Below are 109,470 nucleotides of genomic sequence, written 5' to 3' on the forward strand. Positions count from 1 at the left end.
GACCTGGCCCATCACCTGTGGTTGGGTGCGGAGCTGATCGAGGTCGGCCAGGCAGTCCCCGCCCGCCGCGATCGACACCGCCAGATCAAGCACCGTCTTCCCCGGATCGTGGATCGCGTTCGGCTTGCGCCACGGCATCAACGCACTGGTCAGAGCCGCGGTCAGACCGACCGTCTCGGCGGTACGAAGCAACAGCACTGTCCCGGCATGCGAGACGAGGTTCGTTCCGGCCGCGTCGACCGACACCTTCGGGTAGCAGGACGTAGACTGACTCACCAGAAAGGTGCTCCTTCGAGACTGGAAATAGGTTGGTGTGGTAACCCCTATTCTTCCAGCTCAGAGCACCTTTCTTCATGTCCGACACGACCTCACCCGCGAAAGGCCGAGGCTAGACGTCTCCTTGGCCGTCGGTCGTGTGGCGAGATGATGCGTCCGGCGCATCACCTCGCTATGAAGACCCTCCTCACCTGCGAAAATGTATCGATGCGTCATGTGCATCGCCTCGCGGAACCTCTCCCACCTGGACGCTTGACGGCGCTCCGATCGCGGATCTACGCTGAGACTCGTATCGAACAGAAGTTCTAGTCACACCTTCCCTGTGACTCTGCTTCCGAACGTGGATCAGAACGTAGGGGAGGGGTGTGACAGGTGTCCGCACGTGTTCAAGCGATGGGCGGCAACCGCGAGGAGAAGCTCGCGGAGCTGCGCAAAAGGCTCGCGGCGCTGCCGGAGAAGCATCGTCCGGGGAAGGCTCAGGCGCCGCAGGGGCCGCCGCTGCAGGAGGAATCCGCGCAGCTCGGTGCCGTTCCCGCCGCAGGTGTGCTCCCGGTGCACGAGGAACTCGCCGCGCTGCTCCCGGGCGGCGGCCTGCCCCGCGGGAGCATCGCCACACTCGAGGGTGCGGGCTCGCTCGCGGTCTCGCTGGTGGCCACGGTCTCGCGGGCCGGCGCCCGCGTCGCGCTGTGCGGGGCGCAGGGCTTCGGCATGGCCGCGGCACTCGAACAGGGGGCCGATCCGGAGCGGATCGCGCTCATCGAGGGGCCACTGGGGGATCCGGTGGCCGTCGCGTCGATCCTGCTCGACGGTGCCGATGTGGTGCTGTGCGAGCTCGGTGGCATCGCGGTGCCGCCCAGCCGTGGCCGGGCGATCGCCGCCCGCGCCCGTTCTCGGGGCTCGGTGCTGCTGGTCACCGGTGGCACGTGGGAGGGCGCCTCGCTGCACCTCGGCGCACGCGTCCAGGGCTACACCGGCCTCGGCGCCCGCCCCGGTCGCGGGCGGATCCGCGGGATCGACCTGGTCTTCTCCGCGCGCGGCCGCGGCTGCCGCAACCCCTACCGGGGCGCGGCGGGCACGGCACCGTCGGACACCGGGCTGGCGGTGGCCCGATGACCGCCCCGCAGCAGGCGCTGCAGACCCTGCCGCAGCCGAGGGCTCAGCGCATCCTCGCCCTGTGGTGCCCCGACTGGCCGGCGGCCGCGGCGGCGGCCGATGCCGATCTCGCGCCCGATCGCCCCGTGGCGGTGCTACACGGGAACCGGGTGGTGGCGTGCAACGCCGCGGCCCGTGCGGACGGGGTGCGGCGCGGCATGAAGCGCCGCGAATCGCAGGCCCGCTGCCCGGACCTGCACGTCGCGCAGGCCGATGAGGGCCGGGACGCGCGGATCTTCGAGCCCGTCGCGGGTGCCGTGGCCGCGCTGATCCCGCTCATCGAGGTCCTGCGCCCGGGGCTCGTGGTGATCCCCGCGCGCGGCGCAGCCCGGTTCTTCGGCGGCGAGGAACAGGCGGCGGAACGCCTCGTGGACGCCGCCTCGTCCGTGGGCGCGGAGTCGCTCGCCGGCATCGCCGACGAGGTGTTCACCGCGGCCCTGGCCGCCCGCCGCGGCGTCGTTGTGCCGCCGGGGGAATCGGCGGCCTTCCTGGCCCCGCTGGCCATCGCCGAACTGGGGGCCGAGCCGGCGCTCGCCACGGAGGACCGCGCCGACCTCATCGACCTGCTGCGCAGGCTGGGGCTGCGCACCCTCGGCGTCTTCGCGGCGCTCTCCGCGACTGACGTGGCCACCCGCTTCGGAGTCGACGCGATCGCCGCGCACCGTCAGGCCCGGGCGGTGGCGGACAGGCCCCCGTCCACCGCGGTGCTGCCGCCCGGGCTGGAGGCGGAACTGCGGCCGGACCCGCCGATCGGCCGCGTCGACGCCGCTGCCTTCGCCGGCCGCGCCCTGGCCTCGGAGCTGCACGAGAAGTTGTCCGCGGCGGGGATGGCGTGCCTGCGGTTGGAGGTGTCCGCGATCGCGGAGAACGGCGAGCGGCACACCCGCATCTGGCGCTGCGCCGAGCCGCTCACCCCCGACGGCACCGCGGACCGGGTGCGCTGGCAGATCGACGGCTGGCTCACCGGAGGCCGAGGTAGGCAGGGCGGCCCGGGCGCCCCGATCGTCCTGCTGCGGCTCGAACCCGTCGAGGTGGTGGACGCCGGGGCGCTGCAGGCCGGCATGTGGGGCGACGAGGGCGACGGTGCCGCCCGCTTCCGTCGCGCCCTGGTCCGGGTACAGGGCCTCCTCGGCGGCGAATCGGTACGGATGGGGGTGCGCAGCGGCGGCCGCGGCCCCGCTGAGCGGGTCACCTGGGTGCCGCTGGGCGACGAGACGGTCCCGGCTCGCGACCCGGACGCGCCGTGGCCGGGCCGGATGCCGGAACCTGCGCCGGCGGTGCTGATCACGGGCGCGGCGGTCACCATGACCGACGCCGCGGGCGACGCCGTCCGGGTCACCGAACGCGGCGGCTTCACCGGCGAACCCACGCATCTCACCTGGGGATCGCGGGATTGGGTGCTCAGCTGGTGGGCGGGACCGTGGCTGGTCGACGAACGCTGGTGGGCACCCGACGCCGCCGCCGAACCCCGCGCCCGTGCGCAGGTGCTGCTCGAGCCCGCACCCGGCCGCGACGACGGCCGGGCCCTGCTGCTGCAGTACGCCGGCGGATGGGAGGTGGAGGGCGTGTACGAGTAGCGCGCCTAGCCCGCGCTGCCCGAGAAGGCCACCGAGAGATACGGATTGGTGTCGTCGGAGGGCGCGGGCCGGAAGCGGTTCCGACGGTGCTTGGCCGGCTTCCCCGGCAACGCTGCGGTGTCCTCGGCCGACGGTGCCGTGCCCGACGGTGCCGCGGCCGCGTCGTCGTCCGTGGCGGCGGTTGCAGCAACGTCGTCGGTCTCGGCGAGGTCCTCGGCCGGAGGCAGGACGCGGTGGTGCCCGGTGGCGGGGACTTCGATGACGTCCGCCGCAGGCTCGACCGATGTCTCTGCTGCAGCCGCAGCCGGGGCCTGCGCCGCGGCCGCCTCCCGGCGGCGCAGCCGGTGCGCGACGCTGAGCGCGACGAGATAGGTGACGGTGCCTGCCGCACCGCCCGCGACGAGCGCCCAGGCTAGGGGACGGGCGATGCCGGGGTCGGGCGCCGGTGCGGGTGCGCTGGTCACCGAGCGCAGGCGGGTCTGGGTGAGGGCGAGCTGGCCGTCGATGGCGCCCAGCGCCGTCTTCAGTTGTCCTACACCGGTGGTCAGGTTGGTGATGGAGGTGTTCACGTCCTTGCGGGCGGAGGCCAGCTTGGTCAGGCCGTCCCGCAGCTGCCGGGCCGCGCTGCGTGCGGAGGTCAGCGAGGCATCGGCGTTGGCGGAGGCGCTGCTCAGGCTGCTCGTCATGCCTGCGAGCGTGCTGCGCAGTCCGGCGACGTCATCGAGGGCGCCCACGCCCTTCGAGCCCGACAGCGCGCGGTCGAGCTGCGCGACCGCCTCGGCGGAACCGGGAGACGGGTGCTCCACGAGCCGTCCGCGCAGCGCGACGAGCGCCGCACGGGTGCCCGCCGCCACCTGCTGCAGGCCCTGCGTCCGCTCGAGCGCGCCGCCGAGGGTGGCGGTGGCGCGGTTCACCTGCGCCAGTGCGGCGGACAGTGACGACGCCTCGTCCAGTCCCGAGACCAATTGCTGGGAACCGGTTTTCGCAGTGTCGATGCTGTCGAAGATCTGCGGTACCGAGCCCGCCGAGGTGTTCAGGCCGTTGCCGGCGGAGACCACGGCGCTCGACAGCAGGCCGAACAGGGTGCGCGATTCGTCGGCGGCCTTGAGGGCGACGCGCGTGTTCTCGGCGTTCTCCCGTTCCTGCGCCGGAGCCGGCGGAGTGGTCCCGGCGGCCACGAGGAAGACGGCGCCGCCCGCGACGAGCGCGACCATGACGGCGAGCAGCGCGGTGCCCGTGAGGGCCCATGCCGAACGGGCCGCCGCGCGGAGCGGGCGGGGGAGCTTCGAGGTCATGCCTCAACCTTAACGTGAAGTCGAGACTTTGGTTGAAACCGCAACCGGCATCACGGTTTTGACATCGCAAGTCGTACGCGTACGGTGGGCGTCGACCAGGAAGCGGGAGTCAGGAGCCCGGTCGGTCGACGGTGCCCATGATCAACGGGAGTCCGGTCGCGGTGTCCACCACCGCGTACGCGAAGGCGCGGTCCACCGCGAACGGGGCGGGCCCGGGGCCGGTTTCCGGTGCGGTCGCGGTCGCGGTGTCCGACGCGGTGCCCTTCTCGCCCACGGTGAACACGGCGGCGGCACGAGCGTCGGCCACCGTCGGTGATCCGGGCGCGATGCCGTCGAGGCCGGGCCCGGCGAACAGCCCCGTCAGGCCCGCGTCGCGGAGCGGGTCGACGAGCGGGGTCCAGGACGTCGAACGCCACTTCGGAAGGCTCACCTCGTGCGGGACCGACGGTGCCGCCGCGAGCGCGATCCGAGCGGCCGTGAACCGGCCCTCGCTCGCGGCATCGGCGACCGGCGTGCCGGGCGCGGGTAGCACGATCTGCAGCGCCAGCGTGGTGCCGTAGTCGAGCTGCAGCGCGGAGAAGCCCTCGCCGGCGGCCACCCGCGCGGGCACCGTGCCGCGCAGGGTCGGCGGATCGACCACGGCACCGTCGGCGGCTGTGAACGGCGACGGTCGCGTCCGGGCGGCATCGAACGGGAAGCGCCACGCCGCAGCGAGATACGCGGTGGACGCAGCGGCCAGCCGGGTGTCGGTGCCGGTCTTCAGCGGCGCTGAAGTGAGCGTGCTGCCGGTGTTCACCGCGACCCATTCCCCGAGCGGCTCGCCCACGTCCTGGCGGAAGTCCACGGGGTAGACGCCGGTGCCGTAGGAGGCGGACAGCGCGTCCAGGTACGCCGGCCGCACCCGGCGGTCCTCGGGCTCCTTCGCCGTCAGCAGCGCCACCTGCGACTGGAACAGCGGCGACGCCGGCGGCGAGGTGGCGGGCACCGTGCCGGGATCGCCCGCCCACTGCGCGGTCTGGCCCGTCAGGGCCGCCATCGCCCGCGGGAGGTCCTTCGCGGCACCGAGCCCGGCACCGTCGAGCTGCGCGGCGGTCTCGCCCTCCGCGCCGGCCCGCAGCATGCCCAGGAGGCTCAGCACGGACCACGGGGAGACGGCGGTGCTCGCGGCGCGGGTGTCGCGGGCCGCCAGCTGCGCGCCGAGGCGGGTCGCGGTCGCGACGAGCGCCGTCACGTCATCGCGGGTCTCGTCGATCCCGACCTGCTCGAACTCCGTCTTCGAGCGGTCGAGCGACAGCGCCTTCGGCGACGACGGAGCGCCGCCGCACGCCGCGAGGGTCCCCGCGACGATCAGCGCCAGCGCGGCCCGTCGGATCTGCATGAGGGCCATCGTAACGACCGCTGCATCGACAGCCGTTCAGTCGCCCGCGCGCTCCAGCAGGGCGCGGCCGTTGTGCCACAGCACCTTGCGCATCCAGTCGTCGCCGAGGCCCAGGCGTGCCAGCCCGAAGAGCTGGTGCGCGTAGGGGTACGGGATGTTCGGGAAGTCGCTGCCGAGCACCACCTTGTCGGCGAGGGCTCCGAGTCGCTCGACGTAGCCCGGAGGCATGGGGGCGGTTCGCAGGGTGAAATCGGTGGCGGCCATGGTGGTGTCGAGGTACACGTGGGGGAACTGCTCGGCGAGATCGGCGAACCGCTCGTACTCGGGCATGCCGAGGTGGGCGATCACCAGCGTGAGGTCGGGGTGGCGCCGCAGCACCTCCGCGACCCGGTCGGGCCCGGTGTAGGGGCCCTCCACCGGACCGGACCCGGCGTGGATGACGACGGGGATCCGCGCGGCGGACAGGACCTGCCACGCGGGATCGAGCAGCGGATCGTCCGGCGCGAAGACGCCCACCTGGACGTGCATCTTGAACAACCGCGCACCGTCGGCGATCGCGGCCGCGACGTACTCCCCGACCCCGGGCTCGGGGTAGAGGGTGGCGCAGGGGATCGCGTCGGGCACGCGCCGTGCGAACTCGGCGCACCAGTCGTTGAGCCAGACCGCCATGCCCGGCTTGTGCGGGTACGTGAGCGCGGGGATCGCGCGGACGCCCATGCCGCGGATGAGCTCCAGGCGGGTGGCCTCGTCGAAGCGGTAGGCGATGGGCCACTCGCGCCCGTACTCGGCGCTCGCGCGGTCGAAGAAGTCCCACACCTTGACCAGCATGGGCTCGGGCAGGAAGTGCACGTGGATGTCCGAGAGGCCGGGGAGGCCGAGCGCCTCGAGATAGGCGGGGATGTCCGCGTCCGAGGAGGGGCCCGGCGTCGTGCTCGGTCGGCTCATGCGAACCGACTCTACCGACTCGGTGATGGACCGTTCACTGGAATCGGCAGCCGCTAAACTGCAGCGACGATGTGATGTTTCGGGGGTGCGACATGAAGGCGGACGCGGGGAGTACCCGGTGGTTGTCCGATGAGGAGATGAGGGCGTGGCTGCCGCTCATCAACGTCGCCATGCGGCTGCCCGCGAAGCTGGACACACAGCTCCGCGTCGACGCGGGCATCACCCACTACGAGTTCATGGTGCTGGCCCAGCTGTCGCAGGCGCCGGACCGCACACTGGGGCTCTCTGCGCTCGCGGAGGCCGCCAACTCGTCGCCCTCGCGCCTGTCGCACGTACTGCGCAAGCTGGGCGAGCGCGGCTGGCTGGTGCGGCGCGCCGAGGGGCGTTCAGCGTACGCCGAGCTCACCGACGCGGGCTTCGCCGCGCTCGACGGTGTCGCCCGCGGCCACGTCGAGGAGGTGCGCCGGCTGGTCTTCGACCACCTGACGGACCGGGACGTCGCCGCGGTGCGGGTCGCCCTCGCCAAGCTCACCCCCGGCCTCGCCGACGGGGCCTGAACGCGTTCTACTTCGAACGTAGTATCGGGTACAGTTCTCGCCCATGGGCAGGCGCGACGAGGTGTTGAACGGGGCGATCGAGGTGCTCGGCACGCTCGGTCTCCGGGGACTGACGCACCGCGCGGTCGACAGCGCCGCGGGCGTGCCCGCCGGGACGGCGTCCAACTACTTCCGCTCGCGCGCCGCGCTGGTGCGCGGGATCGTCGATCACATGGTCGAGGAGGATCTCACCTTCTGGGCGGCCTTCGAGGGCGTCGAGAAGTCCACGCTCGAGGAGGTCGCCGAACGGCTGGCGGAGTTCGTCCGCTGGTCGATCGACGGAGGCCGGACGCGGGGTGTCGCCCGGCTCAACCTGTTCGCCGCCGCGTCGGTCGAGCCGGACCTGCGGGAACCGCTACGGCGCGGGCGTCGCGCGGTGGAGGAGGTCGGCGAGAAGATCGGCGCCTCCATCGGCCTCGGCATCACCGAATCCGCGCTGGTGATGGATGCCACCGACGCCCTGGTCACCCGGCAGCTCGCCATGCCGATCGAGGGTTATGACCCACTTCCGGCGCTGAAGGTGCTCCTCACGCGTCTGCGGTGACTCCTTCGTGTTCGAGCATATTGAACACATCGAACACGTGAGCGTATTGTTGAGGTGTGGGTTGGGGTAGCGGGCCGCGGAGCTGGTCGGAGATGGAGCGGGTGCTCTCCGGTCGGGCTCCGGTGCGTCGCGCGGAGGAACCCCCGGGCGACGGTGGCGATGCGCCGGCGTGGTCCCGTAAGCGCGAGGCCTACGTCCCGGCCGGCGGTGCCCCAGGGTTCTCCCGCGTGCCGTACGCCGAGCTGCACGCGCATACCGCGTTCAGCTTCCTCGACGGGGCGGCGCAGCCCGAGGAGATGGTGGAGCAGGCCCACGCGCTGGGCCTGAAGGCGCTCGCCGTCACCGATCACAACGGCTTCTACGGCGTGATCCGGTTCGCCGAGGCGGCACGAGAACTCGGCGTTCCCACGGTGTTCGGAGCCGAGCTGTCGCTGGAGCACGATGCCGAGCGCACCGGTTCCGAGGATCCGTCGGGCGAGCATCTGCTCGTGCTGGCCCGCGGGCAGGAGGGCTACCGCCGGCTGTCGCGGGCGATGGCCGAGGCGCACATGGAGGCGGGGGAGAAGGGGCTCCTGCGCTTCCATCCGGATCGGCTCGCCGAATGGTCGGGCGGCCACTGGCACATCCTCACGGGATGCCGCAAGGGTGCTGTTCGCAGGGGGCTGCAGGTCTCCGGGCCCGACGGTGCCGCCGCCGCCCTCGCGCGGCTCGTCGACCGGTTCGGCCAGGACCGGGTGAGCATGGAGCTCACCGTGCACGGCGTCCCCGAGGACGACGAGCGCAACCACCTCCTGGCCGGGGTCGCCGCCCGGATGGGGGTGGGCACCGTCGCCACCACGGGGGCGCACTTCGCGAGACCGGACCAGCGCCGCCTCGCGTCCGCGCTCGCGGCCATCCGGGCCCGCCGCAGCCTCGACGAACTGGACGGATGGCTGCCGGCCACGGGCGGCGCGCACCTGCGCTCGGGCGATGAGATGGCGCTGTTGCTGCCGGAGCACCCCGGTGCGATCGCCGGTGCTGCGGAGTTGGGGGCGGAATGCGCGTTCGAGATCGCGTTGATCGCGCCGAACCTCCCGCCCTTCGACGTTCCATCCGGACACACCGAGGCCACCTGGCTGCGCGAGCTGACCCGGCGCGGCGCACTGGAGCGCTACGGTCCGCCGGAGCGGAACCCGAAGGCCTACCGGCAGATCGAGCACGAACTGAACGTGATCGAGACGCTCACCTTCCCGGGGTACTTCCTCATCGTGCACAGCATCGTGCGCTTCTGCCGCGAGAAGGACATCCTGTGCCAGGGGCGGGGGAGCGCTGCCAACTCGGCGGTGTGCTTCGCGCTCGGCATCACCGCGGTCGACCCGATCGCGAACGAGCTGCTGTTCGAGAGGTTCCTGGCGCCGGAACGCGACGGTCCGCCCGACATCGACGTCGACATCGAGTCCGATCGCCGTGAGGAGGCGATCCAGTTCGTCTACACGAAGTACGGCCGCGAGTACGCCGCGCAGGTGGCCAACGTCATCACCTACCGCGGTCGGTCCGCGGTGCGCGATACCGCACGAGCGCTGGGCTATTCGCAGGGGCAGCAGGACGCGTGGAGCAAACAGATCTCCAGTTGGGGCTGGCGGAAGGATCCGGTGCCCGAGGGCATCCCGGACCGCGTGGTCGAGTTGGCGGCGCAGATCGCCGATCTGCCGCGACACCTGGGCATCCACTCCGGTGGGATGGTGATCTGCGACCGTCCCATCGCCGATGTGTGCCCCACCGAGTGGGCCCGCATGGAGGACCGCAGCGTGCTCCAGTGGGACAAGGAGGACTGCGCCAACATCAAGCTGGTGAAGTTCGATCTGCTGGGGCTCGGCATGCTCAGCGCGTTGCACTACATGCAGGGCCTCCTCGAGGAGCACAAGGGTATCGAGGTCGATTTCGCGAAGCTGGACCTGAAGGATCCGAACGTGTACGAGATGCTCTGCCGCGCGGACTCGGTCGGTGTCTTCCAGGTGGAGTCGCGGGCGCAGATGGCGACCCTGCCCCGGTTGAAGCCGCGGAACTTCTACGACCTGGTGGTCGAGGTCGCGCTGATCCGGCCCGGCCCCATCCAGGGCGGCTCGGTGCATCCGTACATCCGCCGCCGCAACGAGCAGGAGGAACCCACGGTCGAGCACCCGTCGATGTGGAAGGCGCTGAAACGCACCCTGGGGGTGCCGCTCTTCCAGGAGCAGCTCATGCAGCTCGCCGTCGACGTGGCCGGGTTCAGTCCCGCGGAGGCGGATCAGTTGCGCCGAGCGATGGGCTCCAAACGCTCCGTCGACCGGATGGAGCGATTGCGCGATCTGTTCCGCGCGGGCGCGAAGGAGCGGCACGGCATCGAGGAGGATGTGGCAGACCGGATCTTCGAGAAACTGGTGGCGTTCGCCAATTTCGGTTTCCCCGAGAGTCATTCGCAGTCATTTGCGTCACTGGTCTTCTACTCGTCGTGGTTCAAGTGCTATCACCCCGCGGCCTTCTGCGCGGCGCTGCTGCGCGCGCAGCCGATGGGCTTCTACTCGCCGCAGTCCCTCGTCGCCGATGCGCGCCGGCACGGTGTCGTGGTGCACGGGCCGGACGTGAACGCCAGCCTGGTGTGGGCGAACCTGGAGAATGCGGGGCTCGAGGTGCGGCTCGGCCTCGGTGCGATCCGCACCATCGGTGACGAGCTCGCCGAGCGCATCGTCGCCGAGCGGGACGCGTGCGGTCCGTATGCGAACCTGGTGGATCTCACATCGCGAGTGGAGCTCACTGTGGCGCAGGCCGAGGCGCTGGCCACGGCGGGGGCGCTGGACTGCTTCGGTCGCGGCCGGCGGCGAGAGCTCTGGGAGGCAGGGGCAGCGGCGAGGGAACGCCCGGATCGGCTGCCCGGCACTGCGACTGCAGGGGCTCCGCCGACGCTACCCGGCATGAGCGAGTCAGCGCTCGCCGCTGCGGACGTGTGGGCGATGTCCGTCACTCCGGGGAAGTACCCGACGGAGTTCCTCCGTCCCACGCTCGATGCGCTCGGGGTCGTCGTCGCCGACAGACTCCTGTCGCTGCCCGACGGTGACCGCGTCCTGGTGGGCGGGGCCGTCACGCACCGGCAGCGGCCGGCCACCGCGGGCGGCGTCACCTTCCTCAACCTCGAGGACGAGACGGGCATGGTCAACGTGGTGTGCAGCCCCGGGCTGTGGGCGCGGTACCGGCGCCTCGCGCAGTCGGCGCCCGCGCTGCTGGTGCGGGGGAAGCTGCAGAACGCGGAGGGGGCGGTCACCGTCGTCGCCGACAGGCTGCAGCGCATGGACCTGTCCGTGCCCTCTCGCTCCCGCGATTGGCAGTGAGGCTAGCCTCAGAGGAGTGATGGAGGAGGCGTACGAACCCGACCGCGGCACCGCCCCGCGCCTGCGGGGAGTTCTCGAGGAACTGCGCCGCCGTGAGCCCCTCTTCCACGGCCCGGCGTGGAGCACCCTCGCGGACTTCGATGATGCCGTCGCACCGGACTTCTGGGAGGTCGGCGCGTCGGGACGGCGGTACAGCCGCGAGTACGTCCGGGAGGTGATCGAGCAGCGGTTGATCTCGCCGCCGGACGAATCCGACTGGGAGACCAGCGAGTTCCAGGTCCGCGCTCTGGGCGCTTCCGTCTACCTGCTCACGTACACGCTGGCGCAGGGCGACCGGGTCACCCGCAGGCTCACCGTGTGGCGGCGCCGGGAGAACCGCTGGTCCGTCATGTTCCACCAGGGCACGCCGGTCGCCTGCGGAGATGAGTCACCGACTCGTCATGGTGCCCAGGCGGATCGGGCGCACGGATGAGACGGCCAGGTCACGCACGCGGGTGAGATCCGACCACATGGTCCGACCGCCGCGGAGCCGTGCGAGCGGCCCGACGATCGCCCGGAACCGCTCCGCCTCGTCCGGGGCGGCGCGCCGGCTGGGACCGACGGTGCTCGTCAATTGCACCCCCGGCGTGCGGTCGAAGTGCCCGCGCACCAGGGCACGACCCCATCTGATCGGTCCGGAATCGACGGCCAGAATCGTGATGCGGGGATCGGCGGTCACATTGCGGGCGAGGTGGACGTTGAAGACGTCGATGTAGAGACCGGTGTGACTGCGCGTGTCCAGCAGAACCGATCCGATCGGCGTCACGTGCGGCGAACCGTCGGGGTTGAGAGACGCGACGGCGCAGTGGAAGGACGAGAGCCGCGCGCGACGCACCGTGTCGAGCGCGAGCGCCCAGTCCGCATCGGTGATCTGCGCGTTCACGCGGCGGCGCCCCGGGGTGAGGTGGCGAAGACCGTGCCCCGCGCGATCGCGCAGAGGGCGGCCGCGCCGGACCCGCCGTTCTCGTTCCGGATCTCGACTGTGACCACGGCGTGCGACCGGGCGCGGTGCACGACGGACGCCCGCGCCCGCAGTCGTCCCGATCTCGCCGCTCGCAGGTAGCTCACGTCCATGCCGCCGGTGAGTACGTCGGCGCCCAGGACCGACCCGGCGGCGAACGTGAGGACGTTGTCGGCGAGATACGCCAGTACGCCGCCGTGTGCGACTCCGAACTGCTGGCGGTGCCGGTCCTCGATGTCGAGGACGAGTTCCGCCTCGCCCTCGCCGAATCGGGTGATGCGAGCGCCCACCAGATCGTTGAAGGGCTGGGCCGCCAGGATCGCGGCTGCCGTATCGAGGGTGATCCGAGCGGTGCCCGTCATCGGTCCTCCTGTTTTAGTGATTACTCTCTAAAACAGGTCTAGCATAGGATCTACGGCCATGGGAAGGCCGAGGATGCACGACCCGGACGAGCTGCTCGACGCCGCCGTACGGCTGTTCGCGCGGGACGGAACGCGGGGCCTGACGGTGGCCGCGGTCGCTCGGGAGGCCAAGTCCCCCAGTGGATCCGTGTACCACCTCTACCCCGGGCGCCCCGCGCTGCTCGCCGCCGTCTGGCTCCGCGCGGTCCGCCGGTTCCAGGACGCGTACACCGCAGCCTGGGGCGACATCGGGACCGCCGCGGAGGCGGCCGCGAGCGTGCACTGGGTCGTCGACCGGTGCCGCGCGGATCTCGGAGAGGCCCTCGTGCTGCAGGCGGGGCCGCAGGCCTTCGCGGTCGACGACTGGCCTCCCGCGACGGCGGAGGAGTGGGCGAGACTCAGCACCGAGCGGGCGGTCGCGACCGGCGCCATCGTGCGTCGCGTCTCCCGTGACTGCGGGTTGCCGCGCGCCGACGTGTTCTTCGCGATGTACGACGTGCCTCTCGCGGTGCTCCGCCGATACCTCCTGGCCGGCGAGCCGCCCCCCGCGAGCGCCGCCGACGTGGCGGAACGGCTCGCCGGCAGGCTGCTCGCCGGGTGACAGGCTCAGACGAGGGCTCGCAGGCCGTCGACCAGCGGTGTGGTGGGCCGGCCGATGAGCCGGGAGAGGCTGCCGTCGGTGCCGGCCAGCGCGCCGTTGCGGATGCCCGTGTCGATCGCGGCGACGAATCCCGCGGTCCCCGGGTCCAGTCCCGCGGCTTTCAGGCCCGTGACCCTGTCGTCGAGCGAGACGTCGCGGAACTCGACGGTGCGCCGCGTCACCTCGGTCATCGCAGCAGCGAGTTCGGTGTAGTCCCAGGCGGTGTCGCCGCCGAGCTCGTACACCGAGCCGAGGTGACCGTCATCGAGAAGGACCACCGCCGCCGCGTCCGCGAAATCGCGCCTGCTCGCCGAAGCCACTCGTCCGGCCCCCGTGCTCGCGGCGAGGACGCCGGTAGCGCGCGCCGCCTCCAGGTCGCTCGCGTAGTTCTCGGTGTACCAGTTGTTGCGCAGGATGACGGACGGCAGCCCCGAGGCGACTATGGCCTCCTCTGTCGCCTTGTGCTCGGGGGCGAGCACGAGGTCCGTCGTGGTGGCTCGGGGTGCGCTCGTGTAGACGAACTTCGAGACACCGGCGTTCCTCGCCGCATCGATGACACTCCGATGCTGCGCGATCCGGTGCCCCACTTCGGAGCTGGAGATCAGTAGCAGGGCGTCGACGCCCTCGACGGCCGCACGCACGGTGGCCGGGTCGTCGTAGTCGAGTCGGACGACGCGGACCCCGCGATCAGTGAGATCCGCGGCCTTCGCGGTATCGCGGGCTCCGGCGATGATGTCCGTCGGCGCCGCGCCGCGGTCGAGGAGGCCGTCGACGACGAGGCGTCCGAGCGCTCCAGTGGCTCCGGTCACGAGGATGGTCATGGTGTTCCTTCCGTAGGTGGTCGTCGACTACAACCGGACCTCGCATCCCTAACATTCCACATCATGGGTACCCACTTTCATGTAAGGTACGTACCTAATGGAAAGTTATGTCGATGACCTCGCCAAAGGCTCCCGGCTCTTCGACCAGGGGTGCAGCTCTCGGGTCGTTCTGGACCATGTGATGAGCAAGTGGGGCGTGCTCGTGCTGGCGAGTCTGACGGCGGGGACACTCCGCTGGGGCGAGTTGCGCCGAGCCGTCGACGGGATCAGCGAGAAGATGCTCGCTTCCACGCTGCGGACCTTCGTGGTGGACGGCCTGGTCCACCGCGAGTCGTTCCCGACGGTGCCGCCGCACGTCGAGTACAGCCTCACGCCGCTCGGCGTGGAGTTGATGGACCGCATGCTGCCCCTGCTCGCGTGGGTCGAGGGCCACGCCGACGCGATGATCGGAAGCTCGTCGCCCGAGCGGACTACGCGCGCAGGGCGGTGAGCGCGGCGTCGCGACCGAGCTCGACGGCGCGGGAGATCAGTGGACCGTCGTTCGAGAGGCGGCCGACGGCCGGGCTGCCCTCCGGAACCCAGATCTGCAGCACCTCGGCGGTGCCCGGCACGACGGGGCCGGGCGGAGGCGCGGCGCGCCGCGCGGTGAAATAGGCGTCCAGGATCCACTTCTCGGCCCGCGAGCCGCGGCGCGCGGCCTCGGCCGCCTCCTCGACGGTGCGCAGTACCACCAGGTGCGTGGCGCCCTGCTCGATCGGTGTGGCCAGGGGGACCTTCTCCGCGAGCCCGCCGTCGAGGAACTCCCGCCCGGCCAGGCGCACCGGGGGACCGGCGAGCAGCGGCAGCGCCGTCGTCGCGCGCAGCGCGGTCCGCACGGACGCCGCGTCGACGAGGTACGGGGACAGGTCGGCGACGCGTCGCGTGTGCGCGTCGACGGCCAAGGGGTGCAGGCTGATCGGGTTGTCGAGGATCGCCGCGAAATCCATGGGCGTCACGTCGGAGTACACCCGGTCCACCAGATGGCGGGTGTCCACGACGACGCCGCCGCGCAGGGCGCGCCGCGGGTGCACCACCCGCTCCGCGAGAACCGCGTCCCAGCCCCACGAGGGCAGCCACCGCAGGCCCTCCCCGGACAGGAGCCATGCCGCGTTGAGCCCGCCGCCGGAAGTGCCGTAGACCGCGTCGAAGGCGGGGAGCAGCCCCGACTCCTCAACGGCCATCGCCATTCCCGCCGAGTACGCCGATCGCGAGCCCCCGCCCTCGATGGACAGCGCGATCCGCAGCCCGTCCGAGCGTGCTCCCGGCGTGCTCCCGGCGGCGATCCGCGCCCGCAGCGCGTCGAGCACCGTCATCGGACGGGCACCCCGTACCCGACGATGCCGAACGTGTCCGCCACTCGGTAGGTCAGTGCGCTGATCCCGCCCGCCTGGTTGCCGCCCACCGTGGTGACCGTGTCACCGTCGACGGACACGACGATGTTCGTGTGCTGCCGCAGTTGCGGGTGTTCCGGTGCGTACAGCACCACGTCGCCGGGCTGCGGGCGGTACGGCGTCGCGGGCTCCAGCTTCCCTGCCTTCTGGAAGTACTCGGTGAGCGTGTACACGCCCGGAATCCGCCAGGTGCCGGAGTTCGGGTTGCGCAGGGGCAGGCCGGAATCGCGGAGCACCGTCGAGACGAAGTCGGCGCACCACGGCTCCTCGACGCCCTCCGAGTAGTACGTGCCGGGCCGGTTCGCGTCGAACTCCCGCCGCAGATTCTCGATGATGCGAATCCTTGACGGGTCGAGCCCCGCCGTGCTGACAGTGGGGAAGGTCCGCGGCTTCAGCTCGGCGGGGAGATGCCGCGAGAGCGGTGTCTCATGGGCCGTGGACCACCACACGACACCGCCCGCCAGCACCACCAGTACGGCGAGCGCCGCCGCGACGCTCAGCCCGATCCTCCGCATCCCCATGAATCCACTGTACTCAGTGGCGAACCTGACATCATGGACCGATGAGCCCGCACACTGTGACCTGCACGATCAAGCCGGGCAGCCGCAAGGGGCCCGTCGTCGAGGTCGGTGATGACGGCACGCTCACCCTGTTCGTTCGCGAACCCGCGACCGAGGGGAGGGCGAACACGGCGGCCGTCGCTCTGCTCGCCGCCCATCTCGGGTTGCCGAAGTCCCGGGTTCGCCTGATCGCCGGGCGGACGAGCCGGCTCAAGCGGTTCACCGTCGACGACTGATCCGGACGGGAGACGGCCGAGCCCGCTCCGGGCGTGCCGACGCACGGCAAGGATGCACGAAGTGGCATGCTGGAGACGCAGCTGGTCTGCCGCCCGAGGCCTCGGACGCGGCATCGAAGCGCGCGGTGCGCCGCGACGTGAAGAGGGAACCCGGTGGGAATCCGGGACTGTCCCGCAGCGGTGAGCAGGAACGAAAGTCGCGACGACGCACTGGGCCCCGGTCTGGGAAGCAGCGACCGGTAGGAACGAGTACGAGGCCTGCGAGTCCGAATACCTGCCCGCTGTACCGGACGCGCCGCGTCCGGTGGTGTGCCGCCTCGTGGAATGGGCGTGCGACCGCAGGAGGACGGGACGTCGACAGGCGGGCTCGTCGTCGTGCGTACGTGCGCCCGGACAGGCGGTCGCCGCCCGCTACGCACGAAAGGAACGGTCCACCTGTGACCGCACCGAACTTCACCCGCACCGTTCTCGGTGTTCCCCGCATCGGCCCCCGCCGCGAGCTCAAGCGCGCCATCGAGGGCTACTGGAAGGGCTCCGTGAGCCGCGCCGATCTCGAAACCACCGCCGCGGGCCTGCGGCGCGACGAGTGGGCCCGTCTGGCCGCCGCCGGACTGGATTCCGTGCCCACCAACACCTTCAGCTACTACGACCAGATCCTCGACACCGCCGAGCTGCTCGGCGCCTTGCCGCCCCGCGTTGCGGGCATCGAGGACCGGCTCGACCGCTGTTTCGCCGCCGCGCGCGGCACCGCGGAGGTCACCCCGCTCGAGATGACGAAGTGGTTCGACACGAACTACCACTACCTCGTGCCCGAGATCGGTCCGGACACCGTCTTCTCGCTGCATTCGGAGAAGGTCCTCGACGACCTCGATGAGGCCCTCGCGCAGGGCGTTCCGGCGCGCCCTGTCGTGGTCGGCCCCATCACCTTCCTCGCGCTGTCCAAGGCCGTCGACGGTGCCGGCGACCCGCTGGCCCGCATCGACGAGTTGCTGCCGCTCTACCGCGACCTGTTCGCGCGGCTCGCCACCGCGGGCGCGCAGTGGGTCCAGCTCGATGAGCCCGTGCTGGTCAGCGAGGCGGGCCTGGCCCTCGCCGACACCGCCGCGAAGGTCTACGGCGAGCTGGCGTCCGCCGTCGAGCGGCCGTCGATCGCGGTCGCCACCTACTTCGGCTCGCCGGGGCCCTCGCTCGCCGCGCTGGCAGGTACCGGAGTCGAGGCGATCGCCGTCGACCTGGTGACCGATCCCGCCGTCGTCGAACTCGTCGCGGGGACGCCGGCACTGGCGGGCAAGCTGCTGCTCGCGGGCGTCGTCGACGGACGTAATGTCTGGCGCACGGACCTGGAGGCGGCGCTCGCCACCCTGGGAACGCTGTCCGGGTCCGCCGCGGCGTTGGCCGTGAGCACGTCGTGCTCCCTGCTCCACGTCCCCTACACCGTCGCCGCCGAGACGGCACCCGAGCCCGCGGGCGCCGAGGGGGTGCGCGCCTGGCTGTCCTTCGCCGAGGAGAAGATCGGCGAGGTCGTCGTCCTGTCCCGTGCGCTCACCGAGGGCCGTCCCGTGGTGGCTGCCGAGTTCGCGGAGAGCGCCGCCGTGCGCGCCGCACGCGAGGCCGACGCCCGCCTGAACGACGGTGCCGTCCGCGACCGGCTCGCCGCACTGCGCGCCGCGGGCACCGGCCGGGCCGCCGCCGCGGAACGCGCGGTCGCACAGCGGGACCGACTGGGTCTCCCGCTCCTGCCGACGACCACCATCGGCTCCTACCCACAGACCGGTGCGATCCGTGTCGCGCGCGCGGATCTGCGCGCCGGGCGCATCGACGAGGCGGAGTACGTGCGCCGCATGCAGGCGGAGATCGCCGACGTGGTGAAGCTGCAGGAGGATCTCGGCATCGACGTCCTCGTGCACGGCGAGCCCGAGCGCAACGACATGGTGCAGTACTTCGCCGAGCGGCTCGAGGGCTTCCTCGCCACCGACAACGGCTGGGTGCAGTCCTACGGCACCCGCTGCGTGCGGCCTCCGATCCTGTACGGTGACGTGCGCCGCGCCGAGCCGATGACGGTCTCCTGGATCGCCTACGCGCAGACGCTGACCGAGCGGCCCGTCAAGGGCATGCTCACCGGCCCGGTCACGATCCTCGCGTGGTCCTTCGTGCGCGACGACCAGCCGCTCGCCGACTCCGCCGATCAGGTGGCGTTGGCCATCCGGGACGAGACGGTCGACCTCGAGCGGGCCGGCGTGAAGATCATCCAGGTGGACGAGCCCGCGTTGCGCGAGCTGCTGCCGCTGCGCGCCGCGGACCGTCCGGCCTACCTGGACTGGGCCACGGGCTCGTTCCGGCTGTCGACCTCGGGCGTCGTGGACGACACCCAGATCCACACGCACCTGTGCTATTCGGAGTTCGGCGACGTGATCGGCGCCATCGCCGATCTCGACGCGGACGTCACCTCGATCGAGGCGGCCCGCTCGCGCATGGAGATCCTGGACGACCTCAACGAGGCGGGCTTCGCCAACCAGGTGGGCCCCGGCGTCTACGACATCCACTCGCCCCGCGTGCCCGCGCAGGACGAGGTCGAGGCCTCGCTGCGCGCGGCGCTGGAAGCCGTTCCCGCGGAGCGCCTCTGGGTGAATCCGGACTGCGGCCTCAAGACCCGCGGCACGGAGGAGACCGTGGCCTCGCTGCGGAACCTGGTCGCCGCGGCGAAGGCCGTCCGCGCGACGCTGTAGTCCGGCGCTCGACGACGAGGGCCCGGCCGCGCGAACGCGGCCGGGCCCCTTGGTCTCTCCGGTGGCTCCTAGGCGTCGATGACGGCGACGAGATCGCCACCGTCGACCTGGGTGGGCCCGGCGAGGGCGACGCGGCTGACGGTGCCCGCGACGGGGGCCGTGATCGCGGCCTCCATCTTCATCGCCTCGATCGTGGCGATCTGATCGCCCACCTCCACCGTGGAGCCCGCGTGCACCGTCGGGGTGACGACGCCCGCGAAGGGCGCGGGGATGTGCCCGGGGTTGCTCTTGTCGGCGCGCTCCGCGGCGGGTACGTCCGCCTGAACGGCTCGGTCCCGCACGGAGACGGTGCGCAGCTGCCCGTTGAGGGTGCAGACCAGCGTGCGGTTGCCGTGCTCGTCCGGTTCACCGACGCCTTCGAGCTTGATGAGCAGTTCGACGCCGGTGGCGAGCTGGACGCGGTGCTCCTCGCCCTGCCGTAGCCCGTAGAGGAACTGGTTGGTCGAGAGCTTGGAGACATCGCCGAATTCGGCGAGGTGCTCGGTGAACTCGCGCATCGGCCCGGGGAACAGGAGCCGGCTCAGGGACGCCCGGCGCTGTTCCGAGGTGCCCTCGAGTTCGGTGGCCTCGTCGGCGGGGACGTCGCTGACCGGTGCGGCTTCGGCGCGGCCCTCGAGGGCGCGGGTGCGCAGCGGTTCGGGCCAGCCTCCGGGCGGGGTGCCGAGCTCGCCGCGGAGGAAGCCGATCACCGAGTCGGGGATGTCGTACTTGCCGGGGTCGGCGGCGAACTCGTCGGCGGAGACGCCGGTACCGACGAGGGCGAGGGCGAGATCGCCCACGACCTTCGACGACGGAGTGACCTTGACCAGCCGGCCGAGCATGCGGTCGGCCGAGGCGTAGGCGTTCTCGATGTCCTCGAATCGCTCGGCCAGGCCCAGCGCTCCGGCCTGCTGCCGCAGGTTCGACAGCTGCCCGCCGGGGATCTCGTGGTGGTAGACCCGCCCGGTGGGGGCCTTGAGTCCGGACTCGAACGGCGCGTACGCGCCCCGCACCGCCTCCCAGTAGGGCTCGAGCGCGCAGACCGCGTCGAGATCGATCCCCGTGTCCCGGTCGGTGTGTGCGGTGGCGGCGACGATAGAGGACAGCGAGGGCTGGCTCGTCGTCCCCGACAGCGGGGCGGCGGCACCGTCGACGGCGTCCGCGCCGGCCTGCCAGGCGGCGAGGTAGGTGGCCAGCTGCCCGCCGGGGGTGTCGTGGGTGTGCACGTGCACGGGGAGGTCGAACTCCTTGCGCAGCGCCGTGACCAGCTTCGTGGCGGCCGCGGGCCGCAGCAGGCCGGCCATGTCCTTGATGGCCAGGACGTGCGCGCCCGCCTTGACGATCTTCTCCGCGACACCCAGGTAGTAGTCGAGGGTGTAGAGGCTCTCGCCCGGGTTCGCGAGGTCGCCGGTGTAGGAGAGGGCGCCCTCCGCGATGGCCCTGTCCGTGGCGAGCACGGCCTCGATCGCGGGTCGCATCTGCTCGACGTCGTTGAGCGCGTCGAAGATCCGGAAGATGTCCACACCCGTGGCGGCGGCCTCGGCGACGAACGAGTCCGTCACCTGTTGCGGGTACGGGGTGTAGCCCACGGTGTTACGGCCGCGCAGCAGCATCTGCAGGCAGATGTTGGGCATGGCCTCCCGCAGCGTGGCCAGCCGCTCCCACGGGTCCTCGTGCAGGAACCGCAGCGCCACATCGTAGGTGGCGCCGCCCCATGCCTCGACGGAGAGCAGCTGCGGCATCATCCGTGACTCGTACGGGGCGATCGTCGCCAGCGCCGAGGTCCGCACACGTGTCGCCAGCAGTGACTGGTGCGCATCGCGGAAGGTCGTGTCGGTGACCGCGAGCGCGGTCTGCGCGCGCAGGTCCGCGGCGAACCCGGCGGGGCCGAGCTTCGTCAGGCGCTGCTTCGAGCCGTCCGGTGCCGGGGCGGTCAGGTCGATCGCGGGGACCTTGTCGGAGGCGTACACCTTGGTCGGGCGGGTGCCGTGCGGCTTGTTGACGGTGACGTCCGCCAGGTAGCGCAGGATCTTGCTCGCCGTGTCCGAGGAGCCCCGCGCGGTGAGGAGCTCCGGGCGCTGCTCGATGAAGGAGGTGGTGACCTCGCCCGCCACGAACGCGGGATCGGCCAGGACCGCCTGCAGGTACGGGATGTTCGTCGCCACGCCCCGAATGCGGAACTCCGCCAACGCCCGCCGGGCGCGGACGATGGCCGTGGCCCGGTCCCTGCCGCGAGTGGTCAGCTTGACCAGCATCGAATCGAAGTGCGGGCTGATCTCCGCGCCGACGGAGGTGCCACCGTCGAGGCGGATGCCCGCGCCGCCCGGCGTCCGGTACGCCGACACCCGGCCGGTGTCCGGGCGGAAGCCGTCCGTCGGGTCCTCCGTCGTGATGCGGCACTGCAGCGCGGCCCCGTTGAGGCGGATCGCATCCTGCGTCAGCCCCAGCTCGGGCAACGTGGAACCCGAGGCGACCTTGAGCTGTGCGGCCACCAGGTCGACGTCGGTGACCTCCTCGGTCACGGTGTGCTCCACCTGGATCCGCGGGTTCATCTCGATGAACACGTGCCGGCCCTGCGGGTCGACGAGGAACTCGACGGTGCCCGCGCACGAGTAGCCGATCTGCGTGGCGAAGTTCACGGCGTCCGTGCACAGGCGTGTGCGCAGCTCCTCCGAGATGTTCGGCGCCGGCGCCATCTCGATGACCTTCTGGTGCCGGCGCTGCAGCGAGCAGTCCCGCTCGAACAGATGGATCACGTTGCCCGCGGTGTCGGCCAGGATCTGGACCTCGATGTGCCGCGGGTCGATCACCGCCTCCTCGAGGAACACCGTCGGATCGCCGAACGCCGATTCCGCTTCCCGCGAGGCGATCTCGATCGCGTCGCGCAGGTCCTCGATCACGGCGACGCGGCGCATGCCGCGCCCGCCGCCACCCGCGACCGCCTTGACGAAGACGGGGAAGTGCATGTCCTGCGCGGCGCGGAGCAGCTCGTCGACGTCCGAGGACGGCGCCGTCGAGGTCAGGACCGGCAGGCCCGCCTCGCGGGCCGCGGCGATCGCCCGGGCCTTGTTGCCGGTCAGTTCCAGCACCTCGGTCGGCGGACCCACGAACGTGATGCCGTTCTCCGCGCAGGCCGAGGCCAGGTCCGGGTTCTCCGACAGGAATCCGTATCCCGGGTAGACCGCGTCGGCACCGGCCTGCTTCGCGATCCGGATGATCTCGTCGACACTGAGGTACGCCCGGACGGGATGCCCCTCCGAACCGATCTGATACGCCTCGTCGGCCTTCTGCCGGTGCGGGGAGTTGCGGTCCTCGTACGGGTACACGGCGACGGTTCGCGCGCCGCTCTCCACCGCTGCGCGGAATCCGCGGATCGCGATCTCGCCTCGGTTGGCTACCAGGACTTTCTTGAACATGTTCACGCTCCACCGGTCTTCGTGGGACTTCGACGTCTTACCTCAACGCCCGGGGCGATGGCCCCGGGCGCTGTCGTACTCGATGATATGGGGCCTACGCCACCACCGGGCGCTGTTCCACCCCCACGTACTCGCTGAGCGGCCGGATGAGTGCGTTGGCCTCGGTCTGCTCGATGATGTGGGCCGTCCAGCCGGTGATCCGTGCCATCACGAAGATCGGTGTGAAGACCTCCGTGTCGAATCCCAGCAGGTGATACGCGGGCCCCGTCGGGAAGTCGAGGTTGGGCTTGATGCCCGTCGCATCGACCATCGTCTTCTCGAGGATGTCGTACATCTCGACGAAGCGAGCGCCGTCGGTCCGGTTCGCGATCTCGAGGAACGACTGCTTCATCGTGGGGACGCGCGAGTCGCCGTTCTTGTACACGCGATGCCCGAAGCCCATCACCTTCTCCTTGCGCTCGAGCTTGCCGCGCATCCAGGATTCGGCGGCGCAGGGATCGCCGATCTCCTCCATGTCGTGCATGACGGCCTCGTTCGCGCCGCCGTGCAGCGGACCCTTCAGCGCGCCGATGGCGGCGGTGACGGCGCTGTAGATGTCCGACATGGTGGACGTGACAACCCGGGCAGCGAAGGTCGAGGCGTTGAAGCTGTGCTCCGCATAGAGGATCAGCGAGACCTCGAAGGCCTTCACCAGCGCCGGCTCGGGGACCTCGCCGAAGCACATGTTCAGGAAGTTCGCCGCGAAGCCGAGCGTGTGGTCCGGCGCGATCGGCTCCAGGCCGCGTCGGCGCCGCTGATCCGCCGCGACGACCGTCGGGAGGACTGCGAGCAGGCGCAGCCCCTTGGCCTGGAGCGCGACGGGATCGCGGTTCCACTCGTCGGTGTCCTCTGCGCCGAGGTAGCTCACCGCAGTGCGGACGACGTCCATCGGATGGCAGGTCTCGGGGATCCGCGCCACCAGGCTCAGCAGCGACCGGTCGGCGCGGCGCGCCGCACGCTCCCGCTGCGTGAAGAGCGAGAGCTGCGCGTCGGTCGGGAGCTCGCCGTTCCACAGCAGGTAGGCCACCTGCTCGAAACCGCAGTGCTCGGCGAGGTCCTGCACCGCGTAGCCGCGATAGGTCAGGGAGTTGGTCTCCGGCACGACCTTCGAGACCGCCGTCGTATCGACGACGACGCCGGCGAGGCCCTTGCGGATGTCCGGCGGGCTGGAGGCCGAAGGCCGACCGGGGGAGGTTGCAGGTGTCATCACTGGTTTCCCTTCAGCTGGAAGTCGAAGATGCCGGAATCGAAGTCGTTGTAGCGCTCGTACTGCAGGAGCTCGTACAGGCGGCTGCGGTGCTGCATCCGGTAGAGGAGTTCCTTCTGGGTGCCCTGGGCTGCGATCTCGCGCAGGCCATCTTCAGCGGCGAACATCGCCAGGCGCAATGTGGTGACCGGGTAGATCACCGCGTTGTAGCCGATGGACTCGAGGGTGCCGGCGTCGATGAGGTCGGACTTGCCGAACTCGGTCATGTTGGCCAGCAACGGGATGTCGACGGCCGCACGGAAGCGCTCGAAATCGGCTGTGGTGTAGAGGGCCTCGGTGAAGATCAGGTCCGCGCCCGCGCCCGCGTAGGCCTTCGCCCGCTCGACGGCCGCGTCGATGCCCTCGATGCCCGCGGCATCGGTGCGTGCGCAGATCACGAAGTCCTGGTCCCGGCGGGCCGCGACCGCCGCACGGATGCGGCGGACGGCCTCGTCCGTCGGAACCACGGCCTTGCCGTCGAGGTGGCCGCACCGCTTCGGATTCACCTGGTCCTCCAGGTGCAGGCCGGCGAGGCCCGCGTCCTCGAGAACGGTGACGGTGCGGGCCGCGCTCATCGGCTCGCCGAAGCCGGTGTCGGCGTCGACGAGGGTGGGCAGCTCGGTGACGCGGGCGATCTGCTGGGCCCGCATCGCGACCTCGGTGAGCGTGGTGAGGCCGATGTCGGGCAGGGCGAGGTCGGCGGCGACCACGGCGCCGGAGACGTACACGCCCTCGAATCCGATCTCCTGGATCAGCCTGGCGGTCAGCGGATTGAAGGCGCCGGGCAGCCGCGCGATGCGGTCCGACGCCAGTGCGGCGCGGAAGGCCCTGCGCTTGTCGCTCGCCGAGGCTCGGGCGGTGAGCAGGCCACCGACGCCGGTGTCGCCGCCGCTCATCAGAAGAGCCCCGGGTTCAGCTTCGGGGTGCGGGCGAGCACCTCGTCGGAGACGGTGAACGTCAGCTGGTCGAGCTCGCCGGCCCCGAGGGACGGGGTGCGCTGCGCGGAGTCGAGGAAGCGGTCCTGCTCGGCCTTCTCGATGACGCCGTCGGCGAGGATGCGGAACTTCTCGATGTACTGTTCGCGAGCGAAGGGCCGCGCGCCCAGCGGGTGCGCATCGGCCACGGCCAGCTCGTCGACGATGATCGCGCCGTTCTTCAAGGTGATCTCGGCGCGGGCGCCGAAGGCCTTCTCGTCGGGGTCGGTCGAGTGGTACCGGCGGGTCCACTCGGGATCCTCGGCGGTGGAGATCTTGTTCCACAGCTCGACGGTGTCGGGCCGCTGCGCGCGCTCGGGGGCGTAGGACCGCTCGTGGTGCCAGCCGCCGTCCTGCAGAGCGACGGCGAAGATGTACATCACCGAGTGGTCGAGCGTCTCGCGCGACGCGTGCGGGTCGAACTTCTGCGGGTCGTTCGAGCCGGTGCCGATCACGTAGTGGGTGTGATGGCTGGTGTGCAGCACGATCTTCTCGATCTGCTCGAGATCGCCCACGCGCTCACGCATCCGGCGCGCGAGGTCGATCGGCGCCTGGCTCTGGTACTCCGCGGAGTGCTCCTTGGTGTACGAGTCCAGGATGGCGCGCTTGGCCTCGCCGGCGCCGGGCAGCGGCACCTCGTAGACGGCCTCGGGGCCGCCGAGCAGCCACGCGATCACGCCGTCCTCGCCCTCCCAGATCGGCGACGGTGCGCCCTCACCGCGCATCGCACGGTCGACGGACTCGACCGCCATCTTGCCCGCGAACGACGGGGCGTAGGCCTTCCAGCTGGAGATCTCGCCCTTGCGCGACTGCCGAGTGGCGGTGGTGGTGTGCAGCGCCTGTCCGACGGCCTGGTAGACCGTGTCGGTCGGCAGTCCGAGCAGGGTGCCGATGCCGGCGGCGGCCGAGGGACCGAGGTGTGCGACGTGGTCGATCTTGTGCTCGTGCAGGCAGATCGCGCGCACCAGGTCGATCTGGATCTCGTAGCCGGTGGCCAGGCCGCGGATCAGGTCGGCGCCGGTCGAGCCCCTGTGCTGGGCGGCGGCGAGGATCGGCGGGATGTTGTCGCCGGGATGGCTGTACTCGGCCGCGAGGAAGGTGTCGTGGAAGTCGAGCTCGCGGACGGCGGTGCCGTTGGCCCACGCCGCCCACTCGGGGGAGAACCGGCCGGGGACGCCGAAGACGGTGGCACCGGGCCCGTAGGGGTGGGCGAGCGCCTGCGCCCGAGCATTGGCGACGGGGCGGCGCGTGACGGACGCGGCGGCGACCGAGGCGTTGTCGATGATCCGGTTGATCACCATCTCGGCGGTGTCGTCCGGCACGGCGACGGGGTCGGCGGCGACCTCCGCGATCTTCCAGGCGAGGTGCTCCTCGCGGGGGAAGGACTCGGCTGAGCGGCGGGTGCGCACGGTGTGCGTCTGCACGATGGGCTCCTCTGGGAAGGGAACGGGGGATCGATTCACACGCTATGCATCGACATGGCGACGCGAAACCGCTTGCAGATGTGGATCTCTGCGAAGCCGGATCCGAGACTTTGCGAAGATTGTGGAAATCGTCGGTGCTAGATTTCCTCCATGCAGAGGCTGTACGCGGGCGGGCGCATCAAGCGGCTCCGGGAGGAGCGCGGCCTCACCCAGACGGCGCTCGCCAAGACCCTGGACCTGTCGGTCAGCTACGTCAACCAGTTGGAGAACGACCAGCGGCCGCTGTCCGTGCCCGTGCTCATGCGGCTGAACACCACCTTCGATCTCGACATGTCCTTCTTCGCGCCGGAGTCCGACGCCCGGCTCGTCGCCGACCTGCAGGACGCTCTCGTCGAGAGCGGCGAGGCGGGGGAGGTGAGCGCCGCCGAACTCGACGACATCGTGGCCCGCTCGCCCTCGGTCGCGCGAGCCGTGGTGGCGATGCACCGTCAGTTGCAGGGCGCTACCGAGCAGGTCGACCGGCTCTCCAGCGGCATCGCCGGCGGTGCCGGCGGGGCGGTCTCCACACCGTACGAGGACGTCCGCGACTTCTTCTACGACCGCCGCAATCACGTGGACTCGCTCGACCGCGCGGCCGAGGAGCTGTTCGACGGTGCGGGGCTCACCATCGGCGGGCTGGATCTGCAGCTGGCCCGGCTCCTGCGTGACGAGCACGGCGTCACCGTGCGGATCTCCGGCGGCGAACCGGATCGGCCCGGTCCCCGTCGGTCCTACGATCCGGACGCGCGTGTGCTCACGCTGGCGCGGCGCCTCGACCACGGCCAACGGGCGTTCCAGATCGCCACGCAGCTCGGCTTCCTCACGCAGGCGGCGGAGATCGACCGGATCGTCGCGGGGGAGACCTCGCTGCCCACGGGGTCGCGGGATCTCGCGCGTGTGGGGCTGGCGAACTACTTCGCGGGGGCGCTCGTGCTGCCCTACGAGCGGTTCCTGCGCGCCGCGGAGGAGCTCCGGTACGACATCGACCTGCTGTGTGCGCGGTTCGAGGTCGGTTTCGAGACGGTGTGCCACCGATTGTCGACGCTGCAACGGGCGGGGCGCCGCGGCGTGCCCTTCTTCTTCGTGCGCACGGATCGTGCCGGAAACATCTCGAAGCGCCAGTCCGCCACGGCCTTCCACTTCTCCCGGGCGGGCGGCGGCTGCCCGCTGTGGGTGGTGCACGACGCCTTCGCCACGCCGGGGCGGATCCGGACACAGGTGGCGCAGATGCCCGACGGTCGCAGCTACCTGTGGATCGCCCGGACGACGTCCGAGCGCACCGCGGGCGGATACCTGGGGCAGGGCCGGGACTTCGCGATCGGACTCGGATGCGACCTCGCCCACGCGCACCGCCTGGTCTACTCGCGGGGCCTGGCACTCGACGAGCCCGATTCCTTCGTGCCGATCGGCGCCGGGTGCAAGGTGTGCGACCGGCCGCGCTGCGCGCAGCGCGCCTTCCCGCAGATGGGCCGGCCGATCGCCGTCGATACGAACCGGGCCGAGCTCATCCCGTACACGTTCGCGGGCGCCGCCGATCCCGACGGGGCATGATCAGAGGTCGCAGCGCAATCGTGAAGGGGGAGGTCCGGGTGAGCGAGTCGGTCGAAGACGTGGCGGAGGAAGCCGCCGAGCAGTCGGTGCGGGTGCTGGACCGGTTACGGGACTGGTGGTCGCACCGCTACACCTTCACCGGGACCGCGGTGGGCCTGGTGTTCCTCTGGCTCTCACTGACCCCGTCGCTCCTGCCCCGCGGTCCGCTGTTCCAGAGCCTGGTGAGCGGTGGATCGGGTGCGATCGGCTACCTCATCGGTGTCGTCGCCGTGTGGCTGGTGCGCTTCATGCGCTCGAAGGAGAGCAGCCCGCCGGTGCCGAAGCAGGGCTGGTGGGTGCTCCTGGCGATCGGTGTCATCGGCACCGTCGGGATGGTCGTGTTCTTCGACACCTGGCAGACCGACCTGCGCGACCTCATGGGTGTGGCCTACCTGACCTTCGTCGACTACCTGCAGATCGGCGTGCTGTCGGTCGTCTTCCTCTACGCCTTCGTCGAGCTCGGCAAGGGTGTGCGATGGATCGTGCGGTGGCTCATCGCCCGTCTCAACCGGGTGTGCCCGCCGCGCGTCTCCGCGGTGATCGCCGTCGCGCTGGTGGTCTTCCTGAGTATCGAGATCGTCAACGGCGTCGTGGTGCGCGGCGCGATGGACGCGATGAACACGGCGTTCTCGAAGGCCAGCCGTGAGGGCGCTGCCGATCGCCCCGTACCCACGAGCGCCTTCCGCTCGGGCGGGCCCGGATCTCTGGTCGACTGGTCCTCGCTCGGTAAGCAGGGGCGGGTGTTCGTGTCGAACGCGCAGACCGTCGCGCATCTGACTGCGTTCAACGGCGCCCCGGCGGTGGAGCCGATCCGTGCCTACGCCGGCCTGGAGTCCTCCGACTCGGGGAACCCGAACCGGTACAAGGACATCGCGGAGAAAGCGGCGGCGGAACTCGAACGCACCGGCGGCCTGCACCGCAAGGTGGTCGCGGTCGCGGCGACCACCGGCACGGGGTGGATCAACGAGGCGGAAGCCGGTGCGCTCGAGTACATGTACAACGGCGATACGGCCATCGTCAGCATGCAGTACTCGTTCCTGCCGAGCTGGCTGTCCTTCCTCGTCGACAAGCAGAACGCCCTCGACGCCGGCCAGGCCCTGTTCGAGGCGGTCGACAAGCGCGTCAAGGCGCTGCCGGACGGGCAGCGGCCCAAGCTCGTCGTGTTCGGCGAGAGCCTCGGCTCGTTCGGGGGTGAGGCGCCCTTCCTGTCCCTCAACAACCTCGTCGCCAGGACCGACGGTGCGCTGTTCTCCGGCCCGACTTTCAACAACGAGATGTGGGTGCGATTGACGCAGCAGCGCGACGCGGGCTCGCCCGAGTGGCTGCCGGTGTACCAGCAGGGCGCCAACGTGCGGTTCGCCGCGCGTGCGGAGGATCTCGCGAACCCGGCGCAGCCGTGGTCCCATCCGCGCGCGGTGTACCTGCAGCACGCCTCCGACCCCATCGGCCGGTGGAGCCCGGATCTGCTGTTCAGTCAGCCGGACTGGCTCAAGGAGAAGCGCGGCCCCGACGTCCTGTCCTCGGTGTCGTGGATCCCGATCGTGACCTTCCTGCAGGTCTCCGCCGACCTGGCGGTCGCGGGGAGCGTGCCCGACGGGCACGGACACACGTACGTCAAGGCCGTCGTCGACGCGTGGGCGGCGATCCTGGAGCCCCCGGGCTGGACCGCCGAGAAGACCGCGCGCCTGCGTCCGATGCTCAACAGCCAGACGGGGTTCAACGAACCCGACGCGCGGCCGGCGGGTTAGCGCCGGGCGTCAGAGCGCACCGTCGAACCCGTTCTGCCGCCACGCCTCGTACGCGACGATGGCGGCGGAGTTGGCGAGGTTGAGGGAGCGTCGGCCGGCGAGCATGGGGATGCGCAGGGCCTCGGTGACATGCGGGTCGGCGAGCACCTCGGGAGGGAGCCCGGTGGGTTCGGGGCCGAAGAGCAGGACATCGCCGGGGTGGTAGCCCACCTCGTGGTGGTGGCGCGTCGCGTGCGCCGTGTAGGCGTACACCCGCTCGGGGGCGAGCGCCGCCCAAGCGGCCTCGAGGTCGGCGTGCACGCTCACGTGCGCGAGGTCGTGGTAGTCCAGACCGGCCCGACGGAGCTTGGGCTCGGAGAGGTCGAAGCCCAGCGGCTCGACCAGGTGCAGCTCGCACCCGGTGACGGCGGCGATGCGGATCGCGTTGCCCGTGTTGGGGGCGATCCGGGGTTCGAAGAAGAGAATGCGGAGCACGGGTGACGATCCTGTCACCCGTGCTCCGCATGTGCGAGAGGAGGTCCGATCAGCCGGCGTACTGCGAGGGCTGCTGGGCGCCGAACCGCTTCGCGGCGCTGCGCAGCTGCAGGGCGGTGATGATCTGGGTGATGCCGATGGCGACGGCCCAGATGCCGCCGACCCACACCAGAACGCCCACCGAGAACGGGCTGGAGACGAGCACCACGCCGCCGATCAGGGTGATGACGCCGAGGATCACGACCCAGACGCGGCCGGGCAGCAGCCGGTCACTCGCGGCCGTGACGATCTGGGTGATGCCGGCGAAGATCCACGCGACGCCGATCCAGATGCCGAGGATCGCGATCGAGGTGATGAAGTCGTCGCGGAAGCAGGCCACGCCGATCACGATCGACAGCGCGCCGCTGATCACCGAGAGCACGCGGTGCTGCGCCTCACCGATCAGCCCGGCGATCACCTGGAAGGCGCCGCTGATGAGCAGGTAGATGCCGAACAGGATCGCGATGGCGAGGGTCGTCGGACCCGGCCACACCGCGATGACGATGCCCATCAGGACGGAGAGGACGCCGAGGGCGAGGACGGCCTGCCAGGTGGCCTTGATGCCCTGCTGGATCCCTTGCTGGAATCCCTGCTGGAGGGGGTTCTGATCAGTCATGGGTTCAGTATCGGATGTAACTCGAACAACCGCGACTCGAACCGGGATAAATCGGCACGCTGAATCAGGGGGATAGGATATCGGCTGTGACGGCTGAGGTGTTGGACGGCAAGGCGACCCGCGACGAGCTCTTCGAGGTGTTCCGGGAGCGGGTGAGCGCGCTGCGCGCGCGGGGCGTGGCCCCGGGGCTCGGTACGGTCCTCGTCGGCGACGACCCGGGCTCGCGGTCCTACGTCAAGGGCAAGCACGCCGACTGCGCCAAGGTCGGCATCGAGTCGATCCGCCGCGATCTGCCCGCCGACATCTCGCAGGCCGCGCTCGAGGCCGTCATCGACGAGCTCAACGCCGATCCCGCGTGCACCGGATACATCGTGCAACTACCGCTGCCGAAACACCTGGACGAGAACGCGATCCTGGAGCGGATCGACCCCGCCAAGGATGCGGACGGCCTGCACCCGACCAACCTGGGCCGACTCGTGCTGGGCGCTCCCGGCCCGCTGCCGTGCACCCCGCACGGCATCCTGCATCTGTTGCGCCGCTACGACGTTCCGATCGCCGGGGCGCACGTCGTGGTCGTCGGTCGAGGGGTCACCGTCGGCCGGCCGATCGGCCTGCTGCTGACCAGGCGGTCCGAGAACGCCACGGTCACGCTGTGCCACACCGGAACCCGTGATCTCGCGGCCGAGGTCCGCCGCGCCGACATCGTGATCGCCGCCGCCGGCGTCCCCGGCCTGATCACCGCGGACATGGTCAAGCCCGGCGCCGCCGTGCTCGACGTGGGCGTCAGCCGGACCGACGAGGGCCTGCGCGGCGATGTCGCCGCGGGAGTCGCCGAGGTCGCCGGTCATCTCTCGCCCAACCCCGGCGGTGTCGGCCCGCTGACGCGAGCCTTCCTGCTGGGCAATGTGATCGAGGCCGCCGAGCGCGACCTCGCCCGCGCGGACGGAGCGTAGTGCCCGAGCCCGCGGTCGAGCAGTTCCGCCGTGCCCGGACGGTGCGCACGGTGATCGCGAACGCGGGGTACGTCGTGGTGGTGGCGATCCTCGCGGCGGGAATGGTGCTCGTCGGGCTCGAGTACTGGCGCCGCGGCCTCGTCGTGTTCGGGGCCGGGACGGGCTTCGCCGCCGTCCTGCGCGCCACCCTCCCCGAGCGGCGTCAGGGTCTGCTCCGCGTCCGCGGCCGGTGGTTCGACGTGTCGGTGCTGGCCGTGGCGGCGGTGGCGATCCTCGTCGTGTCGTGGGGGATCAGCCCGTTGGGCACCAAGTAACCCCAGTGATACAAACTTCAAATGTAGATTCCTGTATGTAACGTTTTGGCATCGGGTACGATGTGCTGAGGTAACGACTCGGTCAGCGGCTCGAACGGAGGTGCCATGGGGATCTCGTCCTTCGGCGCGTCCGTGGGTCCCGGACCCGTGCACTGCGTCCTCCTCGATCTCGAGGACGGGCGGATCGTCGGTCGGCAGGCCCGCACGATCGATCCCGGGCCGTACCGCCTCGGGCGGCGGGGCAACCTCCTCTCCTCGGGCTTCGACCTGCTGGCAAGCCATTCCGAGCGCACCGTCGACGCGTCGGCCGTGACCGTCGAGTCGCGCCGGGACCTGATGTCCGTGCGCTGCGGCGCGCGTGGCGGCGTCCGGTCCGCGGGAATCGTTCGTGAATCCGACGCGGTCCTCCGAGCGCTCGACGAGCGCGGTCTGATCGCGCGGTATCCGAGCGTGATGATCGCGAACCTGGGAGCGGGCGGCCTGCGGATCTACACCGTGAGCGACGGAGCCGTCACCGCCGAGCGCCGAGCGCGCGGCGTCGTCGTCGACGGCCCGGACGCGGGAGTCGGCGCAGCGCACGGGGTGGCGGAGTTCCTGCACGCCACGATCGGTCGCGCCGCGACGGCCCCGGAAGCAGTGGTTCTGGTGGGCAGCGGCGCGCAGAACGCCGGCGTCCGCGAGGCCGTCGCCGACATCGCCCGGGCCGCGGGCGCGGAGCCCCTGTCCGTCGAAGAGCCCGAGGCGATCGCCGCCACCGGCGCGGCGCTGCTCGCGGCGGACCGCCGGGCCGCGGGAACGGCACCGTCATCACTGGTGAGCAGTGGCCTCGGGGGCCTCGGCGGGCACAGCGTCCGCTTGACCGCCGCCGTGCTGCCGCTGCTGGTGCTCGCCGCACTGACCGGCGCGGTCCTCGCCACCGGCTACGCGACCGGCATCATCGGGCCGGCCGGCCAGACCACCGACCAGGTCGTTCCGACTTCGACGGAGGTGCGCTCGTCCGCCGAGACGGCGCCCAGCTCGGAGGTGGGGCCGCTGCCCACCTCCAGCGCCGCCTCGACCCTGCCGCCCGTGGACACTCTCGTGCCCACGTCGGTCCCACGGGACACCGGCCGGAACGAAGTGACGCCCACGATGACCACGTTCGCGCCGCCGCCCGTCCACCCGACCACGACACGGGCCCCCTGGCCGACTCCGACGCCGACCGTGCCCAGCACGCCGACCCGGACGCTTCCGACGACGATCCTGCCGTCCATCCCGACGGGCACGCCGTCCGGAACGCCGGTGCCGACGGAGCCGAGTGTCACGCCGCCCGCCGAGGGCTCCGGCCAGAATCCGCCGCCCGGGTCGGCAGTGCCCCCGTCCCGCGAGATCCTCCCGGGTAACGGGCTGGTCGGTCCTGGTGCGGGCGCCGGGGGAGGCGCCGCCCATCCCGACGGTGCCGCGTCCTCGGACGCATCACCCGATGCTGCCCGGCGCGTACCCGGGGCGACCGCATCCCAGACGGCGCCGGCGGCATCGTCGTCCTCCTCGGAGGCGCCGACGGTGACCACCCCGGCCCCGTAGATACCCCCTGTGACGCCCCGTCAGCGGCGCGCGATGTCCAGGGTGCGCGACAGTAGTTCCGAGACGGCGTCCATCTCGGTGAGGAAGCCGTCGTGGCCGTCGCGCGAGTGCACCACGACCAGTCCCTCGCAGCCCGGCAGCAGCTCGGCGATCTCCTCCTGCAGGCGCAGCGGGTACAGGCGATCGGAATCGATCCCGCCGACGACCACGGGGACCGGGCAACTGCGCAGCGCCGTCTCGACGCCGCCGCGGCCGCGGCCCACGTCGTGGTGGTTGAGCACCTCGGTGAGTACCACGTAGCTGCCGGCGTCGAACCGGTTGACCAGCTTCTCGGCCTGGTGGTCGAGATAGGAGGTGACGGCGTAGCGGCCGCCCGCGCGCGGCTCCTCGTCGCCCTGCGCATCGTTGCGGAACCGGCTGTCCAGCTCGATCTCGGTGCGGTAGGTCAGGTGCGCGATCCGGCGGGCGACGCCCAGGCCGGCGGTCGGCGCACCGTCGGTGTCGTGGTAGTCGCCGCCGTGCCAGTGCGGATCCGCCGTGATCGCCGCGATCTGCGTGGTCTGGGTGCCGATCTGATCGGCCGTCGCGCGGGCGCCCACGGCGAGGATCAGTGCCGAGCGCAGGAAGTCGCCGTACATGAGGGCCCATTCGAGGGCCCGCGCGCCGCCCATGGAGCCGCCGACGACCGACGCGATGTCGTGCACGTCGAGCGCGCGCAGCAGCGCCGCCTCGGCCTCCACCTGGTCGCGCACCGTGATGACGGGGAAGCGGGAGCCGTAGGGCCGCCCGTCGGGAGCGAGCGACGCCGGCCCCGTCGAACCTGAGCACCCGCCCAGGACGTTCGCGGAGACGACGCACCACTCGTCCGTGTCCACCGCCGCTCCGGGGCCGATCAGGCCGTCCCACCAGCCCGCTGAGCGGTGATCGGCGTCGGGCGGGCCGGTGACGTGCGAATCGCCCGTCAGGGCGTGCAGGGCCAGCAGGACGTTGCTGCAGTCGGCGTTCGGTCGGCCCCAGCGCTGGAAGGCCATCGTGACGTCCTCGAGGACGACACCGGATTCGAGCACCAGGGGGCCGAGTGACAGGGACTGCATCGCACCGTCCGGCACCCGGGCCCAGTCGCCCGGGGACCTGTCGATGGATCGACCTGTGCGGATGGTGATGGTCACCGAACCTCTCCTCGCGCTTGCCGCCCGACAGGGTTCGCCGGGAAACCAGGTCATCACCCGGGGCACCCCACCGCGGCGGAGGGTTGCCGGTCAGCAAGCCGGGGCTGCGCGCTGACACTCATGACCTCGTCTGCATCATAACGGACCGAATTCCCGTGAACGAGGTCACAGGACGAGGTGGGAAGGAGGGAACAGACCGGGGCGTTACATGGTCACGTGGATTCTTCTACCCGGACCAGGCTCGCGGTCGGCGCCATGGCGCTCGGCGGTTTCGGCATCGGCACCACCGAGTTCGCGGCCATGGGACTACTGCCCGGCATCGCGCAGGACCTCGAGGTCAGTGAGCCCGTCGCCGGGCACGTGATCTCCGCCTACGCGCTGGGCGTCGTCGTCGGCGCGCCGCTCATCGCGGCCGCGTTCGCCCGCGTGCCGCGCCGGCTGCTACTGATCGGGTTGATGGTCGCGTTCACCGCGGGCAACGCCCTGTCGGTGTTCGCTCCCAGTTACGGCACGCTCATGGCGGCCCGGTTCGTCGCCGGCCTGCCGCACGGCGCGTTCTTCGGCGTGGCGGCGCTCGTCGCGGCGCACCTGGCCGGACCGGCGGGGCGGGGCCGTGCGGTCGGACAGGTGCTCATGGGCCTGTCGGTGGCCAATGTGATCGGAGTGCCGCTGGTGACGTGGCTCGGCAATGCGTTCACCTGGCGGTACGCGATGGGCGTCGTCGTGGTGATCGGCGCCGTCACGGTCGCCGCGCTGCTGGCGTTCCTGCCGTCGGTGAGCATCCCGGTGACCAACCCGCTCACCGAGCTCGGTGCGCTCGCCCGGCCGCAGGTCTGGTTCGCGCTGCTCACGGGCATCGTCGGGTTCGGCGGGATGTTCGCCGTCTACACCTACATCGCCACCACGCTCACCTCGGTGTCCGGGCTGAGCGCGACCTCGGTGCCCATCGTGCTGGCCGTCTACGGCGTGGGCATGGTGATCGGCAACGCCGTGGGCGGTCGCGCCGCGGACCGCTCGGTGATCGGGTCGATCGCCGTCGCGCTCGCCGCTCTGGTGGTGCTGCAGGCACTGTTCTCCCTGTTCGCGCCGCAGCCCTTCGCGGCCGTGGCACTGTTCTTCCTCATCGGCCTCACCGCGTCGGCGCTGGTGCCCGCCCTGCAGACCCGGCTGATGGACGTCGCAGGTGAGGCGCAGACCCTCGCCGCCACGCTCAACCACTCCGCGCTGAACATCGCGAACGCACTGGGTGCACTGCTCGGCGGCGCGGTCATCGCCGCCGGTGGCGCGTACACCGCGCCGGCACTGGTCGGCAGCGGCCTCGCGGTCGCGGGCCTGCTCGTGTTCGTGGTCTGCGTGCTGGTCGCGCGACGGGGCGCTGAACCTGTCGGTGCCCGTCGGTAGGGTCTTGGGGCATGCGAAGGATTCTCGCTCTCTGCGCGATAGCCGTACTCGCCGTTTTCGGTCTCGTCGCCTGCGGCAAGTCGTCGGCACAGCCCGGTGCCACCGCGGCACCGGTCGCGTCGTCGTCCACGGTGAAGGGGTCGACGGTGACGGCCAAGCCCGGCCCGGCGCGCTCGTCGGCCGGGGCACCGTCGAACTCCGCGGTCCCGCAGCGAGTGCTCGCGACGCTCGCGCGGATCGACGCTGGCACCTGGCCCCCGAAGGACGGTTCGGGTACGCAGGGCGGCCGTAACTTCGGCAACTTCGAGAACCGGCTGCCGAAGACCGATTCGAAGGGCAAGGCCGCCAAGTACACCGAATGGGACGTCAACATCAAGAAGTCCGGCCGCGGGCGCGATGCGGAGCGGATCATCACGGGTGCCGACGGCGGCGCCTGGTACACCCTCGACCACTACGAGACCTTCACGAGGATCCGATGAGCACCCTTCCGCAGTTCCTCCAGTCCGGCTCCGGCGCAGCCCTGACCAGTGCCGATCTGGACTCCCTCAAGCGTCGTGATCGGCCCCGCGTGCTCGTGGCCCGCGGCAGCCGGATGCGCACCAAGGCGGCGCTGCTCAACGAGGTCTCGGCCGTCCTGCAGTTCCCGCTCGACTTCGGTGGCAACTGGGACGCGCTGGCCGACAGCCTCGGTGACCTCGATTGGCTCGGCGGGCAGGCGCTCGTGGTGCTCGGCGTGGCGGAGGCCGAGCAGGTCCTCGCCGATGACGACGGCGCCTTCGGCACCTTCGTCGCAGTCCTCGCGGACCGGGGCGTGCAGGTGCTGCTCGGGGTGTCCGACGATGCCGACGGCCCCGTCGTGCGGTCCGCGTGGGCCGCGGCCGGTCTCACCGTGGAGGCGCTCGCGTGATCATCACCTCGATCAATGTCAACGGCGTTCGTGCCGCGGTGAAGCAGCGGTCCGAGGAGAACCTCGGCATGCTGCCCTGGCTGCGCGAGACGAAGGCCGATGTGGTGCTGCTGCAGGAGGTACGCGCCACCCACAAGCAGACGCTCACCGCGCTCGCGCCCGCGTTGGAGGAGGGCTGGCATCTGGCGGCTGCGGAGTCCTCGACGGCGGGCCGCAACGGTGTGGCGGTGCTGTCCCGGAGCGAGCCCGACGCCGTGCGGATCGGTTTCGGCAGCGAGGAGTTCGACCACGCGGGCCGCTACATCGAGGCGGACTTCGAGGATCTCACGGTCGCTTCGCTCTACCTCCCGTCCGGTGACGTCGGTACCGAACGACAGGACGAGAAGGATCGCTTCCGTGCGGAGTTCGGCGCGTACCTGGCGAAGCTCGGCCGTCGGCGGCGCGAGGTCGTCGTGTGCGGCGACTGGAACATCGGCCACACCGAGCTGGACATCAAGAACTGGAAGGGCAACGTCAAGAACTCGGGGTTCCTCCCCGAGGAGCGGGCCTGGATGAGCGAGTACATCGGTGAAGGGCGCGCGTTCAAGGACGTCGTGCGCGACCTGCACCCCGGCGTGCCCGGTCCGTACGCCTGGTGGTCGTGGCGCGGCAAGGCCTTCGACAACGACTCCGGCTGGCGCATCGACCTGCAGATCGCCAACAACGCGTTGGCGAAGCGGGCGTCGTCGGCCGTGGTCGAGCGCGCGGATGCCTACAACCTGCGCTGGTCCGACCACGCGCCGGTCACCGTCGAATACGCCTGAGCGCTCGCCGCGCCTCGTCGTCGGCGGGCCGCTGTGAAACCCTGGCCGTCACGGTCATGAGGGTGGTCGACAGGTCGGCGACGATCGCCCCGACGAGCCCCCGCCCGACCGTGGCGGCCACGATGACAAGGGCGCCGGACCGGGGTGGGCACCGTCGGGCCCGATACTGGGGCGACGGGCCGGAGCGTGGCCGATAGACTCGTTCCCCGTGACGGAAACCGCCCCCACCCCCGCGAAGCGGCAGCGCGCGCTGTCGGGTATCCAGCCGACCTCGGACTCGTTCCATCTCGGCAACTACCTGGGTGCGGTGCGGCAGTGGGTGCAGCTGCAGGACGAGTTCGACACCTTCTACTTCATCCCGAACATGCACGGCATCACCACGCCGCACGATCCGAAGGCCCTGCGCGAGCGCACCGCCTTCGCGGCCGCGCAGCTGCTGGCGCTCGGCGTGGACCCCGAGCGGTCGACGATGTTCGTGCAGTCGCAGATCCACGAGCACGCCGAGCTGACCTGGGTCCTGTCCTGCATCACGGGTTTCGGCGAGGCCAGCCGGATGACGCAGTTCAAGGACAAGTCGGCGAAGAACGGCACGGACAGCTCGTCCGTGGGCCTGTTCACCTACCCGATCCTCATGGCCGCCGACATCCTGCTCTACCGACCGCAGCTGGTACCCGTCGGCGAGGACCAGCGGCAGCATCTCGAGCTCACTCGGAACCTGGCGCAGCGCTTCAACACCCGGTTCAAGAAGACCTTCGTGGTCCCTGAGGCGCACATCGTCTCCGACACCGCCAAGATCTACGACCTGCAGAACCCGACCGCCAAGATGAGCAAGTCGGCGGAGTCCGACGCCGGCCTGATCAGCATCCTCGACGACCCGAAGATCATCGCCAAGCGCGTGAAGTCGGCGGTCACCGACACGGAGCGGGAGATCCGCTTCGATCGGGAGCACAAGCCGGGCGTGTCGAACCTGCTGACCATCGAGTCGGCCTTCACCGGCACCCCGATCCCCGAGCTCGAGCGGGCGTACGAGGGTAAGGGCTACGGCGATCTGAAGACGCAGGTCGCGGACGTCCTCGTCGACTTCGCCGCGCCGCTGCGCGACCGCGTCAAGGGGTACCTCGACGATCGCGCGGAACTGGACAAGGTGCTGGCATCGGGACGGGAGCGCGCGCAGGAGATCGCGGCGCGCACCCTCGCGGACGTCTACGACAGGGTAGGGTTCCTGGCGCCCTAGCCGATGTGACGTAGCGAACACCCGCAGGAGGATTCCCGAATGCTCCAGAAGTACCGTGACAAATGGCCGTGGTTCGACCACGTGATGGCCGCCGCCATGCGGTACCAGGACAACAAGGGCGACTACTACGGCGCCGGGATCACCTACTTCAGCGTGTTCGCGCTGTTCCCGCTCGCGATGGTCGTGTTCTCGATCGGCGGCTACGTGCTGGTCAACGACGCCGAGCTGTTGGCGGAGATCAAGCAACGGATCAGCGACCTGATGTCGAACCAGGAGATGGCGACCACGGTCAACCAGCTCCTGGACCGAGCGATCTCCTCGCGCGGCACCGTCGGACTGATCGGCCTGCTCGGTGGCCTGTGGGCCGGCCTCGGCTGGGTGGGCAACGTGCGTGCCGCGCTCACCGAGATGTGGGACAGCGAGGAGCCCGAGCAGAACTTCGTCAGCAAGAAGCTGGGCGATCTGGCGGCACTCATCGGCCTCTTCGCCGCGATCGTGGTGTGCTCGGCGCTCATCGCCGTGGGCAGCAGCCCACTGACGAAGACCTTACTCACCGCCATCGGCTTGGATCACGTTCCCGGCCTGGCGATCCTGATCGCGTGCGTGACGCTGCTGGTCACGGTGTTCGCGACCTGGGTCCTGTGGACCTTCGTCATCGCGCGGATGCCGCGCGTCAGCTTCCCGTGGCGCAACGCCCTGCACGCCGGACTGCTGATGGCCGTCGTGTTCACCGTGTTCACGCAGTTCGCGACGCTGATCATCGGTGCCACACTGCGTAGTCCCGCCGGCGCGACCTTCGGCCCGATCCTCGGCATCATGCTGTTCATCTACTTCACCGCGCGGATGCTGTTGTTCGCCACCGCCTGGGCGGCCACCGATCCGCGCAATCAGCGCTACGTGATCCCGTCGGCACCCGATCCCGTGGTGATCGCGCCGGTCATCCGCCAGGAGTCCGATCCGGGTCGCGCTGCGATCGCCGGCGCCGCGGGTCTCGTCGCGGGCCTCGGCCTCGGCTCCCTGCTGCGCCGCAAGCGCTGACTCAGGCGTCCTCGGGCGCGCTGGCGCGCGGGAGCGTCCGGCCGCGGAAGAACGCGGGCCGCGTCACGGCGCACGCGATCATGAGCGGTACGCCGAGCACCAGCATCCCGATACCGATGACGAACACACCGCCGACCCCACCGATCACCGTCTGCCCGTAGTCGGGGGCGATCATGTCGGCGGCGCTCTGCACGAACGCCCAGATCATCGCCGCCCCGCCGAGCACGGGGCAGATCAGCCGCAGTACCAGGTTCCGCAGCGACCGCCGGACGGTCCGCCGGAAGTACCACGCGCAGGCGAACGCGGTGATCGCGTAGTAGAACGCGACCGCCAGTCCGAGCGAGCTGATCGAGTCCTCGAGGGTGTTGCGGCTCAGCAGCGCCAGCGTGAGATAGAAGGCGAGCGCGGAGGCGCCCATCACGACGGTGCCGAAGGACGGCGTCAGATACCTCGGGTGCACGCGGGCGAAGCGCTCGGGCACAGCCCGGTAGATCGCCATCGCGAGCGTCCCGCGGGCGGTGGGCAGCACCGTAGACTGCGTGGAGGCGAGCGCCGACAGCGCCACCGTGAGTACGAGCAGGCCCGCCAGTACTGCGCCGCCGACGGGACGGCCGAGCACCGTCAGGACGTCGTCGTGGTTGTCCGTGTTACCGAGCCCCAGGCCCGTCTGCCCGAAACCCGAATAGGCCTGGACCGCAACGGCCACCAGCACGTAGGTGCCCATCAGCACCACGGTCGCGAGCACCGCGGCACGGCCCGGGGTCGAGGAGGAGTCCCTGGTCTCCTCGCCGACGGCGAGGCACGCGTCCCAGCCCCAGTACAGGAAGATGCACAGGATCACGGCGGCCGCGATCTGCGAGGCGCTCAGGCCCGTCGGGTCCAGCCAGTCCCAGGTCGGTCGCACCGCCTGCGCTCCGGCCCGCCCGCTGTACACGGCCCACAGGGCGGCACCGGCCGCGACGGCGAGGACGGCGAACTGGATCGCCATCAGCACGTTCTGCATCCGCTCGGACACGACGATCCCGCGGTACGACACCCACGTCATCGCCACGATCAGCACGCAGCCGAAACCGACCACCGCGAGCCGGTCGTCGGCGAGGTCGCTCAGCCCGACGAAGCGCAGGAGATAGGTCGCAGAGATCTCCGCGACGTTCGCCAGGCAGATGATCGCCGACACCGCGAGGCCCCAGCCGCCCATCCAGCCGATCCACGGCCCGAACGCCCTACTGCCCCAGGTGAAGGTGGTCCCCGCGTCGGGGGTGTCGGCGGCGAGCTCCTTGTAGGCGAGGGCCACCAGCAGCATCGGCACGAAGGCCACCACGAACATCGCCGGCGCCTTGCCGTGCACGTGCGCGACGACGCCGCCGAGCGTCGCCGCGAGACTGTACGCGGGCGCCGTCGACGACAGCCCGATCGCCATGTTGCTGAGCAGCCCCAGGGAGTTCGGGCGAAGTCCCTTGTCGGGCACCGTCGCCGCCCCGACCGGCGCGGCGACCACGTCAGCGGCCCCGGTTCGTACGCATGGCCGCGCCGACGAGCGCCGCGATGACCGCGAGGCCGCCCAGACCGATCAGCAGCTTGGTCCCGTTCCCCATGCCCGACGGTCCGCTCTCGACCACCGCGTCGTGTCCCTCGTCGGGGCGGTGCTCCGGCGCACCGGATCCCGAGGCCGCGACGAGCGTGCCGACCGACTTGCCGCGCAGCGCGACGCCGTAGTCGAGCAGGCGGCGGTACTGGTCCCAGTAGGTGTTGCCCGTGTGGGTGAGGCCGAACATCTGGACGATCACGTAGCGATGACCGTCGCGGTCGACGGCGCCGGCGAAGGTCTTCTTCGCGTCGTCGGTGTAACCGTTCTTGCCCGCGACCGCGCCGGGGAAGTCGGTGAGCAACCGGTTCTCGTTGAGGATCGGGTACGGCGCAACGGATGTCGGCGCGGGCGGCGCGCTCGACCCCGGAGGCACGGGTGTGGGCGGTCCGGTCATCGGCACCGGCGGGTGGCCGGGGAAGGTGATCCGCGGGGTCGCGGCGATCTCCACGAACCGCTTGTCCTGCAGGGCCGCCCGCAGGATGAGGGCGAGGTCGTACGGGCTGGTGCTCATGCCGGGGCCGTCCAGGCCCGACGGGGTCGCGGCCCGCGTGTCGTGCGCCCCGAGTGAGGACGCCAGCTCGTTCATCTTCGCGACCGCGGCGTCCACGCCGCCTAGCTGCCGCGCGAGGGCGTGCGCGGCGTCGTTGCCCGAGATCAGCAGCAGGCCCTCGAGCAGGTCCTTGACGGTGTACCGGCCGCCGGGGGAGACGCCGGCGGCGTCTCCCTCCTGCGCGGCGTCCTCCGCGGTCCCCTCGACGACGGTGTCGAGCTTCAGGTCGCGGAGCGCGACCTGTGCCAGCAGCAGCTTGATCGTGCTCGCCGGGCGGTACCGGCCGTGCGGATCCTTCGCGGCGATCACCGTCCCGTCGGTGGCGTCGGCGACGAGCCAACCCGCGGAGTCGATACCGGGCGGGGCGGGCGGCGCACCGTCGGGCACGACGAGGCCGCACCCGCCCAGTTTCGCGCCACCCACGGGCGGGTCCGGAACGGCGAGCGGCGCGGGAGCGGGCGTGCCCGGCTTGGGCACCTCGGAGGCGTCGACGGCGGGCGGCGGGACGTGCTTGTGCGGGCAGGCGTCGGTCACCAGCGTGGCCACGGCCGGCCCGGGAGTGGGCGACGGTGCGGGAGCGGGCGTCGCGCCGGCCGGGGCGACGGCGAGCGTGCCGAGAAGGCCGACGACGGTTGCGGTTCTCAGGGCGCGCGCGATCATCGCGGCTCATGGTAGTCCGCTACGGTGGCGGTATGACGGAGCGTTGTTCGAGTTTCACGGACGAGCCGCTCCCCGGCACCGCGACGACGGAGACGGGCTGGCTCTGCATCGAGAACGAATCCGGCTGGGGCCGCGATCCGTTCTCCGGCGGAACCTTCGCTCCGGAGGTGGGGGCGGCCATCGAACGGTTCGCCGACCAGCGCGCCCTGCGGGTGCTGCTGATCCACCGGCCCGGGCGCGCGGGCGGGACCGGGCCGATGCGCGTGTTCGTCGCGGACTCGGTGCCCGGCCGGAGTTCGCTGCGGATGTTCACCGTCACCGACTACGCCGAGATCCCGCGCCTGCCCGTCGACGACCCGGCGGCCGGCGACCCCGCCGACCCGATCGCGCTCGTGTGCACCAACGGCAAGCGCGACGTGTGCTGCGCCGTTCTCGGCCGGCCGATCGCCGCGGAACTCGCCGCCCGCTACCCCGAGCCGGTGGTGTGGGAGTGCTCGCACACCGGCGGCCACCGGTTCGCCCCCGTGGTGATCGTCCTGCCCACCGGCTACACGTACGGCCGCATGTCGAGCGCGGAGGCCGGCGAGGCCCTCGACGCCGCGCGCGCAGGGGTGGTCTCCACGTCCGGGCTGCGCGGACGTTCGTCGATCCCGCCCGCCGAGCAGGCGGCGGAGGTCGCCGTCCGCGAGTTGCTCGGTCCCGTCGGGCCCGACGTCCTGCGCACCGCGTCCGACGGTGCGCCGCCCGCCGCGTTCCACGATGTCACCGTCGAGCACGAGGACGGGCGCGCGTGGGCGGTGACCGTGACCGCGGAGGACCTGCCGCCGCGGATGATGTCGTGCGGGAAGAAGCCGTCGGCGGCCCGGGCCTGGCGAATCTCCTCCGTCCATGCGGACGGAAACTGACACCAATACCCGCGACAGTGATGGGTATGACTGAGCAGACACCGGTACCGGGCTCCTACGACGACCCCGAGATGCCCTGGAACACGCTGACCGAGGAGGCCATCGGCGACTGGAACCGGAACGTGATCGCCGAGTTCCGGGCCAACGAGGGGGTGGTCGGCGGCGCGTACGCGGGCGGCTCCCTGCTCCTGCTGACCACGACGGGTGCACGGTCCGGGCGCCCGCACACCGTGCCCCTCGGGCCGCTGTTCCGGGGCGAGCAGCTGTACCTCAGCTCGTTCATCGAGAAGACCTACCCGGCGTGGTGGCACAACGCGCGGCGGCACCCGGCGGTCACCGTCGAGATCGGGGAGCGAACCGTCGCCGCCACGGCTCGGGTGCTCGTGGGCGATGAGTACGCCGAGTTCGCGGCGTGGGCGCTCGCGGACAACCCCGATCTCGCGGCCTTCCAAGCGACGATCGACCGGCCGATCCCGCTGGTCACGCTGACCTTCGCGTGATGTGAGCGGTGTCACGGAGCGGTTCCGCCCGGTTTGGGCGATCACCCCGCACTGCAATATTCCATCTGGAGTAATCGGGGCGTAGTGTTGCCGCCGGGCGCACGGATCGGAGGTGGGGGATGGCGCGGGAACGGGCACTGACCCCGCTGGCGATCGCCGCACTGGCGCTGCTCGTCGAGCGGGACATGCATCCCTACGAGATGTTCACCACGATGGTCGACCGGCGCGAGGACCTCGTGGTCAAGCTCCGGGCGGGTTCGCTCTACCACGCGGTGAACCGGCTGGCCGAGGACGGAATGGTCGGAGCCGTCGGTACGGAGCGCGACGGCAACCGACCCGAGCGCACCACGTACGCGATCACCGCCGCGGGCCGGGAACGGTTGCACGCGACGCTCGCCGACATGCTGGCCAGGCCGGCCGAGGAGTACCCCGCCTTCCCGCTGGCGGTGGCCGAGGCGCACAACCTGGACCGGGACACCGTCGTCGACCTGCTCCGCACCCGGCTCGACCGGGTGGACAACGACGTACGGGCCATGCGGGACGGGCTGGCCCGCGCGCTGCAACGGACCGTCGAGGTCCATCTGCTCGACATCGACTACCTCATCGCGATGCGCGCCGCAGAAGCGGACTGGCTGCGGCGCACCGTCGAACGACTCGACGACGACACCCTCGAATGGAAGGCCCCCTGTCATGGCGAATGACGCCACCACGGCACCGCAGTACGACCCGGGCGCGCTGCCCGGGCTCCCCTCGGGGTACCGCCCCTGGCCCGCCCTCTGGGCGCTGGTCGTGGGCTTCTTCATGATCCTCGTCGACTCCACGATCGTCTCGGTCGCGACCGATTCCATCTGGATCGACCTCACCCAGGGCAAGGACCTCAACGGTGTCATCTGGGTGACCAGCGGTTACCTGCTGGCGTACGTGGTGCCGTTGCTGCTGGCGGGGCGCCTGGGCGACATGTTCGGCCCGAAGCGGCTCTACCTCGTGGGCCTGACGATCTTCACGCTCTCGTCGGCGTGGTGCGGCCTGTCCGGGACGATCGGCATGCTCATCGCGGCCCGCGTCGTGCAGGGCATCGGCGCCGCGCTGATGACGCCGCAGACGATGGCCGTGATCACCCGTACGTTCCCGGCTGCCAAGCGCGGTACCGCGATGGCGCTGTGGGGTTCCGTCGCCGGTGTCGCGATCCTCGTCGGGCCGCTGGCCGGCGGCGTGCTCGTCGACCGGCTCGGCTGGGAGTGGGTGTTCTTCGTCAACGTGCCCGTGGGTATCGCAGCCTTCATCGCCGCGGTGATCCTGGTGCCGAACCTGCCCACGCACAAGCACAGGCTCGACATCCCGGGCATCCTGCTCAGTGCGGCCGGCCTGTTCCTGGTGACCTTCGGTCTGCAGGAGGGACAGAAGGAGGACTGGTCCGCAGAGATCTGGGCGATGATCGTCGCGGGCGTGGTGCTGCTGGTGGTCTTCGTGTGGTGGCAGTCCAAGGCCGCCGAGCCGCTGATGTCGCTGTCGCTGTTCAAGGATCGCAACTTCTCGCTGTCCAACGCGGCCATCGCGTGCATGGGCTTCTCGGTGACGGGCATGTCGATCCCGCTGATGCTGTTCGCGCAGAAGTCGATGGGCCTCACGCCCACCCGCTCGGCGCTGCTGCTCATCCCGCTCGCCGTGATCTCGGGCGCCCTGGCGGCGCCGTCGGGCAAGCTGGCCGACAAGGTGCACCCGCGCTACCTCACCGGATTCGGCTTCGCGGCCAACGCGATCGCGCTGTTCTGGCTGGCCTTCGTCGCACAGGACACCACGCCCGTGGTCGGCATCCTGCTGCCGATCGGGCTGATGGGCGTCGGTAACGCGTTCATCTGGGGACCGCTCGCGGCCACCGCGAACCGGAACCTGCCGCTGCAGCTCGCGGGCGCCGGCTCCGGCGTCTACAACATGACGCGCCAGGTGGGCGCCGTGCTCGGCAGCGCATCGGTCGGCGTGCTCATGCAGCACCAGATCGAGGAGAAGTTCGCCGCCGCCACGGGGCACGCCGCCGCAGGCGGGGGAGGCGGGGCGATGGCCACCGGCGCCCTGCCGGAGTTCCTCCGCGGCCCGTTCGCCGACGCGATGGGATCGACGATCATCCTGCCCGCGGCGGCGCTCGTGATCGCCTTCGTGGTGGTGCAGTTCTTCGCGACGCCCACGCACCAGAAGGACTGAGCGTCGGGTCGGCTCAGCGGACCCGGCGGCGATAGGCGAGCAGCGCGGCGCCGTAGGCGACGATCAGGATGCCCGCGCTCCAACCGACCGCGGAGGCGAGGTCGGCACCGTCGACGGGGCGCTGGGCGAGCAGGGCGGAGATCGTGTTGACGATCGAGGTGACGGGCTGGTGCTCGGCGAAGGCGCGCACCGGCCCGGGCATCGTGGCGGTCGGCACGAACGCCGAGCTGATGAAGGGCAGGAAGATGAGCGGGTACGAGAACCCGGTCGCGCCGTCCACCGACTTCGCGGTCAGACCGACCGCCACCGCGATCCAGGTGAGCGCCAGCGTGAACAGCGCCAGCATCCCGGCGACGCCGAGCCAGGCGAGCGGGCCGGCAGAGGAGCGGAAGCCCATGAGCAGCCCGACTCCGAGGATGATCACGACGGTGATCGCGTTCGCGACCATCGATGTGAGCACGTGTGCCCACAGCACCGACGAGCGCGCGATCGGCATCGACTGGAAGCGCTCGAAGATCCCACCCTGCATGTCGTTGAACAACCGCAGCGCCGTGTACGCGATGCCGGATGCGATGGCCATCAACAGGATTCCGGGCAGCAGGTAGTTCACATAGTTCGTGCCGCCGGTGCTGCCCTTGATCGCCCCGCCGAAGACATAGGCGAACAGCAGCATCATCGCGATCGGCGTGATCGCGGTGGTGATGATCGTGTCGGTGCTGCGGGTGATGTGTTTGAGTGATCGGCCCAGCAGCGCACCGGTGTCCGAGACTGCGTAGGTGGTCATGATCGGTCCTCCGTGGTGGGTTCGGTGCGAGATCCGGTGAGCGCGAGGAAGACCTCTTCGAGCGACGGCTGCTTCTCGACGTACTCGACCTTGGCCGCCGGCAGCAGTCGCTTGAGCTCGGCCAGGGTGCCGTTCGCGACGATCCGGCCGTCGCGCAGGATCGCGATGCGGTCGGCCAGTTGCTCGGCCTCCTCGAGGTACTGGGTGGTCAGCAGGAGCGTCGTGCCCTGTGCCGCCAGTTCTTTCACGATCTCCCACACGTCGATCCGGGCCTCCGGATCGAGGCCGGTGGTGGGCTCGTCGAGGAAGATCACCGCGGGGTCGCCGATGAGGCTCATGGCGATGTCGAGACGCCGCCGCATGCCGCCGGAATAGGTGCCGACGCGGCGTCCGCCCGCGTCCGTCAGGCGGAACCGTTCCAGGAGACCGTCGGCGACGGTGCCGGGGTCGCCCTGGTGGCGCAGCCGCGCCACGAGCACGAGGTTCTCCCGGCCCGTGAGGATCTCGTCGACGGCGGCGAACTGCCCGGTGAGGCTGATGGATTCGCGGACCCGCTGCGGCTCGGCGGTGACCTCGTAGCCGTGCACGGTCGCGCTGCCCGCGTCGGGGCGCAGCAGGGTCGACAGGATGCGGACCAGTGTGGTCTTGCCCGCGCCGTTCGCGCCGAGCAGGGCGAAGACGCTGCCGGGGGCGACGTCGAAGTCGACCCCGCGGAGCACCGGCAGGTCGCCGTAGCTCTTCTCGATACCACGGACCTCGATGGCCGCGGTGGTGGTCATGGTCATGATGTTCTCCTGACGAGGGATGCGCGCTCAGCGAGCGCGTCGGATGTCGATGTCGCCGAACTTCGCTCGCGCCCGCACGGAGACGTGCTCGCCCGCCGGTTCCGCGTCCGGCTCGCCTGTGTCCGGGAGGCCCTCCTCGAGACGATTGCGCACGCGTCCCTCCTTGGAGGACAGGTCGAGCCACGCCGGAACCCCCTCCGCCACACCGACGGTGAGCCGTCCGTAGCTGCTCTCGAGGTCGATCGTGCCGCCCGAGACCTCGGCCAGGGTGATGGCGCCGTACGCCGTCTTCGCCGCGACGGACGAGGTGGCGCGGTCGATGTCGAGGTCGCCGTAGGACAGGTTCGCCTCGACGCCGCCGGTCGTCTCCCCGATACGGACACTGCCGTGGGAGGCCTTGAGCACCGCGTCACCGGCGATGGACGCGATGCGGATCTGCCCGTGGTCGGCGGTGATCTCCGCGGAGCCCTCGACCGCGCCGGCCGTGGCGTTGCCGTGGCCCGCGCGGAGCCACAGGTCGCCCGTCGTCTCGAGCTCGACGGTGCCGGTGCTCGCCTTGATCCGCGTGGCGGCCAGCCTGCCCTCGGTGCGGACGCCGCCGACGGCGCTCTCGGCGGTGAACCGGGAGCCGGCGGGTAGCTCGACGGTGATGTCGACGGACTCGGAGGCGCCGATGAAGCTCATGAGCCCGAACTTCGGCTTGGGGCCCACGATGACGAGTCGGGCACCGTCGAACTCCACGCGGACGGCCTCGGCGCCGCGGCGGTCCGCGGCCTTGTTCGGGGAACTGGGGGAGATGGTGACGACGGTGTCGGTGCGGTCGGTCGCGACGACCTCGAGGTCGCCGACCTGCAGGTTGACGGCGAGGTCGATGGGCTCGGGGGTGGGGAAGACGGGCATGACGGGCCTTTCGAGGGTGTGCTCGACCGACCCCGCGGGGTGCGGGGGTTGTGCGTCGAGCTGTTGGACTCCGGGTTCAGGGAGTGGTCAGCGCGCCCAGCCGGCGAAGTCGTCGCCGGTGCGGAGCGCTCGCTGCGCGGATCGTCGTTTGCGGGGAGCCAATGCCGCCGCGACGGCGCGGACCAGCCACGTGTTGACCGATAAGCCTTCCGCGGCGGCGGCCTCGTCGACCCGGGTCTTGAGCGCGTCGGGCAGGCGCAGGGTGGTCCGGGAGGTGCTGGCGTCGTCGAAATCGACGCCGGAGGGGGTGGCCTCGTCGTCCGGTTCTGTGCGCGGCGCGGCGATGACGAAGTCCACCTCGCGGCCGCGCAGACGCAGGTCGACGGAGCCCGGCACCAGGTCGCGGGTGATCTCGGCCGCGGCTGCGGACAGCGCGTCGAGCAGGACCAGCCGAACGGCGGCGTCCAGGCCCGAGGCGAGCCGCTCCGCGCTCGCGCCGGCATCGTCGACGCCGTTGTCCCCGGCGTCGGCGAAGTCGCGCTCCGCCGCGGCGATGAGCTGGCGCTGGAGGTCGCTGACGAAGGGTGTGATGTCCATGGCGTCAACTATGACACCATCATGGTGTCACGTCAACGACTATCTGGTGTCATTCTGTTGCGATGCGCGTTTACGCTGGTCATCCACATCCTCGGTCAGTGCCGCCAGGGTGTCGAGGCGGATCGGCGATGCCGCCAGAGACGCCAGATCGTCGAGCATGGCGTCGAGTCGGCCGGCGCCGATCCGACGTGCCCATGCGTCGCGGACGGTCCCGAACGCCGTTGCGCTCGCCTGGAGCATCGCGCGTCCGCGGGGGGTGGGTGCGACGAGTCGTCGTCGACCGTCCTCCGGGTCGTGGCCGACGGCGACGTAATCCAGGTCGACGAGGCGGGCGATGGTCTTGGCGGCGGCCTGCTTCGACACTCCGAGTGTCGTGGCGATCTCGCCGGCGGTCGAGCCGTCGCCGATGGCCTGCATCGCGAATCCGTCCCGCGGGCGCGTCTCGGGGAAGCCCTGGTCGGCCAGGATGCGGTGCGCCTCATCGACGGCCTCGCGGAAGCCGCCGAGAAGGAGGAGCGGTAGCTCGTAGCCCGGTCTCGACACCGCGTCACCCCTTGTTTCGTCAACCGGATTGACTGTATCGTGACGCTAATCGTCAACTAAGTTGTCTAAAAGGGAGTGATCATGGTTTTCACGGTGCACACGGTCGACACGGCGCCGCCCGAGTCCCGCCCGGCCCTCGATGCGATCCGCGCGAAGTTCGGCGGAGTGCCGCGCGCCGCCGCGCTGCAGGCGGAGTCGCCGGCCCTGCTCAACGGATTCCTCGCGGCGAGCGCGGCGTTCGAGGCGGCGTCGCTGCCTCCCGTGGTCCGGGAGGCGGTGATCCTCGCCGTCGCCCACCGCAACGGCTGCGAGGTGTGCGTCCGGATCCACTCGGCGGAGCTGACCCGGATGGACCGGGCGGACGTGGTGCGCGACATCGCCGCCGGGCTGGGCTCCGACGACGCGGCCGTCGCCGCGACGGTCACGTTCGTCGGGCGGTTGTTCGACGGTGCCGGGCGGGTGGCGGACGCAGAACTCCAGGAGTTCTTCGACGCGGGATTCACGCCGCGCAATGCGCTCGAGGTCGTGTTCGGCGTCGGCGTCTACACGGTCTCGACCTTCGCCAACCGGCTCGTCGGCGCCTGAACGGCGGGGAGTCAGGAAGCGAAGGCGCCGCCCGCCCCGAAGGCGAGCTCGCCGAATCTCGCTCCGATCAGGGCGTGGGTGGCGGCGTCGGGGTGGAGTTCGTCCGGGAGGGGGAGGCGGGCGTAGTCGTCCGCGCCGTACAGGGCGCGCCCGTCGAGGAGGTGCAGGTGCGGGTCCTGCCCCGACCGGTCGGCCACGATGCGCTCGAGGGCGTCGCGGATGACGCTCAGCGTCAGCCTTCCCGCCGGGACCTCCGCCGGATCGCCGGTGGCCTCGAACCGCAGGCCCGTGGCCGACGGGACGGGCATCACCGGTCCGGGGGTGTCCTCCTGGATCGGGCACAGGATGGGCGAGACGAGCAGCAGCGGGGTGGTCGGGTGGCCGTCGCGGACGGTGTCCAGGAAGCCGTGGACGGCGGGGACGAACGCGCGCAGGCGCATCACGTCCATGTTGGTGAGGTTGATGCCGCTCTTGAGGCTGATCAGGTCGGCGGGGGTGTCGCGGATGGCGCGGGCGACGAACGGGTCGAGGAGTGCGCTGCCGCCGAACCCCAGGTTGACGAGGTCGACCCCGCCCGACGCAGCGGCGATCGCGGGCCAGGTCCCCGTCGGGTGCGTCGCACCCGAGCCGTGGCTGATCGAGCTGCCGTGGTGCAGCCAGACGCGCTCGCGTCGACCGGCCGGGACCACGGGCGCATCGACGCGCAGGGCGACCAGCTCCGTGATCTCGTTGTGGGGGAGCCAGATCTCGACGTGCTTCTCCCCGGCGGGCAGGTCGGCGAACCGGGCGATTCCCGACGGTCCCTCGGTACGCTCCGCCTCCTGCGTCACCATGTCGACGACGGTCTCGACGTTCCCGCCCGGCACCGTCGTCCGCGCGACGAGCCGGCCGTCCACGACGAGGTCGTAGACCCCGTCGGGTAGGGGCGGGAGGCCCGCGTACGCGCGTTTGGTCGGCAGGGTCTCGAGCTCGATGACGGTGGCCGCGGTCCGGAAGACCAGGCGCACGCCGGACGGTTGCGCCTCCGCGGAGGCGAGCCGCGCATCCGGGATGCGGCGGCGGGCCGCTGCGGGGAGGCGGTGCGGCAGGAGGCCGCGCGCCGTCGCCTCGAGGTCGAGGTGACCGCGCAGGAGTCCGTCGTCGATCGTGGTGCTGATCAGGTTCGCGGGCACGGTCGTCTCCTTCTCGAATGAGGAACGCCCCGGACCTCGGGTGAGGTCCGGGGCGTTCCGGGCTGCAGTAAAGGTTCTAGCGGCTGAACAGGAGGGCGCGCTTGACCTCCTGGATGGCCTTCGTCACCTGGATGCCGCGGGGGCACGCGTCGGTGCAGTTGAAGGTGGTGCGGCAGCGCCACACACCGTCGACGCCGTTGAGGATCTCGAGGCGCTCGGCGGCGCCCTCGTCGCGGCTGTCGAAGATGAAGCGGTGCGCGTTCACGATCGCCGCGGGGCCGAAGTACGAGCCGTCCATCCAGTACACCGGGCAGCTGGTGGTGCAGCAGGCGCAGAGGATGCACTTGGTGGTGTCATCGAAACGCTCACGGTCCGTGGGGGACTGGATGCGCTCGCGGGTCGGCTCGTTGCCCGAGGTCATCAGGAAGGGCTTCACGGCGCGGAAGGCGTCGAAGAAGGGCTCCATGTCGACGACGAGGTCCTTCTCGACGGGCAGGCCGCGGATCGGCTCGACCGTGATGGTCACGTCCTTGTCGCCGTGCAGGAAGTCCTTCATCAGCATCTTGCAGGCGAGGCGGTTGACGCCGTTGATGCGCATGGCATCGGAGCCGCACACGCCATGGGCGCAGGAACGACGGAAGGTCAGGGTGCCGTCGAGGTAGCCCTTGATGTACAGGAGCAGGTTCAAGAAGCGGTCCGAGGGGAGCGCGGGAACCCGGTAGCTCTGCCAGCCCGCCGCGTCGGGATCCTCCGGGTTGAACCGGTAGACCTTGATCGTGACCATCGTGGAGCCGGGCGGGACCGGCGGCTGCACGGAAGCGGGGGTGTCAACTGCGGCGGTCATCAGTACTTACGCTCCATCGGCTCGTAGCGGGTCTGCACGACGGGCTTGGTGTCGAGACGGATCCCGGACTCCAGGCCCTCGCCCTCCTTGTACGCCATGGTGTGCACCATGAAGTTCACGTCGTCGCGCGTCGGGTAGTCCTCGCGGGCGTGGCCGCCGCGGGTCTCCTTGCGGTTGAGCGCGCCCACGACGGTGACCTCGGCCAGCTCGAGCAGGAAGCCCAGCTCGATGGCCTCGAGCAGGTCGCTGTTGAACCGTGTGCCCTTGTCGGTGACGGTGACGTGCTCGTACCGCTTCTTGAGGGCGCGGACGTCGTCGAGTGCCTGCGTCAGGGTCTTCTCCGTGCGGAAGACGGCGGCGTTGTTGTCCATCGTCTGCTGCAACTCGGTGCGGATCGCCATGACGTTCTCGTTGCCGTGGTCGCTGAGCATCGACGCGACCCACTTCTCGACCATGTCGGCCGGGTTCTCGGGCAGCGGCACGAAGTCGTGCGTCTTGGCGTACTCCGCCGCGGCGATGCCGGAACGGCGGCCGAAGACGTTGATGTCGAGCAGCGAGTTGGTGCCCAGGCGGTTCGCGCCGTGCACGGACACGCACGCGCACTCGCCCGCGGCGTACAGGCCGGGGACGACGTGGTCGTTGTCGCGCAGCACCTCACCGTGGATGTTGGTGGGGATGCCGCCCATCACGTAGTGGCAGGTGGGGTACACGGGCACCAGCTCGGTGACGGGGTCGACGCCGAGGTAGGTGCGCGAGAACTCCATGATGTCCGGCAGCTTGGCCATCAGGGTCTCTTCCGGGATGTGCGTGACATCCAGGAGCACGTAGTCCTTGTTCGGGCCGGCGCCGCGGCCCTCGAGCACCTCGAGCACCATCGAGCGGGCGACGATGTCGCGCGGAGCGAGGTCCTTGATGGTGGGGGCGTAGCGCTCCATGAACCGCTCACCGTCGGCGTTGCGGAGGATGCCGCCCTCGCCGCGCACGCCCTCGGTGATGAGGATGCCCAGGCCCGCGAGGCCCGTCGGATGGAACTGGTGGAACTCCATGTCCTCGAGGGGCAGGCCCTTGCGGAAGACGATGCCCATGCCGTCGCCGGTCAGGGTGTGCGCGTTCGACGTGGTCTTGTACATGCGCCCCGAGCCGCCGGTGGCGAAGATGATCGCCTTGGCGTGGAAGACGTGCAGCTCGCCGGTGGCGAGCTCGTACGCGACGGCGCCGGTGGCGACGGGGCCGTCCTCGGTCTCCGTCAGCGCGATGTCGAGCACGTAGAACTCGTTGTAGAACTCCACGTCGTGCTTGACGCAGTTCTGATACAGGGTCTGCAGGATCATGTGACCGGTGCGGTCCGCGGCGTAGCAGGCGCGGCGCACGGGCGCCTTACCGTGATCGCGCGTGTGGCCGCCGAACCGGCGCTGGTCGATCTTGCCCTCGGGCGTGCGGTTGAAGGGCAGGCCCATCTTCTCCAGGTCGAGCACCGCGTCGATGGCCTCCTTGGCCATGATCTCCGCGGCGTCCTGGTCGACGATGTAGTCGCCGCCCTTGACCGTGTCGAAGGTGTGCCACTCCCAGTTGTCCTCCTCGACGTTGGCGAGGGAGGCGCACATGCCGCCCTGCGCCGCGCCGGTGTGGGAACGGGTGGGGTAGAGCTTCGTGAGCACCGCGGTGCGGGCGCGGGGGCCGGCCTCGATGGCCGCGCGCATACCGGCGCCGCCGGCACCGATGATCACCACGTCGTAACGATGTTCCTGCATGATGCGGGTGAGTCCTCTCGCGCGCTAGTTGGTAGCCGTATTGAAGGTGAGCAGCGCGTAGGTGCCGAGGACGACCACGAGGATCATCGACAGAGCCAGCAGCGTCTTGAGCCAGAACCGGGTGCGGTCCTTGCGGGCGTAGTCGTCGATGATCACGCGGAGGCCGTTGCCGCCGTGCAGCTGTGCGAGCCACAGCATCGTGATGTCCCAGACCTGCCAGTAGGGGCTGGCCCACCGCTTCGCGACGAAGGCCGCATCGATGCGGTGCACGCCGTTGTCGATGGCCAGCATGATGAAGACGTGCCCGAAGACGAGCACGAGCAGGGCCACGCCCGAGAAGCGCATGAACAGCCACGCCCACTTCTCGAAGTTGTTGCCCGCGGGGCGGTGCGGCGAGCGCGGCGCGTCGAGCGATGCGGGGCGGTCGTACTGCTTCATGAGGGTCTTGGCGAGCTTGGGTTCGTTCGCTGTAGTCATCTGTCGTTGCCCCTACCCGTGCGAGATCATGATGTAGAGCAGGCGCGCGGCCATTGCGGCGCCGGTGAGCAGGAAGACGGTCCACACCACGATGGACATCGCCTTCTGATACTGGACGCCCTTGCTCCAGAAATCGACGAGGATCACCCGGACGCCGTTGAGGGCGTGGAACAGGATGGCCATGACGAGACCGATCTCGAGCAGGCCGATGATCGGGGTCTTGTAGGTCTCGATGACCTTGTCGTAGGCCGTGGGGTCGACGCGGATCACCGCGGTGTCGAGCACGTGGACGAACAAGAAGAAGAAGATGGTGACGCCGCTGATGCGGTGCAGCACCCAGTTCAACATGCCCGGATCGCCCTTGTAGAGGGAGACGCGGCGCGGCTCCTCGGCGGCCGCCACCTCGGTAGTACTGCTCATCGAGCCCTGCCTTCGACATCGTTGTTGGATACGACGGGAGATCGGTCGACGGAGGGGTATCGAGCCCTCGCACCGGCGTCAGTCGCGACGTATACCTGAACCCACGCCTTGACCTTAAACCCACGGGAATGTGGAATCGAAACCACGGTCCCGATCCATTGGGGCCGAACAGATTTAGTTAGGTTTGCCTGACCGTAATTGATGAGGAATCAACAAGGCCTCGGAAGGGAGTGGTACGCAGTGCCCGATATCGACTGGGAGGTCTTGCGGCGCAGCGCCGTCAAGGCCATGGGGAACGCTTACGCGCCCTATTCGAACTATCCCGTCGGGGCGGCCGCACTGGTCGACGACGGGCGTGTGGTGACTGGCTGCAATGTGGAGAATGTCTCATACGGCCTGACCCTCTGCGCCGAGTGCGGACTCGTCGGCGCGCTCCGTACGACGGGCGGCGGACGGCTCGTCGCCTTCTCCTGCGCCAACGCGAACGGGGACGTCCTGCTCCCGTGCGGGAGGTGCCGCCAACTGCTCCACGAACACGGCGGCGGCGACCTGCTCATCGATCACCGCTCCGGCCCGATGCCGCTGAGCCGGCTCCTGCCCGACGCCTTCGGGCCCGACGACATGGAAGAGGTAGCACGATGACCGAGGTGTACGACGCCGTCTCCATCATCGCCGCCAAACGCGACGGCAGGATGCTGTCCGACGGCCAGATCGACTGGGTGATCAACGGGTTCACGACGGGAGTGGTGGCCGACTACCAGATGTCCGCGCTCGCGATGGCGATCTTCCTCAACGGGATGGACCGCCGTGAGATCGCCCGCTGGACCGCCGCGATGATCGGCACCGGCGAGCGGATGGACTTCTCGGGCCTGCGCCGCGACGGTGCCCCGTTGGCGACGACCGACAAGCACTCCACCGGCGGCGTCGGCGACAAGATCACACTTCCGCTCACTCCGCTGGTCGCGTCCTACGGGGTCGCGGTCCCGCAGCTGTCGGGTCGCGGCCTCGGCCACACCGGCGGCACGCTGGACAAGCTCGAGGCCGTTCCCGGCTGGCGTGCGGACCTGTCCAACGCGGAGATGTTCGACCAGCTGGAGAAGGTCGGCGGCGTCATCTGCGCCGCCGGATCCGGACTCGCGCCCGCCGACAAGAAGCTCTACGCGCTCCGCGATGTCACCAGCACCGTCGAGGCGATCCCGCTCATCGCCAGCTCGATCATGAGCAAGAAGATCGCCGAGGGCACGGCATCGCTCGTGCTCGACGTCAAGGTCGGCAAGGGCGCGTTCATGAAGACGCGCGAGCAGGCGCGCGAGCTCGCGGAGACGATGGTCGCGCTGGGCCACGACTCGGGCGTGCGGACCGTCGCGCTGCTCACCGACATGTCCACGCCGCTCGGTCGCAGTGCGGGCAATGCTCTCGAGGTCGCGGAGTCGCTCGAGGTCCTCGCGGGCGGCGGACCGTCGGACGTCGTGGAACTGACGCTGGCGCTCGCCCGCGAGATGCTCGCGCTGGCGGGCGTCGACGCCGACCCGGCCGAGCACCTCGCGAACGGTCGCGCGATGGACAGTTGGCGCGCGATGATCGCGGCGCAGGGCGGCGACCCGGACGCGGCGCTGCCCGTCGCGACGCACACACGGACCGTCGCCGCGCCGGAGTCCGGCGTGTTGACCGGCCTGGACGCGATGGGCGTCGGCATCGCGGCCTGGCGCCTCGGCGCGGGGCGCGAGCGGCAGGGCGAGCCGGTGCAGGCGGGAGCGGGCGTCACCTGGCACGCCGGGCTCGGTGACGAGGTGCGCGCGGGCGAGCCCCTGTTCACCCTGCACACCGACACCCCGGAGAAGTTCGACGGTGCGCTCGCCGCGCTCGACGGTGCCGCGACCATCGGCGGATCGGCGACGCCGCGCGGCTCCCTGGTGCTGGACCGCGTGACGGCCGAGTGATCAGGCCCCGGGCGGATTCATGACGCGGACGGGGGCGCCCGCGAGGTAGGCACGGACGTCCTCGGCCGCGTCGGTGTAGAAGGCGCGGTACTGCTGCTCGGTGACGTAGCCGACGTGCCCGGTGAGCACCGAGTTCGGCAGGTCCCGCAGCGGATCGTCGGCGGGCAGGGGCTCGGTGTCGAACACGTCGAGCGCCAGCCGGATGTCGCCGCGGCGCGCGGCGGCGGCCGCGGCCGGTGTGTCCAGCACGCCCGCGCGGGAGGTGTTGACGAGGAGTGCACCCGGCCGCATCCGGGCGATGTCGGCGGCGCCGACGATGCCGCGCGAGCGCTCGGAGAGCACGTAGTGGATCGTGACCACGTCGGAACGTTCGAACAGTTCCTCCTTGCTCACGACCGTCGCCCCCACCTCGGCCGCGCGGTCGGCGTCGATGTTGCTGGACCAGGCGATCACCTCCATACGGAAGGCGGTCGCCACGCGCGCCACGCGGCGCCCGAGCCCGCCCAGTCCGACGATGCCGATCGTGCTCTCGTGCAGTTCCTTCCCGACGGTGCTCTGCCAGCGCCCGGCCCGGATGTTCGCGTCCTCCTCGGGGATGTGCCGCAGCGCTCCGAGAATCAGCGCCCAGGTGTGCTCGGCGGCCGCGGCGGGCCGATAGCCGGTGTGGCACACCGTGATCCCCAGCTCGGATGCCGCGGCGAGGTCGATGGCGGCGTTGCGGCGCCCCGTCGACACCAGGAGCCGCAGGTCCGGGAGGGACCGCAGCACCTCCGCCTGGAAGCGGGTGCGTTCACGCATCGCCACGACCCCGTCGAACCCGGCGAGCTGCCCGGCCACGTCGGTGAGCGGCTCGGTGAACACGGTGACGTCGAGCCCGGAGAAGTCGCCGAACCGGCGGGAGACGTCCTGGTAGTCGTCGAGGATCGCGATGCGCATGAGATCACGCTAACCCCGCGCGGGGTAGTGCTGGCACCACCCCGGATCCTCCCGTCCGCGCCAGCGACTCGGGCGGGGCCGCGGCCCTAGCGTCTACGGCATGATCGACCATGTGACCTCGTCCCCGGCGCGCCGAGCGCAGCCGACCGCATCGCTCGCCGCGCCGCTGCGCGAGCCCCTTCGCTTCCTCACCACGTCCGCGCCGTGGCGTGGGCTGGCCTACTTCACGGTGTCGATGCTCGTCGGCTGGGTGGTGTTCTTCCTCTACGCCGTCATCGTGCTGCTGCCCTTCGCGCCGGCGTGGTCCTACGGGCTGGCGAAGCTGGAGCGGCTGCGCGTCACGTGGCTCGACGCGCCGGCGATCGGCGATCCGCATCCGCCCGTGACCGGGAACCTCTCGACCCGCGCGGGCGCTCGGATCGGGGAGCGGGCGACGTGGCGGGAGGTCGCGTACTCGCTGCTGTTGGCGGTGCTCACGCCGATCGTGTTCTTCGGCGCGGCGGTCGGCTGGATCCTGGGGCTGGGGCTGGTGTTCGGGCCGTTGCTCGCCGACGACATCAACGTCATGGGCACCCGTGTCGAGGGCTTCATCAGCCAGACCGTCTGGGCGATCGTCGGTCTCGCGATCTGCGCCGTCGGGCTCTACGTCACCTACGCGGTCTCCGTGACGCAGGCCGCCACCGCACGTCTGTTGCTCGGCCCCACCGAGGAGGAGCTGCAGCGCCGCGTGAACGCGCTGGAGACCTCGCGCGGCGTGCTGGTGGACTCCTTCGAGGGCGAGCGCCGCCGCATTGAGCGCAATCTGCACGACGGACCGCAGCAGGATCTGGCGAGCCTGTCGCTGCAGCTCGGCGAGTTGCAGCAGAGCCTGTCCGCGGAGTCGTCCGAGGACGTGCGCGCCCAGGTGGCCGAGGCACAGGCCCGGCTCGAACGCGCGATGGCGGGCCTGCGGGACACCGTCCGCGGGGTCCATCCGCAGGTGCTCGACGATGCCGGGGTCGAGGCCGCCTGCACCGAGCTCGGTGGGGCGATCCGGGTCGACGTGCACGCCGGCGAGGGGTGGGAGCCCGGACGCAGGCTGCCCGCCGAGATCGAGCAGGCGATGTACTACACCGCCAGCGAGGCCGTGACCAACGCGATCAAGCACGGCGGCGCGCGGCAGGTGTGGATCACCTTCGCGGCGGGTGTCCTGGGCGTCTCGATGACCGTCATGGACGACGGTGCCGGTGGCGCCGACCCGGCGCGCGGGACCGGCCTGGCGGGGCTCATCGAGCGGGCCGAGGCGATCGGCGCGACGCTGACGGTGCTCAGCCCGCCCGGAGGGCCCACCACGCTCTATTGGGCGAGGGCCGTGTCGTAATCTGCCTCGGATGCGGATAATAGGAGCTGAGGAGAGGGCACGTGGGGTCTGAGGGCGGCATGGGGACGATGCGCATCGTGTGAGCCGAGGAGAGGGCACGTGCGGACGGAAGGCGGATGGAAGTAGTGCGGATCGTGATCGCCGAAGATGCCGTCCTGCTCGCCGAGGGGCTGCAGCGGATCGTCGAACGGGCCGGCCACGAGGTGGTCGGCCTGCTCGGCGACGCCGATGCGCTCCGGGCGATCGACCCGGGCACCGTCGACCTGGTTGTGACGGACGTGCGGATGCCGCCCGGGCACGGGGACGACGGTCTGCGGGCCGCGCTCGAGCTGCGGTCGTCGCGGGCGGGCCTGCCGGTGCTGGTGCTCTCGCAGTACGTGGCCGCCGCGTACGCCCGACGACTCCTCGACTCCGGTGGCGGCGTGGGCTATCTGCTCAAGGAGCGGGTGGGGCGGGTCGACGACTTCCTGCGCGCCCTCGACACCGTCGCGTCCGGGGGAGTGGTGGTCGACCCGGAGGTCGTCTCCAAGCTGTTCACCCCGACGGTGCTCGATCGGCTCACGCCCCGGGAGGGGGAGGTTCTGGCGCTGATGGCGGAGGGACGAAGCAACTCCGACATCGCTGCGGCGCTGGTAGTCTCGGACGCCGCCGTGGCCAAGCACGTGGCCAACATCTTCGCCAAGCTCGACCTGCCGCCCGAGGAGGGGAACCGCCGCGTCCGCGCGATCCTCACCTATCTCACGGAGCGCTAGCGTCGCCGGGGTGTTACGCGCGGGTAGCCGGTAGCGTTGCCCTATGGCGAATCCCGTTGGACCCACCCCCATCGACCTGGCCTCCCTGAAGCGCGCACCCAAGGTGCTACTGCACGACCACCTCGACGGAGGGCTGCGGCCCGCCACCGTCCTCGAGCTGGCCGCGGAGACCGGTTACGCGAACCTGCCCGCCACCACCGAGCCCGAGCTGGCCGCGTGGTTCCGCGACGCCGCGGACTCCGGCTCGCTCGTGAAGTACCTCGAGACCTTCGAGCACACCGTGGGCGTGATGCAGACACCTGAGGCGCTGGCCCGGGTGGCGCGCGAGTGCGCCGAGGATCTGGCCGCCGACGGCGTGGTGTACGCGGAGGTGCGGTTCGCGCCCGAGCAGCACCTGCAGCGCGGGCTCTCGCTCGACGAGGTGATGGAGGCCGTGCTGGCCGGCTTCGCCTCGGGCGAGTCCGCGGCGCGCACCGCCGGGCGTCCGATCGTCGTGCGCTGCCTGGTGACCGCCATGCGGCACGCGGCGCGCTCGCGGGAGATCGCGGAGCTGACGGTGCGCTGGCGCGACCGCGGCGCCGTCGGCTTCGACATCGCGGGCGCCGAGGCCGGCTTCCCGCCCAGCAGGCACCTGGACGCCTTCGAGTACATGCGGGATCACTCGGCGCCCTTCACGATTCACGCAGGGGAGGCCTTCGGCCTGCCGTCCATCCACGAGGCGTTGGCCTTCTGCGGCTGCGACCGGTTGGGGCACGGCGTGCGCATCGTCGACGACATCGACGGCGTGGAGCCCGGATCCGCCGACTTCGCCGGTGCGCGGCTCGGCCGCGTCGCCGCGCGCGTGCGCGACGCCCGCATCCCGTTGGAGATGTGCCCGAGCTCCAACGTCCAGACCGGAGCCGTCGCGTCGCTCGAGGAGCACCCCTTCAACCTGTTGGCGCAGCTGCGTTTCCGCGTCACGGTGAACACGGACAACCGGCTCATGAGCGACACCACCATGAGCAAGGAGATGCTCAAGCTGGTGGAGACCTTCGGCTACGGCTGGACCGATCTGCAGCGCTTCACGATCAACGCCATGAAGTCGGCGTTCCTGCCCTTCGACGAGCGGCTGGCGATCATCGACGAGACGATCAAGCCCGGCTTCGCCGTGCTGATCGGCTGAGCCGCCGAGTCACTTGGAGGTGAGGCGGTCCTCGAAGTCGTGCTCGAGGGCCCGCCAGGCCTCAACCTCGTTGTCGAACGGGCCCGACGGTGCCAGCCGGCGCGGCTGCGGGTCGAGCGCGTAGGAGACGAAGAAGCCGAGCGGCGTCGTCGGGCGCAGGGCCTCCCGCACTGACGCGTCGTCGGCGAAGTCGGCGGAGTCCAGCAGCAGCTCGACCGCGAGGTCCAGCTGGTCGCGGTCGATGCGGCGAGGGCCGTCGGCGATGTCCTCGCTGATGCCGGGGAGCACGTAGACGTTGTCGTCGTACACCTCGACCTCCAGCGAACCGTCGGTGGCCGCGACCTGGACCTCCTGGTACGTGGACACGGTGGACAGGTCGGTGTCGTTGTCGTCCGCGAGGTACCGGGCCAGCGCACCCTCGGAGTCGAAGGCGAAGATCTTGCCCTTGCGGCCCAAGAAGATCGGATTGTCGTCCAGGTAGCAGCGCAGCGTGTAGTACTCGCCGGTCGAGGTGATGATCTTGATCGGGTCGATGCCGACCCGGCCCCAGAACGAGTCGTCGTCCTCGAACTCCTCGTCGTCCTCGACGGCGTCCACGGCCTCGTCGTCCGCCGCGTCGTCCTCGTCGAACTCGTCGTCGTCCTCATCGAGGTCGTCGGTGTCGAGACCGGGCACGTCGTCGAGGTCGTCATCGAGGTCCTCGGTGTCGGCGGCCAGCGCGGCGGCCTTCTCCTCGGCGGCCGCGAGCTCCTCCTCAGCCGCCTCGGTCAGCGTGGCCGACACCTTCGGGGCACTGACGACGCCCTCGATCGCGTCGATCACGTCGTCCCACTTGCGGCTGATGATCTGGCCCACCTTGTGCCACATCTCCGCGCCCTCACGGCCCTCGAAGTTGCGGGTGCCGATGCGCACGGTGCCCAGCACGGGGTTGCCGTTGAAGAACTTGGTGACGTCGATCAGCTCGCACACCTCGCCGATGAGGCCGACGATCTCGAGGGTGTCCTCGAGTTCGGCGATCACCTCGGGGGTGGGCTCCTCGGCGGCCAGTTCGGGCACGGAGATCACGTCGAAGCTGCGGTCGTCGCGCGGCACGAAGGCCTCTGCGGGGAGCGTGGTGAGCGCCTCCCATGCCGGGTGGTCGTCGAGGTCGTTCGGCTTGTCACTGCGCACGAAGGCGACGAGCTCCGCGACCGACGTGAAGCCGTACAGATCCTCGTCGAGGCCCAGGAAGGCCTCCCATTCGTCCTCCCCGTCACGCCACCGCGGTGCCCACAGGGTGTACACCGGGCCGTCGGTGAGGCCGAGCTCGATCGGGACGATGTCAGACGCCATGGCGCCCAGCGTAGTGCACTACGCCGGTTCGGCGTCGGCCAGAGGATCGGAGTGCTTCCTGAGCACCTTCAGTGCGCGCGGATCGGGCTTGCGGCCGTTCAGCAGCGCCGCTTTCGCGGCGATCTGCGCGAGCTTCAACTGCCCCTCGGGGGTGTACACCCAGCGCTGCTTCTCCGTCATGAACGCGCGTCCTCACTCGTGCTCCGGCTCACTCTCAGTATCCTCCCCGTGCGACAGGTCCGCCAGCGTGATCGCCCCGATGACTTCCCGTTCGGTCGCCCGTCGCCAGATCCGAGGTCAGGAGCGCCTCGACCGTCGCCGCGCCGATTCGTGAGGTGTAGGCGTCCTCGTCGGCGGTGCGCTCCACCGCCCACGCCATCCGCCGCCACCACTCGGCGCGGCGCTCGGAACCTCCTTCTGCCGGGTCGCGAAGGAGACGCCGGTCAGCGCCAGAGCGGCGGCGATGAACGGTGCCGCCGTCAGCCACAGCGTCGTGGAGATCATCGCTACCCCGTCGGGCGGAAGAAGCCGTGGAACTGCTGGCCGATGTTGTCGGTGCGGATCGAGGAGATCTGCACGGGGTCGCCCGCCTCAGGCAAGTGCATGAATAGGTTCAGATATGATGACCAGCATGGAAGCGGTGATCTACGCGCGGGTGTCACAGGATCACGGGACGCGGTCCGTGCAGGAGCAGGAGCGGGAGTGCCGCGAGTTCTGCGATCGTCAGGGCTGGAACGTGACCCGCGTCCTCACCGACAACGACATCGGCGCCAGCCGCTACAGCGGGAAGGACCGGCCCGCGTACCGCGAGCTGAAGGAGATCCTGCGGCCGGGCGACGTCCTCGTCACGTGGGAGGCCAGCCGAGCGCAACGCGACCTCGCTGCCTACGTGGAGCTGCGGAACCTGTGCGCGGACCGCGGCGTGAAGTGGGCCTACAACGGCCGCGTCTTCGACCTGTCCGACGGCGACGACCGGTTCGGTACTGGTCTCGACGCGCTGCTCGCGGAGAAGGAGGCCGAGCAGATCCGCGCCCGTGTGCTTCGTGGGAAGCGGTCGGCAGCGGCGGAGGGCCGGCCGTCGGGGAAGACCCCACCGGGCTACCGGCCGGTGCGTGATCCGCGCACGGGCCGCACGGTCACGTGGGAGCCCGACGAGGTCGCGCCGGTGATGCAGGAGGCTGCCCGCCGGATCCTCGAGGGCGAGACACTGCGGGAGGTGACCCGTTGGGCGAACGAGCAAGGAGTGACGGGCACGCACCGGCAGATGCGCGACCGGCTCCACCTCGCCTCGTATGCGGGCCTGCGTGTGCATCAGGGGAAGGTTGTGGGTGAGGCGAACTGGCCGGCGCTGTGGTCGCCGGAGCAGCGGGACCAGATCATCGCGGCGTTCGCCGACCCGGCCCGGCGTGCGAGCGGCGGTGGCGGCGTGCCTGTGCGGCACCTGCTGGCGGGCATCGCGAGGTGCGGCGTGTGCGGCGCGGGGATGCGGCACTACTGGCCGCCATCGGCGCAGAAGATCAGCGCGCCACCGGCGTACGTGTGCAGCGACGGGCTGCATGTGAGGCGGCAGGCGAAGCCTCTCGAGAAGGCCGTCGTGCGGGCGACGCTGGCCCGGATCCGGACGATCGACCGGGCACAGCTGGCTGACGACGGTGGCGCAGCAGCGGCAGCGGCGAGGAGGGAGGCGCAGGAACTGCAGGACCGTCTGGACGAGTTCACCGTCGCGGCGGCTGAGCCGGGCGGCCCGTCGCCGCGCGCGCTCGCCGCGATCGAGCAGAAACTGCAGCCGCAGATCGACGCGGCGCTCGCTCGAGCCCGCGCGTCATATCGGTCGCCGCTGATCGGCCGGCTCGCCGAGAACCCCGAGGACTGGACGGTGTTGACGGTGGTCGAGCGGCGCGAGGTGATCCGTTCAATGGTGACGGTGCGCGTGATGCCGACGCAGTCCCGCGGCGTGGCGGGCTTCCGCCGCGAGGACGTCGAGATCCATCCGGCCTAGCGGCCCCCGCGGGCCCTCCGCAGCCGCGCGACGGTGGCAGGCGCGTAGGCCACCGCTTCGGGGTCGTCCAGAGCGCGGGTTGAGGACCTGGTAGTAGCGGGTACTCGTGATTCCGAACCGGTCGCGGATCTGGTTCTCCTTCGCGCCGGCGGTGCGCCACCACGTTGCCGCGGTCTCGAAGTCGAGGATCGCGCGTTGCTGGTCGCTCAGCATGGTCGGTCCTCGACCCGGGCATCGACCCATGCCCGTTCGTCGTCGGTGAGTGCGCGGACGCGGGCGAGGAGCGTCGGCACGTCGACCCACAGCTCGTCGGCTACCTCGGTGGCGTGCCGGGCCCAGCGGAGCACGTCGACGAGGTCCTGCAGCTCGATGAGTCGCCGGGCAGCGATCTCGTGCACCGTGGTCTCCTCGCGGGCCCGCAGGACGGGGTCGCGGGGGTACACGCGGCGCTCGTCGTGGACGAGCTCGTGCGCGAGGGTGCACCGCCGCTCGGCCTGGGTGAGGTCGTCGGCCAGCTGTATCCGCCGCCCGTTGATGCACCCGGCGAGGGTGGCGTGCCCGACGTCCCCGAAGCGGATCTCCAGCCAGTTCCGGGCGCGGGCCTCCCTCCACGGGTGCCAGGTTCCTCGTTCGATCGTCATGCCCGATGTTGTACACGTACGGACCGACAGAAAACGCCCTGACCAGGAACTACACCGGTGTCATTCGTTCTTGTAGCCCTGAATCTCTGGAGCCTTGAGGTCCTTCCGGAGTCGCGTGACGTACGGGCCGACAGATCTGGCGGACATGTCGTCGAAGCCACGTGCGTACGGTCCTCTGCGCTTGAGCGTGTCCCGAAGTTGCGAAGCATTCATCAGGCCTGCGGCGCCAACGATCGCGATAAGCCCGAGATACGGTAGCCAGTCAACGCCTGATGCATGCTGAAGGCCGTAATAGCAGGCCATACCGATCGTAATTGCTGACGTCACAACTACCGCAGCCTGGGACGCGATCATCGTCTTGACGACGCGGTCATATCTGTCGCGCGTTTCGGACATTCCGATGCCGATGATGCGCATCCGCGCGTAGTGAGTAAGCCACGTTCGGAGGGGATCCTGCTCGTCGAGAAGCTCAGCGACCTCGAGGTCTAGTTTCACCGCTTCCATCTGGCCGTGTCGGGTTCGTGATGGTCGGGAGAGCCAGATGGTGACGAGCTGGGTCAGGAACGCTGCGGTGACCGCTCCGATCCCGGCCCAGGCGGTTGCGGTCACGCCCCGCCCTCCGGTCCCTCCGGATCGGGCAGCTCGCTGGCCTCGTCCTGCCGGCGTCGGATCTTCCGGCCGACCGGCTCGTCGCCGAGGTCGCGGGCGGCCAACTCGAAGTCAGCCTGATCGGCGTCCAGGACACCGCGGGCTCGCAGCCAGCGGCTGAACACGTTGTTGAAGAAGTTCGCCGAGTCCAGGTGAACGTCGTCGCCGTGGCGGTCACGCGCGGCTTCCTCGAGCTCGCCGATCGCTCTGCGGACGTCCTCGAACTGCTCAAGCTGGGGCCAGTCGATTCTCGATTCCCAGTCGTCACCGAGGGCTATGCGGACGCCCATCCCCGTCCCTTCGATGCCGAGCGACATGCCGAGTCGGAGTCTTTGGGTGGCGTACCGCTCGGAGTCCTGCCGAACACGTCCCTGGACCGACTCGAACTCGGGCCCGCTCACGATGTCGGAATATCGGGCGACCGAGTCGAGCAGGTCTCCGATGTACGGCATCTGGGATCGGACTCCGGCCTTTGACCATGGCTCAACCGCCGCTTCGGCGTGGTCGAGAATCTTCTCCGCCAGGTCCAGGTTCGCCGTCAGGAGTCGGTACTCCCGCGTCGGCCTAGCGACTCGCGCTGCCTGCTGGATGTACCCCGGGTTGATCTTGGAGGAGGGGAGAGTCAGCGAGTCCTCGTCGTGGTCGATCCCGACAGGGATCAGTGAGGCCAGGCCGTGTCCATCGAGCTCGCCGCTGAAGATCGCGGCAGCCCGGCCAGCGGGCCATTGGAGAGCGTTGTCGTACTTCGCGAGCGTTCGCGGGCCGACCTTGGTGGCAAGAGTGAGCTCGATCTTGGACTGCGTGGTGTCGGACGGGCCGCCCGCCGCGGCGACGTCGAGCTGACTTAGGCCCAGCGCGCCTCGACGTGCCTTGACGGCGCCGGCGAGTCGCGCGACACCTTCGTGCGGTTTGGTCATGCCCCAACTCTCTCAGAATTTTTTGGCAAACCTTGCTCCGGTTTGGCAAACATCACCATCGTAATTCACTCGCGGTAGCAATCACACCATTGTGTTTTCCCAGCTCCGCAAGTTTGCCGAAACTTGCTGGAGGCATGCGGAGACTGATTGCCAACGAGGTTAAACGTGCTAGCGTCGTGCTATGACGAAGCAGAACAAGGCTGAGGGGTATCGGCGCTACGGACCATCCCGCCCCCGCCGCACACCGCCCCATGTCTCGATCAAGATCCTCCGCATTGCTGCGAAGCTGACGCTCGACGACGTTGCCGAACGCATGGCGGAGTTCGGGGAAGCCCCAGCTCGCGGGACTCTCAGCGCGATCGAGAACGGCCACCGAGGCGCGAGCAAGGAGTTCCTCAACGCTCTGGAGCGTGCGCTCGGTGTACCCGAGGGCTCGATCACCACCGACTACGCGCCCCGCACGACCCCGACCGTCGCTTCGCCTGAGGCGGCGTCGGCATGAACGAGCTCGTCACCCTGATCGACGGCGAGGCCGTCACCACTTCCCTCGCGATCGCCGAGGGAACCGACAACGCTCACGCATCGGTGATCCGACTCGTCCGCAACAACTTGGCCGACCTGCAGGAGTTCGGAGGGGTTGCATTTGAGATCCGACCCTTCGAGACCGCTGGCGGCGTCCAGTCCCGCGAGATCGCGGTGCTGAACGAGCCGCAGTCGGCGTTGCTCATCACCTACATGCGGAACAACGACCGTGTCCGCGCCTTCAAGAAGCGGCTCATCGCAGCGTTCTTCGAACTGCGTGAGCGTCTGGCCGCCGGGCCGATCATGCCGCGGACGATGAGCGAGGCCCTGCGCCTCGCGGCCGACGAGTTCGATCGTGCCGAACGGATGAAGGCCCTCGCCGAATCCAACCAGGGCAAGGCCGACGCGTTCGACGCATTCCTCAATGGCAAGGGCGTGTACCTCGTTGACTCGGTCGCGAACCTGATCGGAGCGGGGCACCGCGCGCTCTGGAATCTCCTGTACACGGAGAGGGTCCTGATTTCCAAGGGAGCGCGTCGGCGTCAGCCCTATGCCAACCCGAAGACCGCGGGCTGGTTTGTCGTGAAGACCCACGACACCGAGCACACGAACGGTCACGCCGCGTGCACGACCTACGTCACGCCGTTCGGCGCCGAGCAGATCAGGCTCCTCGCGATCGCGCGGAACGTCATCGAGCCGCAGCTGCTTGGCCTTCCCAGTGGCGGTGCGTGATGACGCTATCTGATGACGAGCTGTTCGAGGACGATCCCGAGCTCGACGCCTACATCGAAGAACTCACACGCGACTGGCCGCCGCCCGACAGCCCCGCGCAGCTCGCAGTACTCCGCCGAGTCTTCGGCCCCCACCTCGCCAACCAGGAACCGGCAGCGGGCCACTCCGCCAAGAACAGCCCCGCCGCCGGCCGCCACACCTCCAGCAAGGGACATGCAGCGTGATCATCCTCGCACCCACCAGCCCGGCGTTCGGTCTCACCGCCGACGAGCTCACCGAGCGGCACGCCGAGTTGCCGCTGGTCGACCAGGTGCAGCGGCAGCGTGAGCTGAACGCCGCCGACGGTATCGCCGACCTGGTCCTGCCGCCCGCCGCGCTGGATCGGCTCGCCGCGCTCCGTGTCGGAGAGGCGGCGGCATGAACGGCCTCACCATCCTCGGCGTGATCGCGTTGATCGCGATCCTGTACCTGTCGGTGCTCGAGCTCGCGGACGCGGTGCGCGATGCCCGCGAACGCCGCATCGCGGCCGACCGGCGCCGGCATCCCTCCGTGTGCGCTCGTCGCCGGTTCGGCGGTGCGCGATGACGTGGTCGGAGACCTTCGCCTGGCACGACGGGCGCATGGTGGCCGCCGATACCGAGACCACCGGCGTCGGAGCGGATGCACGGATCGTGACCGCGTGCGTGATGCTCCCCGGCGAGCAGCCGCAGACGTGGCTCCTCGACCCGGGCATCCCGATCCCCGACGACGCCGCGAAGGTGCACGGCGTTACCACCGAGAAGGCGCAGGCCGACGGTATGGACTACCGGGCGGGCCTGCGGCAGATCGCCGACGCGATCGACCTCGCGACGCACGGGCGTGCGCTCGTCGGGTTCAACGTCAGCTTCGACCTGACCGTCCTCGCGCGGGAGTGTGAGCGCGTCGGCGTCGGGTTCACCGTGCCCGAGTGGATCGTCGACCCGTACGTTCTCGACCGCGCGATCGACCAGTACCGCAAGGGCTCGCGGCAGCTCGCCGCGACCGCGCAGGTCTACGGCGTCGACCTCGTCGACGCGCACACCGCTGACGCGGATGCTCGAGCGGCTGGCCGGATCGCGCAGGTGATGGCTCGCCGCGCTGCGGAGCAGCGACACGGTGATCCGTTCGGCGCCCTGCATGGGCTGACGTTCGAGCAGCTCCATGCGTGGCAGGCAGCGCAGCACCGTAAGCGGCAGGACAGCTTCCGCGCGTACCGGCAGGGCCGGGGCGAGTCGTGGGAGGACATCGACTCGGGCTGGCCTCTGCGTGAGCTGCTGCCGCCCGTCGTGCGCGAGGCGGTGCCCTCGTGAACGGCCTGGTGTGGTCCCCGCAGGATCCGGCGTTCCCGACGCCGTCGGGGGAGTGCTGCGAGGTGTGCGGGCGGTGGACGCCGGACGGTGACCTGTGCAAGGCGTGTGACCGCGAGGTGCACCGCGAGGTCAACCGGCTGGAGGTGCAGCCGTGATCGCCCCGAAGTTCGTGGCTGCGCTACCTGAGTCGTTGTTCGTGCCGGACTTCCTCGACTACGCGGCGGGTTTGGCTGAGCAGCCGGGCGTGTGGGCGGAGTGGCCTGGCGACGAGGTGGACGGTGTGCACGTGGCTCGGCCTGGCGACTTCGACGTGGTGGATCTTCACGGTGAGGGCCCGGGTGGCGCGGTCGAGTGGACCCGCCGCGCCGGTCTCCTGTTCGTGCGATGGGTCGCAGCGTGACCGCGGCGGTGCTCCCGGAGCGGGAGACGTTGATCGCGCCCGGCTCGGCGCGGTGGCGCGAGCTCATGACGGGCTCGAAGGTCGCGGCCGCGCTCGGCCTGCACCCCACCAGGTCGTCGCGCGCGGTCTGGCACGAGATGCGCGGCGACGTGCCGCCGGACCCGACCGAGCAGATCATGGAGGACGGGCACCACCTGGAGCCCGCGATCGCCGCGATGTGGCTGGATCGCAACCCCGGCGCGCGCCTGGTGCGTGGCGAGCACACCGTCGCCCGCGCGGACATGCCGTGGGCGGCCGCGAACCCCGACGGGCTCGCCGAACTCCCCGACGGCCGCCGCATCTACGTGGAGTACAAGACCGACCGCGACGGCCTGAACAAGTACGGCGACGCGTGGACCGACCAGGTGCCCGTGAACTACCTGGTGCAGTGCCTATGGCAGATGCTCCTCGGCGACTGCGACGAGACGTGGCTCGTGGTGCTCGGCGGCCGGAACCTCGACCTGACCCCGTACCGGATCGAGTTCGACGCGGAGACGGGGCGCGCGCTGGCGGCGAAGGCGTACGAGTTCTGGGAGTCGCTGCACCTCGGCACCCCGCTCGCGGAGCTCACGCCGCCGGCGTTGTCGGAGGACGTGTGCGAGCTGCCGATGCTGCGGAAGCTGCACCCCGATATCGACCCGGACCTCGAGGTGGAGCTGGACCAGCAGCTCGCTTTCGACCACCTCGAAGCCCTGGCCGCGTTGAAGGCCGCGGAGAAACGTGCCGATCACACGAAGGCCCGCGTGCTCGACGCGATGGGCCGGGCACGGCTCGCCACCTGGAACGCGCTCACCGTCGCTCGGCGGCAGCCGAACAGCCATGGCGGCGTGTCCCTGTACGCGCCCCGCAAGACCCCGATCATCCCCAATCCCACCAAGAAGGAGAACACCACCTCATGACCAGCATCGAGAAGTACGAGGCGGATACGCCCGCGCTGGCGCCGCTCGTTACCACCGCGCCGCTGTCGCCGCTGGAGAAGATGCGCGAGCAGGCCGAGTCCATGTCCGTCGCGTTCCAGCTCGCCGACGGGATCTGCCGGACGAGCATCTGCCCGCAGACGTTCCGCGGGAAGCCTGAGGACGGCGCGGTCGCGATCATGGCCGGCGCCACGTGGGGTCTCGACGCGATCGCCTCGCTGCAGAACATCTTCGTCGTGCACGGCACCCCGAGCACCTACGCGAAGGTGATGAAGGCCGTCACCCTCCGCGCCGGGCACAAGGTCGAGACCGTCGAGTCGTCCGACACCCGCGTGGTGGTTCGGGCGCAGCGCGCCGGATCGGACACATGGGAGGAGTCCGTGTGGACGATCGAGCGCGCGCAGAAGGCCGGGTACCTGTCGAACCAGAAGTACAAGACGGAGCCGGAGGCGATGTTGTACGCCCGCGCGACGGCGGAGGCCTGCCGTCGGATCGCTCCCGACGCGATCCTCGGGATGCCGTACAGCCGTGAGGAAATGGAGGACGTGGCCGCGCCGCGGTACGTCCAGACCACTGTGGGCGCGCCCGGCGTCGCGGGTCTCGCGGCCGCGCTCGGCGCCGCCCCGGTGGCCGAGGAGCTCGCGCCCACCCCGCCGGCCGAGCAGTCGGCCCCCGCCCAGCCGGAGCCGGAGCCGGTCGCGGAGGAGACGGCACCTGAACCCGCGCCCGCAGAGGAGCAGCCTGCGGCGCCGAAGAAGGCCACGGCCCGGCAGATCGCGGCCGTCAAGGCCCGGCTGGAGTCCGAGGGCTACGAGCCGAAGGACTGGAGCGACATGCTCACCGCCTGGACGGAGCGGGACATCAAGACGATCAACGACCTCACCGATCAGGACGTGGCCGCGATCGACGCAATTTTCAACGAAGGGAAGTAGATCATGGCCGAGGTTCACAACCAGCAGGGCGACGACGCGGCGACCGCCGCAGGGTTCTCCCGCTACCAGTTCAGCGGGAAGCCGGGCGACCAGTTCGAGTACACGCCGGAGATCGGCGAGAAGCGCGTCATGACCGTCACGGTCGAGTGCACCGCGCACGAGGAGAAGGCCACCGCGAACGAGGGCATCCAGAAGATCGTGAAGCTCAAGGTCGTCGAGGCCGAGGTCGGTTCGCTGGCCGCGAAGGCGCCGACGGATCCGACGCTGTTCGGCGACCCCGAGGACGCCGAGCCGCGCCCCGAGCTGGGCGACTACGTCCAGGGCGTCGACGAGGACTTCGCGCCGCCCGCCGCAGACGTGCTGCCCGAGCACGAGGACGAAGGCCGCGCGCCCGCGGGCATGTTCTCCGACGGCGCCTGACGGTCGGCCGTCACCCACGACCCGGGCGGCGGCGCGCAGTCCCACCAGCGGCCCGCGCCGTCGCCCGGTTCCACTCCAATCCCGAAGGACCCAAGCATGACCAGCACGATCACCGAGGCGGCTCCGCTCCGCGTCGTCCATCTCGAAGCCGAGAACTTCAAGCGCCTCCGCGCTGTCGAGATCACCCCCGACCCTGACCAGAATGTGGTCACCATCGCCGGACGCAACGCCCAGGGCAAGAGCAGCGTGATCGACGCGATCTGGGCGGCGCTCGCGAACACCGCCGCCGCGAAGGGCACCAACACCAGCCGCCCGATCCGCGACGGTGAGGACCGCGCCCGCGTGTCCGTCGACCTCGGTGGCCTCGTCGTCACCCGCACATGGGCCGGAGAGAAGACCACGCTCACCGTCACGTCCGCCGACGGCGCGAAGTACAACTCTCCGCAGCGGATGCTCGACGACCTCATCGGCAGCCTCTCGTTCGACCCGCTGGCGTTCGCAGGGCTCCCCGCGAAGGCGCAGCAGGCCGAACTCCTGGCGCTGGTGGACTTGCCGTTTGACCCTGACCGGCTGGCCGACGAGCGGGGCGCGGTGTTCGCGATGCGCACGGAGACGGGCCGCGCGGTCAAGCAGCTCCAGGGGCAGCTCGACGGGCTCCCCGCGCACGACCCCACGGCCCCGGCCGAGGAGGTGTCGGCGGCGGACCTGCTCGGGCGGATCAACGAGGCCCGCCACGCCGAGCGCGAGTGGGACGAGGCGTCGGACGCGGTGGAGGAAGCCGCGCATCGTGTCCGCGTGCTGAAAGTGGATCTGGAGGAGGCCGAGGACGAGCTGAAGGCCAGGAGCGCCGAGATGTCCGCGCTGACCGAGCCGGACGAGAACACCGTGCCGACGCTCGAGCGGCAGGTCGAGACCATCGACGCGACGAACGCCCGCGTGCGGGCGAACGCCGACCGCGCCCGCGTCGCCAACCTGCTCGAGCTGGAGCGGGCGCACTGGCAGGAGCAGACCGACGAGATCGCCGACCTCGACCGGCGGCGCGCCGACGGCCTCGCGGCGGCCGAGTTCCCCGTGCAGGGCCTCGGGTTCGACGACGGCGGCGTCACCTACCAGGGCGTGCCGTTCGGGCAGGCGTCCGCCGCCGAGCAGCTCCGCGTGTCCGTCGCCATCGCGATGGCGCTGAACCCGACGGTGCGCGTGATCCGCATCGCCGACGGGAGCCTCCTCGACGCCGACAACCTCGCGCTGATCGGCGAGATGGCGGCCGACCGCGGCTACCAGGTGTGGGTCGAGACGGTGCGGGACCGCGGCGTCGACGGCCCCGGCATCCTCATCGAGGACGGCCAGGTCGCTGGCGGTGCAGCATGACCGCCGGGTACACCAGCGCGGACGAAGTCGGCGCCCTCGCGGTGGAGCTGGCGTCCGAGCTCGAGTGCAACCCGGACCTGACCGCGGTCGCCGCGATGGCCGAGCAGCTGTGCGCCAGCACGCCGAACGTCGCCGCGCAGGTGATGCTCACGCTCGCGTCGTGGTTGCCGCTCACCGACACCCCGGAGGACCGCGAGCACCGCGCCCGCGTCCTCGCCGGCCTCCGCCTCGGCAGCGGCCTGCCCCTCCTCGCGGTTCCGGGTGCAGCATGATCCACAACCTGAAGATCGAGCGGCGCTGGCTGGACCGCATCGTCGCGCACGAGAAGACCGCAGAGGTGCGGATCAACGACCGCGACTTCCAGGCCGGCGACACCATCCAGTTCCACCGAGAGGACGTCGGTTACACCGGCGTGGTCCGCCGCATCACACACGTCCTCAGTGACGTGCCAGGCCTCGGTGCCGAGTACGTGGTCCTGTCCCTCGCGGACGGCCGGGTCGACGATGCGGAGCGACGCGCACGGAAGGAGGAGCGGGCGAACGCGCCGTTGCGCGGCACCATCACCCGCCTCACCCGCGAGCGCGACGAGGCCCGGGCGGAGGCGACCCGATCATGACCCGTGCCGAGAACGTGTACCGGATCGTGAACTGCCGCTCGTGCTCCGCGCGCGTCATCTGGACTGTCACCAACCCCGAGCTGAAGTCCGGGCACCCGATGATGGTCGACGCCGACCCGCACCCGAACGGCAACATCCTCCTGGCCCGCTACCCGAGCATCGAGCACGAGCCGGGCAAGCCCGTCCCGGTCCGCGCGACCGTGATGCGGCCCGGGCAGATCGCCGGAGCCCGCGCCGACGGGAACGTCCTCTACCGCAGCCACTTCGCGTCATGCCCCCACGCCGACCGCTGGCGCAAGACCAACGCCGCCCGCCACGCCAAGAACGGATCCCGCCGATGACCACCACCGAAGCCAGCCACGACGTCTACGTCGACGCCGTCCCTGTCGCCGAAATGTTCGTCGACCGCAGCTACCAGCGCGACCTCGAGGAGCGCCGCGCCCACCGGATCGGCGGCGCCTGGGACCGCCGCCTCGTCGGCGTCCTCGACGTCTCCGACCGCGGCCCCGAGCACCACCCGCGGTACGCGATCATCAACGGCCAGCACCGCTGGGCCGCTGCGTCGCACTCTGGCGCCGCCACTCACCTCGCCGCGAACGTCCACGTCGGCCTCACCGTCGCCGACGAAGCCGCTCTGTTCCGCGACATCGACCAGTCCACCAAGAAGCTGACCGTCTGGGACCGCTGGAAGGCCCGCCGCGCCGCAGGCGACATCGTCGTCACCGGCATCGACCAGATCGCGGAAGGCTTCGGCCTCAAGGTCGCGCAGGGCAGCGCGTCGAACTACATCGTGTGCCTGTCCGCGCTCGAATACTGCTACGGGGTCGACCCGCAGTACCTCGCGCGGACGCTCGAGTTCGTCGGCGACGTGTGGCCGGGCGACTCGGCCGGGCTGAAGCACGGCGTCATCCGCGCGCTGTTCGAGATCCTGTGGTCCGAGGCCCTACCCGACACTGGACGTCTCGCCGACGCACTGTCCGAGCTCACACCGACTCAGGTGCACGCCCGGGCGGTCGAGTCGCGGAAGATCCACGACGGCCAGCACTGGCAGTGCACGATCCGCGTGATCGTCGAGGCCTACAACCGCGCCGGCCGCGGCAAGGTCGACCCGCAGACCGTTCTCCGGGCGGCGTCGTGATCCACCACAGGATCGGCACCGTCGTGCGCGTCCTCCGCCTCGACCCCGGTCAGGTCCAGCACATGCCCGCACCCGGCGTCGCCGTGTTCGGGATCGTCAAGGCCGGACCCGTGAACGGCCTCTACGCCGTGCTCCTCATGACCAACGAGGTCGTGCACATCCCCGCACAGCACCTCACCACCACGAAGGACTGAACATGCCTCAGCCGAAGGGCCTCCGCCTCGGCGACCCCGACGACCACGACCCGCTCGCCGTGCAGCGCGCGCTCACCGCCTACCGCGGGCCGCTGCGGCAGCCGTGCCTCGTCCACGTCACCAACCCGGCCGACCGCGCCCGCATCGTCCAGCTCGCCGCCGAAGGCGAACTCACCCGCACACAGGCCGCCCGGCTGCTCCACTGCTCCGGCAGCGCGATCAACGCCTACCTCACCGAACTCGCCCTCATCACCATGGAGACCGCAGCATGACGCCGCTGACGGCCGACCAGCTCACCGCGCTCCGGTGCTTCTCCAGCTTCACGGAGGCCGTCGCGCTCGTCGCCGACCCGACCGCCGCGGCGATCGCCACGATGAAGCCCGTCGACGGGTACTGGGTTGCCGGCGCGATGACCGGCGGCCACATCGGGCCACCGTCCCCGAGCTCCAGGCATGGTCGCGCGCCCTCCCGGACTGGGTCCGCACCGGCCCGCCCGGAGTCATCGACGACTCCCACCTGACGTTCTTCCACCAGTTCACGATGGCCCGGTGCGCCAACCCGACCCGGCCCGCGCGACACGCGCCCGGCACCGGCACCGGCTACATCCGAACGATCCGCATCTGCCGCACCCCATGGTCGAAGTACGCGTCGATCGAGAAGGCAATAGGCGGGATCATCAACGTCGGCATGGACTTCCCGTACCCGTGCCGCTGGTGCATGCGCTGGATCCTCTACCCCAACACCGACCCGAACCTCGTCGACGCCGCCGTCACCGAGCTCACCCGTCTCGGCGTGATCCTCGAGGATGCCCGTGTCGCGCCGGCCGAACCGGAGTACGTCGGACAAGGGGTGCTCTGGTGACACACAGTAAACGCGGAGCAAATGCAATTAGTCCACCGAGAAGCGATAGGCTGACTGCCGAAAGTGCCAAGTGAGGAGCGACCGATGAAGCTGACCCCGTGGGTGGTCGAAAGCCCCGAGGTGACCGCCCTTCCACACAGAGCTCGGTACGCCTACATCGTGCTCGCGGCGCACTCCGAAGCGCAGGGCGCGCCGGACGGCACCATCGACGACGCTACGTTCAGGCGTGTCCGCGGCCAGTACCGCAGCACCCTCCTTGAGGCCGGGCTCGTCGAGCCCGCGGGGGACCGCTGGCGCGTCCTCTCACCCCGCGTCCGACAGGAGGCGCAGCAACCGTGAGTCTCCCGTGGATCCGCCTGGACACGAACGTGTTCGACCACCCGAAGATCCTCAGCCTGCTCGAACTCGACGAGGACGACGACACAGCGCCCGGCCGGCGAGCCCTCGCACTGTACTTCTTCGGCCTCACCTACACCGGGAAGCACGAGCTCGACGGGTTCGTTCCCAGGTCCGCGCTTCGCCTCATCGGAGCGTCGAGGGCTGACGCGCGGAACCTCGTCGAAGTCGGCCTCTGGGTCGCCGACGGGACCGCCGGATGGAGCACGCATGGGTGGGCGGATCGGCAGGCGTCCACGGAGGAATCGAAGGCCCGTTCTGAGCGTGCGCGGAAGGCTGCACAGACCCGCTGGGCCAAGCAACGGGACAGCAAAATCGGGGAGGAATAGGACATGCTCAAACGATGCTCAGGAATGCTCGAGCATGTCCGTTTCTTATGCTCAAGCATGTCCGTTTCCGATGCTCAACCGATGCTAAACGGATGCTCGGAAAATGCTCCGAACAGGACTAATATGCTACGAGCAATGCACGTCGAATGCCTCGCGCGCGCGACGGACGGACGGACGGACGGACTAACGAACATGCTCTGGTCACCCTGAGTAGGAATCTCACTGCCCGGTAACGCGCGCGGGGGCTCCCGCCCCCACACCCCCGGCCCTCCCCGGCTCGCCACACACCACCCGATGGCCCCGACGCTCCGCGCCGAGCCGCAGCGAAACGAGACGCCATGACCGAACCCGAAAGCTTCCGCGAAATCCTCGAGCCCCTCGTGGACCTCATGGACACCCGGCGCGCCGAAGTCATCCGCACCAGCCAGACCGAAGAACGCGCACCCATCAGCGACGCCGCACGGCTCACAGTGCTCCGCCGCTGCCACTACCGCTGCGAATGGTGCGGATCCCGAACCCGCCTCGAACTCGACCACATCGTCCCCTGGAGCGCCGGCGGAAGCGACAACCCGAGCAACCTCCGCGCCCTCTGCCACACCTGCAACCAGGATCGCTCCAACTGGGTCAACGACGCCGACATGGTCATCGCACACCGCAACGCCACCATGCCCAGCGGAATGTGCCTACAGCACTACTCCGGCGACCCTGACACCTTCCAGCAAGTCGCCCACCACCGCGAGCGCGTGTTCTGCCTTCAATGCGGCTCCGTCGTTCTCGGCATCACCTTCGACTCGATGGTCAACGAGATCGACGACCTGAACCCCTGGTAGGTCGTGCGGATGCCGGGGACGGTGGTCTCGCCTTCCGTGTGAAAACTACGGTAAAGTTCAAACTAATCCGTCGATCGCGCTTCGATTCCATCCCCAGGAGACCCCAGATGAGCCCTCAGACGCTCGCAGACCTCGAATCCACACCCGAGGTCGCATCCGACCCCGAAAATCGCTCAGCGTCGCGTACAGGCGGCAGGAACGAGCACCCTCGTCTGGCGCAGACCCGCGAACTGATCGCTGGTCTCGTCGGACACGAGAACGCCGTCATCCGCACCGCCGTCCGCGTCGCCCTCGACGAACTCGACCGAGCGTCGTTCGCCGACGACCCGAGCGAACACGTCTCGCGTGCGATCGCCGTGCTGGACGCCGCGCTCAACCCGGTGGACGGAGCGGACCAGTGACCGCCGCGAACGGTGACCGGATCACCGTGCAGCGGGTGACGCAGACCGTGGCGGGGGAGTACCTCGAGTGGACCGTGACGGTCCGCCGGTCGTCCCCGGCCGGCGTCGGCGACCCGCTGAACGCGATGACGCCCGGTGCGCGGCAGCTACTGCCCGATGCGGTGCGGGCGGCGCTCGGCGACTGGCTCCAGGGCAGGCCGCTGGTCGCCGACGGTGCGCCGCTGCTCGTGGGCCGGGATTTCACCGTGGGGGATCGGAAGCCGCTGTTCCCGATCGACGAGCCCGCGCCCGCGGCCCCGTACGCGGGCCGCACCGCGCCGCGGCGCACCGCACCGCCGGAGGCCCCGGTGCGGCTGTGGAACCGCGAGCACACCGACCACCTCGACGTCATCGGGTGGGCGCACCGAACCCGCAGCTTCAACGACAGCAGCGACCAGATCCGCACCGACACCTTCGACAGCGTCCGAATCCGACTCGCCGACAAGCACGCCGACATCGCCCGCGTCTGGCTCACGGCGCAGGACTACCTCGAAGACGGCGGCGGGCAAGTATTCGTGGCGTGGCTCGACCGCGAGTGGACGCTGGCCGGGTACTCGTTCGGCGACAGGTCCGCGACCATCGACGTGCTGCCGCTCCCGAAGCCGCCGCGCGTCGACGAAGTGCTCGGGCGCCCGCCGTTCAGCGGCGAGACCACATTCAGCGGCAAGACCGCGCCGTGGCCTCACCTCGCGAAGGGCGACCGGATCGGCGTCGAGCACCCCGACGGCACCATCACCACCCACGAGTTCAGCGGCGACCCCGCGCATCCCGTCGCCGGAGACAGTGCCGCCCACCTCGGCGCGAAGCTCAGCACGATGCGCGGTGCGCTCTCCGCAGCCCTCGACGAGACGCCCAAGGAGTACAAGCTCCCCGACGGCGTCGGCCTCGGCACCGTCCCCGAGTACGGCCAGCCCGCCCGCGAGAACGACCGGTGCACGTCGAGCTTCGGCGGTCACCGCTGCATCAAGACCCTCGGCCACGACGCCCCGCACGCCGTCGCCGGCCCCGGCCGCGGAGCGTGGAAGGTGCCCGAGGACGCGACCCCCGACGGGTCCGGTGGCGGCGGAGTCGCATTCACCGGCCCCGTCGGCACCGTCACGTCCGGGCTCATCTACGCCCGGCCCGAGCCGACCACACGCCGCGACGCCCTCGCGCACGCCACCCGCGAGAGCGTCGACGAGGTGCTGCCGATGCCCGGCGGCCCCAACGACCGACTGGCCCACGGCGCGCGGCCCGCCATCCGGTTCCACACCGCCAACGCGGGCACCGGCACCAGGAACATCACCGACACCCACATCGGCGCCGACGGCCTGTTCGCGATGGTCCGCTTCGACGACGCCAACGCCCAACTGTTCCTCCGCCATCGACAGGACACGATCCGCGCGACCTGGAACGGCCGCGACTGGACCGTCCGCGACTACGAACTCCACAGCACCCGCGACACCACCGTCCACCTCGGCCCGCTCCCCGGCGACCCCGGCGCACCCGACCGGTTCACGCAGGTCATGAAACGCGCACTCACCGGCGACGTGGACGCCGCCCGCGAAGCTCAGCAGCTCCTCCGCGAGCAGAGCGCCGCACTCGGTCTCGACCAGGACAACACCATCGAGGTGACCCCCGGCGCCTACGCGGACCTGTACGCGCGACTCGACGACATCCACGACGCCACCGCCGACCCGTGCCCCGACTGCAACGGCGAAGGCTCCATCCCCCTCCCGCCCGACGGCACCCACGGCTCCGCCCCCTGCGGCACCTGCAACGGCACCGGCACCACCGACGAGGACGACCAGTGAGCGCCGCCGACGTCCGCCGCATGTTCGGCGTCAACTACAAGCGCGGAGAGCGGATCACCGTGGACGGCAAGCCCGGCGTGATCATCGGGTTCATCGGCCAATACCTCCAGGTGCAGTTCGACGGCGAGAAGCACAGCCGCCGAGCACATCCGACGTGGCGCGTGGAGCGTGCATCGTGATCGTCCTCCGCGTCCTCGCAGGCATCCTCGCCGCGCTCATCATCATCGCCGCCGGAATCACCATCTGGCGCAAGGCCGACGACGACGTGCGCTTCGCGATCAAGACGATGGCCTGCTGCCTCGCCGGCGTCGCCGGGTTCGCCGTGCTCGCCTGCCTCATCCAGTTCGCCGCCACCGGAACCCTCGGAGGCGCATCGTGACCACCGTCGTCGGCTGGGATTTGTCGTTGACCGGAACCGGCGTCGCCCGCATCACCACCGCACCCGGCTACAGCAGCGCGCTCGGCAACGTCGAAGACACCGAACCCCGAGTCACCCTGTCCCGCATCGCCTCCACCGGCAAGAAGGGCGCCACCCTCACCCAGCGCACCGACCGACTCATGCACCTGCGCAACGCGATCCTGTCCGCCACCCTCCGCGGCGGCGCACCCGACCTCGTGGTCGTCGAAGGCCCCGCGTTCGCCTCCCAAGTCGGGCAGATGTGGGACCGCGCCGCCCTCTGGCACCTCTGCATCATGGCCGCCTACCAGCAGGGCATCCCCGTCGCCGAGTGCGCCCCGGCGAAGCTCAAGAAGTTCATCACCGGCCGTGGGAACGCGGACAAGACCGCCGTCACGAGCGCGATCACGAAGATGTGGCCGCACACCGACATTCGCTCCGACGACGAAGCGGATGCGCTGGGCCTCGCCAGCATCGGCGCGATCCACCACCGGATGCCCGTCCCGTTCCTCGTCCTCGAACGGCACCGCGAAGCGATGGCCGGCCTCGACCTCCCCGAAAGGCCCACACGATGAGGTGCTACACGTCTGACCTGCACCTCGGGCACGCCCTGGTCGCCGAGACCCGGGGGTACCGACTCCACGCCGACTCGATCGCCGAACACGACACCGCGATCCTCGATGCGCTCCACGCTCTCAACCCGAAGGGCGACCAGCTGTACATCCTCGGCGACCTCTCCAGCGGATCGAAGCGCGGAACCGAACGCGCCCTCGAACTCCTCGCCGAAGTCCCCGTCACCAAGCACCTGATCCTCGGGAACCACGACCCCGCCCACCCGATGCACCGCGACGCCTGGAAGTGGCAGCGCCGCTACCTGGACGTGTTCGAGTCCATCCAGCCGTTCGCGCGGCAGCGGTTCACCGTCGACGACGTCCGGCACGAGGTGCTGCTCTCGCACTTCCCCTACGACGGCGACCACACCGAGGAGGCCCGGTACAGCCAGTACCGGCTCCGCAACTACGACCGCTGGCTCCTCCACGGCCACACCCACTCCGGGAAGCGCATTGCGGTCGGCACCCGCCAGATTCACGTCGGCTGGGACGCCTGGCGCCGCCCCGTCCCCGAAGACGACATCGCCGACCTCATCCGCGCCGGGACACCCGAGCCCAAGCCCCTCCAGGCGTCGCACGCCGAGTGGATGCGCGCCCACCCGCCGATCCCCGTACCCACCACCGTCCCCGAGCGCACCGCCGCCCGGTTCGCCGGCCCCACCATCACCCCCGAGGAGAACTGACATGCCCGACACCCGCACCGTCGTCACCGTCCACCCGAGCGTGAACAGCGTCGAAGCCCGCGTCGCCGTCCTGTACCCGCTGTGCGACACCATCGAAGTCGACCAGCAGGGCAACCTCAGCGTCTACACCGACGCCGACGGACAGTCCGGCGTCGTCCACGCCGTCTGGGCTCCCGGCACCTGGGAACGCGCCGAGGCGGCGGAAGCGTGACGACCTCGGCGCGCTGCTCGACTCCGTCACCGTGCCCGTCATCGTCCGCGCACCCGCCAGCACCAGCGCACAGATCAAGCACATACCGCCCACCCTCGGCGACCTCGTGGACGAACCGCTCGCCGACGTCCTCGCCATCGCCACCGACCCCCAGGAGACCCCCGTGACCACACCCGAACCGCCGCTCGACGAGCTCGACCAGACCGCCCGCGACTACCTCGCGCACCCCGGCGCCCAGCGTCAGACAGCGTGGCTCATCGTCGACCGGCTCAACCAGGAACGGAAGCGCCTCCACCGCGAGCTCGCCGAAGCGCAACTCGAACTCGCCGAAGCGAGGCGCCCCGTGCACTCGCCGGGCTGGTACCGCACGATGACCACCGACGCCGCCACCGAGCGGTACGGGTTCCCCGCTCCCGACTGCTACCCGCTGGAGCACACCGCCACCGACGGCTCGAAGTGGTTCCTCGACCAGGGCGGGAAGGGCTGGACGCTCAGCGAGTACATGGACGACGACACCCACCTCCTGAAGGTGTGGGAGCAGAACCTCCTCGACGGCGCGCGCGTGCTCGCCGGTGGGATGGAACAGGAGCGCACAGTCCTCACCCCCGACGGAATGCGCATCGTCGTCGTCACCGGCGACGAACTCGACCGCCTCGCTGCCGAGATCCGTGCCGAGGCCACCGTCGTCGATGCGCAGGTGCACGAGGACTGCTGCGGCGAGCACGGCACCCCGACGGGCCTGCGGTGGGCAGCCGACGAGGTCGAGCAGTCGATGCGCGACGAGTGGGAGAACGCCCCGCAGCTCGCAGCGGGCGACCGCGACCGCGACACAGGTCCGAGCAGTACTTCGCGGGCCGCTTCGACTCGAAGGGGACGCCGCACATCACGCATTCACGCTGCTCAGCAGCAACATTCGACCACGGAGGCACCCGTCCATGATACCCGCAGATGACGCCGGAACCGTGCGCGCCACAGGTGTACCGGGAGGTACCCGGTGACCGCGCTCCCGCCCTTCCCGGTCGATCCGGGCACGCTCGACGCGATCGAGGAGGCCGTGCACGCCACGTACGACAGCACGACGAACACCCTCGACGAACTGCTGGAGCTCCTGTCCCGCTGGACCCCCGAGGGCGACGAGACCATCCACGACGGCGCCGTGCACGTCGACGTCGGCCCGCTGTACTCGCGGGAGGACGTGATCCTCGCGCTCATCACCGAAGTGCGGGAGCTGCGCGACGGCGGCGTCGGCTGGTACCGCGCCGGCCCGGTGCGCGCGGTCGCGCCCGACGGTGCGGTCTGGGCCGAAGCGCGTGACGAGGCCGACGTCCGCGCCCGCGCGCGGCGCGGCGACCGCCTGGAGGTGCTGTGGTGCCACGAGCTGCATTACGAGTGGAGGCCCGCGTGACCGTCATCGAGTGCGCCGCCTGCTGGGCGGAGGCCAAGCGGCAGGTCCGGCCCCACCGCGGCGCGATCCTCCACCACACCTACCGCCTCCTGCTCGCCGCCCACGACCGCGCCGCCGACCGAGGAGAGGACACCACCGGCCATGAGTGACCACCGGCACGAACCACCCGCAGGGCTCCTCCCCGACGCGCGGCTCTACGACGGACCCTGGGGCGCCTGGTGGCTATCGGTCCGTGACGGCCGCGCGTACCTCAGCACCTACCGGCCGTGGGTCCGCACCGCGCTTCTGATCCTCGGCACCCACGCCTACGCCTTCGACACCGCCCGCGCACTGGAGGAACTACGCCATGCCCGAACCTGAACCGTCCATCCAGTTCTCCGGCGACCACGGCCGCACCTGGTACCACGCCGAGGGCCGCCTCGACGCCCACTTCGACACGCTCGCCAGCGAATACCCCGCGCGCACCATCCGCACCGACTGCAGCCACACCATCGAGTTCACCGTCCCCGCCGACCAAGCCGACCGGTTCTGGGAGATGTTCCACGGCATCCCGGGATGGCTCTACGACGCCTGGACCTGCGACCGCACCCCGCCCGTCTCCCGCGGCGCCGCGTGGCGCGACGGCACGTACGCCGCCTGCCAGCACCAGCTCACCGGGCCACCCGAGCCGCCACGCCCGCAGTTCCCGAGCTGGCAGACCGCGGTCTACCCGCACTGGTACCTCGACTGGATGGTCTGGCAGATGCGGCGCGCGCACGCCGAGCTGTTCGACCCCCGCGCCTGGCTCGACTGGAAGACCGAACACGACCAGCGCACCGTCGCCCGCGACTACCCGCCGCCGGCCGAACCCTGCCAGGAGTGCGTCCGCATGGCCGACCCCTGGCGGCACGTCGGCCTCGTCGCCGGGTTGCGCATCGACCACGACGAACTCTTCGGCCCGCGCACCGACTTCATGCCGCGCTACCCGAACGGAGGCCGCCGGTGACGAAACGCCAGACTCCCGACCAGAAACGCCGCGAACTCGCCATCAGCGACCGCCGCGCCCAAGCCCTCGAACTGTTCAGCACCGGCAAGACCTACCGGGAGATCGGCGAACAGCTCGGCACCAGCCCCGCCGTCGCCTACTCCGACGTCCGCGCCGAAGCCCAAGCCGCCGCGGAGCGTCGCGCCGAACTCGGCGACAGTGCCCTCGACATCCTCATCGAGCGCAGCGAACGGCTGTACGCCCGCATCTGGAAGGAAGTCGACCGCGGCAGCATCCGCGCGATGGAGGTCGCGGTGAAGCTCCTCGAGCGGCAGGCCAAGCTGTACCGCGTCGAAGAGACCCCCGCGCAGGTCAACAACACCGTGATCGTCGCGCACCGTGACCAGATCGACCGCGACATCGCCACCATCCGCGACCGCCTCGCGCAGCTGCAGCAGCAGCCCCCGGTCGTCGACGGCACCGTAGAGGAGATCCCATGACCAGCAAGGCCATCGACCGCCACGTCCAGGTCACCGACCTGGTGAACGGCGGCACCGAACTCATGACCGCCACCGCGTGGATCATCGACCATGCCGCACTGACCCGCGGGGTCCTCCGATACGTGAACCAGCATCCGGAGGCGAAGTACGAGATCGGCGGCACCGTCGACGCCGGGTCGCTGCAGCTCGACGAACCAGGAAAGCGGCTGCACCTCCAGTGGCGCACCGTCGAACGCCCGAAGGACGCCCTCACCGCGCCGCCCATCGACTAGAGCCCCCGCCGGTACACCGGCCGGGCGTCCGGGTCCTCCGGCGACGCGTACATCACGTGGCCGCAACACCCACACCGCCACAGACTGCACGGCGGCTGACGCAGATTGTCCCAACCTCGCATCACCCGGCCCGGCCCGAACGGATACCAGCACCGTTCACACCGCTGCGGCTCACCGTCGTCCATAGCCCTGGACCGTACGACCGGCCACCGACAAGTCGATCCGCGCTACGCGCGCCGTTCGATCCGCGGACCACCACCGCGGGCCTCACCGCGCCGGATCCCCGTCGGCGACGCGATCCGCGCCCCACCCGGCAGCGACGGCAGCAGCTCCGTCACCAGGTGCACGCTCGCGTCCAGCGCACCCGGCGACCACGTGCTCCCGGGCTCCCACATCGTGAACTCCGCCTTCAGTTGCTTCAGCTCGTGCGCATCGCCGAACCGGACTCGGCCGCCCTCGTCCGATCCGTCACGGCCCTTGATCGCCTGCGCGATCGGTTCCGCCCGCAGCACCTTGGACCGGCGCGCCGTCACCTCCTGAATCATCGGTGGCAGCCCCGCAGCCTTCCCATCGCGCACCAGGTTGTCCCACGCCTGCAGGATCAGCAGCCGCGCCATGTCGCCGCCGAAGTTCTTCTCCACCACGATCCGGTCAGCGCCGACATCCACCGCCAGCAGGCACGCCGCCGTCGCCCACCGATCGGACGTCATCCGACCGGTCCGGTTGTGCGTCAGGTACACCCGGCCGTCCACACCCAGCCCTCCCGCGACGAGCCCAGCGTCATCGCGGCCGCCGCCCGACGGGTCCACCGCCACCGCGATCCGCTTGAGGTCAGGGATCGCGTGGACTGTCGCCCGCTGCACATCCAAGTCGCTGAGCAGTGATCCCTCGGAATCGTGAGGCACCCCCTGATACAGAGCATTCCAGTCCTTTGTGGTGGTCGCGGCCCGCCGTTTCGTCCAGAACCGCATCAAGGCATCCCGGTCCCCGGCAGGGATCTTCGGGTGCGTCAGCGGCTCACCCGGCGCGCGACCAAGCGGGTCCGCGTAGAACCCGCGCTCCCGATCCTCCGCCACTGCGATCGCCGGCAGATGCACCACGTTCCACAGGCCGCCGTCCTCAACCCGGCCGTCCCGCTTCAACAAGCGCCCCGCGAGGTCGTCCTGGTGCCACGGAGTCATGATCACGACCTGCCGCGCATCGGGGCTCTGGCGAGACATGAACACCGACGAGTACCACTCCCACACCGCCTCACGGAACACCGGCGAATCCGCCTGCGCGCGGTCCGCGAATGGATCGTCGATGATCCCCAAGTCCATGGGGTTACCAACCAAGCCGCCGCGGACACCACGGGCACGCAGACCGCCGCCGGTGTTCAACGTCCAGTCGGTGCGGTTCGACTCGGTCGACGACAGCGACAGTCCGTACTCAGCGCCGAAGTCCGCGATCATGTCCCGGCACGCCGCGCTGTGCCCGGCCGCCAAGCTCGACGCGTACGACGTGAGCACCGCGCGGTCCAACGGTCGGCGCAGCAGCCACCAGAACGGCAGCCACCGCGACACCAGCGTCGACTTGCCGAGCTGCGGTCCGATCTTCACCATCAACCGGCCGCCCGGCTCGTCCACCAGCCGCACCAGCGCGTCGTCGATGACCTTGGTGTGCTCGCAGATCTTGAACAGCCGGTCGTGTCGCGCCGCCAAGGCGGCGGGGGAGGGGATGTCGGCGAGGGGCAGGCCATGTTCGGCGAGGACCTCGACGAGCCGCCGCAGCTCGTACCGCTTGTCCGCAGGCGACGCCAGCACTGGGACGGTCATGACTACCTCCATAAACAAGGGACTAGTTGCATTAGTTCCACGATTCGAGTTTACTGAGGAAGGTGACGAACACCAACCCTCTCGACCCCGAGACGCTCGGCCGACGGGCACTCCAAGCCGTCGAACTCGAAGAACGCCGAGAACAGATCCGGCAACTCAGCGCCGGCCTCCCCGAACCCGCAGACCCATCCCAGGACGAAGACGAAGGACCCACCGATGAAGAACTGGTCGACTCGCACATCGCTCGCAACGGCAACCGTCGTGCTCGCCGCGCCGCTGCTCGGCGTCTCGCCCGCCGCCACCGCTGACCCGGGCCACTACACGCGCGGCGGCACCGTCGCCGTCGTCCTCAACACCGACGGATGCGCCTCGATCACATGGCCGAAGGGCTACACGCATGTCGAGTGCGGGCAGACCACCGTCATCCAGGGGCCTGTGCACGCGGGCGACCGGTTCGGTGCGTCGATCCGCTCCGCGTCCGGGTGGGCCGTGTCGTGCCGTGTGTACGACGTGACCACCGGTGACCTCATCTGGTCGGACTGGGCGCCTGGCGGCAGCACCGCGAACTGCATCCGGAACGCCACGTGGTGACCGCCCCGACGACGCCGCGGGTACAGGTGATCTGCCCGACCTGCCGCCAGCGGATCCCCGTTCACCCCGACGGTGCGCTCATGGTTCACCGCGGCCACAGCGACAGTGCCTGCCCGGGACGGAGTGTGCGATGACCGTCATCAACCTGGCCCTGTTCGGCGCGGCTCTCTGGTGCGCCGCCGTCATCGGCGGCTGGGCCGCGGTCGGCACCAACACTGACCGGCCCACACGCACCGGCCTCGACGTCCTCGAGCAGCGAGGAGACGACGATGCCTGAACAGCAGACCCCGCGCACACTCTCTCCGGACCAGCTGTCGGAGATCGTCGACCACGTCAACGACACCGTGCTGTACCTGCAGGCCCGTGGCCAGAAGGCTGGCGCCGCCATCGGCAGTGAGCTCGCCGTCACGCACGACAACGTGTGGCAGATTCTCGACGTCCGCCTCGCCGGGCAGCTCCTCACCGCGTTCAAGCACCTCGCCCGGGTCCTCGGACACCTGCAGTCGATCACTGACGGCGTGGAAGCACCGGAGGCGTCCGCGCTGATCCTCGCCCACCTTGGCGGCCCGCCCGGACGGTGGCCGGCACCGTCGGATCACCAGCGGCGGGTCATCGAGCTGATCCGGCACGCCGACCCGCTGCAGCGCATGACCATCGCCAGCTCGCACCCTGCGCTTGTGCAGGCGTGGATGACGTACGAGGACCGCGGCACCGCGCCTCTGGTCGCGATGGCCGATAGCAACTAGCCATCCCATCTCGCAAGACGAAGGACATGATCATGAACAACACCCCGAACCCCGCCATTGACGCGCAGCCCGGTTGGCGTGGCACCGACCCCGACGGCGGCACATGGGTGCGGTGTCCGCACGGATTGCCTGGGCAGTGGGCGCACTTCACCGCGGACGGGAAGCTGGTGTTCCGCTCGCAGGAGGAGGCCGAGGCCGCGGGCCTGGAAGCCCTGCAGGCGGAGAGCGCGTGGGACCTGCGCCACGAGGTCGAGGCGTGGCTACTCGCCGAGGCGCGATGGAAACTGGCCGAGTCTCAGGACGCGGTGCGGTACTGGCGCGGTCTCTGGGAGGCCGAGAAGGACCGTGCCGCCGCTGCTCCCGCCCCGCTGGACCCGGGCAACCCCGAACACCTGCGGCAGGTCGCCCGGGTGCTGAATCACTTCACCTCGTTCGCTCATCGCCTCGGCGACGTTGAAGGGCAGCGCGCAGCGGTGATGCTCCTCCACCTGATCCGCTCCGAGGCAGATCGCCTGGACCGTGAACAGCGCGAGGCCGAGCAGGACGCCGCCGACCGCAAGCGGGCCGAGGAGTACGCCCGGACAGAGGCCGAGGGCGAGCACCGCGCGCTCGGCGGCTGGTCGGCGATGCGCGCCGACATCCGCGAATGGCACATCAGGCTCGCGCTCCGCGTGATCCGGGACGAGCGCGCCCGGGCCAGTAACTGAGTGAACGAACCGCGGCCCCCGACCTGTGAGAGGTCGGGGGCCGCGCGCTGTCCCATCCCAAGAACCGCGTCCCAACCATACCGGGAAACGCGGATATGATCGCACTAGTCCCTCGATCAAGGAGCTGGTGTGTCAACCCTCGTGCTGCTGCTCACCTTCGGACTCGTCGCCCGGGTGACGAGGCTGATCACCGACGACTACCTGCTCCGCCACCTGCGCGCCATGATCATCCGCCGGTTCGGCCCGAACCACGACCTGGCGTACCTGGTTACCTGCGCTTGGTGCATGAGCATCTGGGTCGGCGGCGGCCTGTTCACCGTCGCCTACTTCTACGGGCACACCGCGGCCTACCTGATCGTCGCGGCCGGTGGCACATCGTCGTACCTCTACGGTGCGGCCTCCACGTTCATCGAGGGCGGCCGAGATGCGTAGGCGCCCCGAATCCACCGCGCACCAGTACGTCCGCCCGGTGCGCACGCACGCGACCCGCTCCATCACCCGGCAAGACGGCACCTCCGTCGGCTACTTCACCTTCGACGACGGGTCACCCGGAACCACGCCGCACAGCCTGGTCGCCGCCGCGCACACCATGACCGGCGCCCGCGGGGAAGGCTACCGGCGGCCCGCCGCCGGGAAGTGGCAGTCCGAGGCGTTCGCCCTGTTCCGCGAGGTCGGCGAACTCCGCTACAGCGGGGAGCGTGTCGCCCGCGCCGCCAGCATGGCCCGCCTCATGATCGCCAAGCGCGCCACCGACAGTGACAGCGACCCCGAACCCGCCGACAACCCAGAGCTGGTCGCCCTCTCGCGGGACATGTTCGGCGACGGCGCCCACACCGCGCAGTCGATCCGCCGCTACGTGCAGCACATGATCTTCAACGGAGAGAGCAACATCCTCGTCTCCGACTCCGATCCCGACGAGGGCCTGACGTTCCGGCCCTACTCCGTGAAGGAGGTCACCGGCAAGAGCGGCGACTGGAAGCTCAACGACGGCAGCGGCACGCCCCGCCAGGTCGACGAGGAGACCGAAATCCTCATCCGGTCATGGACGCCCGACCCCGAGGTGTTCCAGTGGGCCGACTGCCCCGTCCGGTCCGTCCTGCCCGTCGCCCGCGAGCTCCGCGGCCTCGGGCAGCACGTATCCGCGCAGATCGACTCCCGGCTCGCCGGCGCCGGAATGCTCGTCGTCCCCGAGTCGATCAGCCTGATCCCCGGGCAGCGGCCCCCGCGCGTCGACGAGAACGGCGACCCCGTCGACGACGACCAGGGCGAGGACGCCGAGGACACCAACTTCTACACGGCGCTCCTCGAAGCGATGATGACCGCCATCGGCGACCGCGACGACGCCTCCGCGATCGTCCCGCTCATGGTGAAGGTCCGCGACGACCTCGTCGGCAAGGTCCAGCACATCAGCTTCGCGCAGCCCTTCGACGCGCAGGCGAAGGACCTCCGTGACGAGGCGATCCGCCGCATCGCGCTCGGCATGGACTCCGAACCCGAGACGCTGCTCGGCATGTCCGGCGCGAACCACTGGACCGGGTTCCTCGTCGATCAGAACGAGGTCCGCCTCGTCATCGCGCCGATGGTCGCGACCCTCTGCCATTCGCTGACGAACAGCTGGCTCCGCCCGTACCTCGAGGCGCTCGCCGCCGAGGGCACGTTCGTCGACGACCCGAGCGACTACCTCGTGTGGTTCGACGTGAGCCCGCTCGAGCTGCGCCCGGACCGATCGAAGGACGCGCAGGCGCTGCACCAGGCTGGCGCCGTGTCCGCCGAGACGCTGCGCCGCGAGTCCGGGTTCGGCGACGACGACGCACCGTCGGACGAGGAGAAGCGGGAGCGGGTCCTCATGCAGCTGCTCACCGCGCGTCCGGACCTCGCGGACCAGCTGCTGCCCGCCCTCGGGATCACCGACATCCAGCTGACCGTGCCCGGGGCTCCGGCAGGCGACGCGAGCGGCCCGCCCGGACCTGGCGCGGCCGCACCGGAACCCGGTCCGCTCCCCGGCGGGGATCCGAACCCCGCCGCGCCCGGCCAACCCGAACAGGCTCCACCCGAGGGGGCGATGTGACCCGCCCGGCCCCGTCGATGCTCGCCGCCGCCTGCTACGCCGCGCTGCTCCGCGCGCTCGAGACCGCGGGCCGCCGCAAGCTCGGCCGCCGCGCCCATCACCTCAACGTGCCCCGGCACCTCATGTACCGGGCCACCGTCATCGTCGACAGCGACGTCGCCCAGCTCCTCGACGGAGCCTGGGTCTATCTCGCCACCGCGCTTCGTGACCGACCCGACGTCGACCAGATCATCCGCACCGTCGACACCTACGCTCGCGGCCTGCTCACCTCCCGCGGGACACCGTCCCTCATCGACCTCGGCAACCGACTCGATCAGGCGCTGGCGGCCGCCGATGCGGCCCGATAGAGCAGCGGAACGCCGCTTCGCCGCCTGGAACCACAAGGTCACCGCCGAACGCGACCTCACCGCGGTCGTCCTCGCCGGGATGGATCTGTGGCGCACCGCCGTCTACGCCGCGATCACCGAGCAGCAGCCGAACCGCGAGCAGATCCTCGCCGGCGGTTTCTTCCAGCACCTGTGGCGCCTCGACAGCGCCGCCGCCGCGGCCCGCACGTGGCTGCGGTGGGTGGACGGTGCCGTCGCGCCGTCGATCTCCGCAGTGTTCGGGGAGGCGTTCAACACCGTGCGTAAGACCGCCACCGTCAGCCCGCAACCGTACGAGGCCGCGCATATGGCCGACGTGCACGACCGGCTCGTCATCTGGCCCGACGGCGCGTTCGAGGAACTCCGGCCCGAGCTGCAGGAGGCACTGTCCGAGGCCGAGTCGATCGGGCAGGTGCAGGACCGCGTCGGCGCCGTGCTCGGCATCGACAAGCAGACCCGCGAGCACCGCGCGCGGATCAACGAGATCAACCGCATCCTCGACGATCCCGACGCGGATCCCGCGGACCGGGCCGAGCTCCTCACGCAGAAGGCGCAGCTGTGGCGCGACCACGACGAGTCCCTGCAGGACTGGGAGTGGAAGGCCCGCCGCATCGCCCGCACCGAATGCCTACCGGCCGACACTCCGATCGAGGGCGGCAACATCACCGCGGTCTACCGCCGGCACTACGAGGGGGAGTGGATCGAGGTCGAGACGTGCTCGGGCCGCAAGATCGCCGGAACCCCGAACCACCCAGTGCTCACGATCGACGGGTGGAAGGGACTGGGTGAGCTGACGGAAGCGGACCGCTTGGTCTGCCACAGCATCAGCGTCGAGAAGGCGTGTGCGGCGGGAGATGAGCACGTACAGGACACTCCACCCACGATCGGTCAGATATTCGACGCGGTCGCGGCAGTAGTTGTCCCGGAACGGGAAGCTACTGCTGAGCCAGACTTCCACGGCGACGGGCGCGATGGCTATGTCGACGTTCTTCGTCCCGACTGGTTGCTGCGGGTTGGGCGATTCTCCGCGCTCACCGAGGGCGGATTCGATAGCGACCTCGCCCCATCCGACCATCGAGCGGTTGCTGCCGCGGCTGAGCGCCATTCGTTCAGTCGTGATGTCCCGGTTCCGTACGGCGTGAGCCTGCTTGAGGTCCCGGATTGGGACGCTCGCGCGGTTCAGTCGGGTTGCGATGGCTCGCTTGTTGACCCCGTAGCGCGCGGCGAGCGCCTTCTGCGATACGCCGGACATGTACAGGCGGACGAGTTCTTCGTCGTCGAGGCCGAGTCGATCATCGGGGAGACGGCGAGAGGTGAGCTTCCTGGACTCGGACATGCTGCGAATGGGAACCCTGCGCTCACGAAGAACGTCGTAGACGGTCGACTTGTTGCACCCAACCTCTCTGGCGATGCTGGTCGCACCCCAGCCGGACGAGTAGAGCTGGATGATGTTGTCCGCGTACATGTCGGACGGTTTGACGGCCACGTCTACAATCTTACCGCCGTCGAAGGGTACTTCGCCGGTCCGCAAGGTATCGTCACATCGAATACCCAAGGCGCTGTGGAGGCCGGCCAGTACGAGGCGGCCCGCGCGTCCGAGTCGCAGCTCGGGATCACCCTGTACAAGAGGTGGCTCGCGACGCCGGATACCCGCACCCGGCACTCGCACTGGCTCGCCGACGGGCAGGTCGTGAAGCTCGCCGAACGGTTCACCGTCGGCATTGCGCAGCTGCTCTACCCAGCAGACCCGTCGTCGGGGGTCGCGTCGGAGGTGATCTCGTGCCGGTGCTCCCTCATTTATCAGGAGATGGACGAGGTGCAGGCTGAGCTGCAGGGCCCGGACGGCAGCATCGGCGAGGTGGTGCCGCAGGGCGTGCGTCTCGGACCTGACGATCCTGCGGTCGTCGACGCGAAGATCGCCGAGCTCGAAGCCGCCGACGACGAGCACACCGACACCCGCGCCGAGGACTGGGCGCCGCCACTCAGCGCGCCGACCCCGGAGTCGAAGCTGCACGTCGACAACAACGCGCACCCGCACGGCCTACCGAAATGGCCTGAGGAGGAGCGCGCCCGGCGTCAGCTCGCGGCTGTGCCGGACTTCTTTCCCGGTGAGCCGCTGTACCAGCACGAGATCGAGTTCGTCGAACGGTTCAAGGCGCGCGGTGAAACAATGCAGTGGATTCCGAAGGCGCAATGGGATCCGATCACCCGAAATACACCGTCGACGAGCGACTTTCTGTGGCGCAACAACTTCAGTCTTCCCACGGAGGTGAAGTCCACACGCGCTAAATATCGTTCGATCCGCAACGCGATTCAGCGGGCCGTCGAAACGTCGATCGCGAATCCGGAGTCGCCGCGCAAGGAGAACTTCATCATCGACATCGGGCACGCCCAGTTGAACGAAGTGCTGCGTAATCAGGTCGGCAACTACAACCGGAGGAATCCGGGCCTGCAGATCAATCGTCTGTGGATCATGCACTCAGACGGCGCCGGATTCGACGAGATCCACCAGACATAAGTATGGGACGCATCCCGCCCGTTCAAGTGTCCTGTTATTTCAAGGATAAGGCGGGGTAGCGTCCCATACCTCGCACTATACGCGGATCGCGGCGCGGCGGCGATACCCTGTAACCAGCCGCTGCTGGCGTTGGGCCGGGCATGACCTTCCGAGGTGCCCGTGACCGCTCCCGCCGTCGATGCCCCGATCGTCCCCGACGACGCACTCCCGGCCCCCGCGGCACCGTCTGGCTGGCGCGGCCCGATCATGCCGATCAACGAGCGGTCCGGCGACGGCCGGATCATGGTCCTGGACGAGACCATCACCGACCCGCCGTGCCGGCCCCTCCCGCTGCCCCTCTCGGCGCAGAAGCATGTCGACGAAGGCCACGACGGTGCGATCGTCGTCGGCCTCATCCGCCGCGTCTGGCTGCAGGACGGGCACGTCTGGGCCGAAGGCACCTTCAACGACGACGAGGACGGCCGCGAGTGGGCGCAGCGCGTCGCCAACGGGCAGCGCTGGATCTCGGCGGACCTGTCCGACATCCAGGCCGAGGAGATCCCCCTCGACGAGCAGGGCGCCGAGCTCGACGTCGCGAGCGTGGAGGTGCTCGACCTCGAGATCGACTCGCTGATCCGGGTCACCGAGTGGAAGATCATGGGCGCCACCCTCGTCGCCGGGCCCGCGTTCGAGTCCGCGCACATCGAGGCCGCCACCGTCGAGCCGTCCGGGCTCACCGCGTCGCTGATCGCCGCCGGCATCGCCTACGACGCCGACGATTTCGCCGACCCGAAGCTGGGGGAGCTGACCGCGCTGCAGGTCACCGACGACGGCCGCGTATTCGGGCACCTCGCCGGTTGGCGCTCGTGCCACACCGGATTCGCTGGCGCCTGCGTCACCGCGCCGCGGTCGGCGTCGAACTACCGCTACTTCCACCAGGGCGCAGTGCGCCTCGCCGACGGCCGGGACCTGCCGGTCGGGAAGATCACCCTCGGCACCGGCCACGCGTCGACCCGGCCCGGCGTCGGCGCCACCGCGGCCGCCGCGCACTACGACAACACAGGCTCGGCGGTGGCGGTCGTCCGCTGTGGCGAGGACACCCACGGCGTGTGGGTCGCCGGCCGGACCCTGCCCGGGGTATCCGAGCAGCGGCTCGCCGAACTCCGCCGCTCCCCACTGTCCGGGGATTGGCGCACCGTCACCCCGGGCGGCGGGCTCGAGCTCGTCGCGGCGCTCGCCGTGAACGTGCCGGGCTTCCCGATCCCACGGACGCAGAGCATGGCGGCGTCGGGGGAGATGGCGCTCGTCGCCGCGGGGATCGTCACCCCGGCGACCGCGCGCGCCGTTGAAGCGAGCATCCGCAAGGCGCGCGCCGGCGTGCTCGCCCAGCGGATGAACGGGATCCGCACGCGCGATGTCCGGGCGCGGATGAGCGCACTGCGCGTCGCCGGGCTGACCCGGCGGATGTCGCTCGTCGCCGCGCCGGTCGAGGAGGACGGCACCCAGCTGCAGGGCGGCCAGCGGATCGTCCGCACGCAGGAGGGCGCGGACCGATACGGCGTCGAAGTCGGCCAGCCGATCCCCACCGGGACGGCACGCACCCAGGCCGTCGAGAAGGAGTGGGAGTCGATCAAGGCCGAGAACCCGGCGGGATCGAAGGAGGGCAAGGGGAGCGGCGGCAGCAAGGGCAGCAGCACGAAGAGCAAGGACACCACCACCAAGGGGCAGGTGCCGTCGGGCAGCAAGAAGCTCGGCAGCTCCACGGCGGCCCGCAAGTCCGGCGACAGCGCGTTCATGGAGGAAGACGAGTCGCCGGACCAGGGTGCGAAGGGCGGGAAGCTCACCAAGTTCGAGGCGGGCGTCGCGTACTACAGCGACGGCACCATGTCCGACGGTGCGAACTGGTACGAGCAGGGCGAGACGAAGGCGACCAGCTCGAAGTCGACGAAGAAGTCCGGGACGTCGACCAAGTCGAGCGACTCCACCACCTCGGGCACGAAGTCGTCGAGCGCGAAGACCAGCACGCCGGTCGATCCGATCAGCGCGTTCGTGCAGGCGCTCACTGAGATGCTCACCGGCAAGAAGGCCAGCACCTCGACGTCGTCTGACGATGGCGGGCAGAGCCTTCCCGCGGGGCCGGACCCGCAGGCGCAGGCCCAGCACGAGCGGCTCAACAGCCTGCTGGACCGGATGCAGCGCACCCTCGACGAGCGCGACCAGCGGGACCGGTCTCAGCGCGCGGTCGTTGCGTCGGGGCGGATGCAGGGGCTGCGCGTGACGGCGCTCCGACACCGGATGTCCACCCTCGGTGAACGCAAGCGTTGGCCGAAGGGCACACCCGGCGGACTGGGCGGCAAGTTCATGCCCGGGGAAGGGAGCCCGTCCGGCGGAAAGACGTCGAAGGCCAGCATCCGGGGGCGGGAGTCGAAGGCGGCGGCCGCGAAGCGCACCATCACCGAACTCGAAGATGCGGTCGCTGCGCTCTCCGACCCGTCGGACGAGAACATCGCCCGGTTCGAGAAGGCCGAAGCGGCCGCGCAGAAGGCCGCCGACGCCCACGCCGCGGAGAAGGCCCGCGCGCAGGCCCGCCGCGACAAGGACCGGCGGTCCAAGCAGGACGCGATGGACACGCTCATCGAGAAGGGCTACCAGCCCGACGAGGCAGAGGCCGAGGCGTTCGGCCGGCCCGTCGAGCGGATCCGCCGCCGCGAGGCGATCGCGACCGCCCGTGCCGAGGGGGCCACCGTCCGCGGGTTCGATGACGCTGTGCGCGCGCTTCACACCACCGCGATCGCGGAGCAGTACGATGCAACTGAGGGCGGCACCGTCCAGGGATACCGCCTCAAGTCGAAGTACCAGCACCTGTCCGAGATGGTCCTGTGGACCAGCAACGACGCCACGGCCCGCAAGTACATGACCGACGAGATGGCCGAGTGGTTCGACCAGAACGGCCGCATCACCCGCCAGGTCGTCCGCGACAGCTGGCTCGCCGGCCGCGGCGGGAACTTCGACACGACACAGCAGGGGTACTACCAATGACCACCATCGACATCCCGACGGTCACCAAGAACGTGCGCGAGGTGCTCGCGAACCGTCCGAGCACCCGCGGTACGGAACTCGCCGAGGCCTATGTCGCCGGTCTGAACGCCGGTCCGGGAGTGAAGAACCCGCACGCGGGGAAGGACGTCCTCCTCGCGCAGATGTGGCGCCGCGGCTGGGAGAAGGCGACCGCGCAGCGGATCCCCGGCTTCCAGGCACTGCTCGACGAGATCGGCGACCAGGCCGACGAGGACTACGACGAGGATCTCGACAATGGCGTGTAGTGCGTGCTCCGGCAACAAGAACGTCACCGAGTACCAGGTGCGGTGGCCCGCAACGGGCATCGTCCGCCGCTTCGCCACGGAGGCGGAAGCGCGAGCCGCCGCGCAGCACGACGGCGGCGTGTACGAGCAGGTACGACGCTGACACGCTGACCTGCGTTACAGTTGACCACGAAGATCCACACGTAGTGCTGCTGGCGTTGGGCCGGGCTTCTCCCCGAGGAGACCCCGGTGACCATCAAGCTGCAGGACCTCATCACCGCCGCAGAGCAGTCCGACGACCCCGCGGGTGCCGTCGGCCAGCTGATCGCGGACAACCCCGACACCGACCTGGCGGCGATCGCCGCTGAGGCTCAGGCGGAGTTCCAGGACAAGGTCAACGTCGAGAACCCGACCGACGAGGACCTCACCGTCATGGAGACGCTGGTGTCCATCGGCGAGTCCGTTCAGCAGGCAGCTGACGCTGCCGCAGCCGCGACTGCGGAGCGAGCCGCGACGCTCGCGTCCCTCTCCGACCGCATGGGTGCCGTCGGCGCCCGCGACGACGTCGACGAGGATCCGGCGGAGCCGCTCGAGGAGGATGAGGCCCCCGCCGACGAGGCGCCGGTCGACACCCCTGCCGAGCCGGTAGCGAAGGCCGCTGGTGTCGACGCGAAGAAGAAGGCGTCGACCGCTCAGACCGACACGCCCGCAGCGGGTGTCGACGCGCCCGTGCAGGAGGCCGCGCCGATCGCCGCCAGCGCAGGGGCGCGGCGCCGTGTCCCGCTGGGGTCGCTGCCCCGTAAGCAGGAGCCGACCCCGACGGAGACGCGCGGCGTCGCAATCGTCGCCGCCGCCAACGTCAAGGGCATCCCCGCCGGTTCCGAGCTCGACGGCCTCGACGGTCTCACCGCCGCCGTGCAGGCGAAGATCGAGGCGCTGCCGTCCGGGTACGTCCCGAACGCGGTGATCAAGGAGAACGTCGCGACCATCCGTCGCCCGTTCCCGAAGGAGCTCGTCGCGTCGGCTGACCGCCGCGACGACACCGACGTCCTGAACTACGCCGCCGACCACTCGCGGCTCGACGGCGGCAGCCTGGTCGCGGCCGGCGGCTGGTGCTCGCCGTCCCAGACCCTGTACGACCTGCCCGGCATCCTCGCCGACGCGAAGGCCGGCCTGATCGACGTCCCGGACATCCAGGTCAACCGCGGCGGCATCCGCTTCAACCGCGGCCTCGACTTCAAGAACATCTACGCGGGCGTCGGCTTCGCGCAGACCGAGACCCAGGCGATCGCCGGCCAGGAGAAGACGTTCTGGCACATCCCGTGCGTCGACCCGTGGATCGACGTCCGCTCCGACGTGGTCGGGTTCGGCCTGATCGCCGGTGTGCTGCAGCAGGACGCGTACCCGGAGGTAGGCCGCGAGGCCACCGCCGGCGCGCTGGCGGCCCACGCGCACAAGGTGAACGCGTCGACCATCTCCCGCATGGTCGCGGAGGCCACCAACGTCGGCACCGTCACCCTCGGCCCGTCGGTCACCACCGCGGTCCTCGGTGGCCTCGAACAGCAGGTTGTCGACGTCCGGTACGGCTACCGCGCGCCGGAGACGATGCTCCTCGAGTGCATCCTCCCGCTGTGGCTCAAGCCGCTCATCCGGCAGGACCTGTCGCTGCGCACCGGCATCGCGTTCGACCAGGTCGACGACGGTGCGATCACCGGCTACTTCGCGAAACGCGGTGTGCGCGTGCAGTTCGTGTACGACTGGCAGGACTCGTTCACCAGCGCGACGACTCCGTCGACCGGGTTCGGTGGCGCGGACGCGTACAAGGACTGGCCGGACACGGTGCAGGCGCTGATCTACCCCGCGGGCACGTACGTCCGCGGCCGCGGTGAGGTGCTGTCGCTGGACACGATCTACGACAGCACCAACCTGAAGATCAACGACTACATCCAGCTGTTCGTCGAGGAGAAGATGCTCGTCGCCCGCCGCGCGTACAGCGCGCGTCTGGTGACGTTCCCGACCCTCGTGAACGGCGTGACCAGCCAGCCCCGCGAGCTGGACGGCAACGGCGTGGTCGTCCCCGCCACCCCGTAGCAGTCCCCGTGGCCCGCACCCCTGCCTCGTTCCCCAAGGGGGCAGGGTGGCGGGCCACCTCAGCACCCGCGCCATCTAGGAGGACGACGTGACCACCCCGACCCCCGTGCGGCCCCTGCTGTACGTGCCCGCCCCGTCGGTCACCCCGACCCGGTTCGGGCTGCTGTCCGTCGCCGACCTCACACCACCGGAAGACGCCGCGCACTTCCAGTTCGGCGTCGAGTGGAAGGCCAACGCCCGCGGCGACGCCGTGCGCCTCGCCGCCGCCGAGTGTATGACCGACGAGCCGGCCCGCCAGTTCGACGAGGGCCTCGACTTCCCGCACGCGCTGGCCGTCACCCTGTACACCGGGTTCACCTGCAAGACCGTCGGACTCGACGAGGATTCGGTGCAGGCAGAAGCCGAAGCTCGGCTCACCGCAGGCGAGGGCGCGGCGCTCGAACGGACCATCTGGGCCGCCGCGACACCGTCGCTCACCGTCGACGCCACCGACCTCGGCACCGTCCCGGACATCACGGCGGCGGTCGGCGCGCTGGAGACCCACGCGTACCGCGCGTTCGCGGGCCGCGGGATCCTCCACGCGCCTCGTGCGCTCGGTGCTGTCGCCGCGGGCGCACAGCTCACCGTCCGTCAGAGCAACGCTCTGGCCACGCCGCTCGACACGGCGTGGTCGTTCGGCGACTACCCGCAGCCGAACCGCATCGCGGTGTCCGGCCCGATCACGGTGCGCCGCTCCGGCGTCAAGGTCCACCCGATGCAGTGGGCCGACGGCATCGACCTCACCACGAACGAGGTGTTCGTCCTCGCCCAGCGCACCGTCGTCGTCGCGTTCGACCCCGGCGGCGCAGTCATCACCATCGACTCGACCGACCCGACACCGTAGGAGGCCCATCATGCCGACGATCATCCCCAAGCCCGGGCAAGCCCCCGCGCTGGCCGCCCGACTGCTCAAGGCAGCAGGCGATCACCCGGAGCGCGTGCGGACCTCGACGCACGGCGGCGGCACCGCCTTCGACGTCGACGACGATCTCGCGGCCGCGATCGCCGAGCCGGAGCCCGAGCCGGAGCCCGAGCCGGAGCCGGTCAACAAGCCCGCCACCCGCAAGAGCAGGGCCAACACCGGCTCCGACAGCTGATCCCGCCCCGCCGAGCGGGATACCATCAACAACAGAACGAACTCGCTGCTGGCGTTGGGCCGGGCATCCTCACGAAGGAGCCCGCCGTGGCGACCATGAAGAGCATCCGAGGCAAGGCGCTCCGGATCACCAAGCTCGACGAGTGCGGCAACCCCATCGAGGTCGGCCCCGCCGTCGTCGTCACCAAGGGATTCGCCTCGATCCAGCTGTCCCCGCAGTACGTCGACGGCGAGGACACCGAGGAGCAGAACGCCAACGGCGACATCTGCATCCAGGACAAGGCGCCCGACAAGATCAAGAACATCGAGATCGAGGCCACCCTCTGCGAGGTCGACTTCGACATGGTCGAGATCATGACCGGCCAGAAGGTCCTCGTCGACGCCGCCGGGGAGTCCGTCGGCAACATGTTCGGCCAGGCCGAGGAGGTGTTCTTCGCGCTCGAGGTGTGGTCGGACATCCCCGGCGCGGTGTGCGGCAGCGGCGGGAAGCCGTTCCTGTACCACGTGCTGCCGTACATCGCTTCCGCGAAGCTCGGCGACTTCACCATCGAGAAGACCGCGGCCACGTTCACGTTCACCGCGAACACCCGCCCCGGAACCGCTTGGGGCCCGGGCCCGTACAACGTGCAGATGGCCGGCACGCCGACGCCGGTGGCGGCGCCGCTGATCACCCCGTTCGAGGACACCGACCACTACGCGTGGATCCGGTCCACGGTGCCCGTCCCCGCGGTCACCGACGGCCCGGTGACCCTGGCGCTGGCGCCCGGCTACCACACCCCGTAGCCGATGGTGACGTTCTGGCCTGTTACTGAACCGGTCTCGCCTGATCCGAAGTGGCTTGCGCTCACTCCGGAGATGCGGGGCCGGTTCACGGCTATCGCGGTCGAGCTGCTGTGGCGCCGCACCGGCCGGGTGTTCGGCCTCACCGCGCGCACTGTCCGCCCGTACCTCGCGTGCGACGGGCGGCCGAGCACGTACGAGGGTGAGGGCGGCGTCGACTGGTACCCGATCATCGGGTTCTGCGCGCCGTCCCGGCGCCGCGTCGCGCTACCCGGCCCTGTGCACGAGGTGCTCGAGGTGCGCGTCGACGGCGCCGCAGTGCTCACGCCCGCGTGGGAGATCCGCGAGCACCGGTGGCTGGTGCGCATCGACCCGGCGGGGGAATGGCCCGCGCCAGTCGAGCCGGGTCCGGGCTTCGAGATCGACTACGTGCGTGGTGTGCCCGTCCCGCTCGGCGGTCAGGAAGCTGCCGGCGCGCTCGCGCACGAACTGTGGAAGGCCGCCGACGGCCAGGACTGCGGCCTCCCGGAGAACGTGCGCACGGTGTCGCGGCAGGGCATGAGCATGGAGATGGTCGACATGGCTGCGCTGATCGGTGACCAGGCCACCGGCGTGCCGTCCGTTGATCGGTGGATCGCCTCGGTGAACCCGTTCCGCACCCTGACCCGCCCCGAGGTGTTCTCGCCGGACATCGCGCGGGGCGCGCGGGTGATGCGCTGATGGACCCGTACGAGCTCGCGGCCACACTGCGCGACGAACTCGTCGTGCAGCTCGAGCAGAGCCTCGCCGGGCCGGTGCGACTCGCCACCGTCCACCCGGGCGACATGGTGCCGGCCTACACGTCGTGCGCGATGGCCGCGGTGCGCATCGCGGCGATCACCCCACAGGACCCCGGGCTCGGGTGCGGCGCACCGTCGTCCTGGGATGTGACGCTCGACCTCGTCGTGAACCGCTGCTACCCCAACGATCCGTCGCGGACGCCCGACATGGACGTGCTCGCCGACCTGGCGCGCGAAGGCGTCTCGGATGCCGAGGCGATGATGCGGGCGATGTGCGTGGTCCCGGACGACTACCGGTGGACGCCGGGCGCGTGGCGGCCGGTCGGCCCTCAGGGCGACGTGTACGGCGGCGTCATGCAGGTCATCGTCCACGACCTTGACGCCCCATGCTGCCCCTGAGCGGTACGATTCGAGGGAAGTAGCAGCCGCTGGCGTTGGGCCGGGCCGTCCCGTAGAGGTGCGCCCACATGCCCGTTGACGTCCGATTCCACACCAAGGCCTTGCAGTACGAACGCGGGCAGGTGGTGCACGGCCTCACCCGCAGCCCGGTCCTCGATGGCTTGATCACCCGAGGCCTCGTCGAGGTATTAGCGGAGACCCCCGACCAGCCGATCGAGCTGGCGGCGCCCGAACATCCCTCCGACACCGAGCCTCCCGTGCAGGACGAGGCCGCAGAGCCGGTCCCCGCGCCCGCCGACGCGCCGCGCCGCGGCCGCAAGCGCGCCGAAGATGCCGACCAGTAGCAGCTACCAGTTCAACCACGGCGAGTCCGACCGTGTGATGGCCCAGGGCGCAGTGCAGTGGGGAAACCGTGTCGGCCGCGCCGTTGTGAACCAGGCGAAGAAGAACGCCCCGGTCGACGAGGGCCGCCTCCGATCGAGCATCAGCCACACCGTCGACGTGCGGCCCCGCGCGGTCACCGTCACCGTCGGCTCCCCACTCGAGTACGCCGCGTACCAGGAAGAGGGCACCGGCATCCACGGCCCCCGCAACGCGCTGATCTACCCCACCACGATGAAGGCCCTGAAGTTCCGGGCCTCGATGAAAGGCCCCGGCCAGCCCGCGAAGGGTAAGCGGCCGTGGGTGTTCGCCAAGTACGTGCGTGGCGTGGAGGCCACACACTTCCTGTCCCGCGCCCTGGAAACGGTGCTCGGGCAGGGGAATGTCCGCAGACGAGGAAGGTAACCATGGCAGGGCAGAAGCGTTTGACCGCACCGGATCCCGACGGAGAGTACGACGAGGACCTCGACGATGACAGCGAAGTGCTCGAGGGTGAGGTGCTCGACGATCCCGACCTCGACGAAGACGAAGACGACGACGAGGCGGACGAGGTAGAGGTCGACGAGGCCTTCGAGTTCGAATCCACGCAGTACACGCCGGAGCAGCTGGCGGCGCGGAAGGTCCGGCACTTCAAGCTCGACGGTGAGACGCTGCGCGCCGAGCAGCCCGACGACGCCGCGTACGCGCTGCTCTCGCAGGCTGTCGCGTCGGCAGCAACGAACTCCGACCGCACGCACGCCATCCTGAACTTCGCCTGGGGCTGCCTGGACGACCGGTCGAAGATGGTCATCCAGCACCGCCTGTACGACCGCACCGACGGGTTCGGTCTGGAGACGCTCGCGCAGATCGTCGACAAGTTGCTCGTCGACTTCTCCCCGGACCCCAAGTCCGCGGTGAACCGGGCCGCGCGCCGCAACGCTGCCAAGGCGAAGCAGCCCCGTCGCCCGCAGCCGCGTCGGCGCCGATAAGCATGTGGGGGACCACCCCCGTGATCCGCGTGGACGGTCGGGTGCTGCACGTCGCCGCACCCGACCGCACCGCCGGAGAGCTGGCGCCGCTGCTGCTCTGGGACGACCTGATCGTCGACAACCCGATCCCGTACCTGTTCGCCAGCGTCCCGCGCGCTGAGGACCGGGTGTGGCTCGCTGGCCGGATCCTCGACCGCCAGCACCCGCTGACTGTCGCTGTGCTGCACCGCATCACCGACGCCCTGGTCCTCGATCACACCCGGTGGAATCGGTGGGAGGCGAAGTTCCTGTGGACCTCCGCATTCGGGATGTGGCATGAGGTGGACGGCGACCTGCAGGCCCGAGGCGTGAATATCGCTGCAATGCCGCTCGCGCAGGCCACGAACGCGGTCTACGGCACCCTGCGCGGCTGGTACCAGAACCGAGAACGCAAGGACTACGACCAGTTCCAGCGGGACCTCCACCGGAAGCCGCCGCGGGTGGTGCGCGCCGAGATCGAGGATGCCACCGACGACGACTTCGCTGACGACGCTGAAGCTGCCGCCGCGCTCACCCGCCGCGGCCGGGCGCGGGACACGTCCGAGGACAGCGTCGTCGAGTACCGGTGACTGCGTCGGCGGTACCCTAGACACAGATTCCTGCTGCTGGCGTTGGGCCGAGCGAGATCCCGAAGAGGGTTCGCTCGATGACCGCACCAGGTGGCACGTTCGCTGAAGCGAACGTCAAGGCCACGCTGACGTGGGATGACATCGAGCGGCTGATGACCCCCAAGGTCGAAGCCGCGATGAAGAAGGCCGAGCAGGCCGTCGCCAAGCACCTCGACAAGATCGAGGCCGCGTTCGACCGCAGTGCTGGGCGGATGGCCGACGCGTTCGCGAAGGGCATGAACGCGGCGGCCCGCACCGTCGACCGTGAGCTCGCGGGGATCGAACGCCGCCTTCGCACGTCGCGGATGTCAGTGACGATCGACGCGAAGGTCGACTCGGCCGCGGTGGAGCGGCAGCTCGCCTCCCAGAACCTATCCGGCGCCGGTGCCGCGCACGGCCGCCAGTACGCGGCCGGGCTCGTCGGAGCCCTGTCCGCCGGGTTCGGTGTCATCAGCAAGCTATTCGCCGGAGGCCTCGGCGGCGCGCAATCCAACTTCGCGCGCATCGCTCTGCAGACCAAGATCGCAGCGTTCGCCGCCGGGCAGCTGGCGAAGAAAATCCTCCTCGTCGGCGGAGTGCTCGGCGGACTCGGCGCGGGCGCGCTCGGCAAGCTCGCCGTCGGCCTCAAGCTCGCGTCCCGGTTCGCCGGGCAGCTGGCCCGAGACCTCACCCGCGTCATCGCGCTCGTGACCGTGCTGCAGGCCGTCGGCCGCGGCCTGTCGATGCTCGCGAACTTCGGGAAGATCGCCGCGATCGGCACCATCGGATTCTCCGCGCTGCTCGGCGTCGCCACCGGCATCACCAACCTCATCTCCGGGCCGATGCTGCAGGCGATCACCGCGATCGGCGCCGCGATGGGCGTGGCGGCCGGCGCCGCCGCGGGCATCCTCGGCCCGGCGCTCGTCGCGCTCAAGGTTGGGTTCGCCGGGCTGTCCGACGGTGCGAAGAAGTTCAACGAGCAGTTCAAGGAGATGGACGACGCTCTCGCGGAGCGGATCGGCAACATGATGGCGCCGCTGCTCACTGCGTGGCACGACGCCAGCAGCCAGATGAAGCTCGCGTTCGCGAGCGCGCTGAAACCCGCGTTCGCGTCGATGGGTGGCCTCGTCAATCAGTTCCGCCCGCAGCTCGTCGGCCTGTCCACCACCCTCGGCGAGGTCGGCAACGAGGTCGCGAAGAGCCTGAGCGGGCCCGCTGCCAAGCAGGGCTTCGCCGACATGCTCGACGCCTCCAACACGTTCTTCTCGGCGTTCAAGGGCGAGTCCGGGCTCGGCGGTCTCACCGCCGGTCTGGTGTCGTTCGCCGGCACCGCGGCGAAGACCTTCGCCGGGGTCGGCGACGGCATCAACAACGCGCTGCTGTCCGCGGGGGAGTGGCTCCGCAACATCAGCCCCGACCAGATGCGCGCGGCGTTCGACCAGCTGCGACAGGTCCTCGACAACATCGGATCGGTCGTTGGCCCGGTGCTCTCCGGGCTCCGGCAGCTCGGCGCGATCAGCGCGCCCGCGCTTGCGCCCGGGTTCAAGGCCGTCGGTGACGCCATCAGCCAAGCCACCCCCGGCGTGCTCACCATGGCCCGCGAACTCATGCCCGCGCTCGGGCAGGCACTGCAGAACCTCGCGCCGATCCTCCCCGGCATCGTCAACGCGTTCACACCGTGGGCGTCCGTCGTCGCCGTCCTCGCCCCGCACATCGCCACTCTGCTCTCACACCTCGGACCGCTCGCGCCGCTGATCCTCGGGATCGCGCTCGCCGCGAAGACAATCACCTCCGCGATGGTCGCCTACAACGCGATCATGGCGATCGCGTCGGTCGGCCAGGGCGTGTTCGCCGCCGCCACCGGCGCCAGCTCGGCATCCCTCGCGGGCAACACCATCGCGCTCGCAGCACACAAGGTGGCGACCGTCGCGGGCACTATCGCCACCAACGCGGCCTCGATCGCGATGCGCGCGTTCGGCGTTGCACTGAGGTTCGCGACCGGTCCGATCGGCCTCATCATCACCGCCGTGGCGCTCGTCGGTGCTGCGATCTGGGCGTTCTTCACCAAGACCGAGACCGGACGCAAGCTCTGGGCCACCATCTGGACCGGCATCAAGACCGCGGTGTCCGCGGTCGTTGAGTGGTTCACCGGCACCGCCGTTCCGTGGCTCAAGTCCGCGTGGGACAACATCGCTGCCGGTGCGACGTGGCTGTGGCAGAACGTCATCCAGCCCGTGTGGGAGGGCATCAAGTCGGCGATCGGTGTCGCCATCACGATCATCAAGGGCTACATCTCCGGATGGATCGCCGTCTTCAAGGTCGTCGGCTCCATCCTCACTTGGCTCTGGCAGAACGTCGTCGTGCCCGTCTGGGACGGGATCAAGGCGGCCATCGGCCTCGCGATCGACTTCATCAGCGCCGAGATCGAGGGCTTCAAGGCGATCTGGGCCGCACTCGAACCGGTCTTCACGTGGCTCTGGCACAGCGTGATCGAGCCTGTATGGAACGGCATCAGGGGCGCGATCGAGGCCGTCGTCGGCTGGATCATGAACACCGCGGTGCCCTGGTTGCAGCAGGCGTGGAAGGACTTCACCACCGGCATCAGCATCATCGTGACTAAGGCTCAAGAGGTCTGGGACGGCGTGAAGGACAAGTTCACGCAGATGGTGGACTTCGTCAAGGGGCTGCCCGACAAGATCAAGGCCGCCGCGGCCGGGATGTGGGATGGGCTCAAGAGCGGGCTCGCAACGACTCTCAACTGGGCGATCGACAAGCTCAACAGCTTCGTGGGCGTGCTGAACAAGGTCCCCGGCGTGAACATCGCCGCGATCCCTCACGTCGGATTCGCCGCGGGCGGATGGACCGGGCCGGGCTCGAAGTATCAGGCCGCCGGCATCGTGCACGCCGACGAGTTCGTTCTCTCGAAGGCCGCGCGCGGCAGCATCGAGGGCAAGTTCCCCGGCCTCCTCGACTTCATGAACGCGAACGGCACGCTGCCGGGGTACGACGTGGGTGGCCTCGTCGGCGGTCTCCGCTCTGCGGTGTCGGGCATCGTGAACTCCGGCTACGTGTTCGGCGGCTGGGGCAACGGCTGGAACACCGACTGCTCCGGCGCCACCGCGTCGGTCGCGAACATGGCGACCGGGAAGGCATCCGGCCCCGGGCAGGGCCAGCGGACCGCGACCGGTGGGATGGGCGCGTTCCTCGCCGCGCGCGGCTTCCAGGCCGGGCGCGGTCCGGCGGGCTCGCTCCGTATCGGCTGGGACGCGCAGCATTCCGCCGGCACCCTGCCTGACGGCACGAACTTCGAGCACACCGGGCCGCAGGGCGCGCCGGGCAAGTTCGGCGCTGGCGCGCAGGGGGCGGGCTCCCTGGCGAACGAGATGTGGCTGCCGATGGGTGGCGACCCGTCGGGCGCAGCGGGGCCGGTCGTCGGATCCGGGGCCAACAACACGGCCACGGGCGGCGGGTCCGGCGGCGGGTCCTCCAGCGTGGCGTCGTCGTCGAGCAGCGGCAGTAGCGGCGGCGCGAAGCGCACTGCGCAGCAGGAGCTCGCGCGGATCCCGCTCGCGGCGCTCGAGAGCGCGTTCGGCATCAAGATCCCGGAGTGGCTGGATCCGACGATCCAGCAGCAGACCTCGCAGGCGACGACGGCGAACACGGCGGCGGTCACCGCGAACACGCAGGCGATCGCGCAGCAGACGACGGCCGCCACCACCAGCACGGCCCAGGCCACCACGGGCGCCGCGACGGTGCCGCTTACCCAGAACCCGGATGGCACGTGGACGTCGTCGAACCCTGAGTGGGCGAAGCTGATCAAGCGCGAGTCCGGCGGCAAGGCCGACATCGTCCAGGGCATCCAGGACGCCAACTCCGGCGGCAATGAGGCCTCGGGCCTGTTCCAGATCGCCAAGGGCACGTGGGCGGGCAACGGCGGCACCTCGTTCGCTGCTACCGCCGGGCAGGCGACGCCGCAGCAGCAGGCGCAGGTCGCGGCGACGATCTTCGGGAAGTCCGGCGGCTCCCCGTGGGGATCCGGCGCCGGACAGTCCGGCCGGGAGAACGAGGCCGCGCTGCGAGCCGGGATCACCAGCGGTGGTGCCGCGCCGAGCTCGCTCCCGTTCCCGCAGACACCGACGGTCACGCCGACGACCGCCGGCCCGGGGATGCCGCTGCCGGTCACGCAGTCCACGGGCCCGGTCGCCACGCCGACGCTGAACCGCACCGGCGAGCAGACCGGCCCCGAGCTGGTCACCGGCGACACCGGCACGAGCAACAACACCGGCGGCGACCTGGTCACGTCGGGCATCGGCTGGGCGGGCGACGCCACCAAGGAGATCGTCGGCCAGTTCCTCGCGCCGTTCGGCCTCGACGGCCTGTTCGGCAAGGGCGTGGACATCGCGACCAACGGAGCGAAGGGCGCCGCGGCGCAAGCCCAGAAGGCTGCACAGGCCGGCGTCCAGGCAGCGAGCGCTGCGGGCGCCGCCACCGGCAACCCGGCCCTCGTCGCCGCAGGCGCCGCGGGCAGCGGCGCGACCGCCGTCTTCAACCAGCAGTTCAACACCACCGACCCGAAGGCCCAGACCCAGCAGATGGTCCGCGCTGTCGGCGGCCAGTCGCTGGTCACGAACACCCTGAGGAGCCCGTAATGGCCCAGAAGACGCTGTGCCTGAAGAACCGGTATCGGAAGTACCAGCTGATCAAGCGGGACGCCTCCGGCAACGACCTCATCGTCCTGGACGTCCTCGACGCATCGAACTTCGAGCGCCGCGGCATCCACCTCCTCGACGGACTCGGAGGCCTGTACTACCTGCCGAAGACGCAGCCGATCGAGAAGAGCGCGTACGGCGAGGGCGCGAAGCCCTCGGACAACCCGCGCGTGAACGAGCGGTCCGCGCAGCTGCGGTTCGGCACCGTCGGGAAGGACCCCGCGGACTGGGTGTGGATGGAGACCCTGCTGTGGCGCGTCCTGAAGGTCGGCAAGGACGCGGTGCTCCGGATCTACGACATCGACGGCTACAGCTGGCGT

At 70.3% G+C, this 109,470-nt stretch carries 128 protein-coding genes, 1 pseudogene and 2 riboswitches (1 of these 131 only partly in view); of the genes and pseudogenes, 92 read left to right on the forward strand and 37 right to left on the reverse strand.

Features of this window, described 5'->3' with window-relative positions:
- Positions 1–276, reverse strand: a 276-nt coding sequence (locus AXK61_RS02115; protein WP_197466726.1) for a transposase, incomplete at its 3' end; no start/stop codon positions are given.
- A 372-nt stretch (positions 277–648) separates the two neighbouring features.
- Here AXK61_RS02115 and AXK61_RS02120 point away from each other — a divergent pair.
- Together AXK61_RS02120 and AXK61_RS02125 are read left to right on the forward strand one after the other, a co-directional pair.
- A complete protein-coding gene (locus AXK61_RS02120) occupies positions 649–1,389 on the forward strand; it encodes a hypothetical protein (protein WP_139057839.1) in 741 nt (246 codons plus the stop codon).
- On the forward strand, positions 1,386–3,005 hold the full coding sequence (locus tag AXK61_RS02125) for a DNA polymerase Y family protein (protein WP_068570712.1): 1,620 nt from the start codon (positions 1,386–1,388) through the stop codon (positions 3,003–3,005). The genes AXK61_RS02120 and AXK61_RS02125 overlap by 4 nt, the downstream gene beginning before the upstream one ends.
- A gap of 5 nt (positions 3,006–3,010) precedes the next feature.
- Here the strand turns inward: AXK61_RS02125 and AXK61_RS02130 are convergent, their stop codons facing one another.
- The 3 genes from AXK61_RS02130 to AXK61_RS02140 form a co-directional block, all read right to left on the reverse strand.
- Positions 3,011–4,300: a hypothetical protein gene (locus tag AXK61_RS02130; protein WP_068743550.1), complete on the reverse strand. Its 1,290-nt coding sequence runs from the start codon at positions 4,298–4,300 to the stop codon at positions 3,011–3,013.
- 109 nt (positions 4,301–4,409) lie between these two features.
- The gene (locus AXK61_RS02135; RefSeq protein WP_197466727.1) at positions 4,410–5,678 is read right to left on the reverse strand and encodes a serpin family protein; all 1,269 of its coding nucleotides are present in this window, start codon (positions 5,676–5,678) and stop codon (positions 4,410–4,412) included.
- 36 nt (positions 5,679–5,714) lie between these two features.
- The gene (locus AXK61_RS02140) at positions 5,715–6,623 is read right to left on the reverse strand and encodes an amidohydrolase family protein (protein WP_068570717.1); all 909 of its coding nucleotides are present in this window, start codon (positions 6,621–6,623) and stop codon (positions 5,715–5,717) included.
- A gap of 92 nt (positions 6,624–6,715) precedes the next feature.
- Between AXK61_RS02140 and AXK61_RS02145 the strand changes: the two genes are divergently transcribed.
- The 4 genes from AXK61_RS02145 to AXK61_RS02160 are packed head-to-tail and all read left to right on the forward strand — an operon-like array spanning position 6,716 to position 11,579.
- A complete protein-coding gene (locus tag AXK61_RS02145; RefSeq protein ID WP_068743553.1) occupies positions 6,716–7,180 on the forward strand; it encodes a MarR family winged helix-turn-helix transcriptional regulator in 465 nt (154 codons plus the stop codon).
- 43 nt (positions 7,181–7,223) lie between these two features.
- Positions 7,224–7,763 (forward strand): TetR/AcrR family transcriptional regulator, encoded by a 540-nt coding sequence (locus tag AXK61_RS02150; protein ID WP_068570721.1) that lies wholly within the window; start codon positions 7,224–7,226, stop codon positions 7,761–7,763.
- Between the two features lie 56 nt (positions 7,764–7,819).
- On the forward strand, positions 7,820–11,107 hold the full coding sequence (locus AXK61_RS02155; RefSeq protein ID WP_068570722.1) for an error-prone DNA polymerase: 3,288 nt from the start codon (positions 7,820–7,822) through the stop codon (positions 11,105–11,107).
- Between the two features lie 19 nt (positions 11,108–11,126).
- Entirely contained in the window at positions 11,127–11,579 is a 453-nt protein-coding gene (locus AXK61_RS02160; RefSeq protein WP_068570724.1) for a nuclear transport factor 2 family protein, read from the forward strand.
- Here the strand turns inward: AXK61_RS02160 and AXK61_RS02165 are convergent.
- Together AXK61_RS02165 and AXK61_RS02170 are read right to left on the reverse strand one after the other, a co-directional pair.
- Positions 11,535–12,029: a pyridoxamine 5'-phosphate oxidase family protein gene (locus AXK61_RS02165; RefSeq protein WP_231855403.1), complete on the reverse strand. Its 495-nt coding sequence runs from the start codon at positions 12,027–12,029 to the stop codon at positions 11,535–11,537. The two genes, AXK61_RS02160 and AXK61_RS02165, sit on opposite strands and share 45 nt — an antisense overlap.
- The gene (locus AXK61_RS02170; protein ID WP_068570726.1) at positions 12,026–12,469 is read right to left on the reverse strand and encodes a PaaI family thioesterase; all 444 of its coding nucleotides are present in this window, start codon (positions 12,467–12,469) and stop codon (positions 12,026–12,028) included. The genes AXK61_RS02165 and AXK61_RS02170 overlap by 4 nt, the downstream gene beginning before the upstream one ends.
- Positions 12,470–12,527: 58 nt before the next feature.
- On the opposite strand from AXK61_RS02170, the gene AXK61_RS02175 reads away from it, so the two are divergent.
- On the forward strand, positions 12,528–13,109 hold the full coding sequence (locus tag AXK61_RS02175; protein WP_068743555.1) for a TetR/AcrR family transcriptional regulator: 582 nt from the start codon (positions 12,528–12,530) through the stop codon (positions 13,107–13,109).
- 5 nt (positions 13,110–13,114) lie between these two features.
- On the opposite strand, the gene AXK61_RS02180 is transcribed toward AXK61_RS02175, so the two are convergent.
- Positions 13,115–13,969, reverse strand: coding sequence for an SDR family oxidoreductase (locus tag AXK61_RS02180; RefSeq protein WP_068743557.1), 855 nt, complete (start codon positions 13,967–13,969; stop codon positions 13,115–13,117).
- Between the two features lie 97 nt (positions 13,970–14,066).
- Between AXK61_RS02180 and AXK61_RS02185 the strand changes: the two genes are divergently transcribed.
- Complete coding sequence (locus AXK61_RS02185; RefSeq protein WP_068570732.1) at positions 14,067–14,459, forward strand: winged helix-turn-helix transcriptional regulator; 393 nt, start codon at positions 14,067–14,069, stop codon at positions 14,457–14,459.
- Here the strand turns inward: AXK61_RS02185 and AXK61_RS02190 are convergent.
- The gene (locus AXK61_RS02190) at positions 14,440–15,321 is read right to left on the reverse strand and encodes a patatin-like phospholipase family protein (RefSeq protein ID WP_068570734.1); all 882 of its coding nucleotides are present in this window, start codon (positions 15,319–15,321) and stop codon (positions 14,440–14,442) included. The genes AXK61_RS02185 and AXK61_RS02190 overlap by 20 nt on opposite strands.
- Positions 15,318–15,920 carry a CHAP domain-containing protein gene (locus tag AXK61_RS02195; RefSeq protein WP_068570736.1) on the reverse strand — a complete coding sequence of 201 codons (603 nt, stop codon included), beginning with the start codon at positions 15,918–15,920 and terminating at the stop codon, positions 15,318–15,320. The genes AXK61_RS02190 and AXK61_RS02195 overlap by 4 nt, the downstream gene beginning before the upstream one ends.
- A gap of 41 nt (positions 15,921–15,961) precedes the next feature.
- Between AXK61_RS02195 and AXK61_RS02200 the strand changes: the two genes are divergently transcribed.
- Both AXK61_RS02200 and metE read left to right on the forward strand, forming a co-directional pair.
- Positions 15,962–16,195, forward strand: a complete 234-nt coding sequence (locus AXK61_RS02200) for a DUF167 domain-containing protein (protein ID WP_068570737.1) — start codon at positions 15,962–15,964, stop codon at positions 16,193–16,195.
- Positions 16,196–16,319: 124 nt separating this feature from the next.
- Positions 16,320–16,474, forward strand: a riboswitch (cobalamin riboswitch).
- Between the two features lie 158 nt (positions 16,475–16,632).
- On the forward strand, positions 16,633–18,921 hold the full coding sequence (metE, locus tag AXK61_RS02205) for a 5-methyltetrahydropteroyltriglutamate--homocysteine S-methyltransferase (protein ID WP_068570739.1): 2,289 nt from the start codon (positions 16,633–16,635) through the stop codon (positions 18,919–18,921).
- A gap of 68 nt (positions 18,922–18,989) precedes the next feature.
- Here metE and AXK61_RS02210 read toward each other — a convergent pair whose 3' ends face one another.
- From AXK61_RS02210 to prpD, 4 genes are all read right to left on the reverse strand, one after another.
- Entirely contained in the window at positions 18,990–22,376 is a 3,387-nt protein-coding gene (locus tag AXK61_RS02210; protein WP_068570849.1) for a pyruvate carboxylase, read from the reverse strand.
- Positions 22,377–22,470: 94 nt separating this feature from the next.
- Complete coding sequence (locus tag AXK61_RS02215) at positions 22,471–23,622, reverse strand: bifunctional 2-methylcitrate synthase/citrate synthase (protein WP_068570741.1); 1,152 nt, start codon at positions 23,620–23,622, stop codon at positions 22,471–22,473.
- Positions 23,622–24,557: a methylisocitrate lyase gene (prpB, locus tag AXK61_RS02220; RefSeq protein ID WP_068570744.1), complete on the reverse strand. Its 936-nt coding sequence runs from the start codon at positions 24,555–24,557 to the stop codon at positions 23,622–23,624. Before prpB ends, AXK61_RS02215 begins: the two co-directional genes overlap by 1 nt.
- Positions 24,557–26,059 (reverse strand): 2-methylcitrate dehydratase PrpD, encoded by a 1,503-nt coding sequence (gene prpD, locus AXK61_RS02225; RefSeq protein ID WP_068570746.1) that lies wholly within the window; start codon positions 26,057–26,059, stop codon positions 24,557–24,559. The genes prpB and prpD overlap by 1 nt, the downstream gene beginning before the upstream one ends.
- A 150-nt stretch (positions 26,060–26,209) precedes the next feature.
- On the opposite strand from prpD, the gene AXK61_RS02230 reads away from it, so the two are divergent.
- Both AXK61_RS02230 and AXK61_RS02235 read left to right on the forward strand, forming a co-directional pair.
- Entirely contained in the window at positions 26,210–27,649 is a 1,440-nt protein-coding gene (locus AXK61_RS02230; protein WP_068570748.1) for a short-chain fatty acyl-CoA regulator family protein, read from the forward strand.
- Positions 27,646–29,436, forward strand: coding sequence for an alpha/beta-hydrolase family protein (locus AXK61_RS02235; protein ID WP_082789178.1), 1,791 nt, complete (start codon positions 27,646–27,648; stop codon positions 29,434–29,436). The genes AXK61_RS02230 and AXK61_RS02235 overlap by 4 nt, the downstream gene beginning before the upstream one ends.
- A gap of 9 nt (positions 29,437–29,445) precedes the next feature.
- Here AXK61_RS02235 and AXK61_RS02240 read toward each other — a convergent pair whose 3' ends face one another.
- Positions 29,446–29,910, reverse strand: a complete 465-nt coding sequence (locus AXK61_RS02240; RefSeq protein WP_068743559.1) for a tRNA (cytidine(34)-2'-O)-methyltransferase — start codon at positions 29,908–29,910, stop codon at positions 29,446–29,448.
- 49 nt (positions 29,911–29,959) lie between these two features.
- Entirely contained in the window at positions 29,960–30,565 is a 606-nt protein-coding gene (locus tag AXK61_RS02245; RefSeq protein WP_068570752.1) for an HdeD family acid-resistance protein, read from the reverse strand.
- A gap of 86 nt (positions 30,566–30,651) precedes the next feature.
- Here AXK61_RS02245 and AXK61_RS02250 point away from each other — a divergent pair, with 86 nt between their 5' ends.
- The 3 genes from AXK61_RS02250 (at position 30,652) to AXK61_RS02260 (ending at position 33,395) form a co-directional block, all read left to right on the forward strand.
- Entirely contained in the window at positions 30,652–31,518 is an 867-nt protein-coding gene (locus tag AXK61_RS02250) for a bifunctional methylenetetrahydrofolate dehydrogenase/methenyltetrahydrofolate cyclohydrolase (protein ID WP_068570753.1), read from the forward strand.
- Positions 31,518–31,832, forward strand: coding sequence for a DUF3017 domain-containing protein (locus tag AXK61_RS02255; RefSeq protein WP_068570755.1), 315 nt, complete (start codon positions 31,518–31,520; stop codon positions 31,830–31,832). Before AXK61_RS02250 ends, AXK61_RS02255 begins: the two co-directional genes overlap by 1 nt.
- Before the next feature lie 105 nt (positions 31,833–31,937).
- A complete protein-coding gene (locus AXK61_RS02260; RefSeq protein ID WP_068743561.1) occupies positions 31,938–33,395 on the forward strand; it encodes a hypothetical protein in 1,458 nt (485 codons plus the stop codon).
- A gap of 20 nt (positions 33,396–33,415) precedes the next feature.
- Here the strand turns inward: AXK61_RS02260 and metX are convergent, their stop codons facing one another.
- Complete coding sequence (gene metX / locus AXK61_RS02265) at positions 33,416–34,564, reverse strand: homoserine O-acetyltransferase MetX (protein ID WP_068743563.1); 1,149 nt, start codon at positions 34,562–34,564, stop codon at positions 33,416–33,418.
- A gap of 8 nt (positions 34,565–34,572) precedes the next feature.
- Positions 34,573–34,690, reverse strand: a riboswitch (SAM riboswitch).
- Positions 34,691–34,819: 129 nt separating this feature from the next.
- Between metX and AXK61_RS02270 the strand changes: the two genes are divergently transcribed.
- The 6 genes from AXK61_RS02270 to AXK61_RS02295 all read left to right on the forward strand — a co-directional run bounded on the left by AXK61_RS02270 (position 34,820) and on the right by AXK61_RS02295 (position 39,947).
- Positions 34,820–35,965: an MFS transporter gene (locus AXK61_RS02270; protein ID WP_082789179.1), complete on the forward strand. Its 1,146-nt coding sequence runs from the start codon at positions 34,820–34,822 to the stop codon at positions 35,963–35,965.
- Positions 35,966–35,976: 11 nt separating this feature from the next.
- A complete protein-coding gene (locus tag AXK61_RS02275) occupies positions 35,977–36,444 on the forward strand; it encodes a guanyl-specific ribonuclease (protein ID WP_068743567.1) in 468 nt (155 codons plus the stop codon).
- The gene (locus AXK61_RS02280; RefSeq protein WP_068570765.1) at positions 36,441–36,872 is read left to right on the forward strand and encodes a barstar family protein; all 432 of its coding nucleotides are present in this window, start codon (positions 36,441–36,443) and stop codon (positions 36,870–36,872) included. The genes AXK61_RS02275 and AXK61_RS02280 overlap by 4 nt, the downstream gene beginning before the upstream one ends.
- A complete protein-coding gene (locus tag AXK61_RS02285) occupies positions 36,869–37,675 on the forward strand; it encodes an exodeoxyribonuclease III (protein ID WP_068570767.1) in 807 nt (268 codons plus the stop codon). The genes AXK61_RS02280 and AXK61_RS02285 overlap by 4 nt, the downstream gene beginning before the upstream one ends.
- A gap of 208 nt (positions 37,676–37,883) precedes the next feature.
- Entirely contained in the window at positions 37,884–38,909 is a 1,026-nt protein-coding gene (gene trpS / locus AXK61_RS02290; RefSeq protein WP_068570770.1) for a tryptophan--tRNA ligase, read from the forward strand.
- Positions 38,910–38,948: 39 nt separating this feature from the next.
- Positions 38,949–39,947, forward strand: coding sequence for a YhjD/YihY/BrkB family envelope integrity protein (locus tag AXK61_RS02295; RefSeq protein WP_068570772.1), 999 nt, complete (start codon positions 38,949–38,951; stop codon positions 39,945–39,947).
- A gap of 1 nt (position 39,948) precedes the next feature.
- Here the strand turns inward: AXK61_RS02295 and AXK61_RS02300 are convergent, their stop codons facing one another.
- Entirely contained in the window at positions 39,949–41,445 is a 1,497-nt protein-coding gene (locus AXK61_RS02300) for an APC family permease (protein WP_068570774.1), read from the reverse strand.
- A 1-nt stretch (position 41,446) separates the two neighbouring features.
- Entirely contained in the window at positions 41,447–42,745 is a 1,299-nt protein-coding gene (locus AXK61_RS02305; protein ID WP_068743569.1) for a D-alanyl-D-alanine carboxypeptidase family protein, read from the reverse strand.
- A gap of 32 nt (positions 42,746–42,777) precedes the next feature.
- Here AXK61_RS02305 and AXK61_RS02310 point away from each other — a divergent pair, with 32 nt between their 5' ends.
- The 4 genes from AXK61_RS02310 to AXK61_RS02325 all read left to right on the forward strand — a co-directional run bounded on the left by AXK61_RS02310 (position 42,778) and on the right by AXK61_RS02325 (position 46,349).
- On the forward strand, positions 42,778–43,650 hold the full coding sequence (locus AXK61_RS02310) for a sucrase ferredoxin (protein ID WP_068743570.1): 873 nt from the start codon (positions 42,778–42,780) through the stop codon (positions 43,648–43,650).
- Positions 43,651–43,676: 26 nt separating this feature from the next.
- A complete protein-coding gene (locus AXK61_RS02315; protein ID WP_068743571.1) occupies positions 43,677–44,150 on the forward strand; it encodes a nitroreductase/quinone reductase family protein in 474 nt (157 codons plus the stop codon).
- A gap of 119 nt (positions 44,151–44,269) precedes the next feature.
- Positions 44,270–44,851, forward strand: a complete 582-nt coding sequence (locus tag AXK61_RS02320) for a PadR family transcriptional regulator (RefSeq protein ID WP_068570782.1) — start codon at positions 44,270–44,272, stop codon at positions 44,849–44,851.
- Positions 44,841–46,349 (forward strand): DHA2 family efflux MFS transporter permease subunit, encoded by a 1,509-nt coding sequence (locus tag AXK61_RS02325; protein WP_082789180.1) that lies wholly within the window; start codon positions 44,841–44,843, stop codon positions 46,347–46,349. The genes AXK61_RS02320 and AXK61_RS02325 overlap by 11 nt, the downstream gene beginning before the upstream one ends.
- 13 nt (positions 46,350–46,362) lie before the next feature.
- Here the strand turns inward: AXK61_RS02325 and AXK61_RS02330 are convergent, their stop codons facing one another.
- The 5 genes from AXK61_RS02330 to AXK61_RS02350 form a co-directional block, all read right to left on the reverse strand.
- Positions 46,363–47,133 (reverse strand): ABC transporter permease, encoded by a 771-nt coding sequence (locus AXK61_RS02330; protein ID WP_068743572.1) that lies wholly within the window; start codon positions 47,131–47,133, stop codon positions 46,363–46,365.
- Positions 47,130–47,912 carry an ABC transporter ATP-binding protein gene (locus AXK61_RS02335; RefSeq protein ID WP_068743877.1) on the reverse strand — a complete coding sequence of 261 codons (783 nt, stop codon included), beginning with the start codon at positions 47,910–47,912 and terminating at the stop codon, positions 47,130–47,132. Before AXK61_RS02335 ends, AXK61_RS02330 begins: the two co-directional genes overlap by 4 nt.
- Before the next feature lie 33 nt (positions 47,913–47,945).
- Positions 47,946–48,818, reverse strand: a complete 873-nt coding sequence (locus tag AXK61_RS02340; protein ID WP_068743576.1) for a DUF4097 family beta strand repeat-containing protein — start codon at positions 48,816–48,818, stop codon at positions 47,946–47,948.
- A gap of 87 nt (positions 48,819–48,905) precedes the next feature.
- Entirely contained in the window at positions 48,906–49,415 is a 510-nt protein-coding gene (locus tag AXK61_RS02345) for a toxin-antitoxin system HicB family antitoxin (RefSeq protein WP_068743577.1), read from the reverse strand.
- A 39-nt stretch (positions 49,416–49,454) separates the two neighbouring features.
- Entirely contained in the window at positions 49,455–49,958 is a 504-nt protein-coding gene (locus AXK61_RS02350; RefSeq protein WP_068743578.1) for a MarR family winged helix-turn-helix transcriptional regulator, read from the reverse strand.
- Positions 49,959–50,039: 81 nt separating this feature from the next.
- On the opposite strand from AXK61_RS02350, the gene AXK61_RS02355 reads away from it, so the two are divergent.
- A complete protein-coding gene (locus tag AXK61_RS02355; protein WP_068743880.1) occupies positions 50,040–50,543 on the forward strand; it encodes a carboxymuconolactone decarboxylase family protein in 504 nt (167 codons plus the stop codon).
- Positions 50,544–50,554: 11 nt separating this feature from the next.
- On the opposite strand, the gene AXK61_RS02360 is transcribed toward AXK61_RS02355, so the two are convergent.
- The 5 genes from AXK61_RS02360 to sdhC form a co-directional block, all read right to left on the reverse strand.
- Positions 50,555–51,715 (reverse strand): SGNH/GDSL hydrolase family protein, encoded by a 1,161-nt coding sequence (locus tag AXK61_RS02360; RefSeq protein ID WP_231855405.1) that lies wholly within the window; start codon positions 51,713–51,715, stop codon positions 50,555–50,557.
- A 76-nt stretch (positions 51,716–51,791) separates the two neighbouring features.
- Positions 51,792–52,559, reverse strand: a complete 768-nt coding sequence (locus tag AXK61_RS02365) for a succinate dehydrogenase iron-sulfur subunit (protein WP_068570796.1) — start codon at positions 52,557–52,559, stop codon at positions 51,792–51,794.
- Positions 52,559–54,310, reverse strand: coding sequence for a succinate dehydrogenase flavoprotein subunit (gene sdhA, locus AXK61_RS02370; protein WP_068743579.1), 1,752 nt, complete (start codon positions 54,308–54,310; stop codon positions 52,559–52,561). The genes AXK61_RS02365 and sdhA overlap by 1 nt, the downstream gene beginning before the upstream one ends.
- Positions 54,311–54,334: 24 nt before the next feature.
- On the reverse strand, positions 54,335–54,787 hold the full coding sequence (locus tag AXK61_RS02375) for a succinate dehydrogenase hydrophobic membrane anchor subunit (protein WP_068743580.1): 453 nt from the start codon (positions 54,785–54,787) through the stop codon (positions 54,335–54,337).
- A gap of 12 nt (positions 54,788–54,799) precedes the next feature.
- Positions 54,800–55,207, reverse strand: coding sequence for a succinate dehydrogenase, cytochrome b556 subunit (gene sdhC, locus AXK61_RS02380; RefSeq protein ID WP_068743582.1), 408 nt, complete (start codon positions 55,205–55,207; stop codon positions 54,800–54,802).
- A gap of 240 nt (positions 55,208–55,447) precedes the next feature.
- On the opposite strand from sdhC, the gene AXK61_RS02385 reads away from it, so the two are divergent.
- Both AXK61_RS02385 and AXK61_RS02390 read left to right on the forward strand, forming a co-directional pair.
- Positions 55,448–55,849, forward strand: a complete 402-nt coding sequence (locus AXK61_RS02385) for a cytidine deaminase (RefSeq protein ID WP_197466729.1) — start codon at positions 55,448–55,450, stop codon at positions 55,847–55,849.
- Positions 55,846–57,147, forward strand: a complete 1,302-nt coding sequence (locus AXK61_RS02390) for a thymidine phosphorylase (RefSeq protein ID WP_068743585.1) — start codon at positions 55,846–55,848, stop codon at positions 57,145–57,147. The genes AXK61_RS02385 and AXK61_RS02390 overlap by 4 nt, the downstream gene beginning before the upstream one ends.
- On the opposite strand, the gene AXK61_RS02395 is transcribed toward AXK61_RS02390, so the two are convergent.
- Positions 57,148–58,083, reverse strand: a complete 936-nt coding sequence (locus AXK61_RS02395) for a D-2-hydroxyacid dehydrogenase family protein (RefSeq protein ID WP_068570807.1) — start codon at positions 58,081–58,083, stop codon at positions 57,148–57,150. It abuts the gene before it with no gap.
- 100 nt (positions 58,084–58,183) lie between these two features.
- Between AXK61_RS02395 and AXK61_RS02400 the strand changes: the two genes are divergently transcribed.
- From AXK61_RS02400 to AXK61_RS02410, 3 genes are all read left to right on the forward strand, one after another.
- Complete coding sequence (locus AXK61_RS02400) at positions 58,184–59,443, forward strand: sensor histidine kinase (protein WP_068743587.1); 1,260 nt, start codon at positions 58,184–58,186, stop codon at positions 59,441–59,443.
- Positions 59,444–59,559: 116 nt separating this feature from the next.
- A complete protein-coding gene (locus AXK61_RS02405; RefSeq protein WP_068743588.1) occupies positions 59,560–60,195 on the forward strand; it encodes a response regulator in 636 nt (211 codons plus the stop codon).
- A 43-nt stretch (positions 60,196–60,238) separates the two neighbouring features.
- Positions 60,239–61,357 carry an adenosine deaminase gene (locus AXK61_RS02410; RefSeq protein ID WP_068743590.1) on the forward strand — a complete coding sequence of 373 codons (1,119 nt, stop codon included), beginning with the start codon at positions 60,239–60,241 and terminating at the stop codon, positions 61,355–61,357.
- 9 nt (positions 61,358–61,366) lie between these two features.
- Here the strand turns inward: AXK61_RS02410 and AXK61_RS02415 are convergent, their stop codons facing one another.
- Positions 61,367–62,689, reverse strand: a complete 1,323-nt coding sequence (locus AXK61_RS02415; protein ID WP_068570816.1) for a primosomal protein — start codon at positions 62,687–62,689, stop codon at positions 61,367–61,369.
- Positions 62,690–62,707: 18 nt separating this feature from the next.
- Positions 62,708–62,869 carry a hypothetical protein gene (locus tag AXK61_RS24695; RefSeq protein WP_156485522.1) on the reverse strand — a complete coding sequence of 54 codons (162 nt, stop codon included), beginning with the start codon at positions 62,867–62,869 and terminating at the stop codon, positions 62,708–62,710.
- 451 nt (positions 62,870–63,320) lie between these two features.
- Here AXK61_RS24695 and AXK61_RS02420 point away from each other — a divergent pair, with 451 nt between their 5' ends.
- Positions 63,321–64,688, forward strand: a complete 1,368-nt coding sequence (locus tag AXK61_RS02420; RefSeq protein ID WP_068743882.1) for a recombinase family protein — start codon at positions 63,321–63,323, stop codon at positions 64,686–64,688.
- On the opposite strand, the gene AXK61_RS25850 is transcribed toward AXK61_RS02420, so the two are convergent.
- The 5 genes and pseudogenes from AXK61_RS25850 to AXK61_RS02435 form a co-directional block, all read right to left on the reverse strand.
- Complete coding sequence (locus tag AXK61_RS25850) at positions 64,685–64,759, reverse strand: DUF3263 domain-containing protein (protein WP_414929981.1); 75 nt, start codon at positions 64,757–64,759, stop codon at positions 64,685–64,687. The two genes, AXK61_RS02420 and AXK61_RS25850, sit on opposite strands and share 4 nt — an antisense overlap.
- Before the next feature lie 67 nt (positions 64,760–64,826).
- Positions 64,827–64,931, reverse strand: a pseudogene (locus AXK61_RS25855) (hypothetical protein); the annotation flags it as partial.
- The gene (locus AXK61_RS02425) at positions 64,895–65,329 is read right to left on the reverse strand and encodes a hypothetical protein (protein WP_231855406.1); all 435 of its coding nucleotides are present in this window, start codon (positions 65,327–65,329) and stop codon (positions 64,895–64,897) included. The pseudogene AXK61_RS25855 and the gene AXK61_RS02425, both read right to left, overlap by 37 nt.
- A 60-nt stretch (positions 65,330–65,389) precedes the next feature.
- The gene (locus AXK61_RS02430; RefSeq protein WP_156485523.1) at positions 65,390–65,938 is read right to left on the reverse strand and encodes a hypothetical protein; all 549 of its coding nucleotides are present in this window, start codon (positions 65,936–65,938) and stop codon (positions 65,390–65,392) included.
- Complete coding sequence (locus tag AXK61_RS02435; protein WP_068743593.1) at positions 65,935–66,894, reverse strand: helix-turn-helix domain-containing protein; 960 nt, start codon at positions 66,892–66,894, stop codon at positions 65,935–65,937. The genes AXK61_RS02430 and AXK61_RS02435 overlap by 4 nt, the downstream gene beginning before the upstream one ends.
- A gap of 181 nt (positions 66,895–67,075) precedes the next feature.
- Here AXK61_RS02435 and AXK61_RS24700 point away from each other — a divergent pair, with 181 nt between their 5' ends.
- The 37 genes from AXK61_RS24700 to AXK61_RS02605 all read left to right on the forward strand — a co-directional run bounded on the left by AXK61_RS24700 (position 67,076) and on the right by AXK61_RS02605 (position 85,192).
- Positions 67,076–67,396, forward strand: a complete 321-nt coding sequence (locus AXK61_RS24700; protein WP_156485524.1) for a helix-turn-helix domain-containing protein — start codon at positions 67,076–67,078, stop codon at positions 67,394–67,396.
- Positions 67,393–68,148, forward strand: a complete 756-nt coding sequence (locus tag AXK61_RS25305; protein ID WP_068743599.1) for a Rha family transcriptional regulator — start codon at positions 67,393–67,395, stop codon at positions 68,146–68,148. Before AXK61_RS24700 ends, AXK61_RS25305 begins: the two co-directional genes overlap by 4 nt.
- Complete coding sequence (locus tag AXK61_RS02450; protein WP_156485525.1) at positions 68,148–68,372, forward strand: hypothetical protein; 225 nt, start codon at positions 68,148–68,150, stop codon at positions 68,370–68,372. The genes AXK61_RS25305 and AXK61_RS02450 overlap by 1 nt, the downstream gene beginning before the upstream one ends.
- The gene (locus tag AXK61_RS02455) at positions 68,369–68,569 is read left to right on the forward strand and encodes a hypothetical protein (RefSeq protein ID WP_068743603.1); all 201 of its coding nucleotides are present in this window, start codon (positions 68,369–68,371) and stop codon (positions 68,567–68,569) included. The genes AXK61_RS02450 and AXK61_RS02455 overlap by 4 nt, the downstream gene beginning before the upstream one ends.
- Positions 68,566–68,733: a hypothetical protein gene (locus AXK61_RS24705; protein WP_156485526.1), complete on the forward strand. Its 168-nt coding sequence runs from the start codon at positions 68,566–68,568 to the stop codon at positions 68,731–68,733. The genes AXK61_RS02455 and AXK61_RS24705 overlap by 4 nt, the downstream gene beginning before the upstream one ends.
- Positions 68,730–69,476: an exonuclease domain-containing protein gene (locus AXK61_RS02460; RefSeq protein ID WP_068743605.1), complete on the forward strand. Its 747-nt coding sequence runs from the start codon at positions 68,730–68,732 to the stop codon at positions 69,474–69,476. Before AXK61_RS24705 ends, AXK61_RS02460 begins: the two co-directional genes overlap by 4 nt.
- Positions 69,473–69,631: a hypothetical protein gene (locus tag AXK61_RS24710; protein WP_156485527.1), complete on the forward strand. Its 159-nt coding sequence runs from the start codon at positions 69,473–69,475 to the stop codon at positions 69,629–69,631. Before AXK61_RS02460 ends, AXK61_RS24710 begins: the two co-directional genes overlap by 4 nt.
- The gene (locus tag AXK61_RS02465) at positions 69,628–69,876 is read left to right on the forward strand and encodes a hypothetical protein (RefSeq protein ID WP_068743607.1); all 249 of its coding nucleotides are present in this window, start codon (positions 69,628–69,630) and stop codon (positions 69,874–69,876) included. The genes AXK61_RS24710 and AXK61_RS02465 overlap by 4 nt, the downstream gene beginning before the upstream one ends.
- A complete protein-coding gene (locus AXK61_RS02470) occupies positions 69,861–70,814 on the forward strand; it encodes a YqaJ viral recombinase family protein (RefSeq protein WP_068743609.1) in 954 nt (317 codons plus the stop codon). Before AXK61_RS02465 ends, AXK61_RS02470 begins: the two co-directional genes overlap by 16 nt.
- Positions 70,811–71,764 (forward strand): dihydrolipoyllysine-residue succinyltransferase component of 2-oxoglutarate dehydrogenase complex, encoded by a 954-nt coding sequence (locus AXK61_RS02475; protein WP_068743610.1) that lies wholly within the window; start codon positions 70,811–70,813, stop codon positions 71,762–71,764. The genes AXK61_RS02470 and AXK61_RS02475 overlap by 4 nt, the downstream gene beginning before the upstream one ends.
- Positions 71,765–71,767: 3 nt before the next feature.
- Entirely contained in the window at positions 71,768–72,184 is a 417-nt protein-coding gene (locus AXK61_RS02480) for a DUF7171 family protein (RefSeq protein WP_068743612.1), read from the forward strand.
- A gap of 96 nt (positions 72,185–72,280) precedes the next feature.
- Positions 72,281–73,552 carry an AAA family ATPase gene (locus tag AXK61_RS02485; protein ID WP_068743614.1) on the forward strand — a complete coding sequence of 424 codons (1,272 nt, stop codon included), beginning with the start codon at positions 72,281–72,283 and terminating at the stop codon, positions 73,550–73,552.
- Positions 73,549–73,824 (forward strand): hypothetical protein, encoded by a 276-nt coding sequence (locus AXK61_RS02490; RefSeq protein ID WP_068743616.1) that lies wholly within the window; start codon positions 73,549–73,551, stop codon positions 73,822–73,824. The genes AXK61_RS02485 and AXK61_RS02490 overlap by 4 nt, the downstream gene beginning before the upstream one ends.
- A complete protein-coding gene (locus tag AXK61_RS02495; RefSeq protein WP_068743618.1) occupies positions 73,821–74,168 on the forward strand; it encodes a DUF3850 domain-containing protein in 348 nt (115 codons plus the stop codon). The genes AXK61_RS02490 and AXK61_RS02495 overlap by 4 nt, the downstream gene beginning before the upstream one ends.
- A complete protein-coding gene (locus AXK61_RS02500) occupies positions 74,165–74,509 on the forward strand; it encodes a hypothetical protein (protein ID WP_068743620.1) in 345 nt (114 codons plus the stop codon). Before AXK61_RS02495 ends, AXK61_RS02500 begins: the two co-directional genes overlap by 4 nt.
- On the forward strand, positions 74,506–75,306 hold the full coding sequence (locus tag AXK61_RS02505; RefSeq protein ID WP_068743622.1) for a DUF6551 family protein: 801 nt from the start codon (positions 74,506–74,508) through the stop codon (positions 75,304–75,306). Before AXK61_RS02500 ends, AXK61_RS02505 begins: the two co-directional genes overlap by 4 nt.
- On the forward strand, positions 75,303–75,500 hold the full coding sequence (locus AXK61_RS02510; RefSeq protein WP_068743624.1) for a hypothetical protein: 198 nt from the start codon (positions 75,303–75,305) through the stop codon (positions 75,498–75,500). Before AXK61_RS02505 ends, AXK61_RS02510 begins: the two co-directional genes overlap by 4 nt.
- A 2-nt stretch (positions 75,501–75,502) precedes the next feature.
- The gene (locus AXK61_RS02515) at positions 75,503–75,772 is read left to right on the forward strand and encodes a hypothetical protein (RefSeq protein ID WP_068743625.1); all 270 of its coding nucleotides are present in this window, start codon (positions 75,503–75,505) and stop codon (positions 75,770–75,772) included.
- Positions 75,769–76,020 carry a hypothetical protein gene (locus AXK61_RS02520; protein ID WP_068743627.1) on the forward strand — a complete coding sequence of 84 codons (252 nt, stop codon included), beginning with the start codon at positions 75,769–75,771 and terminating at the stop codon, positions 76,018–76,020. Before AXK61_RS02515 ends, AXK61_RS02520 begins: the two co-directional genes overlap by 4 nt.
- A gap of 20 nt (positions 76,021–76,040) precedes the next feature.
- Entirely contained in the window at positions 76,041–76,361 is a 321-nt protein-coding gene (locus tag AXK61_RS02525) for a hypothetical protein (RefSeq protein ID WP_068743628.1), read from the forward strand.
- 84 nt (positions 76,362–76,445) lie between these two features.
- The gene (locus AXK61_RS02530; protein WP_068743630.1) at positions 76,446–76,700 is read left to right on the forward strand and encodes a hypothetical protein; all 255 of its coding nucleotides are present in this window, start codon (positions 76,446–76,448) and stop codon (positions 76,698–76,700) included.
- A complete protein-coding gene (locus AXK61_RS02535) occupies positions 76,697–77,086 on the forward strand; it encodes a hypothetical protein (protein ID WP_068743632.1) in 390 nt (129 codons plus the stop codon). Before AXK61_RS02530 ends, AXK61_RS02535 begins: the two co-directional genes overlap by 4 nt.
- A gap of 338 nt (positions 77,087–77,424) precedes the next feature.
- The gene (locus tag AXK61_RS02540) at positions 77,425–77,916 is read left to right on the forward strand and encodes an HNH endonuclease (RefSeq protein WP_068743635.1); all 492 of its coding nucleotides are present in this window, start codon (positions 77,425–77,427) and stop codon (positions 77,914–77,916) included.
- Between the two features lie 107 nt (positions 77,917–78,023).
- Positions 78,024–78,317 (forward strand): hypothetical protein, encoded by a 294-nt coding sequence (locus AXK61_RS02545; protein ID WP_068743640.1) that lies wholly within the window; start codon positions 78,024–78,026, stop codon positions 78,315–78,317.
- Entirely contained in the window at positions 78,314–80,149 is a 1,836-nt protein-coding gene (locus tag AXK61_RS02550) for a DnaJ-like cysteine-rich domain-containing protein (protein ID WP_068743642.1), read from the forward strand. Before AXK61_RS02545 ends, AXK61_RS02550 begins: the two co-directional genes overlap by 4 nt.
- On the forward strand, positions 80,146–80,328 hold the full coding sequence (locus tag AXK61_RS02555) for a hypothetical protein (RefSeq protein WP_068743645.1): 183 nt from the start codon (positions 80,146–80,148) through the stop codon (positions 80,326–80,328). The genes AXK61_RS02550 and AXK61_RS02555 overlap by 4 nt, the downstream gene beginning before the upstream one ends.
- A complete protein-coding gene (locus AXK61_RS02560) occupies positions 80,325–80,528 on the forward strand; it encodes a hypothetical protein (RefSeq protein ID WP_068743647.1) in 204 nt (67 codons plus the stop codon). Before AXK61_RS02555 ends, AXK61_RS02560 begins: the two co-directional genes overlap by 4 nt.
- Entirely contained in the window at positions 80,525–81,121 is a 597-nt protein-coding gene (locus AXK61_RS02565) for a crossover junction endodeoxyribonuclease RuvC (RefSeq protein WP_068743649.1), read from the forward strand. Before AXK61_RS02560 ends, AXK61_RS02565 begins: the two co-directional genes overlap by 4 nt.
- A complete protein-coding gene (locus AXK61_RS02570) occupies positions 81,118–81,840 on the forward strand; it encodes a metallophosphoesterase (RefSeq protein WP_068743651.1) in 723 nt (240 codons plus the stop codon). The genes AXK61_RS02565 and AXK61_RS02570 overlap by 4 nt, the downstream gene beginning before the upstream one ends.
- 1 nt (position 81,841) lies before the next feature.
- A complete protein-coding gene (locus AXK61_RS02575; RefSeq protein ID WP_068743652.1) occupies positions 81,842–82,051 on the forward strand; it encodes a hypothetical protein in 210 nt (69 codons plus the stop codon).
- Positions 82,052–82,082: 31 nt separating this feature from the next.
- Positions 82,083–83,003 carry a hypothetical protein gene (locus AXK61_RS02580; RefSeq protein ID WP_068743654.1) on the forward strand — a complete coding sequence of 307 codons (921 nt, stop codon included), beginning with the start codon at positions 82,083–82,085 and terminating at the stop codon, positions 83,001–83,003.
- Between the two features lie 42 nt (positions 83,004–83,045).
- Entirely contained in the window at positions 83,046–83,456 is a 411-nt protein-coding gene (locus AXK61_RS02585) for a hypothetical protein (RefSeq protein ID WP_068743656.1), read from the forward strand.
- Entirely contained in the window at positions 83,453–83,605 is a 153-nt protein-coding gene (locus tag AXK61_RS24715) for a hypothetical protein (protein ID WP_156485528.1), read from the forward strand. The genes AXK61_RS02585 and AXK61_RS24715 overlap by 4 nt, the downstream gene beginning before the upstream one ends.
- Positions 83,598–83,816, forward strand: coding sequence for a hypothetical protein (locus tag AXK61_RS02590; protein ID WP_068743658.1), 219 nt, complete (start codon positions 83,598–83,600; stop codon positions 83,814–83,816). The genes AXK61_RS24715 and AXK61_RS02590 overlap by 8 nt, the downstream gene beginning before the upstream one ends.
- Positions 83,803–84,441 carry a hypothetical protein gene (locus AXK61_RS02595; protein ID WP_068743659.1) on the forward strand — a complete coding sequence of 213 codons (639 nt, stop codon included), beginning with the start codon at positions 83,803–83,805 and terminating at the stop codon, positions 84,439–84,441. The genes AXK61_RS02590 and AXK61_RS02595 overlap by 14 nt, the downstream gene beginning before the upstream one ends.
- Entirely contained in the window at positions 84,438–84,920 is a 483-nt protein-coding gene (locus AXK61_RS02600) for a hypothetical protein (protein WP_068743661.1), read from the forward strand. The genes AXK61_RS02595 and AXK61_RS02600 overlap by 4 nt, the downstream gene beginning before the upstream one ends.
- Positions 84,917–85,192, forward strand: coding sequence for a hypothetical protein (locus tag AXK61_RS02605; protein ID WP_068743662.1), 276 nt, complete (start codon positions 84,917–84,919; stop codon positions 85,190–85,192). Before AXK61_RS02600 ends, AXK61_RS02605 begins: the two co-directional genes overlap by 4 nt.
- Before the next feature lie 227 nt (positions 85,193–85,419).
- On the opposite strand, the gene AXK61_RS02610 is transcribed toward AXK61_RS02605, so the two are convergent.
- Positions 85,420–87,006: a terminase large subunit domain-containing protein gene (locus AXK61_RS02610; protein ID WP_068743664.1), complete on the reverse strand. Its 1,587-nt coding sequence runs from the start codon at positions 87,004–87,006 to the stop codon at positions 85,420–85,422.
- A 216-nt stretch (positions 87,007–87,222) separates the two neighbouring features.
- On the opposite strand from AXK61_RS02610, the gene AXK61_RS02620 reads away from it, so the two are divergent.
- From AXK61_RS02620 to AXK61_RS02720, 23 genes are all read left to right on the forward strand, one after another.
- Positions 87,223–87,597: a hypothetical protein gene (locus AXK61_RS02620; RefSeq protein WP_156485530.1), complete on the forward strand. Its 375-nt coding sequence runs from the start codon at positions 87,223–87,225 to the stop codon at positions 87,595–87,597.
- A 130-nt stretch (positions 87,598–87,727) separates the two neighbouring features.
- The gene (locus AXK61_RS24720; protein WP_156485531.1) at positions 87,728–87,874 is read left to right on the forward strand and encodes a hypothetical protein; all 147 of its coding nucleotides are present in this window, start codon (positions 87,728–87,730) and stop codon (positions 87,872–87,874) included.
- Positions 87,867–88,343, forward strand: a complete 477-nt coding sequence (locus AXK61_RS02625) for a hypothetical protein (RefSeq protein WP_068743667.1) — start codon at positions 87,867–87,869, stop codon at positions 88,341–88,343. Before AXK61_RS24720 ends, AXK61_RS02625 begins: the two co-directional genes overlap by 8 nt.
- 32 nt (positions 88,344–88,375) lie before the next feature.
- Positions 88,376–89,050 (forward strand): hypothetical protein, encoded by a 675-nt coding sequence (locus tag AXK61_RS02630; protein WP_156485532.1) that lies wholly within the window; start codon positions 88,376–88,378, stop codon positions 89,048–89,050.
- Between the two features lie 129 nt (positions 89,051–89,179).
- Entirely contained in the window at positions 89,180–89,482 is a 303-nt protein-coding gene (locus AXK61_RS02635) for a DUF1360 domain-containing protein (protein WP_068743669.1), read from the forward strand.
- Complete coding sequence (locus AXK61_RS02640; RefSeq protein ID WP_068743670.1) at positions 89,475–91,118, forward strand: hypothetical protein; 1,644 nt, start codon at positions 89,475–89,477, stop codon at positions 91,116–91,118. Before AXK61_RS02635 ends, AXK61_RS02640 begins: the two co-directional genes overlap by 8 nt.
- Complete coding sequence (locus AXK61_RS02645) at positions 91,115–91,465, forward strand: hypothetical protein (RefSeq protein ID WP_068743671.1); 351 nt, start codon at positions 91,115–91,117, stop codon at positions 91,463–91,465. Before AXK61_RS02640 ends, AXK61_RS02645 begins: the two co-directional genes overlap by 4 nt.
- Positions 91,466–91,544: 79 nt before the next feature.
- On the forward strand, positions 91,545–94,001 hold the full coding sequence (locus AXK61_RS02650) for a phage minor head protein (RefSeq protein WP_197466730.1): 2,457 nt from the start codon (positions 91,545–91,547) through the stop codon (positions 93,999–94,001).
- Between the two features lie 159 nt (positions 94,002–94,160).
- Positions 94,161–97,019 (forward strand): hypothetical protein, encoded by a 2,859-nt coding sequence (locus AXK61_RS02655; protein WP_068743673.1) that lies wholly within the window; start codon positions 94,161–94,163, stop codon positions 97,017–97,019.
- A complete protein-coding gene (locus AXK61_RS02660) occupies positions 97,016–97,303 on the forward strand; it encodes a ribosome modulation factor (protein WP_068743674.1) in 288 nt (95 codons plus the stop codon). Before AXK61_RS02655 ends, AXK61_RS02660 begins: the two co-directional genes overlap by 4 nt.
- Entirely contained in the window at positions 97,293–97,445 is a 153-nt protein-coding gene (locus AXK61_RS24725) for a hypothetical protein (RefSeq protein ID WP_156485533.1), read from the forward strand. The genes AXK61_RS02660 and AXK61_RS24725 overlap by 11 nt, the downstream gene beginning before the upstream one ends.
- A gap of 86 nt (positions 97,446–97,531) precedes the next feature.
- Complete coding sequence (locus tag AXK61_RS02665) at positions 97,532–99,373, forward strand: major capsid protein (protein ID WP_068743677.1); 1,842 nt, start codon at positions 97,532–97,534, stop codon at positions 99,371–99,373.
- 88 nt (positions 99,374–99,461) lie between these two features.
- Positions 99,462–100,256: a hypothetical protein gene (locus AXK61_RS02670; protein WP_068743679.1), complete on the forward strand. Its 795-nt coding sequence runs from the start codon at positions 99,462–99,464 to the stop codon at positions 100,254–100,256.
- A gap of 10 nt (positions 100,257–100,266) precedes the next feature.
- A complete protein-coding gene (locus tag AXK61_RS02675; RefSeq protein ID WP_068743681.1) occupies positions 100,267–100,509 on the forward strand; it encodes a hypothetical protein in 243 nt (80 codons plus the stop codon).
- A gap of 86 nt (positions 100,510–100,595) precedes the next feature.
- Positions 100,596–101,291 (forward strand): hypothetical protein, encoded by a 696-nt coding sequence (locus tag AXK61_RS02680; protein WP_068743682.1) that lies wholly within the window; start codon positions 100,596–100,598, stop codon positions 101,289–101,291.
- A 72-nt stretch (positions 101,292–101,363) separates the two neighbouring features.
- A complete protein-coding gene (locus AXK61_RS02685) occupies positions 101,364–102,008 on the forward strand; it encodes a hypothetical protein (protein WP_068743683.1) in 645 nt (214 codons plus the stop codon).
- Positions 102,008–102,466: a hypothetical protein gene (locus AXK61_RS02690; protein WP_068743684.1), complete on the forward strand. Its 459-nt coding sequence runs from the start codon at positions 102,008–102,010 to the stop codon at positions 102,464–102,466. The genes AXK61_RS02685 and AXK61_RS02690 overlap by 1 nt, the downstream gene beginning before the upstream one ends.
- Before the next feature lie 68 nt (positions 102,467–102,534).
- A complete protein-coding gene (locus AXK61_RS02695) occupies positions 102,535–102,810 on the forward strand; it encodes a hypothetical protein (protein WP_068743685.1) in 276 nt (91 codons plus the stop codon).
- Positions 102,797–103,252: an HK97 gp10 family phage protein gene (locus AXK61_RS02700; RefSeq protein WP_068743686.1), complete on the forward strand. Its 456-nt coding sequence runs from the start codon at positions 102,797–102,799 to the stop codon at positions 103,250–103,252. The genes AXK61_RS02695 and AXK61_RS02700 overlap by 14 nt, the downstream gene beginning before the upstream one ends.
- Before the next feature lie 2 nt (positions 103,253–103,254).
- A complete protein-coding gene (locus AXK61_RS02705; RefSeq protein WP_068743687.1) occupies positions 103,255–103,815 on the forward strand; it encodes a hypothetical protein in 561 nt (186 codons plus the stop codon).
- A gap of 2 nt (positions 103,816–103,817) precedes the next feature.
- Positions 103,818–104,423 (forward strand): hypothetical protein, encoded by a 606-nt coding sequence (locus tag AXK61_RS02710; RefSeq protein WP_068743688.1) that lies wholly within the window; start codon positions 103,818–103,820, stop codon positions 104,421–104,423.
- Between the two features lie 77 nt (positions 104,424–104,500).
- Complete coding sequence (locus tag AXK61_RS25605) at positions 104,501–109,090, forward strand: transglycosylase family protein (protein WP_068743690.1); 4,590 nt, start codon at positions 104,501–104,503, stop codon at positions 109,088–109,090.
- A protein-coding gene (locus tag AXK61_RS02720; RefSeq protein WP_068743694.1) for a hypothetical protein crosses the window boundary here: on the forward strand, positions 109,090–109,470 show its 5' portion. 585 nt of this gene lie beyond the right edge of the window; the window shows 381 of its 966 coding nt (coding positions 1–381); the start codon lies at positions 109,090–109,092; its stop codon lies beyond the right edge, outside the window. Before AXK61_RS25605 ends, AXK61_RS02720 begins: the two co-directional genes overlap by 1 nt.

Origin of the sequence: Tsukamurella pseudospumae (genome assembly GCF_001575205.1) — a bacterium.
In the GTDB taxonomy this organism is placed as follows: Bacteria; Actinomycetota; Actinomycetes; order Mycobacteriales; family Mycobacteriaceae; genus Tsukamurella; species Tsukamurella pseudospumae.

Bases quoted from the DNA above. Each gene is read 5' to 3' on its own strand.
- sdhC (WP_068743582.1), bottom strand. From the start codon at position 55,207: ATGAGCAGTACTACCGAGGTGGCGGCCGCCGAGGAGCCGCGCCGCGTC.
- AXK61_RS02135 (WP_197466727.1), bottom strand. From the start codon at position 5,678: ATGCAGATCCGACGGGCCGCGCTGGCGCTGATCGTCGCGGGGACCCTC.
- AXK61_RS02355 (WP_068743880.1), top strand. From the start codon at position 50,040: ATGGTTTTCACGGTGCACACGGTCGACACGGCGCCGCCCGAGTCCCGC.
- AXK61_RS02270 (WP_082789179.1), top strand. From the start codon at position 34,820: ATGGCGCTCGGCGGTTTCGGCATCGGCACCACCGAGTTCGCGGCCATG.
- AXK61_RS02675 (WP_068743681.1), top strand. From the start codon at position 100,267: ATGCCGACGATCATCCCCAAGCCCGGGCAAGCCCCCGCGCTGGCCGCC.
- AXK61_RS02295 (WP_068570772.1), top strand. From the start codon at position 38,949: ATGCTCCAGAAGTACCGTGACAAATGGCCGTGGTTCGACCACGTGATG.
- AXK61_RS02325 (WP_082789180.1), top strand. From the start codon at position 44,841: ATGGCGAATGACGCCACCACGGCACCGCAGTACGACCCGGGCGCGCTG.
- sdhA (WP_068743579.1), bottom strand. From the start codon at position 54,310: ATGCAGGAACATCGTTACGACGTGGTGATCATCGGTGCCGGCGGCGCC.
- AXK61_RS02605 (WP_068743662.1), top strand. From the start codon at position 84,917: ATGACCAGCAAGGCCATCGACCGCCACGTCCAGGTCACCGACCTGGTG.
- AXK61_RS02540 (WP_068743635.1), top strand. From the start codon at position 77,425: ATGACCGAACCCGAAAGCTTCCGCGAAATCCTCGAGCCCCTCGTGGAC.
- AXK61_RS02125 (WP_068570712.1), top strand. From the start codon at position 1,386: ATGACCGCCCCGCAGCAGGCGCTGCAGACCCTGCCGCAGCCGAGGGCT.
- AXK61_RS02280 (WP_068570765.1), top strand. From the start codon at position 36,441: ATGAGCACCCTTCCGCAGTTCCTCCAGTCCGGCTCCGGCGCAGCCCTG.
- AXK61_RS02705 (WP_068743687.1), top strand. From the start codon at position 103,255: ATGGCAGGGCAGAAGCGTTTGACCGCACCGGATCCCGACGGAGAGTAC.
- AXK61_RS02425 (WP_231855406.1), bottom strand. From the start codon at position 65,329: ATGACGATCGAACGAGGAACCTGGCACCCGTGGAGGGAGGCCCGCGCC.
- AXK61_RS25305 (WP_068743599.1), top strand. From the start codon at position 67,393: ATGAACGAGCTCGTCACCCTGATCGACGGCGAGGCCGTCACCACTTCC.
- AXK61_RS02505 (WP_068743622.1), top strand. From the start codon at position 74,506: ATGACCACCACCGAAGCCAGCCACGACGTCTACGTCGACGCCGTCCCT.
- AXK61_RS02140 (WP_068570717.1), bottom strand. From the start codon at position 6,623: ATGAGCCGACCGAGCACGACGCCGGGCCCCTCCTCGGACGCGGACATC.
- AXK61_RS02375 (WP_068743580.1), bottom strand. From the start codon at position 54,787: ATGACTACAGCGAACGAACCCAAGCTCGCCAAGACCCTCATGAAGCAG.
- AXK61_RS02185 (WP_068570732.1), top strand. From the start codon at position 14,067: ATGGAAAGTTATGTCGATGACCTCGCCAAAGGCTCCCGGCTCTTCGAC.
- AXK61_RS02520 (WP_068743627.1), top strand. From the start codon at position 75,769: ATGACGCCGCTGACGGCCGACCAGCTCACCGCGCTCCGGTGCTTCTCC.
- AXK61_RS02180 (WP_068743557.1), bottom strand. From the start codon at position 13,969: ATGACCATCCTCGTGACCGGAGCCACTGGAGCGCTCGGACGCCTCGTC.
- AXK61_RS02310 (WP_068743570.1), top strand. From the start codon at position 42,778: ATGACGGAGCGTTGTTCGAGTTTCACGGACGAGCCGCTCCCCGGCACC.
- AXK61_RS02575 (WP_068743652.1), top strand. From the start codon at position 81,842: ATGCCCGACACCCGCACCGTCGTCACCGTCCACCCGAGCGTGAACAGC.
- AXK61_RS02315 (WP_068743571.1), top strand. From the start codon at position 43,677: ATGACTGAGCAGACACCGGTACCGGGCTCCTACGACGACCCCGAGATG.
- AXK61_RS02260 (WP_068743561.1), top strand. From the start codon at position 31,938: ATGGGGATCTCGTCCTTCGGCGCGTCCGTGGGTCCCGGACCCGTGCAC.
- AXK61_RS02150 (WP_068570721.1), top strand. From the start codon at position 7,224: ATGGGCAGGCGCGACGAGGTGTTGAACGGGGCGATCGAGGTGCTCGGC.
- AXK61_RS02320 (WP_068570782.1), top strand. From the start codon at position 44,270: ATGGCGCGGGAACGGGCACTGACCCCGCTGGCGATCGCCGCACTGGCG.
- AXK61_RS02620 (WP_156485530.1), top strand. From the start codon at position 87,223: ATGAAGAACTGGTCGACTCGCACATCGCTCGCAACGGCAACCGTCGTG.
- AXK61_RS02660 (WP_068743674.1), top strand. From the start codon at position 97,016: ATGACCACCATCGACATCCCGACGGTCACCAAGAACGTGCGCGAGGTG.
- AXK61_RS02275 (WP_068743567.1), top strand. From the start codon at position 35,977: ATGCGAAGGATTCTCGCTCTCTGCGCGATAGCCGTACTCGCCGTTTTC.
- AXK61_RS02480 (WP_068743612.1), top strand. From the start codon at position 71,768: ATGGCCGAGGTTCACAACCAGCAGGGCGACGACGCGGCGACCGCCGCA.
- AXK61_RS02235 (WP_082789178.1), top strand. From the start codon at position 27,646: ATGATCAGAGGTCGCAGCGCAATCGTGAAGGGGGAGGTCCGGGTGAGC.
- AXK61_RS02210 (WP_068570849.1), bottom strand. From the start codon at position 22,376: ATGTTCAAGAAAGTCCTGGTAGCCAACCGAGGCGAGATCGCGATCCGC.
- AXK61_RS02470 (WP_068743609.1), top strand. From the start codon at position 69,861: ATGGGTCGCAGCGTGACCGCGGCGGTGCTCCCGGAGCGGGAGACGTTG.
- AXK61_RS02400 (WP_068743587.1), top strand. From the start codon at position 58,184: ATGATCGACCATGTGACCTCGTCCCCGGCGCGCCGAGCGCAGCCGACC.
- AXK61_RS24725 (WP_156485533.1), top strand. From the start codon at position 97,293: ATGGCGTGTAGTGCGTGCTCCGGCAACAAGAACGTCACCGAGTACCAG.
- AXK61_RS02640 (WP_068743670.1), top strand. From the start codon at position 89,475: ATGCGTAGGCGCCCCGAATCCACCGCGCACCAGTACGTCCGCCCGGTG.
- AXK61_RS02460 (WP_068743605.1), top strand. From the start codon at position 68,730: ATGACGTGGTCGGAGACCTTCGCCTGGCACGACGGGCGCATGGTGGCC.
- AXK61_RS02685 (WP_068743683.1), top strand. From the start codon at position 101,364: ATGCGGGGCCGGTTCACGGCTATCGCGGTCGAGCTGCTGTGGCGCCGC.
- AXK61_RS02525 (WP_068743628.1), top strand. From the start codon at position 76,041: ATGGCCCGGTGCGCCAACCCGACCCGGCCCGCGCGACACGCGCCCGGC.
- AXK61_RS02245 (WP_068570752.1), bottom strand. From the start codon at position 30,565: ATGACTGATCAGAACCCCCTCCAGCAGGGATTCCAGCAAGGGATCCAG.
- AXK61_RS02405 (WP_068743588.1), top strand. From the start codon at position 59,560: ATGGAAGTAGTGCGGATCGTGATCGCCGAAGATGCCGTCCTGCTCGCC.
- AXK61_RS02395 (WP_068570807.1), bottom strand. From the start codon at position 58,083: ATGCGCATCGCGATCCTCGACGACTACCAGGACGTCTCCCGCCGGTTC.
- prpB (WP_068570744.1), bottom strand. From the start codon at position 24,557: ATGAGCGGCGGCGACACCGGCGTCGGTGGCCTGCTCACCGCCCGAGCC.
- AXK61_RS02595 (WP_068743659.1), top strand. From the start codon at position 83,803: ATGCCCGAACCTGAACCGTCCATCCAGTTCTCCGGCGACCACGGCCGC.
- AXK61_RS02700 (WP_068743686.1), top strand. From the start codon at position 102,797: ATGCCGACCAGTAGCAGCTACCAGTTCAACCACGGCGAGTCCGACCGT.
- AXK61_RS02710 (WP_068743688.1), top strand. From the start codon at position 103,818: ATGTGGGGGACCACCCCCGTGATCCGCGTGGACGGTCGGGTGCTGCAC.
- AXK61_RS02625 (WP_068743667.1), top strand. From the start codon at position 87,867: ATGCCTGAACAGCAGACCCCGCGCACACTCTCTCCGGACCAGCTGTCG.
- AXK61_RS02500 (WP_068743620.1), top strand. From the start codon at position 74,165: ATGACCCGTGCCGAGAACGTGTACCGGATCGTGAACTGCCGCTCGTGC.
- AXK61_RS02130 (WP_068743550.1), bottom strand. From the start codon at position 4,300: ATGACCTCGAAGCTCCCCCGCCCGCTCCGCGCGGCGGCCCGTTCGGCA.
- AXK61_RS02170 (WP_068570726.1), bottom strand. From the start codon at position 12,469: ATGACGGGCACCGCTCGGATCACCCTCGATACGGCAGCCGCGATCCTG.
- AXK61_RS02420 (WP_068743882.1), top strand. From the start codon at position 63,321: ATGGAAGCGGTGATCTACGCGCGGGTGTCACAGGATCACGGGACGCGG.
- AXK61_RS02690 (WP_068743684.1), top strand. From the start codon at position 102,008: ATGGACCCGTACGAGCTCGCGGCCACACTGCGCGACGAACTCGTCGTG.
- AXK61_RS02305 (WP_068743569.1), bottom strand. From the start codon at position 42,745: ATGATCGCGCGCGCCCTGAGAACCGCAACCGTCGTCGGCCTTCTCGGC.
- AXK61_RS02195 (WP_068570736.1), bottom strand. From the start codon at position 15,920: ATGGGGATGCGGAGGATCGGGCTGAGCGTCGCGGCGGCGCTCGCCGTA.
- AXK61_RS02530 (WP_068743630.1), top strand. From the start codon at position 76,446: ATGAAGCTGACCCCGTGGGTGGTCGAAAGCCCCGAGGTGACCGCCCTT.
- AXK61_RS02345 (WP_068743577.1), bottom strand. From the start codon at position 49,415: ATGGACATCACACCCTTCGTCAGCGACCTCCAGCGCCAGCTCATCGCC.
- AXK61_RS02435 (WP_068743593.1), bottom strand. From the start codon at position 66,894: ATGACCAAACCGCACGAAGGTGTCGCGCGACTCGCCGGCGCCGTCAAG.
- AXK61_RS02340 (WP_068743576.1), bottom strand. From the start codon at position 48,818: ATGCCCGTCTTCCCCACCCCCGAGCCCATCGACCTCGCCGTCAACCTG.
- AXK61_RS02390 (WP_068743585.1), top strand. From the start codon at position 55,846: ATGACCGAGGTGTACGACGCCGTCTCCATCATCGCCGCCAAACGCGAC.
- AXK61_RS24700 (WP_156485524.1), top strand. From the start codon at position 67,076: ATGACGAAGCAGAACAAGGCTGAGGGGTATCGGCGCTACGGACCATCC.
- AXK61_RS02475 (WP_068743610.1), top strand. From the start codon at position 70,811: ATGACCAGCATCGAGAAGTACGAGGCGGATACGCCCGCGCTGGCGCCG.
- AXK61_RS02490 (WP_068743616.1), top strand. From the start codon at position 73,549: ATGACCGCCGGGTACACCAGCGCGGACGAAGTCGGCGCCCTCGCGGTG.
- AXK61_RS02650 (WP_197466730.1), top strand. From the start codon at position 91,545: ATGGATCTGTGGCGCACCGCCGTCTACGCCGCGATCACCGAGCAGCAG.
- AXK61_RS24720 (WP_156485531.1), top strand. From the start codon at position 87,728: ATGACCGTCATCAACCTGGCCCTGTTCGGCGCGGCTCTCTGGTGCGCC.
- AXK61_RS02515 (WP_068743625.1), top strand. From the start codon at position 75,503: ATGCCTCAGCCGAAGGGCCTCCGCCTCGGCGACCCCGACGACCACGAC.
- AXK61_RS02200 (WP_068570737.1), top strand. From the start codon at position 15,962: ATGAGCCCGCACACTGTGACCTGCACGATCAAGCCGGGCAGCCGCAAG.
- AXK61_RS02415 (WP_068570816.1), bottom strand. From the start codon at position 62,689: ATGGCGTCTGACATCGTCCCGATCGAGCTCGGCCTCACCGACGGCCCG.
- AXK61_RS24705 (WP_156485526.1), top strand. From the start codon at position 68,566: ATGAACGGCCTCACCATCCTCGGCGTGATCGCGTTGATCGCGATCCTG.
- AXK61_RS02610 (WP_068743664.1), bottom strand. From the start codon at position 87,006: ATGACCGTCCCAGTGCTGGCGTCGCCTGCGGACAAGCGGTACGAGCTG.
- AXK61_RS02545 (WP_068743640.1), top strand. From the start codon at position 78,024: ATGAGCCCTCAGACGCTCGCAGACCTCGAATCCACACCCGAGGTCGCA.
- AXK61_RS25605 (WP_068743690.1), top strand. From the start codon at position 104,501: ATGACCGCACCAGGTGGCACGTTCGCTGAAGCGAACGTCAAGGCCACG.
- AXK61_RS02330 (WP_068743572.1), bottom strand. From the start codon at position 47,133: ATGACCACCTACGCAGTCTCGGACACCGGTGCGCTGCTGGGCCGATCA.
- AXK61_RS02215 (WP_068570741.1), bottom strand. From the start codon at position 23,622: ATGACACCTGCAACCTCCCCCGGTCGGCCTTCGGCCTCCAGCCCGCCG.
- AXK61_RS02335 (WP_068743877.1), bottom strand. From the start codon at position 47,912: ATGACCACCACCGCGGCCATCGAGGTCCGTGGTATCGAGAAGAGCTAC.
- AXK61_RS02410 (WP_068743590.1), top strand. From the start codon at position 60,239: ATGGCGAATCCCGTTGGACCCACCCCCATCGACCTGGCCTCCCTGAAG.
- AXK61_RS02590 (WP_068743658.1), top strand. From the start codon at position 83,598: ATGAGTGACCACCGGCACGAACCACCCGCAGGGCTCCTCCCCGACGCG.
- AXK61_RS02230 (WP_068570748.1), top strand. From the start codon at position 26,210: ATGCAGAGGCTGTACGCGGGCGGGCGCATCAAGCGGCTCCGGGAGGAG.
- AXK61_RS02365 (WP_068570796.1), bottom strand. From the start codon at position 52,559: ATGACCGCCGCAGTTGACACCCCCGCTTCCGTGCAGCCGCCGGTCCCG.
- AXK61_RS02145 (WP_068743553.1), top strand. From the start codon at position 6,716: ATGAAGGCGGACGCGGGGAGTACCCGGTGGTTGTCCGATGAGGAGATG.
- AXK61_RS02160 (WP_068570724.1), top strand. From the start codon at position 11,127: ATGGAGGAGGCGTACGAACCCGACCGCGGCACCGCCCCGCGCCTGCGG.
- AXK61_RS02695 (WP_068743685.1), top strand. From the start codon at position 102,535: ATGCCCGTTGACGTCCGATTCCACACCAAGGCCTTGCAGTACGAACGC.
- AXK61_RS24695 (WP_156485522.1), bottom strand. From the start codon at position 62,869: ATGACGGAGAAGCAGCGCTGGGTGTACACCCCCGAGGGGCAGTTGAAG.
- AXK61_RS02485 (WP_068743614.1), top strand. From the start codon at position 72,281: ATGACCAGCACGATCACCGAGGCGGCTCCGCTCCGCGTCGTCCATCTC.
- AXK61_RS02630 (WP_156485532.1), top strand. From the start codon at position 88,376: ATGAACAACACCCCGAACCCCGCCATTGACGCGCAGCCCGGTTGGCGT.
- AXK61_RS02570 (WP_068743651.1), top strand. From the start codon at position 81,118: ATGAGGTGCTACACGTCTGACCTGCACCTCGGGCACGCCCTGGTCGCC.
- AXK61_RS02495 (WP_068743618.1), top strand. From the start codon at position 73,821: ATGATCCACAACCTGAAGATCGAGCGGCGCTGGCTGGACCGCATCGTC.
- AXK61_RS02175 (WP_068743555.1), top strand. From the start codon at position 12,528: ATGGGAAGGCCGAGGATGCACGACCCGGACGAGCTGCTCGACGCCGCC.
- AXK61_RS02450 (WP_156485525.1), top strand. From the start codon at position 68,148: ATGACGCTATCTGATGACGAGCTGTTCGAGGACGATCCCGAGCTCGAC.
- AXK61_RS02190 (WP_068570734.1), bottom strand. From the start codon at position 15,321: ATGACGGTGCTCGACGCGCTGCGGGCGCGGATCGCCGCCGGGAGCACG.